This window comes from Brevibacillus schisleri (assembly GCF_055685845.1).
The window spans coordinates 5866772-5965000 of sequence record NZ_JBVNDM010000001.1 but is presented as its reverse complement, the minus strand read 5'-3'; the positions used below and the strand labels follow the sequence as shown (position 1 = coordinate 5965000).

The window sequence follows — 98229 nt, the reverse complement described above, 5'->3', positions numbered from 1 at the left end:
ATCTCTCGCCTACTATTATGCTGGAGAATTCGAGAAGGCGATGGAGACAATTGAACAGACGTTGGATAAAGAAGAAGGAAACCTGCATGCACTGTGCAATTTGGCGGTTTTGCTCTCTCATCACAATCAAACGGTAGAGTTGTTGAGCTTGATTGACACGCTGAAAAAGGTTGTTCCGTTCCATCCGGAAAATACCTATAAGCTTGCAACAACAATGGGAGTGCTCGGCCAGCATGACGAAGCGTATTTCCATTACCAACGCATGCTTCGAAATGGACGACCACATGAAGCGTGCACGTATCATTATGCTGCAATCTCAGCCTATTTGAGTGGGAAAAAGGATCAGGCACTGCGCTGGTGGCAAAAAGCCAAACAGTTAGATCCAGAAGCAGGAATCGCAGATCAATACATTCAAATGGTAAAAAACGAACAGGAAGGGGAGACTATAAAACCAATCCCCTACCAATACAATACGACCCAACGGGATGTTTCTTGGGAGAAGGCTTCATTTACGGGAGTGGAAGATTTTAAAACAGACCCGATGATCCGGGCCTCCCTTCTCTGGGCATTGCAGCATGGACGCGATGAAGTGAAATTCGCGGTGCTGCAAACATTGTCTCTGATTGGAGACGATGAAGCTGAAACTGCAGTCCGTCAATTTTATTACCAGACGGATAACCAGCAGCTGCAAAAGTTGGCTTTGCTGGCTTTGGCTGATATGGGTGCAGATATGCCGGAAGGAACTCCTGAAGGATCGAATGGTTCACCGACGACGGAAGATCAAAAGAGCAGTATAGAAGAAGGCATAAGCCATTATTTGCTCTCGCAGGGCAAGCAAGAGGCTGGAGAATGGTGCCTAGATGTATGGCGCAAGCATCATGAATATGCCCAAAGTCGTGTACAAGTGCGAAAAGAAGTAGCGTGGGTCGCAGCATTAGAATATGTATACGGAACGATAACGAACGAAAAACAGTCACAAGCCCTTCTAGCTCAAAAATATGGCATTTCTGCCGCAACCTTGGCAAAGTGCGTCAAAGTTTTGTCGACACTTGATTTTAAATAGATTATTACATTATAATTAATTTAAATAAGGAAACAGAACTGTGTGAGACGAGGAGGCAACAAGCATGAGCGATCAAAAAGTTTATGATGTGATTATCGCCGGAGCTGGCCCTGCTGGAATGACGGCTGCTGTATATACATCCCGTGCGAACATGAGCACATTGATGCTGGAGAGAGGGATCCCAGGCGGTCAAATGGCGAACACGGAAGATATCGAGAACTACCCAGGCTTCACCTCCATTCTTGGCCCTGATCTCTCTACAAAAATGTTTGAGCATGCACAGCAATTCGGTGCGGAGTATGCTTATGGTGAGATCAAGGAAATCCGCGATGAAGAGCCGTACAAGCGCGTTATCACGGGTGACAAGGAATACTTGACCAAATCTGTTATTGTGGCAACTGGTGCAGAGCATCGTTTGCTCGGTGTACAAGGCGAAAAAGAATTGTCCGGCCGTGGTGTATCTTACTGCGCGGTATGCGACGGTGCATTTTTCCGCAATAAAGAGCTGGTGGTTGTTGGTGGAGGAGACTCCGCGGTAGAAGAAGCAGTGTTCCTTACTCGCTTCGCTTCCAAAGTGACAATCGTACACCGTCGTGATCAGTTCCGTGCACAGAAAATCCTGCAAAAACGCGCTTTCGATAACGAAAAAATCGAAGTGATTTGGGATACCGAACTAAAAGAGATCCGTGGTGAAGGCAAGGTACAAGCGGTTCTCTTGCAAAACACCAAAACAGGTGAACAAAGAGAATATCCGGCAGATGGAGTGTTCATCTATGTAGGTATGGACCCATTGACTGCAAGCGTACGTCCCCTAGGCATCACCAACGACGCAGGCTACGTACTGACAGACGAAAAAATGAACACCAAAGTAAAAGGTGTTTTTGCAGCAGGCGATGTACGCGAAAAAATGCTGCGCCAAGTCGTGACAGCAACTGGAGACGGTTCGATCGCTGCTCAATCTGCTCAGCATTATGTAGAAGAGCTAAATGAAAAGCTAAAGGAACAAAATGTCACAATCTCTTAACCTGCTTGTAACATGGGTGAAATAATTCAAGTGTAATCTATAGACAATGAATTGACCCCCTTATCTATATAAACAATTGTTGCGTGGCTGGCATTCAGTCACGCATCTTTTTTTCTAAAATAGCTTGTACGCCTGTAGAGGACGTCATTGGAAAAACAGGGGAAGCGGTTCAAAAAGGTGCGAATAAGGTCGACAATATGGTATGCTATTGTCAGAATCGTAGGAGGCGAGTTGCGTGACGGAATTGGGAAACGACAAGGCCATGAATCTCCTGATTATTACCGGAATGTCAGGTGCGGGAAAGACAGTTGCTGTACAAAGCTTGGAGGACCTGGGCTTTTTTTGTGTAGACAACCTGCCCCCTGTACTGATTCCCAAATTTGCTGAGTTGGTTAAACAGTCTGGTGGGAGTATTGAGCGAGTCGCATTGGTGATTGACTTGCGAGGGCGTGAGTTTTTTGAAAATCTAGCCGTAACCATGGAAAGCCTCAATCAGATGAATGGACTATCTTACCATATCCTTTATCTGGATGCGAACGATCAGACATTGGTTTCTCGCTATAAGGAAACACGCCGCAGACATCCGCTTTCTCCGAACGGTTCGCCTTTGGAAGGAATTCACGCTGAACGCCGCTTGTTGGAGGAAATGAAGGGCTGGGCGCATCAGATTATCGATACGAGTCAAATGAAGCCAGTTCAGCTTCGAGAAAAAATCATCAACCAATACGGTCAACAAGGATCACCCCTTACGATTAATGTATTATCGTTTGGTTTCAAATACGGCGCACCGATAGACGCTGACTTGATGTTCGATGTCCGTTTTTTGCCCAATCCGCATTATGTGGAGGATTTGCGTCCGAAAACAGGATGTGATCCAGACGTGGCAGAGTATGTGATGCAGCACAAGGACACAAAGGAATTCTTAGAAAAGCTTACAGACTTTTTGGGGTACACCCTACCGCATTACCAGCGAGAAGGAAAAAGTCAACTTGTGATAGGAATCGGATGCACCGGTGGCAAGCATCGCTCGGTCGCCATTGCAGAACATTTGGGAGAAGCCTTTGGCAAAGATTTTTCTGTCCGTGTCAGTCATCGAGACATGGAAAAGAACAAATGAGCATAAGATGGCAGGAAAGACTGAAGCGTGCTTAAAAAGCCACCTGTGGTATATGTATTAGAAATAATGAGGTGACATATGCCTACTAAGGGAGTCGGGAGGCTACAGTCAAGGCCATTACGGATAGTCGTTATTGGCGGAGGAACGGGTCTGTCCGTCCTTCTACGCGGTTTGAAGCACGAGCCAGTGCATATTACAGCGATTGTGACGGTAGCAGACGATGGGGGAAGCTCTGGACGTTTGCGAGAAGAAATGGATATGCTTCCACCTGGCGACATTCGAAACGTCTTGACTGCTCTGGCCGATACAGAGCCGTTGATGGAAAAAGTCATGCAATATCGTTTTTCCACAGGCACGGGATTAGCCGGGCATAATTTGGGAAATCTATTACTTGCAGCGATGAACGAAATCACTGGAGATTTTGTCACCGCAGTCAAAACATTAAGTGGGGTTTTGGCAGTGCGTGGAGATGTATTGCCAGCTTCCACGCAATCGATTCAGTTGAAAGCGGAAATGACAGATGGATCTCTCGTAATCGGAGAATCCCAAATACCGTTGACTGGCAAAGAAATCAAGCGGGTGTTCCTTGATCCAGAGGATGCTGTTCCTCTGAGAGAAGCCCTAATGGCGATTGCCGACGCGGATGCCATTTTGATTGGGCCTGGCAGCTTGTACACGAGCATCCTGCCCAATTTATTAGTGCGAGGGTTATTTGAAGCGATTACATGCGCACAAGCCCCAAAAATCTACATTTGTAACGTCATGACACAACCAGGGGAGACAGACGGTTTTTCTGCATCCAGGCACGTGAATGTCATGTATGAACATGTAGATAAACCATTTCTGGATACGATCATTGTCAATTCAGCCGAGCTGCCTACCCATGTGTTGGACAAATACGCGGAAAAAGGAGCAGCTCCTGTCCGATGTGACTCAAAGCGATTGCGCCAACTCGGTCTGCATGTAGTGGCGAAGCCGTTAGTCACATTTGAGGACGGATACCTACGTCATGATGCACATGCTGTCAGCAAGCAGGTTGTGTCACTTGTCAAACGAAGACGGAAGGTGCTGAAGATAGAGAAGGAGTAGTGAAGTCGATGTCATTCGCCGCGCATACCAAAAAAGAGCTTACCATGATGGAGGGTGCCGATTGCTGCAGCAAGGCAGAGCTCTCAGCCTTGATTCGGATGAATGGGAGTCTGCAGTTTGGAGCCGGACGACTGGTGCTGGATGTGACGACAGAGAACGCGGCGATTGCCCGACGCATTTACACGTTAATTAAGAGGTTGTTTCAGATACACGCTGAATTGCTAGTTCGCAAAAAAATGCGTTTGAAAAAAAACAACGTCTACATTGTGCGTATTCCGAATAAGGCCAATGAGATCTTGCAAGACTTGGGTATCATGGATCAAAGCCTGTCGTTTATCCCAGGAATCGCTCCAGAGATCGTGAAAAAGTCATGCTGCCGCGCTGCTTATTTGCGGGGGGCTTTTTTGGCGGGGGGATCTGTGAATCATCCAGAGGCATCCAGCTATCATCTGGAGATTTTCACTTCCTATCAGGATTTTTGCGAAGCATTGACCAAGATCGCCAATCGGTATAAACTAAATGCCAAGTGCATCGAGCGGAAAAAAGGGTATGTTCTCTATATTAAAGAAGGCGAAAAGATTACAGAGTTTTTAAGCTTGATAGGGGCTCATCAGGCCCTTCTGTATTTCGAGGACGTCCGAATTGTAAAGGACATGCGGAACTCCGTAAACCGTTTACACAATTGTGAAATCGCCAACATAAACAAAACGGTGAATGCAGCCACCAGACAAATGGAAAATATTCAGCTCATCGATCAAGAGATGGGTTTGGAGAATTTGCCAAAACGTCTACGCGAGGTCGCGGAGCTTCGAGTGGCTCATCCTGACATCAATTTGAAAGAATTGGGCGAGATGGTGCCGAGCGGAGTAGTGAGCAAATCGGGCATTAACCACCGCTTGCGAAAAATTAACGAAATCGCTGACAAAATACGAGAAAAACAAAATATTTCGATGTAGATGCATGTTATACTAAAGGATAATAGTCTACAAGTAAGGAGGTCCGTTCATGGTTCAACAGCAGGTCGTGGTTCAGTTAAAGACCGGTTTGCAAGCTCGTCCAGCAGCTTTTTTCGTACAGGAAGCTAACCGTTTTGCATCGGAAGTATTCGTAGAAAAAGGCAACAAGAAGGTCAATGCGAAAAGCATCATGGGTATCATGAGCCTCGCAATCAGCTCTGGAACGGAAATTACCATTTTGGCAGAAGGGCCGGATGCCTCCCAGGCAGTCAGCAGCCTTACGAATCTGGTAAGCAAAGAAGAATAGAGTCACGAGAGACACTTTTCCCTTAAGGGAGGTGTCTTTTTTTGTTGGTTATCTTGATGAATATGTATCAATTCACTTCGGGCAGGGCATTTCTAACCATGTATATTGCATGAAGGAGGAATGAGACATGAGTAACCGTGATAAGTGTTACGAAGGCCGCGATTGTTATGATATGGACATTGATCGGATGGTGAATGAGGGACTGGGGGGCGGAGTTGTTTCCGACCAAAACGGTCTGATTGAAGAAACGACTGTAGATACGATGACAGGGGCTACGTCAGCCAAGCAACCTCTTGACGATGACCAATAGAGGGAGTCAGTCACTTATGAATGTAACAAGAGCACAAGCCATCATGAAATCCGACGACCATATCAAGGTAGAGTACGATGGACAAGCCGTTTGGATCGATGCTGTAGACGAAAAAACGTCAACAGCACGTGTACATGAGGAAAAAAATCCAGGGCATAGCCGAACAGTCTATGTCAGTCAGTTAATGGAAGTATCACAATGATTCATCGAAAAAGCCGAGCAAACCCCTAGTCTGCTCGGCATAAAAAAACACTCGGCCGGTAGTTCAGGCACGAGTGCTTTTTTTACGACAGCTCTTATTTTTTCGAAGACGGTTCGGACGTGATGACTTTGTCAATCAATCCGTACTCTACTGCTTCAGCGGCAGAGAGGAAGTTGTCGCGATCGGTATCCTTTTGGATGCGCTCCAAAGGCTGTCCAGTACGTTCAGCCAAGATGGTGTTCAGATGATCACGCATCTTCAAGATACGTTTTGCGGCAATCTCAATGTCGCTCGCTTGTCCTTGTGCGCCACCCAATGGTTGGTGGATCATGACTTCACTGTTTGGCAGAGCAAAGCGCTTGCCTTTTGCCCCAGCAGCCAGCAGGAATGCTCCCATGGAAGCAGCCATTCCGATACAAATGGTGGATACATCAGGCTTGATGAAGTGCATAGTATCGTAAATTGCCATACCAGCAGTAATAGAACCGCCTGGGCTGTTTATGTACAAGTGAATGTCTTTCTCCGGATCTTCCGCCTGAAGGAACAACAACTGTGCCACAACGATATTGGCTACGGTGTCGTTGATTGGGGTTCCCAGAAAGATGATGCGGTCTTTGAGCAGGCGAGAATAAATATCGTAAGCACGTTCCCCGCGGTTTGTCTGTTCAATGACGGTTGGAATTAAATTCATATGCATCTAGTCTTCCTCCTCTCTTTGTAACAATATCATACACAAAAGGTCAATGAAGGTCAAACACATAAGTGCGCGCCCTCACTACCATGTTTGCCAAATTCCCTTTGTCTAAACCTACTCGAAAAAGAAAACATTCATTCCTTGGAATTCTCATCGGCCTCGGTTAAATCGACGGCGAGTTTCAGCGTGGCTTTCATCTTTTTTCCCTTGATAATCGTATATTCATCGACTTGTTTGGCTTGCAGTTGATTGATGGCTTCCGCCAGCTCCTGTTGATCTTTGTATGGTTCAATGGTCAATAAGCATTCTTCATCACTGGCCTCTTGATAAATGAGAAAAAAACGTTCCCCTGCCATAGCAAGCCTCACTTTCGAAAGTTATCCACAATGTTATGCACAGGTTGTGCACAAAAACATTTGTTCGTGGGATATTTATTTTTTTTCCTAGTCTTGTCATGTTTGGAGAGAGAATTACATAGGAAATGTATGGGATAAAAAAGAAGGAAAAAGTTGATTTATGTCGAATCATACAAAATTGGAATTCATTTCATGATATTTAAGGGGTGTTTATTATGCTTCGCAAGTTTTCTACAATGATGCTGACAGCAGCTCTTCTAACAGGAAGTGTAGCGGCAACGGCTGCGTTTGCCAAAACTTCTCCTGCTCCTGCACCAGCTGTACAACAAAAAATCAAAGTTCAGCTAAACGGCAAGGAGTTCCCATTCCCACAAGAAATCGTTACTGAAAATGGTGTTGCGTATGTGAATGCGAGCACATTGGCAATTGCTTTGGGTGGTTCTGCAGCATGGGATAGCACGACAAAATCTCTGTTGGTTGCCAAAGACAACAAGTACGCTCTGCGTATGTACGAAAACCAAAACTTTGCTTATAAAAACGGCAAAGAAACGAGTGTAGCAAATCCGCCACGTCCAGTGACGGGTGCAGTGCTCGTGCCTCTCGTATTCATTGCTCAAGAATTGGGTGCGACAGTAGAGTACGATGCAAAAACGCTCACTTACAAGCTGAGAATTCCAATTAATTCCTAATAATCAATGGGATACTTCTCATAAGGATAGCCACTTCTATAACGTAGAAGTGGCTATTTGCGTTAATACTACATGTGTACACCTCTATTAGCAGACAGCAATAGAGGCTTTTGATTGACTCTTCTCTCAATGATTTCTATTGCAAATTTTCTAAAATATCCTACAATAAGATTGTGATTCATAGTTTGCTCATAAATAAAGAGGGGGATTTTTGCTATGAAAAAACAGAAATCATTGTCGATACTGGCTGCAACATTTGCTCTGAGCACATTGCTCGCGGGCTGCGGTGGTGGTGCGGGGACTGGTAGCCAAAGCGCGACGCCACAGCCGAGCAACAATAGCGGAGGAAGCACGGGCGGTGCAAGTGGTGCTACTGAGAAGCTCGTTGTTGCTGTAGTTGGTCCGATGTCTGGTCAGTATTCTGATTACGGAAGCACAGCAAAAGCTGGTGCTGAATATGCATTGAAAGAAAAGGCAGAGGCATTCAAAGCACTTGGCTTTGACGTTCAATTGTCCGCTCAAGACGACCAAGCTGACCCGAAACAAGGGGTAGCAGTCGCACAAATGTTGATTTCGAATCCTGATGTAGTCGGAGTAGTAGGCCATGCTACAACAGGTGCTTCGATCACAGCAGCAGCGCAATACGAGCAAGAGAAGCTCGTAATGGTATCTCCTTCCGCAACGGGATCAGATTTGACAGAGCAAGGCAAACAGATCGTACACCGCATTTGTGCGCGTGATGATCAACAAGGCTCCAAGGCTGCGATTTTTGCCAAAAATCAGTTGAATGTAAAAACGGCATTCGTTATGCATGACAAGGCTGCTTATGGACAAGGTCTTGCGGAAGAAGTGAAAAAGCAATTTGAAAAAGACGGCGTACAAGTTCTCGGCTATGAAGGGGTAACAGCAGGCGAGAAGGATTATAGTGCGATCATCACCCAAATCCTTGCGAAAAATCCAGAGATGATCTACTTCGGTGGGTACTACTCTGATGCAGGGATCATCGTGAAACAAGCGCGTGAAAAAGGCTTCAAAGGTGTCTTCATGGGTGGCGATGGCTACGACTCCGCTGACATGGTGAAAATTGCTGGTGCGGAAAATGCCAATAACGTAGTCTTTACTTCTACGGTTGGCGATATTGGTGCTACCGAAGACGGCAAGAAATGGATCACAGACTTCGAGAGCGCGACTGGCAACAAAGTAGGGATCTTCACTTCGTTTGGTTATGACTCCATGGGTGTTATGCTGAACGGTTTGGAAGAAGCGATCAAAGCAAACGGCGGCAAAAAGCCAACGCGTGAACAAGTGCTGGAAGCGGTTCACAAAACCAAAGATTACAAAGGCAAATTCGTTAACGTAACATTCAATGAAAAAGGCGACAACGACTTTGCTTCCGTATACGTGTACAAGTATGAGGACGGAAAGAAAGTATTCATGGGTGAAGCGAAGTAATTCTTCATTATGAATAAGCCGTTTGGGACATACTACGTTTGGCATGAATACCAGAATGAAAAGGAAGGGATTCTGATGTCAAACAATCGAAATACGAAGAATGGCGGAAACCAAGGACACAGCAGCAAGACCCAAGGCACCCAGAAGCAAAAGTCCGAAAGAGATCGTAACCTGAATAAACAGGATCCACAATAACAATGACAAAAGCCCACTCGTTTTAGCCAAAGGAGCTAACGGGTGGGCTTTTGCTTGTTAAATACCTTGCTTACTAGGCAACCGCTTTTCGGGATGACCATAGCCCTGATGCTGTCTGCTTCGTAGGTTTTTCGCTTGGGATTCGCGAATTTTGGCCACGAACTCACTCGTGCTCATTTTGGTAAAATCCATAGGGCACCTCCACTGATGATGAGATGTACACCTTTCTAGGATGACCCAATTTGGTCATGTACAATCGGCAGTGTTATCTCTACCATTGTACCTTCGTGCTCTCTGCTTTTAATTTCCAGGCTGCCGTTGTGGTCTTTCATGATTTTGCTGCTGATCATGAGGCCGAGGCCAGTTCCGTTTTCTTTTGTCGTGAAAAAGGGGGCACCCAGCTTGTGAATCATTTCTTCAGAGATTCCACAGCCAGTATCTGTGAGCGTAATGAGCACCTGATGATTATCTTTTAGGGTGGTGGTAATTACAACCTCACCATGTCCATCGATCGCTTCGATAGCATTTTTAATGATGTTGATAAAGACCTGCTTGAGTTGGTTTTCTTCTCCCGCAATCATTGGATGGTAAGCAAATGCGGTCCGAAAATCGATGTTTTTCAAATTTGCTTCCGATCTCAAAAGTGTCAAAACGTTTTCCAGTAACGGGATGAGCGGAAGAGGCTTGATTTGAATGCTATGAGGCTTTGCTAAGACTAGCAATTCACTCACAATAAAATTGATTCGGTCTAGTTCAGAGAGCATGATGTCGGCGTACTGCTGGTTATCATTCATGCTCGGATAAAGAAATTGGATAAAGCCCTTCAAAGATGTGAGCGGGTTGCGAATCTCATGGGCGATTCCAGCAGCCAGCTCTCCAATCACAGACAGCTTCTCAGCCTTCCGTAATAGTTCCTCGTTATGTCGCCGTTCTGTAATATCCCGCGAAACAATGATAAAGCCATCACAATCTCCCGTTTTCGTCAGGATGGGGGCACCCTTTGATTCGAGAACGATCCATTTGTTATTTTTCGTCTGGAAACGGAATTCGCATATCTTTGCTTCCTTGGTCGCCAGCAAGTGATGAAAGTGGTCAATGACAGTTTGGCGATCTTCGGGATGAATCTCGGCAAAGGTGAGCTGACGGCAATGTTCACTCGTTTCGATTACGCGTGAATGTGAAGGGGAGAGATAGAGGATATCCCCGTTTTTGTCCGTAATCAGAATAAGATCATCTGTGTATTCTGAGATGATTTTGTTCGTATTTTCACTTTTAAATAAGGCGGCCTCTGAGTATTTGCGTTCTGTGATATTTCGTGAGACTAACATGATGTTTTGGACGTCTCCTACTGCGTTTAAAATGGGGATACCGCGTGTTTCGAAGGAGACCTCGTTTCCATTCTTATCCAAATAGCGCGTCTCGAAATGAACGGGTTGTTTCGTTGCCATGATCTCTTGAAATTTGTCCCGGAACATAGGGATATCCTCTGGATGTGTGAGCTGCAGATTGTTAAGGGAAGTAACCTCGGCTGGAACAAATCCCAATTGCTCGATGGATGGGGAGGCATAGATGCGTCGCATGGATAAATCATAAATCGTCACGATATCCTGGGTATGATCGATGAGGAGACGATATTTGGCTTCGGTTTGACGCAAGGCCTCTTCAATTTTTTTGCGGTCGGAAATGTCACGGGTAATGCAGGAAGCACCAATAATTTTTCCCGTTTCGTCTTTGATTGGAGCAGCTGACAGAATGACATCCATCTTCGTGCCATCTTTTCGCTGCCTGATGGTTTCGTAATTGGTTAGTAATACACCCATGCTCCTGACCGCATCAAATAACTGTTTGGTCTCGCTCTTGTACTCTTCTGGAATAAAGCAGAGCGGTGAAGCGTAAATCTCCTCCATGGACCAACCGTAGTATTGCTCAAACGCATGATTTACCAAGACGATATTGTTATCGAGATCACTAATCGAGATGGCATCCGTCGTAAAATGAAAAAATGCTTTTAATATTTGATCTGGAAATAACACTTGTGTGATTTCCTTTTTTGAGCGTTTCTTTTTCCATAAGAAAGGGGTTTTAAGCTTGTTCATCAGATTCCCCCGCATAGTCTATCAAGTATTTGAGTGAGATAGCATTGTCGTAACTATTCGAGATATAGGAGCCATTTTCCTATCAAAATTTGGAATAGTTTGTTATTCTATAATGAATTGGTTATGCCTGAAGGTTCTGACTCGCATGGAAATCAGCTATAATAAGAGTTAGAAAAAAGTCGGGGGTGTATGCATGACAACGGGTTTTATCGTTGCGTTGGTGCTCATTTTTATTGTCATCATCGGTGTGACGATTTTGGTTACAAACAAAGCATATTCACGTAAACCTGAACAAATAGATCCGATTCTGCCCAGTAAGGATACTGCTGGAAGTAAGGAACTCGATCAATAATGCCAGCAGGCAAAAGAGCAGGAGTGGTTATCTCAACCACTCCTGCTTTTTTTTTATAGCCTACAGTTTGGAGAAACGCTCTACGATGTCATCAACAAGCAGTTCGGCAGAAAGGATACCGCCGCCTACGTTCCAGATCACTTCGTCAACTTGGAATGCCTTATTGTTTTTCGCGACATTCAGCTTTTGATAGAGTGGATCTTTCATCCATTCCTCGGTGTATTTATTCGCAGATCCATCACCGGAATAATCGCCGATCCAGTAAAACATGACGTCGCCATCCATTTCGGACATGAGCTCTTTGGGGATGTCTTTTTTGAACTCATCGATGTCTTGGGAGGCTGGTCGAGCAAACCCGAGCTGGCTCAGAACAACGCCAGAGAAAGTGTCTTTCAAGTAAAGACGAGTTTTGCCAGCTACGAAACGAACCACAGAGACTTTCATCTTCGTCTTGTCACCCAGTTTTCCTTTTGCATCCTCAATCTTCTTATCGAAATCAGCCATCAGCTTGTCGCCTTCAGCTTTTTTATTCAGCGCTTCGGAGTAAAGGGCAAAGTTGATTTTCCATCTGCCTACGAGATCCTCGGAGAAGACGGTTGGAGCAATCGCGGAAAGCTGAGCGTATACTTTCTCTTGCCCTTGGCGTCCTTTCGTTCCCAGAATCAGGTCTGGCTTCAGGCTGGCGATCAGCTCGACGTTTGGTTGATTCTCGTCACCCAATTCAACTGCATCCTTCATTTTTTCTTTAATATGTGGATGCCATGGGTCACCGGGTTTGCCGAGGCCACTCATGACAGCCCCAACTGGCGTAATCCCTAATGCGAGAACAGCCTCTGTGCTTTCACTGGTGAGAGTGACGACACGTTGAGGAGTTCCTTTTATTTTTGTTGACCCCATAAAGTGTTTTACTTCTCTCTCTTCAGACGCTGCCGGTGCTGATGGAGTTGTTGACGCGGCTGGTGTAGAAGAAGACGAGTCGGATGAAGGCGTTGCCTGTCCTCCGCAACCTGTTACGAGCATGACAGCGGAAAGCATAGCCCCGAGCATCAAACGCAGGGAAGTTTTGCGCATGATGGAAAATCCCCCTTTAATTGATAATGATTATCATTTTTCTTCACTACTTTATATGCTCATATGACAATGTGTCAATATATTTTTTGGAACGAGAGGAAAACTATAGATATTACTGTGATGGTTTTCCAATAACGATAATAAAAATCAATATCATTGACTAGCCCTATCCGCAAGCTTAGACTGATTAGTGGGAGAAACTTACATACATAGGTAGCGAATAGACAGAATAGGTAGAATGCAACGGAAAGAAGGGAACAGGCGTGAATGTGATTTTGTCCAGCCGACTGCAAAAGACTACTGTACTCATAGCAGGGCTCGTCGTCCTGGCAGTCGTGATGGTGGCTAGTATCCTTTTCGGAATCAATCGGTATTCGCTCACTACTGCAGTAGAGGCATACACTCAATTTTCCGGTTCGGAGGAACATTTGATTATTACGACTTCCCGAATGCCGCGTACACTGACAGCGGTAGCAGTGGGGAGCAGCCTCGCTGTAGCAGGTGTTTTGTTGCAGGCGTTGACTCGTAACCCTTTGGCTTCACCGTCTCTTATCGGCGTGAACGCTGGAGCTGCAGCAGCTATTGTGACGACGATTGTTGTTTTTGGCTCGCAATTCCCTGTGTCGCAAATGATGTGGGCAGGTTTTATCGGAGCGGGTGTGACTGCTCTGCTTGTATACGGATGGGCCTCCGCTGGGCGGGGAGGCATGACTCCGATTAAGCTGACACTTTCGGGTGCAGCGGTTGCCGCTTTTGCTTCGTCTGTGACTTCGCTGTTTATGCTGTTGCAAGAAAAGACGATGACAGAGGCTTTTTACTGGTTAGTTGGTTCTGTGGAGGGGAGACAGCTCGATCATTTTTTTATGATCATTCCTTATTTGCTAGTAGGCTGGTTAGGCGCTATGGTACTGACCGGCTCGTTAAACTTGATGGTACTTGGTGATGATGTAGCGACTGGCCTGGGCCAGAAGATTATCTTGGTAAAAGCTACTGCGTTATTGCTCGTGGTGCTCTTGGCAGGTGGGAGTGTCGCGCTCGCCGGACCAATTGCATTCGTGGGCATCATCATCCCGCATCTATGTCGTTTCTTAGTCGGGCTTGATCACCGATGGTTGATTCCCTATTCGATTGTTTTCGGCGGAGCTTTTCTGGTTTGCGCTGACTTGCTTTCTCGCCTTGTATTGATGCCCATGCGTCTGGAAGTACCAGTAGGCGTAGCAACCGCTATGATCGGAGTGGCTTTTATCATCCCGCTGGTCAGGGGGAGGGCGTATGCATAGACATGTAGTCATTCGGTCCAAAAAGCCAGCGCTTTCGTTTCATGTAGATAAGCGGGCGTTGGGAATTAATTTCATATTATTTTTGCTGTTATCTGTTGTGATTGTATTGAGTATTGGCTTAGGAAGCTTGCATATTCCTGTGTGGGAGGTCGTCAAAGCTTTTGTGGGAGCGGGCAGTGAACAGAATGAATTGATCGTGCTCGATTGGCGATTGCCTCGCGTTGTTGTTTCAGTCATGGTGGGGGCTTCCCTAGCGGTATCAGGGGCTATTTTGCAGTCCTTGGTACGAAATCCGTTAGCTTCGCCTGATTTGATCGGGACTACAGCGGGAGCAACGGCAGCTGCGGTAGCATTTATCACATTCGCAAAGGATGTAAGTGTACAATGGATGCCATTGGTGGCCTTGATCGGTGGATTGTTAACCGCGACGCTTACGTATCTCACGGCGTGGAAAGAGGGGGTCTCCCCTTTTCGTCTCGCACTTGTGGGTGTATGTATCTCGGCAGGCATGGGGGCATTAACGATCTTTTTCATGGTGATTACCCAAACACATAAAGCCTCAAATGCACTCGGGTGGATGACAGGAACTGTGTACGGTATGTCGTGGGTAAATGTCATGACGTTGCTTCCGTGGACCGTATTGTTTCTCGGCGCTACGATTTTCCAAATCCGTTATTTGAATGCCCAGGAGCTCGGTGATGATATCGCCAAAGGCATTGGCGTAGCGATTGATAAGAAGCGATTGCTCTTGATTGCGATCAGTGTGGCTTTGGCAGGTGCTGCGGTCGGTGTAGCAGGAGGAATTAGTTTTATCGGGTTGATGGCCCCGCATATTGCGCGTAGGTTAGTAGGTTCTGCGTACGGTTACTTGCTGCCGGCTTCCGCTGTTTTGGGCGGGATGCTTGTCGTCTTGGCTGATTTGATTGGGAGAACGGTGTTTTTACCGCATGATTTGCCAGCTGGGATTTTTACCGCAGCGATTGGAGCGCCGTTCTTTGTTTATCTTTTGTATAAAACGAGGAACCAGCAGTAGGAATTGGAAGTGTGTTTATCGATAGTTGAGTGAGAGCCCTGAAGGAGAGTAGTGCTTCAGGGGGTTTTTGTGTTTAATCTGTCAATTTATTACAAAAAATAAAGGGAATTAACAGTACTTACTATCACAGCTTTTGGAGGGATTTATTCGTGAAAAAAGTCGTAGCAAGCCTATTAAGCCTGTCACTCGTATTATCTGCTTCTGTATCTGCACTGGCAGCGGAACCTGCGAAAAATGTTAATGGTTCTCAGAAAACTGCTTCCACAAATGATCCCTATGAACCCAATGATGATCCAGCGTTTGCTCCTTATATCAATTCGAATGTTACCTATAATGGTGTGATTTCTCACAACAAAGATTTTGACTGGTTTAATTTTTATGCGAAACTAGGTGAATTCAAATTCGCATTAAGTAAATTATCTTCACCGCCGGGCGAATTCAACATAATGGTAATTAAACAAGGCGGAGGGATAGTCCATACTTATTGGTCTAAACCAGTGAATGTTAATTTCACATTTAATATTCCGGAAGAAGGAAGTTACAGTATCAACATTAATAGCGCTAAAAAATTTGAATCAACCCCAATTGCCCCAGCACCCTGCGCATTCAAAGCCATTTTTAATCAGTAGGATCAACTGGCTACTTGCAGACTATACAGGGTAGCGCAACTCTCCGTTTTTTCAAAAATTAATCTTTAACGGAAAAATGCGACCCGTTCTCCATTAGGAGGCGGGCTGCATTTCATTACATTACAAGGATTGTATGACAATAAGGGTGAAGCTTATTAAAGCAGAAGCTCTCGCATCGAGCCTGTCAATTGAAAGGCAAGTCGCCCCATCTCTTCACAGGACTCTTGAAATCGTCTCAATGTCCACTCAATCAAAAGCACATGGAGGCTGTTGATGAATTTCTTTTCATTTATGATCTTCCAGTAGTTCACATACTGATCGTCCAAATATTCATATAAGATTTCGGCAATGGAGATGTGGGAGTATTGCGTTTTTTCATGAGTGAAGGATATCGAGAAGAACTTTACGGATATCAACTAATAGAAGGGATAGAAAAATAAAAAAGGCTGGAAGCATCCAGCCTTTTGATTAGCAATTATGGTACGCCTGAAGGGAATCGAACCCCCGCACATGGTTCCGGAGACCATTGCTCTATCCACTGAGCTACAGGCGTATATTGTGACGACAACTTTTATTATAAAACATCGAGAATCTCAATGCAAACGAAAAAAAGTAGTTCAGCAGAAAAAACTAGCGATAAAATAAGCGAAAGTGAAAAAGTCCAATGATGAAGATCTTTCGACATTTTTTGTGTTCTGTTTCATCAAATTGGCAGGAAAATTGCATGAGAGAACGAATATAATGAAAATAAAGAGTCATCGAGCAGCATGAGCAAGTGCGAAGGAGGCGAGCTTCATGAACATGGGATTGGGGTTATTTCAAGAACAAACACTGAAATTAGTGATGACGCCGGAATTACGCCAAGCGATTACCATATTGCAGTATTCAGCCATTGATCTCATCTCCTATTTGCAGGATCAGGCCAATGAAAATCCTGTTTTCGACCTTGAAGTGGCTGGAGAAGTCGCTTCTGCAAAAGCAGAGAAACCAGCTCCTGAGATTGACTGGAAAGAAATTGTGGGCAATCGCGCGACAGGTGAGTACGGTTCGTCGAAAAATGAAAGCACTTACAATCCGCTGGATTACGTCCAGCAAGGTGCGGAGACGTTGTACGAACATCTGGAGCGTCAACTCGGCTATGTAAAAGGATTCTCGTCGCTGCAAAAACAGATCGCTCTCTTTTTGATCGGGAATTTGGATGAGAAGGGATATTTGGAAATTACACTGGAGGAAGCAAGTGAGCGCCTAGGCGCTGAAATGCTGGAGATTGAAGACGTGTTGTCCGTTTTGCAGCATTTTGATCCAGTAGGAGTAGCTTCACGTAGCCTGGAAGAATGTCTCTTGCTGCAGCTTGAGCATTTGGCACTTGATGATGAAAAGATCGTGCAAGTCGTTCGTAACCACCTGCAAGATTTAGCGGACAATCGCTATCAGCGGATCGCAGACAAAATCGGATGTACACCGCAAGAGGTACAGACGATGGCAGATCTGATCCGTACGTTGAATCCGCGTCCAGGGGCGGCCTTTTCTTCCGTAGAGACAAGATATGTCATTCCAGATGTGACGGTAGAAAAGGTCGGGAATGATTATGTTGTATTGGTCAATGATGTTGCTGCACCGCGGCTGAAAATCAACAGCTTTTATGAAAAAATGCTGAGCCAGCAAAAAAGTCAGGATGAAGCGAAACAGTTCATTCACGATAAGCTGAATGCCGCCATGTGGCTGGCAAAAAGTTTGGAGCAGCGCCGCCTGACGCTCATGCGTGTTACACAGGCTATCCTCGATATGCAACGGGAGTTTTTTGATCGGGGAATTCATTATTTAAAGCCTATGACGCAAAAGGAAATAGCAGAGCGGGTCGGCCTGCACGAATCGACGATCAGCCGGGCAACCAGCAACAAATATGTCCAGACACCGCGTGGAATCTTTGAGTTGAAGTATTTCTTTACGTCAGCACTCTCTACTTCTAGTGGGGAAGCGACTTCTTCTGAGAGTGTTAAGCGCAGAATCAAAGCACTGATCGAGCAAGAAGATCGGAAAGCTCCGTTATCTGATCAAAAGCTGGGTGAGATGCTGCTAACAGAGGGGATTGAGATCTCCCGTCGAACGGTTGCCAAGTATCGGGAAGAAATGCTGATCCCATCGTCGGCTAAACGAAAGAGGTTTTAACGATATATGAATGAAAAGCTTTTTGAAATCGTTTTGTACGGGAGAAAAAAATGCCATTTGTGCGACGAGGTGGAGCTCTACATCCGTTCTCTGGCGGAGGAGTTCCCCCTTCGTATGCGCATGGTTGATATTGAAAGTGATCCGGCTTTGCATGAGGAAATGATGTTTGTCATTCCCGTAGTCGAGATAGATGAAGAGATCGTTTTTCGTTCCATAACACATGTGGTGACGCTAAAAGAGCTGCACGAGGAACTACATAGACGTACCGCTCTATCATAAATGATTGCTATGGTATTGGCTGTTTTTTAGTTTTAGAAAGTACCGATGAACCAACAAAGCTGGTGAGAAGAAAAAGCACAGGGCTCGTAGACCTTGGCATCGCCAACCCAGTCGGAACTTCCAAAAGGGGACCCGCTTGTCGAACACTTCTTCTCTGAGAAACTTCCGCCCGTAGGGTGGCTGTAGCTAGACGGTCCCCTTTTGGAAGTGGAGACGGACAGTGAATCTACCCTGCTGGCATGTCAGAGTCGAAGAGAACTGTGCTTTTTCTTCGGTAGAGGAGAACTTGCAAGATATGGTTAAATATGATACATTCAAGTTGTAGCAAGTGATCTTTTTTTTGCACCAAGTGGGACAAAAAATGTATATACAGGGACATAAAACGTCCCGATCAACAATTTGTAACCAAGGAAGAAGGTAAAATGCGACGTTTACTGGAACTGCAACAAAAATTGTTGCCTGACTTGATTCAAGTTTTGCGTCAGCGGTACATGTTGCTCCGATCCATCTATCATTTGCAGCCGATTGGCAGAAGAGGTCTTGCTCAAGCCATGGATACCACTGAACGTATTTTGCGGGCAGAAGTGGAACTGCTAAAAGAGACGGGGCTCCTTCATGTAACAGCTGCCGGAATGAGCCTGAGTGAAGAAGGACAACAAGTCTTGGACGACATGGAGCCTCTCGTCGGAGAGCTATTCGGCCTTACTGACTTGGCAGAGCGCCTGCAAAAAAAGCTGGGCATAGCAGAAGTCATTGTGGTGCAGGGCAATGCAGACCAGTCACCTTGGGTAAAGGAAGAGCTGGGACGGGTAGGGGCAAGGGTTCTCAAACAAGTCGTGCAAGAAGGCGATATTGTCGCGGTAACAGGTGGTTCATCCATCGCCAGCGTAGCAAGTCATCTGACGCCTTCTGCTTCGTTCAAAAACGTTCAGTTTGTCCCTGCTCGCGGTGGATTGGGAGAACGCGTAGAGCTACAAGCGAACACGCTCGCTTCCGCCATGGCAGCGAAAACAGGTGCTTCTTATCGGCTTCTTCACGTACCGGATCGCCTCCATCCAGAAGCCTTGCAGACATTGGTCAAAGAGCCGCAGGTACAGGATGTGCTGTCACTCTTGGGCGAGACTCGAATCGTTTTGCATGGAATCGGGGATGCCGTCACGATGGCGAGAAGGCGGAATTATTCAGAGGAAGAACTCGCGGAATTAGTGGAGACGGGTGCTGTCTCAGAAGCATTCGGCTACTACTTTAATGAAGCGGGAGAAACGGTCCACAGAATGCCGACAATTGGTTTGCAGCTAGAGGAAGTGCACAAGGCAGAAACAGTGCTCTCTATTGCGGGGGGCGAAAGCAAGGCAAAAGCGATTCTTTCCTTTGCTAAGCAATCGTGTCAGAATGTACTCATTACGGACGAAGGGGCAGCTTATACGCTGTTGTCCGCACGATTGTAACGGAAGGAAGTCGGTCGCATGTCTATCACATCGGTAACACCCATCTTGGCAATGATCGCTGGTATCATTTTGAGCCTATCGCTCGGTTTTCCGATCGCATGGGGGATTGTTTTTGCGATCTTGGTCACACTGGTTAGTGTAAAAAGATTGGGTTATCCGTGGAAGCAGCAGTTCGTGTACGGCTGGGAAGGTGTCCAAAAGGCAAAGCCCGTCCTTACGATTCTGTTTTTAGTAGGACTCTTGATTCCGCTATTAATGATGGGAGGAACCATTCCCGCCATCATTTACTACGGATTATCGATTGTGAATGTCGAGTATTTGTTCGTTCTCTCTTTTCTGTTGACCGCAGGCGTCAGTTATTTATTGGGTACATCAATCGGTACACTGAGTACGATTGGGCTGTCCTTAATGGGCATAGCGCACGCAGCAGGGATATCACCTGCGATCGTAGGAGGCGCGCTCATCTCTGGAGCGATGGTGGGGGAGCGTTTCTCGCCGATATCCAGCAGTCGATTACTGGTGCTTTCCAATGTCGGTATGACAGAAGAGCAGGAAAGAAGAATGCGGCGTCCTGCTTTGTTTACAGTAGCGATTTGCGCGTTACTTTTCCTGATCCTTGATCTGTTTCGACCTCAAGCGAACTCGACGGATACCATTCAAATGTACCAGGAGCTGTTAGTCAGTCATTTTTCTGTACATTGGCTGCTCATGCTGCCTCTCGTGGTGTTAATTGCCTCTTTTGCACTGAGAGTAAAAGCGGTGAAGGCATTGTTTTTCGGTATCGGAGCCAGTGCGATTCTAGTCGGGATCAATGGGAATTTGGATGTGAAGACGTTTTTTACATCGATGCTAGTTGGATTTGAGCTTCATTCAGGAACGCCGCTGGATCAACTGGTCCATGGGGGCGGGATGTTCGCCATCTTCAATGTACTGGCGTTAATCATTCTCGCAGGCTTTTTAAACGGCATTTTGAACAGAGCCAATTTATTAACTCCCATCGTAGACAAAATGATGGGCCATACAAAAAATAAGACGGTATTGGTAGCGAAAGCAGCGGCATTGTCGTTGTTAGTGGTCATCATCAGCTGTAATCAAACCATTCCGATTCTGGTTCTCGGCTCGACTCTTCTAGGGAGGTTCTCCAAATGGGAGGGAGGGCGTGAGCTGTTGGGCAAGACGATGCTGGACTCCACAGTTGTCATGCCTGTACTGATTCCGTGGAACGGACTATCGATGATGATGGCGCTCACCTTAGGTGTTTCGACGATCCAAACATTGCCCTTTGTGTTTTTTCCAATCTTATTACCGATTGTTACGATATTATCGACCCGCTGGTTTTCGCCAGAGGGCAGGTTTCTCGCGATGAAGAATAAAGCTAGCTAATGAGCAGGAGGTATACATTATGGTAAAAGTAGGTATTAACGGATTTGGTCGTATCGGTCGTAACGTATTTCGTGCAGCACTGAACAATCCGAATGTAGAAATCGTGGCGGTCAACGACCTGACAGATGCACACACACTGGCGCACCTTTTGAAATATGACACGGTTCATGGCGTTTTGAACGTGAGTGTTGAAGCTTCCGAAAACACGCTCATCGTAGACGGAAAAGAAATCAAGGTATTGGCAGAGCGCGATCCAGCTCAACTCAAGTGGGCAGATTACGGTGTTGAAATCGTAGTGGAATCGACTGGACGCTTCACGAAGCGCGAAGATGCAGCGAAGCACCTGGAAGGTGGCGCGAAAAAAGTCATCATCTCCGCTCCTGCAACAAATGAAGACATAACAGTCGTAATCGGTGTAAACGAAGACAAATACGATCCAGCGCAACACACTGTGATCTCCAACGCATCCTGCACAACGAACTGCTTGGCACCATACGCGAAGGTTCTCAATGAAAAATTCGGGATCGTACGCGGTTTGATGACAACCGTTCACTCTTACACCAATGACCAACAAATTCTCGACCTGCCGCACAAAGATTTGCGCCGTGCCCGTGCAGCTGCGGAAAACATCATTCCAACCTCTACAGGAGCGGCAAAAGCGGTAGCACTCGTACTGCCTGAGCTGAAAGGCAAGCTGAATGGCTTCGCTATGCGCGTACCAACTCCAAACGTATCCGTAGTGGACTTGGTCGTTGAGCTGAAGACAGACGCAACTGTTGAAGAAATCAACAACGCGCTGAAAGAAGCGGCAGAAGGCCCTCTCAAAGGCATTCTCGGCTACTCCGAAGAGCCACTCGTTTCCTCTGATTACAATGGAAACCCTGCATCCTCCACAATCGATGCTTTGTCTACAATGGTACTGGAAGGAAACATGGTGAAAGTCGTTTCCTGGTACGATAACGAGTGGGGTTACTCCAATCGTGTCGTAGACTTGTGTCATTATGTTGCACAGCGCGGCTTCTAACACGTAAAATAGAACTGTTGTGGAAAAAAGGGAGAGCAATCTCCCTTTTCCCATATCTTTTTTCCGAATAAAAAGCCAATGATTTGGGAGGATCGTTCATGAACAAGAAATCTATCCGCGATGTTGAGCTGGCAGGCAAGCGTGTATTCTGCCGTGTCGACTTTAACGTGCCGATGCAGGACGGGGTAATCACCGACGATACACGCATTCGTGCTGCTGTACCAACCATCCGTTTCATGATGGAGGCAGGAGCCAAAGTAATCCTGGCGAGCCATTTTGGTCGTCCTAAAGGCCAAGTGGTGGAAGAGATGCGCCTTACTCCTGTCGCAGCCCATCTGTCCTCGCTCTTGGGCAAGGACGTGCGTAAGCTGGAGGATTGCCAAGGTGCTGACGTAGAAGCGGCAGTAGAACGAATGGAGTCTGGCGACGTCATCCTGTTGGAAAACGTGCGCTTCCATGCGGGAGAAGAAAAGAACGATCCAGAACTGGCAAAAAGCTTTGCGGCCTTGGCTGATCTGTTTGTCAATGATGCATTCGGGACAGCTCACCGGGCACATGCTTCTACAGCGGGAATCGCTGAGTACATACCAGCCGTTGCAGGCTTGCTGATGGAAAAGGAAATTCGCTTCATGGGCGGAGCCTTGTCCAATCCGGAGCGTCCGTTTACAGCGATTGTCGGCGGTGCAAAGGTAAAAGATAAAATTGCTGTCATTGAAAATTTGTTGACCAAAGTCGATCACCTGATTATCGGCGGCGGTATGGCGAATACATTTCTCAAAGCACAAGGTTATGGCATCGGTGCTTCTCTGTGTGAAGACGACAAGCTCGACCTCGCACGTACGTTGATGGAGCAGGCAAAAGAGCGCGGCGTTCAATTGCTGATGCCAGTTGATGTTGTGGTAGCTGACCGTTTTGCGGCAGATGCAGAAAAGCAGGTTGTGGCAATTGATGCGATTCCAGAGGGCTGGATGGCACTCGATATCGGTCCAAAAACAGTGGAACAGTACCACAGCGTCATTGCAGATTCGAAAACGGTTGTATGGAACGGTCCGATGGGTGTATTTGAAATGGATGCTTTTGCAGGCGGCACGATTGGCGTAGCCAAGGCGATGGCAGCATGCAGCGGTACGACGATCATCGGTGGCGGTGATTCCGTAGCAGCTGTGGAAAAAGCAGGCGTAGCCGAGCAGATGACACACATTTCTACAGGCGGCGGAGCGTCCCTGGAATTCATGGAAGGCAAGGAACTGCCAGGCGTAGCTGTGTTGGCAGATAACCAATAAAAGCGAAGAGGGGGAGTTTGCATGCGAACACCAATTATCGCGGGGAACTGGAAGATGTTCAAGACGATGGCCGAGGCAAGAGCGTTTGCGCAGGAAGCCAAGGCAAGCAATAATACTTCCGGAGTACAAAAAGTCATTTGCGCACCTTTTACAGCGTTGGCTGTACTTAAAGAAGAGCTGGCGGGCACGGATATTGCCATCGGGGCGCAAAACATGCATTTTGAAGAGCAAGGTGCTTTCACAGGCGAAATCAGCGCGTCCATGCTGAAAGAAATCGGTGTGGAGTACGTGATTCTTGGTCACTCCGAGCGCCGTCAATATTTCAATGATACAGATGAGACGGTGAACAAAAAGGTTGTAGCCGCATTAGCAGCAGGTCTCGTACCGATTGTGTGCGTAGGTGAGAGTCTGGAGCAGCGGGAAGCGGGCGAGACAGCTAGCGTAGTCCGTACGCAGACTGAGGGTGCTTTTGCTGGAATAGATGCTGCACAAGTAGCGGATACCGTTATTGCATACGAGCCGATCTGGGCGATTGGTACAGGCAAGTCTTCCACGGCAGAGGATGCCAATGAAACGATTGCCATTATTCGCAGCGTAATCGGTGAACGCTTCGGACAAGCGACAGCGGAGAAAGTGCGCATTCAATACGGCGGAAGCGTAAAGCCGGAAAACATCGCAAGCTACATGGCACAGCCTGACATTGACGGAGCATTGGTTGGTGGAGCGAGTCTCGTAGCGAATAGCTACTTGCAGCTTGTGGCAGGAGCAACGTCGCGATAGGAGGAGAAAGCAATGGCACAAAGACCAAAACCGGTTGCCCTTTTGATTGTGGATGGTTTTGCTCTGCGGAACGAAACGTATGGAAACGCAGTAGCGCAAGCCAACAAGCCGAATTTTGACCGTTACTGGAACCAATACCCTCACGCGACACTAGAGGCAAGTGGGTTGGCTGTTGGGCTGCCAGAAGGACAGATGGGGAACTCCGAAGTAGGCCATCTCAATATCGGGGCAGGGCGTGTCGTTTATCAGGATTTGACGCGCATTACCAAGTCGATTCAAGAAGGCGCTTTTTTTGAGAACGAAACACTGATTGCTGCTTTCCAGCACGCGAAGCAAAACGGCAAGCAACTCCATCTGTTCGGACTTTTGTCCGATGGTGGTGTACACAGTCACATTGACCACCTGTTTGCGATGCTCGAGTTGGCGAAAAAGCAGGACTTTGCCGATGTGTTCATCCACGGCTTCCTCGATGGCCGCGATGTATCGCCTGACAGTGCAGTGGGTTATATCGAGCAGCTACAAGCCAAAATTGCAGAGCTGGGTGTTGGCCGTATTGCTACCGTACAAGGTCGCTACTATGCGATGGATCGTGACAAGCGCTGGGAGCGCGTAGAGAAGGCGTATCGCGCCATGGTGTATGCAGATGCTCCGGCTTATCGTGATCCGGTTCAGGCGGTTAAGGAATCCTACGAAAAGTCCATTATGGATGAGTTCGTCATGCCTACCGTGATTCTCGATGAAAACGGAAAACCAGTGACGACCGTTCAAAGCGGCGATTCGATTATTTTTTATAATTTCCGCCCGGATCGTGCAATTCAAATGTCGCAGGCATTTACGAATGAAGATTTTCGTGGATTTGACCGCGGAGATGAGCGCCCGCGCGATCTGCATTTTGTGTGCCTGACGCATTTTTCCGAGACGGTTAACGGGTATGTCGCTTACAAGCCTTCCAATCTGGATAACACATTGGGAGAGGTGCTTTCCCAGCATGGCTTGAAGCAGCTACGCATTGCCGAGACGGAGAAATATCCGCATGTGACGTTCTTCTTTAGTGGTGGGCGTGAGAAAGAGTTTCCTGGTGAGAAGCGCATCCTGATTCCTTCGCCAAAAGTGGCGACGTACGACCTGCAGCCGGAGATGAGTGCACCAGAGCTGACAGACGCTGTTGTCGCTGAGATCGAGGCAGACAATTTTGACGCGATCATCCTGAACTTTGCCAACTGCGACATGGTTGGTCATTCCGGAATGATGGAGCCAACGATCAAAGCAGTCGAGACGGTGGATGCATGCTTAGGCCGAGTCGTCGATGCAATCGTAGCAAAAGGTGGCGTAGCCGTCATCACAGCTGACCATGGCAACGCGGATCTGATGCTGGATGAAGCGGGACGTCCGATTACTTCACACAGTACGTATCCGGTGCCTGTAATCGTGACAAAAGACGGGGCTACTCTGCGCGAAGACGGTATTTTGGCCGACTTGTCGCCAACGCTTCTGGAGCTTTTGGGGGTAGCGCAACCGGCTGAAATGACAGGCAAATCGTTACTTGCAAAATAGGCTTCACTGGGACACACTGTAAGGGTAGGTTGTCGTTTAAATCGAAATAGATTGTAAGTGCACTTGAAAAAAGGAGATGGACGAGAAATGGCAATGATTACTGACATTTATGCACGCGAAATTATGGACTCCCGCGGTAATCCAACTGTGGAAGTAGAAGTATATCTCGAGGATGGCTCAATGGGTCGCGCAGATGTTCCATCTGGAGCGTCTACAGGTGCGTATGAAGCGGTTGAGCTTCGCGACGGTGACAAATCCCGTTACTTGGGAAAAGGTGTTCTGAAAGCCGTAGAAAACGTGAATGAAATCATTGCTCCTGAACTGATCGGCATGGATGCCCTGGATCAAGTTGGCATCGATATGGCGATGATTCAGCTCGACGGCACGCCAAACAAAGGCAAGCTGGGCGCAAACGCGATTCTCGGCGTATCCATGGCGGTAGCACGTGCGGCTGCAGAATCTCTCGGCGTTCCTCTCTACAACTACCTCGGCGGCTTCAACGCGAGAATGTTGCCAGTTCCTATGATGAACATCCTGAACGGTGGTAAGCACGCAGACAACACTGTAGACATTCAGGAATTCATGGTTATGCCAGTAGGTGCTACTTCCTTCAAGGAAGCGCTGCGCACAGGTGCGGAAATTTTCCACTCCCTGAAAAAAGTATTGGGTGAAAAAGGCCTGAGCACAGCAGTAGGGGATGAGGGCGGTTTCGCTCCAAACCTGAAATCCAACGAAGAAGCGATCACAACCATTTTGGATGCGATCAAGGCAGCAGGCTATGAGCCAGGCAAAGACGTGTTCCTTGCGTTGGACGTAGCAGCTACAGAAATGTTTAAAGACGGCAAATACCACTTCGAAGGCGAAGGCGTTGTGAAAACAACAGAAGAAATGATCGCGTTCTACGAAGATCTGGTAAACAAATACCCAATCATCTCCATTGAAGACGGTCTGTCTGAAGACGACTGGGATGGCTGGAAAGCGCTGACTGACAAGTTGGGCAGCAAAGTTCAGCTGGTAGGTGACGACTTGTTTGTAACCAACACCGAGCGTCTGGCTCGCGGAATCGAGACCTCTACAGGTAACTCCATTCTGGTAAAAGTAAACCAAATCGGTACGCTGACAGAAACCTTCGAAGCAATCGAAATGGCGAAGCTGGCTGGTTATACTGCGGTGATTTCGCACCGTTCCGGTGAAACCGAAGACTCCACAATCTCTGATATCGCAGTGGCTACAAATGCGGGTCAAATCAAGACTGGTGCGCCTTCCCGCACAGACCGCGTAGCGAAGTACAACCAATTGCTGCGTATTGAAGACGAACTGGCTGATACAGCTCGCTTTGGTGGTCGTTCTGCATTCTACAACTTGAAGAAATAAGCTTGCATGCGGCAGTCCAGGACTGCCGCTGTTTTTTGGATGAAAGACATATGCCACCAGAAGCCTCGATTCGTTGCATGTTCAAGCTTTTATCTACGAAAAAAAAGACTGCCCATACTACGCGATGGACAGTCTTTTTGTTGATTGAGGCTTATGACATGGCGAATGCTTTTCGTTCGGTCTGCACAGTGCCCAGACGGCTTTTACTGTACGGGATGCACATAGGAGTTCCGTACAGCGGGTCTTGCGTAATTTGGCAATCCATATCGAAAACCGTACGGACAAGGTCGGTCGTCAGCACTTTGTTCGGAGACCCTTCTGCCACGACGGTCTGATTGTGAACGGCAACGATATGATGGGCATAGCGGCAAGCGAGATTTAGATCGTGGAGAACCATGACGATGGTGCGCTGCTCCGTTTGATTCAGTTCAAACAACAGGTCCAAAATCTCAATCTGATGCGACATATCCAAATAAGTCGTAGGCTCATCCAGCAAAATGGTTTCGGTTCCTTGAGCGAGCGTCATCGCAATCCAGGCGCGCTGACGTTGGCCGCCAGAGAGACTGTCGACGGCGCGGTTTGCCATATCTGTGAGTTGAGTAGCTGCCAATGCTTTGTTGACCATCTGCTCGTCTTCTTCCGACCATTGCTGTAGCCAGTTTTGATAAGGATAACGTCCTTGTTTGACCAATTGCAGGATCGTCAATCCTTCTGGTGCAGATGGGCCTTGAGGAAGGATGGCAAGACGTTTGGCTACCTCTTTGGTAGAGCGTTTCGCGATCGATTCTCCTTCTAGCAGGATGGCGCCTTCCTTTGGTTTAAGTAAACGTGCCAGAGAGCGCAGTAATGTCGATTTGCCACTGCCGTTACTGCCGATGAAAACGGTGATTTTTCCACGCGGGATGTTTAGATCTAAAGCTTCAATGATGTTGCGTTCTCCGTACGATAACGTAAGCCGTTGGGTTTCCAAAGCTTGCATATGGGTTGGACTCCTTTCAACGTATAGGAAGTTAAAAAATATATTCAGGGTCGCATGTGGCTGCGGTGGGGAGAAGAATATTTCCAGTCTAGGCTCAGTGCTCCGTCCCGCTGAGGGTTGGGACTGTCCGCTCCGAAGGGATTCGCGGGGAAACGCAAAAGTGGTAGCCGCTACGTAGTTCGGGCAGGGTTGCGTTTCTATTGCCCGCGAATCCCTTCTCCGCTCGGTAGGACTCCACAAGTCGCTACGTCTGGAAATATTCTTCTCTAGCGTTACTGAGCACATTCTTCAATCTTTTAAAGGCTTTTTAAAATTCGTTTAGCACGAAAGCTCGTAGAGGAAACAGGAGAAATAATCGAAGATCTTTGGTACACCGACCGAGACGGAATGCAAAAAGCGAAACATCCCTCAGCGGGTGGGACAAGAATCTGAGCGTTTTCTCCTGTTTCCTCCCCACCCCCACAGCGGGACAAAGTTCTTTCCTAGCGATTTCGGTTTTTGTACAGCAAGTAGATGAAAAACGGAGCGCCGATGGCAGAGGTGAATACTCCTACAGGCACTTCGATTGGTGAAAAAGCCATGCGGGCAATCAAATCCGCAAGCAATACGATAATGGCACCCAAGAAAGCCGAGAGTGTCATGGCACCGCCAAAGGACGGACCAATCAGTTGCTTGGCAATATGGGGGGCCAGCAAAGCTACAAAGCTGATATCGCCTCCAACAGAGACGGCTGTTCCCGTCAAAGCCGCGCAAATCATGAGGAGGAGGAAGCGATCCAATTGTAAGGAACTGCCGAGACTCGTCGCCAGATCATCGCCGAGCTGTTGAATGTTCACGCGTCTTGCAAGCAAGCACGCTACGAGAATCAGTCCGACTACCCACGGCAAAATCATGAATACGTCATTCCAGTCAACGCCGTAGATGCTTCCAGTCAGCCAGAGCAATGCCTTATTTTGCAGCAAAAACGGACTGAACATGATCAGCATGGTGACAATGGCACCCGCAGCGATTTTGATTCCAACACCGATCATGACGAGACGAAGCGGCGTGACGCCTTTTTTCCAAGAGAGGGCGTACAGCAGGAATGTCGTCAATGTTGCTCCCAAAAAAGCGATGGGAGGAAGCCACTTGATGCTCACTGTTTCAAATAGCATCAAGAAGCCGACTGCAAAAACAGATGCTCCACCCGATACCCCAAGAATATCCGGGGAAGCCAATGGGTTGCGGACGAGACCTTGCATAATGGCACCAGCTACTGCGAGTGCGGCACCTACCAGAATGGCAATGACGATGCGTGGCAGGCGAAACTGCTCTACAATCAAAGCATTTTCTTCTGAACCGATTCCCAACAAAACCTTTACCACATCGAGCGGAGCGATTTTCATTTCACCCATTCCGAGACTGACAACCGCTACGGTGATGACGATCAGCAAGGCGAGTAGCGAAAACCAGATCGTCTTTTTATGTAGCTGAAACGATGAAAAACGCTTGCCGATTCGAAGAGACAGGTAGTCTTTCATTATTTATCCAGCCCCTTGCGTGCGACATAGATGAAGAACGGAATCCCGATCAGGGCTGTCATTACTCCAATAGGAACTTCAGCAGGCATTGCAATATAACGAGCGCCGATGTCTGCTAACAGCAGCAGGATGGAACCAAGCAGACCGCTGTACAAAAGTACCCAGCGAGTATCAATTCCGACGAGATAGCGGGCCAGGTGCGGTGTGACCAAACCGACAAAACCAATAGGTCCAGCAACAGCAACTGCGCAACCGGATAAGAGAACAATGACGATTCCGACACTGAATTTGACCAATAATGTGCGCTGTCCGAGACCTTTTGCTACGTCATCACCCATCAACAACGTTTGAATCGGGCGTGCGAGGACAAATGCAGCGATCCAGGCGATGATCATATAAGGAAAGACAGTGGCTAAGTACTCCAGCTTTCTGCCTCCGACTGACCCTGCCAGCCAGAAAAGCACCTCGTCTGTGGCCTTTTCATTCAGGACCATCATGCCGTGTCGAATCGAGGAAGCCAAAGCGGTGATAGCTGCACCCGCCAGAACCAGCTTCACAGGCGAAAGTCCATCTCTGCCGAATGAACCGAGCAAGTAAACAATCAAACCTGCTACAGCGGCTCCTAAAAAGGAAATCCACGTAAACTGGGTCAAGGAGCTGATCCCGACAAATGTAACGGCGAACACAACAAAAAGAGAAGCACCTGCATTAAGACCGAACAGTTCAACGTCTGCAACAGGGTTTCTCGTCAAGGATTGGAGCAAAGTTCCGGCCAAGCCGAGGCAGAAACCGACCGTTAGCGCATTGAGCACACGCGGTACTCGCACTTCTTTAATGACGATGTGTTCATTGGAGCCGTTGAAATTCGTGTAGGCATCAATCGCAGTTTGCCAACTTGTGTCAACGACGCCAAAGATGAGGCTGGCATAACTGAGGTAAGTCAGGAGGAGAAGGGCGAATACCAGTCCCAGAATTTTACGAAAGTTGCTAGCTAAAAAAGTATTCATGATGGCTACATCCTTATTTCTTAGATGGTTTCATAGTTAAGTGTAGAGCTACATAAAGGAAGTGTCAATGACGTTGATAGTCATTATCAATTTATGATTGACTTTTGACAGGCAGGGGGGTAGGATAGACTCTGTCATTGATATGAATTCTCATTATAGAAAAGGGAAAGGGGTCCTTTCATCATGTTTTCTCGTACATATCGGACCGCAGGCGGTAAAGCTTTCTTTGCTGTCTTAATGGCGACCTTGTTGGTTGTTACCGGTTGCGGTACTCCACAAGCAAGTGAACAAAAGCCTGCTGATCAAGCCAAAGGCAATACGGAGGCTTCCGGCCAAAGCTACACAGTAAAACACGCGATGGGCGAAACGACCATCAAAGGTACACCAGAACGTATCGTCATGTTGACCAACCAAGGTATTGAAACTCTGATGGCTCTCGGTGTGAAGCCAGTAGGGGCTGTAGGTGCAGCTAATGATCCAACACAATTCTACGATTTCACAAAGTCCTTCCTTGAGGGTACAAAATCAGTTGGTACAGAAGGACAACCTAATCTGGAAGCAATCGCGGCACTGAAACCTGATCTGATTCTGGGTATGAAATTCCGTCATGAAAAAATTTATCAACAATTGACTGCAATTGCTCCAACCGTATTCGTGGAAGAGCCACGCGGCGACTGGAAAGAAAACTTCTCTCTGTTCGCGGAAGCAGTAAACAAAAAGGCTGAGGGTGAAAAAATCCTCGCTGATTGGAACAAGCGCGTAGAAGAGTTTAAAGCAAAAGCGGGCGACAAGCTGAATACAAAAGTATCCGTTGTACGCTTCATGCCTGGTAAAGTTCGCATCTACTACAAAAACACCTTCACTGGCGCGATTTTCAAAGACCTTGGCCTTGCACGTCCAGCTGCCCAAGACAAAGATGATTTCGCAGCAGAAGTAACCAAAGAGCGCATTCCAGAAATGGACGGCGACATCATGTTCTACTTCACGTACGAAACAGGAAAAGGCGAAGCTTCCAAGCTGGAGCAGGAGTGGACAAACGATTCACTCTGGAAAAACCTGAACGTCGTGAAAGCAGGCAAAGCGTTCAAAGTGGATGACACCATCTGGAATACCTCCGGTGGCGTAATCGCAGCGAATAAAGTACTGGATGAGCTGGAAGGCTACATCATCGGTAAATAATGAGAAAAGACGGGACTGATGCTCCCGTCTTTTTTGTGTGGTTACCCCGCCATGTTGTTGAAAGTTCCACGTGGGTAGTAAATGTTTACGTGATCGATGTAGATTGTGTTTGGATCATCGGTCATGATGCCTGAGAAAATGAATTTCAATTCGTAATCAGGAGTCACTTTGTAGGTGTAGATGGTTTGGCCGCCGGTTGTGACTTTGCTTGTTGGCTCCCCAAGTGTTTTATGCACCTCGGCAAGTGTGATTGCTTGCAAGCGTGGGTCATAGGAACGAATATCAACGATCTGCATTCCTTTGTTAAAGGCAAAGACAAGATTGAGATCCCGGTACGTATTGTACGTGATGCCATTGACGAAAGAGACGACATCCGGTTTGCCCAGCTCTTTTTCCGCGTCATCGAATACATCCTTTTCTAAACGATACTGACTGCCAAAGACTTGGCCTTTCCCGGCGAGATCACGCACGCTTTGTAACAAATCAGCATTGTTCCCATAAAGCATGAGATTTTTGTTTCCTTGCGGGTAATACAGCTGGTATTCAACAAGAATCAGGTCTTCCTTGCTCGTGCTTTTTGTTCCTTGGAAGATTAGCTTGACCTGATATTTGCTCGTCACATCATAGGTATAAATCGTACGATCGCCAAACTCGCTGATACGGCTTGGTTTTCCCCAGCTCTTTTCGACGGCAGACAGGCTAATTTGCTGAAAGCGAGCATCTGTCCTATGCATGTCTACGAGCTGCATGCCTTTGTTGTAGCCAAACACGACTTCTTTTTTCGGGTAGGCGGAGTAGATCAGTCCATTTGCTGTGTAGGTTTTCTCAGGCTTTCCCCAGCCCTTTTCTACATCATCTGTCGTTTTTTCCAGAACGAATGGAAGGGAGATAACTCTGCCTTCTTGAGCATTCGAGCGAATTTGTGTTAAGAGCTCCTCTGACTGCGGAATAGGCTGTGTTGTTACGCTGTTGTTTTGAGCTGGTCCCGGAGAAGCGGTAGGAGATCCAGGAGCAATAGGCGCAACGGTGTCTGGCATTGTACTCTGCGGTTGATTCGTAAGGAGTGAGGCTCCCAGCCAGACGGTCACAGCAAGTACCGAGCAGAGGGCCAATCCCTTGCCAAGCGCAGAGAAACCACGAAAAGAAGCAGTTCCCCCAGATTTGCTCACATTTGTTTGGCGAATAGCAGAAACGATTTCGTGCTTTTGTTCTCCGCTCATTTTCATATCCGGCATCCCCTTTAATTTAGCTAGTAAGTCATGATCTGAATTAGATTGCATCGCCAATCATCTCCTTTTTCTCACGCTCAAGTATTTCTCTGACGGCTTTCATGGCACGGTGCAATGTCACGTTTACTTTGTTTTCGGACCACCCCAGTATTTCAGCGGTCTCCTTGGAGGACAGTCCTTTGACTCCGCGCAAAATGAGCACCTCCCGAAAAGCGGGTTTTACGTCACGGATTGCATGGTAAAGTGCCTGCTGCTCCTCATGTACGTGCAGAATTTCTTCCGGTGTTTTTTCTTCCGTCTCTACATTCGCCAGCCATTTATCTGGCAGCCAGTTACGTAGACGTTGCTTTCGTTTATGATCGATGGCGGTATTCCTCGCGATCGTCAATAGCCAAGTTTTCGGTTGCGACCTGCCTTCGAATGCGTCCAGGGACCGAAGCGCTTTTAAAAAGACATCTTGGACGAGGTCTTCTACATCACGGGTTCCTGTGTAGTAAATAAGAAATTTGTAAATATCATCGCCATAGCGCAGGAACCATTGCTCCATTAAACCGTTTTTGTCCATAGCTGAACCACCTTTTGTACGTTCTACTTGTAATTTGACGACTCAGGGTGCATTTCATTACAAAAACAAAAAAACTGCCGGAAGCAAAGGTCCGACAGTGTGTGTATTTAAGAGTGGAGCATGGAATCCCGCGTAAACCAGAGCTGATAGCTGAGCATGCTGATCAGAACCGCCGAAATGGCAGCAGAGGAGCTGAAGCTGAGCATAATGAGGATTTGGTAGCGCACGGCCTCGATGGGACTGGCACCCGCGACAATCATGCCGGTCATCATCCCTGGCAATTGGACGAGTCCGATTGTTTTCATCGTGTCAAAGGTAGGGATCATGCTCGCTTTGACAGCGCGCTTCAACACCACATGCACGGCTTGGCGAGTAGTGGCTCCCAGACAAAGCAGTGTTTCAATTTCCCCACGAGAGGCTTCTACTTCTCTGTTCATATGCGTGAGAAAAAGGCTCGTGACGATCATAGAGCTGCCTATAATCATGCCGCTCATCGGAATGAGGTACTGCGGCGTAGGAGAGACAAGCCCGAGTACAACCAATAGTCCCATCGTGATGATTTCTGTTATCGCAAGTGAAAGGGAGATCCGCCAAAAGATCCCCGATAATTGCTTCGCTCTGCTGGCAGCGTTCCACGAAGCGACCAAGATCATCATGAGAATGATCAATAATATAAACCAGACACTGTCGGCAGCAAAGACAAAATGTAAGACGTAGCCGATCACAAGCAATTGAACAGTAGAGCGGATGGTGCCAATTAAAATGTCTTTTTCCAAACCGAGCTTCTGCCAAACAGAGAGCAGGAGGGCAATGAAAACAAAGACATAGGCAAAGAGTAGCCACATGTATGAACCCGTAAACGTATGTGTCATCGCTGCACCTCACTCAGGGCAGCATGGACATTTCCATCCTGTAAAAATTCACGAGCTTCCACGGATTGGGGCGAGTGGAAAAACGCTTCACATTCCGTGTCCTCTGCGAGCTGGTGGTTGGCCATAAACCAAATGCGCTTGCAAGCGACTCGTGCTTCTTCTAAATCATGCGTGACCCAAATTAGGGTCGTGCCCGTTTGGTGGTGCAAATCGACGAGGAGCCGCTCAGCTGCCTGCTTGCTTTTCGTATCGAGTGAAGCGGTGACCTCATCTAGCAGTAGGACAGATGGCTGAAGCATCAGGCTGCGAACGAGAGCGAGCCGTTGCTTTTCGCCGCCGGACAGTTGAGTGGCTGGTTTTGACCAATCGATTTCTTCCATAAATAACTGCTCCATCAAGTCGGAGGCGAGCTTCATATCAAAAGGACGCTGAAGCAGGGTACTTACTGTCCGCAGGTTATCTTCCACGCTGCCTGGCAGCATAACAGCCTGCTGTGCCACATAGCTGATTTTCATTCGCCAAGCTCTCGGGTCCCACAGTGACATTTCTTTCTTTTCCAAGAAAACCGTACCGGCATCAGGTTGCAGAAGACGACCTAAAATACGAAGCAAGGTGCTCTTTCCCTGGCCTGATCTTCCCAGAATTCCAATAATCGTAGGCTCTATAATGCTAGTGTTTACGTCACGGAACAACCATGTACTCGTAGAGGAGTGGATTTGTTTCCCCAAAGCTTCAATCTGGATGGTCATATATAAAAGCCTCCCCATTTACGCGGAAAACACCGAAGAGGACAAGTCTTCGGTGTTTCTTTCTTACAGGCTATCTATGTACTTATTTCTTCTCCGACAGCCACTGTGAAACCGCTTGAATTTCTGGTTGTTTCTTTAGCATTCCAGGGGGCATGCCGCCTTTACCTTCTTTGATGATTTTAGCAATGTCGTCAGCGCTGAGCGTCGCTCCAATTTTTGTCAGGTTTGGACCTGCAATGCCTTCGAGATTTTGACCATGACAGGAAGAGCAATTTTGTTTAAATACAGCAGCAGCGTCAATTTGTGCAGTTGGTGCGCCGCCACCATTTGCTTCTTCGCCATGTTTTGGTGGGAAAATAATTGATCCTACGAGTGCAATGAGAAAAACAAGAAACAAGATACCAAACGAAGTAAAAAAGGCCTTCGCGGAATCAATTACATCGTTTTGATTCATGTCTTTTTTGTTGGACCCAGCCATCTGACAAAGACCTCCCAAAGCGAATTATAAAGTTTCATTGTAATTTTACGGCAAAAGTTTGACAATATCAAGGCGACTACCCAACAAGACAAAGAAAGTACACAATTTGCCATTTTTTCGTAAAAACACGTTGCTCTTAGTCTACCTTATAACGGTCAATATTATTTGAGAGAATTTCTCTTATAATGGAAGGGTTAGCGGGTTGCTGTTACCAGACAAGTGTGATAAAGTTGTTGTATTGGTTTTTTCCGCCTTGGAAATACGTTTTGAGGTGAATGAAAATGGCATTGGCTGCGAAAATTTTACTTGTGATCGCAAGTATTGGCTTAATTATCGTCGTGTTGCTGCAATCGGGAAAAAGTGCCGGCCTTTCCGGAGCGATTGGTGGCGGCGCAGAGCAACTGATGGGCAAACAAAAAGCCCGCGGGATTGACGCACTTTTAGGGAAACTGACCGTTGTATTTGCGGTTGGCTTCATGATTTTTGCGATTTTGCTCGGGTATTTCTTGAAATCAGGAGCGTAATAGACGAACGGCCGGAAGACAGCGAGTGCAACTTGCTGTCTTTTTCTCTATTCCGATTGCGATATGCGGGAACGGTGAATACTACATAATAGGATGGTCATAGAGAAACGCGGGAATGCCACGCGAAAAAGGAGGTTTGTGAATGGAAGATCAAGAAAAAATACTCGCGTTTATGCGAGAGCAAGCATACCACCCGATGACGGTGAGGGAACTGGAAGAAGCGTTTGGAATCAAGGATTCTGCTAAGTTCAAGGAGCTTGTGAAAACACTGAATGCACTGGAAGCGAGCGGAGAGGTGATCCGCACCAGGGCGAATCGGTATGGTGTGCCTGAAAAAATGAATCTGGTACGTGGACGTTTGCAAAGTCATCCGAAGGGCTTCGGATTTGTGATCCCGGAGACACCTGACTCGGATGACGTATATGTACATGCGAATGATATGAATGGGGCGCTCCATGGCGATACGGTTTTTGTCCGCGTGGAAAAAGAAGCGGGCGGCAATCGTCTGGAAGGGCAGATCATCCGCATTGTCGAGCGCGGAATCAAGCAGGTCGTAGGGACATTTAAGGACGAGAGGCATTACGCGTTTGTGATCCCCGACGAAAAGCGAATCGGCAAAGATATTTTCATCCCGAAAGACTCCTTCAATGGAGCAGTAGATGGTCACAAGGTAGTCGTGAACATCGTTCGTTACCCAGAGGGGCGAGTGAATCCTGAGGGTGAGGTCGTCGAGATTCTCGGCCATAAGAACGATCCGGGCGTCGATATCCTGTCGATCATCCGCAAGTTCAACTTGCCAGAAGCATTTCCGGAGGACGTGTTAGCAGAGGCTGAGGCAGCGCCAGATGAGATTTCCGAGGAGGAAATCAGTGGTCGTCGTGACTTGCGTGAGCGGATGATGGTTACGATCGACGGTGCGGATGCCAAAGACTTGGACGATGCCGTTTCCCTGGAGAGGCTGCCAAACGGAAACCTAAGACTCGGTGTGCATATCGCCGACGTCAGCTACTATGTTCGTGAAAAGTCTCAGCTGGACAATGAGGCGTATCGTCGCGGTACCAGTGTCTACTTAGTTGACCGCGTGATCCCGATGCTGCCACATCGCTTGTCCAACGGCATATGCAGTCTCAATCCGCAGGTAGATCGATTGACGATTTCCTGCGATATGGAGATGGATGCGGGCGGAAACACCGTCAAGTACGACATCTTTTTGAGCGTGATTCGTACAGATGAGCGCATGACGTATGCAGATGTACGCAGCATTTTGGAAGACAAGGACGAAGCCCTGACCGAGAAGTACAGCAGACTCGTCCCAATGTTTGAGGATATGAAAGAGCTGGCCTTGAAGCTGCGTAAAAAACGGATGCAGCGTGGCGCTATTGACTTCGACTTCCGCGAAGCGAAAATTTACGTCGATGAAGAGGGAACCCCTACAGAAATCGGCTTCCGTACGAGATCGATTGCGGAGCAGATCATCGAGGAGTTCATGCTCGCTGCCAACGAAACAGTGGCGGAGCATTTCCACTGGATGAAGCAGCCGTTCATGTACCGGATTCACGAAGACCCGAACGCTGAAAAGCTCATGGCCTTCATGGAGTTCATCACGAATTTTGGCTACTCGATCCGCGGGAAGGGCAATTCTGTTCATCCACGTGCGTTGCAGCAGTTGCTGGAAGAGGTAAAAGGAACGCCGGAAGAAATCATTATCAGCACCGTTATGCTGCGTTCGATGAAGCAAGCGCGCTACGACGCGGAAAGTCTGGGGCATTATGGCTTGTCTACGGAGTTTTATACCCATTTTACTTCACCGATTCGCCGCTATCCCGACTTAATCGTCCACCGCCGCATTCGCGAATGGATCGAGCTGGGGAATCAAATCTCAGAAAAACGTCTGGGGTACTGGGCAGAGCAAATGCCAGTAATCGCGGAGCATGCGTCACAGCGTGAACGGTTGGCTGTCGATGCCGAGCGTGAAACAGACGATCTGAAAAAAGCGGAGTTCATGCTGGAGCGAGTGGGAGAAGAATTCGAGGGCGTCATCTCCAGTGTCACTTCGTTTGGGATTTTCGTCGAGCTTCCTAATACCATTGAGGGCTTGGTGCACGTCAGCTTTTTGACCGACGACTACTATCATTACCATGAGAAAATGTTTGCATTGGTCGGTGAGCGTACAGGCAAACAGTATCGGATCGGGGATGTCGTCGAGGTACGTGTAGCGAATGTCAACGTGGATGAACGCACCATCGACTTCGAAATCGTCGGGATGCCGAAGGCTGGCTTCCGTGGCAGCCGAGAGCGTACGCCTCGCGTAATAGATGGTCGCGGTGGGGATCGTAAGCCGACACGTGGCAAGCAACAAGATCGTTCACGTACAGGCCGTCCAGATCGTCCAGATCGCCCAGGCAGACCAGATCGACAGAAGGACAAAAAGCATCCGGCGGAAATCCGTCAGAAATACAAGGATCGTCGCAAAGCGGAAGGGAACAAACCGCCTCGTCGCGCTGGATCGGGCAAAGCATCGAATGGTGAAGAGGTGCTGCCAATTGGTGCAGGAGAAGGAGATACCCCAACGAAACGCCAGAAGGGATTCTGGGAGGATCTCGTCAAGTCCAAGAAAAAGAACCGCAAAAATGTAGCCAGTCAGGCGAAACGGAAACGCCGTTAAACAGTTGTTTAAACCCCGAAAAGCACGCGGAACGATCCGTCTCCCTTTTCGGGGTTTGTATATTACCGGGTAAATGACTTGCCACAGTGGGCAAAATTTGCTAGACTAACTGGTACGAAACGCAGTACGTACAAGTGAGGTGATCTCCATGTCAAAAGATAAGGCCGGAACCAAAACAATCGCCCAAAACCGAAAAGCGCGCCACGATTACCACATCGAGCAAGTATACGAGGCAGGCATTGAGCTGACCGGTACGGAGATCAAGTCCGTGCGTGCGGCACGTGTCCAGCTCAAAGACAGCTTCGCTCGTGTACAGAATGGCGAATTGCTTCTGTACAATGTGCACATCAGTCCTTACGAGCAGGGAAATCGCTTTAACCATGAGCCAGAGCGGACTCGCAAGCTGCTGATGCGTCGCTTGGAAATCCTCAAGCTCAACGGCCTGATTCGCGAAAGAGGGTACTCGCTGGTCCCGCTCAGCATTTATTTGAAGGGCGGCTGGGCCAAGGTCGAGCTCGCACTTGTCAAAGGGAAAAAGAACTACGACAAGCGTGAAGACCTCAAGAAAAAAGAGTCTGCGCGTGATATCGAGCGTGCTCTGCGCGAACGCCAAAAAGGCTGATTGGATTGCACTGGCAGGCTTGGCAGCAATCAACGTTGAGTTTTGGGTGTTGCCTATGCTATATTTAATAAGCAACAACAAGCCAATACACTATTAGTACAATACAGTCTAGGTGCGGATTTAATGGCTCTTCACTTAGACTTTTTCTTACCTACCTGGGGGCGTTCTGGATTCGACGGGGATGGTAGAGCATGAGAAGCGAGCCGGGGGGCTGCGGACCTCGTCAACAACGCGGAACGCCATTAACTGGCAACAAACAACTTTCTCTCGCTGCTTAATAACCAGTGAGGCGCTACCATTCCATCGCCCATGTGGCATGACTAGCGCTCAACTTTAGTGGGATACGCCGGAGGCTTCCGCCTGGAGCCGAAGGAAGAAGATCAATCAGGCTAGGTAACGGGTCAGCGCGTCACTCCGCGAATCCGGTACCGAAATGTAAATGAGTGACTGCGCTCGGAGATGCTCATGTATCGCTGTTTTCGGACGGGGGTTCGAATCCCCCCGCCTCCACCAAATACATAAAGTGAAGCCACCTGATGAGGGTGGTTTTTTGTGTTTATGGGGGAAATCCCGCTATGCATTGCGGCTTTGGAAGAGCGCCCCATAAAATCCTTAACCTACTTTTTGGATGCAGGCTCTTTCTCTTATGCTAAACTAAAAGAACACTCCCAAAAGCAAAGGAGCACCACCATGTCGTCCACTCTACGAAACCTACTAACCATGCTCCTCCTCGGAGCCGCAGGTGGCTTAACGATCTTCTTCCTAGACATAGAACCTACCCCAATCGTATGGATCACCTTTTTCATAATCGCGTTCGTCCTTCTCATCGGCAAAGACCTGTACATTTTTAAATTCAGCACCAACATGAATACAGTTGAACGCTACGTCAAACATTCAAAACAACCTTACTATCGTTTCTCGTACGCCTATCTACACGACAACGAAACGGAAGCCGAGAAGGAATTAGCGAAAATCACATCCGATAAGCTTCGCGCTTACATCACCGTAGTGGTAGAACTCCATCGCGGCAACTACGATTTAGTAGAAGAAGCACTCGGCAAGATTGGTTCAATCGAGCATCGACACTATTACTCCGCACATTTAGCACTACTAAAAAACAACCAAGATGCCTACAGCCAACACCGATCCGCGATCAAAAGCTGTATCTACCAGTTGTTACTCAATGCTGAAGTGGCCTATCATCAAGGAAACATGGCAGAAGCAGAACAATACGGTCAACGAGCCATTGCAGAATCCAAGGGCGTACAAAAGTATTTGCTGATCAAGACACTGGAAAAAAGCAAACGTAGTCAGTATCGAAACTCGTATTTTTAGGTGACTTTCCTAATTCGATTTCTGATTCCTGGAGGGAAAGCCGTGTCTGACGAATACCGATCTACAAGAAGGACTGTCCCGATTCAACGATCGAGATAGTCCTTCTTTGCGCTACCACCACAGCTTATGTGGCGTGACGAAGCGAACCTATTTCTTCAATATCACCCACTCGACAATAACAAAATTAAGAATGAGACCCGCCCAAATGTTTACATTTAATACCTCTCCAATAACGGTTTCCATACCATGCGGAAGAGAAAAACCGTGTAAAATAAAGTACAGAAGGAGTAATACTGGCACCAACAGACGCGCGCTTACGGCAACTAATGTCATTCCAAAACTGCGGATCATCCATTTTCGGTGTTCCTCATATTGCCTGTTGATGGCGGTACGGTACCCTTTCCAGCAAGTGAATAGCCAAGCCAAGGATAAGATCAGGAAGCTTGTTGCCTTCATGAGATTTTCTGCATAAAAGATACTCGCTAAAGAGAGTAGTCCACTGATCAACACACTGTACACATAAACCCTTCCAAGAAAACGATGTATCCTTGGATTCTTCAGGCGAATTCGATCGACAAACTGGAAAAAACCAGCGAGAAGAGCAATAAACGCAGACACGATATGAGCGACTAATAAAGGATATTGAAGAGAACCGGAAGTAATCGTTATGCGACTGTTTGCAGGATCGAATGTCAAATAGGGAGCCATAAATGGAACGATAACCACTAGAGATACAAGAAACAGCCACCACCAACTTTTAGGGAGTTTCATGCCTTCTTCCCCCCTAAATGATGAGCATGTTTTACGGTGGTAAGAGATCCCCAGAAGAGAAACAAGGCAATGACCGGGTGCAGTGCAGAGAGGATTCCTAAGTGAGAGGGATAAATAGCGGTAAGGAACTGCGCAACGATCATGAGGTACAATCCGAGACAAATCCACCGAAGATGTACGGGCAGCTTTCCAAGGAAAGAGAGAACCAACATGCCGACAGGAAGCAGTGCAAAATATTGAGCCAAGGTTCTATGCATTCCCCAATGTTCCCCTCTGAAGAATATCCCAAGACCTGCCAGTGATACCTGAATAATAATGAAAGCAAAAAACACCCATGCGAGAACAAGAAACATGTACCTCACTATTTTCATACGAGGAGGGGGAAGGGGAATCTTATCATTCATCTCAAGCATGCCAAAACCGCTCCCATCTGAATAATTTGTCTTCCCCATCCTAAACGCAAGTTCAAAACAAACCCTAAACGATTTCTAAAAAAAGGATAAAATCTGAATGTATCCGTTACAAAAAAACAAAGACCAACATTGGAAATATGCCGGTCTTTGACCCATAGTCAGCTATTAATTGGGCTCTAACACAAAGGAATAGGGTTTGGAGAGAAGATTGTGCAAGTGGTCGCGTACTTCCACGTTAGGCAATCGGTTTAATGCTTCGCTAATTTCTCGTTTCATGTCCGCGTACTGGCTCTCATGCTGCTCTTCCGGACCCTCTTTTAGTTTCTCCTCGTGAATGACTCTAGCTAAACGATTTGCTATCTGAAATAGCTCTTGATTGGTCTCACCGTAACCAGGTTCATTCGCGTTTGCCAAATAACCGCGCATTTCTGCCAAGCGAGACAGGGTATCACGCCAGTTCCATACTTGAATATTCTTTTCCCTTGTTTGCGAGCATATCTCATCGAACGGATTTTTTGATAACAAATCCTCTAATGTCCCCCATGAATCTGGTCGCATAGATTCTTCGAGTTTTTGCAGACAGTACGCATCAGGGGAGAGTAACTCTACCACTTCACGAAACGCTGGAATCGAATTTCGTCGATAGCTTTTGATTCCCCACAAGCTATGTACCTGCAATGCCGTCGCAAATGCCTTGCAGTGAGTATCGAGCTCTTCTAATCGTTCCTCATCGAGCTTATGGCTAGCAAGAATCTTCGCTTTTACCTCATTATCAGGGATGTTTTCATTCGCTTCGCCTAATTGCATGTTTCTTTTGATGTAAGTGCGAACCGTGTCTTTTGGTATCGAATGATCCTCTTGCGCACCAAGAATTCCAAAGCGATAAGAGATAAAATCCTCGAAACCTTTACTGCTTCCGAATCCATCATCGATGGCATGCAAATCTGGTTGGACTTCCATCATTTCGGCGAGCACCTGCTCCTCAAGTCCGTAAATGCAAGCCTCGATATGTGTCCAGTAGCTTCTACATTCGTCTTCGCTCCCTAGTACACGTTGATAGACGTCATGGAAGAAGAGGATATGAGCAATTTCGTGGAAGTAATTTTGAAAAGGAAACTTGATGTGCGTTCCCTCCAAATACGATCCTGCATTTTGATAGATTCGTCCATGTTCGGGTCGGAATAACGTGGGTAGCGTCGAATGTAAATCTAAGTATAATCCAATGCCTTCATTGTAACTATGTGCCCAAACAGCTAAATAGGTTGGGCTTAACAACAAAGCGATGGAGTGATTGGTAATTTGAACAGGCAAGTTGAAATAGCCGCCGTTTATTTGAGGCTGTAAGCTCAACCAGGTCATCCCAACTGCTAGAGCCTGGTATAAAGGAAATTCACCATCCGCAGATGCTTCTCTACAATAACGTTGAAATTGAAGAATCGTGCTTACAATTTCATGGCTCTTAAAACCATAGCTACTCTCGAATCGCTCAAGTCCCTCAATGAAATCCTCTGGTGATACCGTTAAAAATACGTTAATTCCATCCACCCAAAGATCGGAACCGATCTCTGATTCTAGCCATGTGTCTGCATCCTCGGCAAGTTCTCTCAACTGATGGTATCTTTCCAACAAAACCGCTTGGTTCATAATCTGCACCGTCCCGTCATGTTTGCTTACTGCCTGGAAAGGGAGAACCTTATGTAAAAAATTCAAGAGCACACGAGGTGCTCTTGAACAATTGATTACATTTTACATACAAGTGTCATAATTGGATGGACAATCATTTTCATTTCTTGAACGTTTTGATTGTTAGAAACTTGTGCTTTCACTACCTTTTTCATGGGCAATCCCCTCCTTCCTGACTTTTATCATTTATGGAATCGTGTATGCTTTTTGACTCTCTTACAAGCAAACATCAACAACTACGCGCCATTTCAACGCTTTCATTTCTTGCACTTGTTTGTTCTTGTTTACTGCTACTTTTACGACCTTTTTCATGAGTGTACACCTCCTTTCTAGAAGAATGGAACTAATAGGTTTGAATGTAATTATAAGGAAAATTGCTAATTGATTTCAAGTTAAGAAAAATAAATATTTTCTGAAATATTTTTAAGTCCTTGATGCTTTGGTTTTTAGGGAAGGTACTTCCAGCTGCGATATGGGGGTATTTGTAGTAAACTGTATCAGGGATGTATTTGCGAGCGGTACTTTGAAGTATGATGTGTTTGAAAAGAATGTTTATTTGGAGTATAGTATCAGAATGAATAAATGAGGGTTGGGTAAGCAGTCATCTGAACGAACATTTATGATTGAGAGATAGAGAACAATTAGGAGGATTATTGTGTCACAGAAAGCGCCAGTTTCTTTTGTCGTTACGATCGGATTCATGTTATTTGCTTTGTTTTTTGGAGCGGGTAATTTAATTTTTCCGCCAATGCTTGGCCAATTAGCCGGAACAAATGTATGGATAGCCAATGCAGGTTTTTTGGTTACAGGGGTTGGGTTGCCTTTACTAGCGATCACAGCCTTTGTTTTTTCGGGAGCAGACGACTTGCGCTCCTTGGCCAGTCGCGTGCACCCCGTATTCGGAATGGTATTCACGATTGTTTTGTATCTGGCAATCGGTCCGTTTTTTGCGATACCTAGATCCGGCAATGTATCGTTTGATATTGGGGTAAAGCCTTTTCTATCAGAACAGGCAGGTCCCGCACCCTTAATTCTGTTTACCATCCTGTTTTTTGCCATTGCGTGCTTCTTATCGCTCAATCCTATGAAAATTATCCATGTAGTCGGAAAAATCTTAACTCCGATTAAATTGACATTTATCGGAATTATTGCATTAACGGCTATTATCTACCCAATTGGAGCCCTTCAAGCCCCGCAAGCAGATTACACGTCCCATGTATTTTTCAAGGGCTTTCAAGAAGGGTATTTGACATTGGATGCGCTTGTAGCTTTTGTTTTTGGAATGATTATTGTGAATGCGATTAAGGAAAAAGGGGTTACTGCCAAAAAACGAGTTTTGGCTACGTGCGCAAAAGCAACAATGATAGCCGGTTTACTCCTCGCACTTTTTTATACCGCACTTTCCTTTATGGGTGCCTCTAGTGTAGAAAAGTTGGGCTACTTAGAAAATGGCGCTCAGGTTTTGGCGAAAGTCTCCAATTACTACTTTGGTTCTTACGGTGCCATTTTATTGGGATTAATGATTACAGTGGCGTGTTTGACGACAAGTGTAGGGCTTATTACAGCTTGCTCTACTTTTTTTCATTCGTTGTTTCCAAAGATCTCTTACAAAAAATTTGCGGTTATTTTGTCTGTTTTCAGTACACTCGTTGCTAATATTGGATTAACGCAACTCATTAAGGTCTCCGTTCCGGTCTTAATGACCATGTACCCGATTGCGATCTCGTTACTCTTCTTGACGTTTCTGCACAAAGCATTCAATGGCAGACCAGAAGTGTATCAAGGAAGTTTGTTTTTCACTTTTCTGATTAGTCTGTTTGATGGCTTAAAGGCTGCTGGAGTCGAAAATAGTTTTGTCTATCATTATTTTTCTCAGTACCTGCCACTGTATGACGTTGGTTTGGGCTGGCTGTTGCCTTCTATTATAGGTGGGGTATGCGGATACATGATCAGTGTATTCCGGAAGAATATGTACCACGTTCAAAAACAAAAGGAAGCATGAAAATAACCTTTCATATAGACACATGTCACTTAGAAGATGCTTTCAATAGGGCAAACCCGTCTCTTCACATATAGGAGACGGGTTTTGTTTATGATGAGGGTGTTAAAAAAAATTGATTTTTCTAAAGTTTACTGATTGGTATTTACCCATTTTATGGTATTCTGTTTTTTGCGACGGATGTCATATATGTGGGGTGCATAGCGATGATAGGGCACACGACTGGGAAAGAACGGACGATATTTGATCAGACTGGAAATAGGATCAAGACAGAAGATCGAGAGATTCGAATTCTTGCCAAGTATGAGGAACCGCTGGTTGTCGTGTTAGGAAATGTGCTTAGCGATAGCGAATGCGATGAGCTAATTGAACATTCCAGAGAACGATTGCAACGCTCAAAAATAGGCGAAGATCGTTCAGTCAATTCTATTCGAACGAGCAGCGGGGTGTTCTGCGAGCAGACGGAGACAATTACAAGGATCGAGAAGCGAATCTCTCAAATCATGAACATTCCGATTGAGCATGGAGATGGCTTACAAGTTCTACGATATACTCCTGGCCAAGAATATAAACCTCATTATGATTTCTTTGCAGAAACGAGTCGCGCAAGTACGAACAATCGCATTAGTACGCTCGTGATGTATTTGAATGATGTGGAACAAGGCGGAGAAACGGTGTTTCCTTTGCTTCATTTATCTGTTTTTCCCACTAAAGGCATGGCTGTCTACTTTGAATATTTTTATAGAAATCAAGAAGTAAACGAGTTCACATTGCATGCAGGTGCACAAGTGATCCATGGAGAAAAGTGGGTTGCAACGATGTGGATGAGAAGACAAAGCTTTCGGGTCTCCTAGATGATATATACGGAAACTACCACCTGACAAAGGTGGCCTTTTTATGTCCCCAAGCCAAGGTCGGCTACTTGAACTTTCTTGTATACTTGAAATGAATATTATCGAGTGTTAGACTATTTTTTATTTATGGCATAATAGCTATATGCCAAATACAAGGGGGCATCCAATGCCTGTCTTACCAAAAAGAGCAAGCCGCCCGAAAAGGATTAGCTTGGTGACACTTTTAACAGGACTAGTCTCTTTATCCGTTATCCTGACTGTCACCATCCTACTTTTCTCATTCTATCAATCCAAAAAACAGGCACTAATTAACACGACGCTGACCTTAAATCACACGAGTGCAATCAAAATGAGTCATACCCTAGACGCCTTGATTAAATCCATGCGCAGTAGCTTACAGTATTCGGCGAGCATCTTTTCCAATCGGAACGAGATGACTGCGGATGAGGTATATTCCAAGCTTGAGTTGATCCGTCGTACAAACAACTATTTTAATTCGGTCACCGTGGTAGATGAAACGGGACGTGTTCAAAGTGTGTCTCCTGGATCTATTGGTACAGTAGGAAACTATGTTAAAACGGAAACGGCGAAAATGGCATTAGCTTTAAAAAAGCCATACATTTCCAAACCTTACGTAACATCACGTACGAAGCGACTCATTGTATTGATGAGCGAACCCATATTTGATAAAGACGGGATTTACCGGGGGGTTATCGGGGGAACGATTTATCTTCATGAAGATAACATTTTGAATACGATCTTTGGAAGTAATCCAACAGATGAACTAGGTTCCTCTTTTTACATCGTAGGTTCTGATGGTCATTTGTTGTTCCACCGTGATTCAACCCGGATCGGAGAGGATATCAGTGCCAATCCAGCCGTACGCAAGCTGATCCAAGGGAAAAGTGGCTATGAACAGATGGTCAACTTGAGGGGAGAGACAGTATTAGCTGCGTACGTAAAGGTTCCAGAGAATGACTGGGGTGTCGTTGTCGTGTCCCCTATCAGTGTTGTTCAAGAACAAGTAAATTGTGATATTCAATCCGTTTTGTTGTATATGTTGCCTTCCTTTTTATTATTAATGCTGGTTGTGATCGGGCTTGCGCGCAAAATAGCCAAACCCTTCGTATCTTTGGCCAATCTTGTGAGTAAGGCCGGGAGACAAGAGGTGGAACTCTCTGAGGGTAGCCAGCATTGGAATCGAGAGGCTGAGCTGTTATCTCGTGCTATTCGCTTTGCCTTAACCAATATCAAAAAGAAGACGGAGCAATTGACCCACGATGCTCGAACAGATCCTTTGACAGGGCTAACGAACCGAAGAACACTCGAGGAAACCATGCAAAAATGGATGGCGGAACAAATCCCCTTTTCTATTATGATGATGGACCTTGATCGATTTAAAGCCATTAATGACACATATGGCCATCAGGCTGGAGATGAAGTGTTGAGGCATTTTGCGAAAATCATTTCTTCCTCCCTTCGGCCTGATGATGTCAGTTGTCGCTTTGGCGGTGAGGAATTTGTTGTCCTCGTTTCTCATGCTGGTTTGGAGGAGGCCTATCAGGTAGCCGAACGAATACGTCGTGCCTTGGAAACAGGGACAAACCCAATCGGGCAGCGACTAACCGTATCACAAGGCATTGCGCACTATCCTTCTCATGCTGTTTCTCCTGAAGGTCTGCTGCATGTAGTTGACGAGGCCATGTACAAGGCGAAGAGAGCGGGTAGGAACCAAACCATGATTGCGGAAGAGGAATAAAATCTATGTTAGGAGCGAAGAGGCGAGAGATCGCCTCTTTCTTCTTGGAAAAAATTCACGTGTCAGGTGCTAAAATAGTAAATTTGGAGATATATTATCGTGCTCTTTACGTATGTATGTAACAAATGGATAATTAAGGAAATTTGTCGTTCGAAAATGTGAAGCACATGATTCTTGTATCTCACTTTGAAAGAGGGGGATTGGCATGGAGAATGTTGTCACATGGGAACAGTATGAGAGAGCACAACGCTTGCATCCCGCCAATTATTACGATGCCATATTCAATGCTTTTATCAGGCCAAACTGGATCAGTGGGAATCAGTTCTGGTACATCCGTGAACTACGTCTGGAAAAGGGGACTGGCAGGCAATATGTGATCGTGGATGCTGAACAGAATACGAGTCAGCAAGCATTCGATCACGAACGCTTAGCTGTCTGTTTGTCAGGTAATGCAGGCAAAACGTATAGCGCAGAAACGTTGCCACTTGGGGAACTTAAGTTTACTGAGAGTGGATCGGCATTCCAGTTTGAGATGGACGGTACGGTTTGGAACTGTGATTTACAGGAATACAGCTGCAAGCCCATCGATCATTTTAAAAAGCCGACGATGGATGAATTGCCGTCTCCAGATGGAAAATGGGTGGCGTTCGTATATGATCACAACTTGTATGTTCGATCACTCGAAACCGGAAGGCGTATCAGGCTTACCTATGACGGCCAGGCTTACTATGATTACGGAACCCAACCTGAATGTAGGCTCTCGACCGTGGCGGAGCGATTGAATGGCAGTAAGCTTCCTCCAGTGGTGATTTGGTCACCCGATTCCAAGATGCTGCTGACCCATAGGCTTGACCAAAGAAAGGTGCGCGAGATGCATCTGATCCAATCCGTTCCAAAAGGGGAGGGGGTCAGACCGGTACTGCACTCGTACCGTTATCCACTAGTTGGCGATCAATACGTACCATTGGCAGAGCTGGTCATCTGTAACCTGGAAAGTCGAACCGTAGTCCGGATTGAAAGCGAGCCTTTACAGGCATGCCCGGTCTCACCCCTCACTCCGGGGATGCAAATGGCCGGATGGTCATCCGACAGCAAACAGATCTATATCACTCGAATGTCCCGTGATGCCCGTTCTGTCGATTTTTCCGTAGCGGATGCTTGCACTGGTGAGGTTTGCACGCTACTGCGGGAACAAAGCGATACGTTTTTGAACCAAGACCTGCATAATCTCGGAGCGTCTAATCCGAATATTCGATTATTGGCCGATGGCTCGTTCATCTGGCATTCAGAGCGTGATGGATGGAGCCACCTCTACCATTGCGATGGTAAAACGGGAGCGATTCGCAATCCGATCACATCGGGCCCCTGGACGGTACGTAGGCTGATGGCAGTGGACGAGCAGCAGGGATGGGTGTACATCACTGGAGGGGGGCTTGAGGAAGGACGCGATCCTTATTATCAACACCTGTATCGCGTTCGTCTGGATGGAACCGGTTTGTCGTTGCTAACACCTGAAGATGCAGAGCATGATATTGTGTTTTCTCCCACTATGAAGTATTTCGTCGATACGTTTTCGCGGGTTGATTTCCCGCCAGTAACTGTTCTCCGCTCGGTAGATGGCAGCCTCATTCGAAAATTGGAGTACGCTGATGTGGAAATGCTGCTCGAGATGGGGTACCAATTTCCAGAAAGGATTACCGTCAAAGCACGAGACGGCGTGACTGATCTTTATGGGGTGATGCTGCGTCCATTCCCGTTTGATTCTTCCCGCAAGTATCCGGTTGTCGATTACATTTACGGGGGACCACAGATCATCAACACACCGAAAGCTTTCGCACTCGATCCGGGCCGAAACCATGACCCGCTGGGTGGTGGACAGTCATTAGCGCAGCTGGGCTTTATCGTATTGATCCTGGATGGAATGGGAACACCTTATCGTTCGAAAGCGTTCCATGACGTCTCAGACAGAAAGTTGGAGGAAGCAGGAGGCTTGCTTGACCATGTGACAGCGGTAAGGCAATTGGCCGAGCGCCACCAGTATGTGGATGTTGACCGGGTAGGCATCTGGGGCTCGTCAGGGGGAGGCTACGCTTCGACAAGGGCCATTCTCTCATTTCCTGACTGTTACAAGGTTGCTGTTTCCGCGTGTGGGAATCATGATCAACGGCTGTATATAGCAGCATGGGCAGAACGCTACCAAGGATTGTATGATCCGGTCTTGTACAGAGATCAAGATAATGCTCGTCTGGCAGCGAATTTGAAAGGAAAGCTCTTGCTGGTGAGTGGCGATATGGATGATAATGTGCATCCTTCCCAAACGATTCGGATGGCGGATGCATTGGTTAAAGCGGATAAAGACTTTGATATGCTGATATTGCCCAACCGACATCACGGATTTTCTATGGAGCCTTATTTTATCCGCAGAAAATGGGATTATTTTATACGGCACTTGATGAGAGCAGAACCTCCATGGGGAAATCAAATAGCCAACAAAAAGGCCAGTGATAAAGAGCCGATAGAGAAGTAGTGCAAGAGGAAGAAGCCACCTGATGAAGGTGGCTTCAGGCTGTCGAGAAAGTCGACAGCCATTTTTATTTCACTTAGTTTTAATACGACACCGCGTTAATTTGTTATAATTCTTATAATTACATTTTATAGTAGGTGATAATTGTGCTTACCTCCAATGATAAAAATCCGCAAATGCATTACGAATTTGTGTGCCTTGATGAATTGGTCCCAGAAGACCATTTATTAAGAGTCATCCAGAAACATATAGATTTCTCCTTCATCCGGGAAAAAGTACGTCAATATTATTGCGAGGATAACGGTAGACCTTCCATTGATCCTATTGTTTTATTTAAAATGATTTTCATTGGATACCTTTACGGTATCCGCTCAGAGAGGCAGCTCGAAAAAGAAATCCAGACTAATATCGCCTATCGTTGGTTTCTTGGCCTTTCTTTAACAGATCGAGTTCCAGATCACACAACAATCAGTTGGAATCGTCGAACCCGTTTTAAAAATACAAATGTTTTTCAGGAGATTTTTGATGAAATTGTGCGCTTGGCGATTCAGCATCGAATGGTCGCTGGCCGTGTATTGATAAGTGATTCCACACATCTTAAAGCAAATGCGAATAAACGAAAATTTAAGAAGCATGTCATCGAGAAAACGAGTCGTGCCTATCTCAAAGATTTAGAGGTAGCAATTAATGAAGACCGTGAGGTACATGGAAAAAAGGATTGAAGCCTAGAGAGGGTGTGAAGGAAGAAAAGGAAATCAAGGTGAGTACCACTGATCCGGAAAGTGGCTACATGGTTCGAGACAGCAAGCCCGAAGGCTTTTTCTATCTCGATCACCGGACTGTCGATCATAAGTACAATATTATTACCGATGTCCATGTCACTGCTGGTAATGTCCATGATTCCGTTCCTTACATAGATAGGCTGAATCTCCAAATCGAGAAGTTTGGGTTTCAGGATACAATTGAAGCTATTGCATTAGATGCTGGTTATTTAACTACTCCAATCTGCAAGGCACTTCACGATATAAATGTATTTGCTGTCATCGGTCATCGTGCCTTTACACCTGTTAAAGGTCTTTTTGCTAAATGGCGCTTTAAATATGATCTGGAGTGCGATGTGTACACATGTCCTCAAAAACATACGCTTACTTATTCGACTACCGATCGAAACGGATACAGGATGTATAAGTCCAATAAAGAAATATGTAAAACTTGTCCAAGGCTTACTGAGTGTACCCGATCTAAAAATCACCAAAAGGTGATAAGCAGGCACGTTTGGGAAGAGAGTAAGGAATGGGTTCGACAGAACCGTTTAAGTAAATCGGGGAAATATTTATATAGATTAAGATACCAAACCATAGAGCGAAGCTTTGCAGATGCTAAAGAACTGCATGGGCTTCGCTATTGTAGGTTACGCGGACGCGAAAATGTCCAAGAGCAAGTATTGATGACAGCAACAGTACAAAACATTAAAAGGATAGCACTACACCTAGCGAAAGCAAGTTAGGTGCAGGCTATCCTTTTTTCAGCACTTCGTGCTGGAACAATACCAAAAGAAATCCCCCAAAAGGGGGTTTCTCTTCAGTCTGAAGCCACCTGATGAAGGTGGCTTCTGTGTTCTGTCACTATTTTACCTCGCGAAAACTTGCGCTGACCTTTTGCAGTTCTTGCTTGAGGGATGCAAATCTTTTTTCTTCTGTCCAAGCCATGATTTGATGAAAATGTGTAGGCGTTTCGACTAATGTCACAATATAAGCGACCTTAATGCCGTCTACTTCGCCTTTGGCATTGAATTGGATGGCCACCTGGTTGTCGACTACAGTACGAATCTGTTTATCAATGGATACATTATCTACTCCCTCTTGAAGGTTTGCTTCAATGACTTGGGCATATTCTTGAAGCGTCAATGAACTGTCTACATCCTGTTTCGATTCTGACAGTACCAATAAATACTTTTCGCGACTACGATTGGAGATTCCTATATCAAGTTCATCGTGAAGGGATGAATCCTTGCTCCAATCCGAAGGGGCCGATATTTGAAACTGTTTATCCTTGCTATAGAAAATTTCTTCGGTAGGCGTTCTTGATGCGATATCGATTATCCCAAAAATCATACCAATGATGGATAAAACGGCTACGATGGAAAAGACAATAGCGAGTACGGTTGTTTGCTTTTTGCTGACGTTGTTCAGATCCTTCACTTTCACGACGTATGTATTCGCTGCCAGGTCGCCTAACCGTTGCTTTTTGTCGGAAGCCAACACACTGATACCGGCTGGCAATCCGCCTAGAAGAAATACATTTGTTTCGAATAGACGAATGAGGGAACGGATAAATGATTTCCATAACCCCGGTGGTCGTCCTTCTGCATTAACAGCAATGATGCGGAACGTAAATTTTCCGATCGTATATCCGGTAAGTCCTTCTAACAGTACATAATAGGAACATAGGATAATTGCGGCTAAGATGAAGAAATAGAGACTGTAGACGTCTTTGGTGATGGAAACCCCAAACGAGAGAAAGCCGGTTAGAAAGCAAGCGAGAAGAATATAATCAAGAACATGGGCTCCCCATCTCATAAAAAAAATCATCGCCCTATCGTACGATTTCGATAAATCTCCCATGTTTTTGGGTGGTTCCTGCTGGGCAAGCGGAGAAAACTCTGTCGGTACCGATGATGATGGTGGTTGTTGCTCCAATTTTGTGCACCTCCTGAAGAAATGTAAACATATTACATTTAACCATTTTGAAAATTGTATTGTCAATTGTAGACGATTAGAATGGGAAAAGATAAGCAAGGCACGTAGCTATCCCATGCAGGGGAGAGGAGAAGAGCATATGGAAATCCACCAAATACCCGAGCAATTGCCATTGATCAAACATTCCAAAGACCTTTGGGGCTCTTTTGCATACAGCAAATGTAAGGATGCATACGGTTATGACAAAAACGGGCTGAAAAGATATGCGCTGATCGTTCAGCTTCAATACGATCAGACTGTCACAGAAGCAGACAAGGAGCTCCTGTACTATTTGATGAGCCAAGAGATTGAGATGCATAAGTTCCATCCGTATCAGGGATTACATGAATCGATGGACATCGTGGCTTACCTGTTGGCGAAGTATAAGGATGTTACCCATATCCCTCTGTTTGAGCAGGCAAAATTAAGCAATTTTGATACCTATTATGGTTTTGATACCGAGTATATCATTTCAGCGGGGATTGAAGAGGCGATCACGTATATTGAAGAGAACGATCTGTACCGAATCAGCTCTTTCTTTCAGAATAAGAAAGAGGAGCTGGCAACGATGTATTCGGCTGAACATATGGAGCGATGGTTTCAATCCAAGGCGAGGAATTACCCCGCCAATCCCGAGGATGAGTCCTTGATTACGTTAATGGACAGAGCATGTGATTTCGGTAACATGGCAGAAGCCAGAAAATTACTGGAGAAGCTAGAGGAGCAGCTCGGCTCTGACAAAAAGAACTATTCTCTGCTGTATCATCAGGCAAAACAATTGGAAGAGTACGACAAGGCACTTCACTACCTCACACTAGATCTCCCGGAGCAGGAAGATTCGTTTGACAAGGTATTCCTTTGGTTAAAAATCGCCGAAATCCATTTGCTCAAACAGGATTTGCTCCAGGCTTTTGCGAGCGTCAAGCAGTGCGAACCAGAGCTCAAACTCTTTTCTTCCTGGAGGAGTGCCGGTTTGGGCAGAAGCTTGAGCGAGACCTTGTTGGATATCAGCTGGAAGGCAAAGGATAGTAACGAGGTTTTGGCTAGAGAAGCGTACCACTGGGCTGATCAGATGTTGAAAGCGACAAACAACTACAGCAAGAACGTTTTGAGAAAGGCGCACCAGTGTGCCAAGGTGCTGCAACTCAAACAGGATAAAAGGCTGTACAGTAAAAAGGTTGCGATAGAAGCCAGACGAATCAACAGAATGCTTAGATGACTTTCATAAAAAAAATACCCACGCAGGAGCGACTTTGCTGTATCTTTAATCTGAGCAATATTTCCTATCATTATATGATCCCATTTTCCCCTGTTAGCCAACCTCAATACGCTTCCAGTCATCGATAGAAAGGCTACGCTCCATGTTTCCTTCATGAATGTCATTTTACTTCTAGGCAGGAGATGCGTATGGATTTATTAACGTACAGTCCACTTATCGCAACCAAGCTTCATGTTCCGAAGTATGGTTCGGACTTGTTGCTTCGGCATCAGATATGGAAAGAAATCGATGACGCTGGTGCCGCAAGATTGATTCTCGTGTGTGCGCCAGCCGGTTTCGGTAAAACGACTGCAGTCAGTCAATGGGCGCAAAATTCCGGCAAACCGACCGGTTGGATCTCCCTGGATGAGTCAGATAATGATCCCGTGCGCTTTTGGCGATATTTTGCTAGGGCAATTGGTATGGCACAGGAAGGCGTGGGCAAAGAATCTTCCTCCGTGCTTCACCCACAGTACACGGCTTCTGCTGAACAGTTGATGTCCGTGTTACTCGAAGAAATTGCGGGGTTTGAACGTGATTTTTATCTGGTATTGGACGATTACCACCTCATAAAGGAGCCTTCTATTCATGAAGGATTGCAGACACTGATCCAGCATGCTTCCTTCTATATGCATGTCGTCCTGATTACGAGGGAGGAACCGCCTTTTGCCCTACACCGTTTACGCGTTCGGAAACAGTTGAAGCAACTGGGCTCAGACACGCTTCGCTTCAATGAGGAGGAGTGCCGGCGCTTATTCTGCGAGCAACTGGGTCTGAGTTTGTCAGAACAAGCCATTGGCTTGCTAAGCAAACGAACGGAGGGATGGGTGGCCGGTTTGCAGTTAGCAGCGCTGTCCATGCAAGGAAAGCCCGAAGCTTCTAAGGTCATTCATCATTTTTCCGGTAACGACAAGTACGTCGGAGAATATTTGACGGAAGAAGTATTGAAACGACTTCCAGAAAAGGTTCAGATGTTTTTGCTAAAAACGTCCATACTGCCGCGTCTGACAGGCGATTTATGCGCAGCTGTTACCGGGGAGCCGGACGCTCACGACATCCTTCGCATGCTGGAGCGAACGAATTCATTTGTGATCGCGCTGGATGGCGTAAATGAGTGGTATCGTTATCACCATTTGTTCGCAGAACTTCTACTTTCCCACGTAAGGAAAACATATAACGAACTGCTTCCTGCCCTACATATCTCTGCAAGCTGTTGGTTTGAAAGTCACGGGTGGATCATGGAGGCGACTGAGCATGCGTTTCTCGGAAAAGATTGGAACCGGGCAAGCCGTTTGATCGTCGCACATGCGCCGTGGATGTTGAAACAGTACGAAAATATTACACTGCGCAGATGGATGAAATACTTTGATGCGTCCTGGTTGGAAAGCAACCCCGAGCTGTGCATTGCTTTTGCCTGGCTGCATGCTGTGTCCAATGAAATTGATCAGGCGGAAATCCTCCTTCAATTGGCTGACGAAGCAACTCGGATCAATCATGGGAGCTATGACGACTGCCGCGTAGAAATGTGTGTGCTTCGGGGATATATCGAAGTGATGCGGGGAAATGTAGACCTTTCCCTCAAATACATGGAAGAATCCGTTCACATGAAGCCAAAATTCAGCCGCTACTTCATCGTCGGCATTGAACTGAATTCGGATGAGCCATACGTCCTGCGCAGTCGTGTGGCCTTGAGCGGGTATTTGTCCAATGTGAATGAATATTATCCAAAACTAAGGGCGATCTGGAAGCACAGTGGTCTTGGTATATTGGCCTACGGTTCTATCGTTTTGGGCGAGCTTTATTATGAGCAAAATGATTTTGAGCAGTTGAAATATTACGTACCTCGTGCGATTCAGTTAGGCACGATCTCTTTGAACTTCGGTGTATTGGTCCCGGTTTATCTGACGTTGGCTCGATGGAGAAAAGCAGAGCACCGTAAAGACGAGATGTGGCTGGCCATGGAGGAAATCACTTCGCTATGCCGCCAGCATGAAGCGCCTCCTCATTGGATGTCTTTTGTAGAAACGTTCCGCGTCCGATTATGGATTGAAGAAAATCGACGGGAAGAAATAGAAAAATGGGCCGAGCCCTATGCGAAAATGAATGTAGATATTGTCGCTTCCCGGCATGAATTTGAGCGAATGACGTTGGCCCGGGTATACCTCTATTTAAAAAACGACAGTGCAGCCATTATGCTGCTAACCAGCTTAAAGCACGAGGCGGAAATAAAGGATCGACTCGGGAGTCGGATTGAAGCCTTTCTTCTGCTCAGCCAAGCTTACATAATCCAAAAACAGCAGCATGAAGCGATGGAGTGTATGCGCATGGCGGTGACGTTAGCCGCGCCAGAAGGCTATGTACGCACTTTTTTGGATGAAGGCCCTGGCGTTGCCAAAATGCTCTATTCACTCTATAAAAGCAAAAACGTATCCAAGCAAGAGATGGCCTATCTTTCGATGCTGCTCAAAAGTGTGGAGAAGGAATTTCCTACGCTTGATATTCAAATTCGGGTATCTCCTGCATTGGAAAAATTGACGGAAAGAGAGTCGGAAGTGCTGGCACTGATCGGTATAGGGTTATCGAATTCGGATATTGCGGACAAGCTGCATCTCACACTAGGGACGGTAAAGGGGCATGTGCATCAAATTTTTAGCAAGCTCCAGGTGAAAAATCGTGCACAAGCAATCGTCAGATTAAGAGAAAGTGAGATCGACCAGTAGATTCCCCCCGCCCTATACGGTGGGGTTTTTTATTGAAAAAAATCAATCATGAAAAGACATAACTTTAGTTAGTATTTTTTGCAAAAGACTGTTGTTAACATATTTTTGTTTCACCTAGATGTTTTTACTGGGGGAGTGTGTCGACAGTAGGGGGAGTTGAAATGAAGAAGGAAGGAGGACAACGTTATTGATGAAAAGAATGATGGCTCGTTTGTTGGTATTTACTTTGCTGTTTGCAATTGTCCAACCTATGCTTATTCTAGAAAAAGCCAACGCAGAAGTTCAAGATGTGATTAGAGTAGAGGCAGACAAGTTCGTGGATGCGTATGGTGCCTATCCTGATGGTTTGGATTACCAAGGAGTTCCGAACACGTTGATCGTCGGCTACGCGCGAGACTCTGGTGGGGATTATGGGGCTGCGAATGCTGCTCTACGTTTTGACCTGAGCGGCGTGAAAAGTGAGAGGAAAATTCAGTCTGCTGTCCTGAAAATCTATGTGCATACGGTAGAAGCAACAGGCGGAGATATGCCTTTCATTGATCTTTGGGGCTCGTTTGATGACAATTGGAACGATGATTTTACGGCTGTGCTGCCCTCTTATCAGGAAAGAATCATAACAAATGAGTTTATTCCTACTAATTTCACAGGTTGGAAATCGTTTGATGTAACCAGCTTTGTCATGAGTAATATTCCAGACAAAAAAGCTACCTTTGTTTTAAGAGGAAGACAAACAGCACCACCTGTTCCTGCCTTGTATCAGCCTCAAATTATTTTCTACGACAAAAGAAATGTTAACTATGCTTCTCAGCTAGAAATCACGTATGCTCCTAACACTCCACCAACCGATATCCTCTTATCGTCCAATTCGATTCCCGAGAACAATCAAATAGGAGCGGTAGTTGGTACGCTTTCGGCAGTAGATCCTGATCAAGGAGACACCGTTACGTTCAGTATTCAAAACACTACGGTTCCATTTACTGTTGACGGAAATCAACTGAAGGCGACAGAAACGTTTGATTTTGAAACGAAATCGGATTACGCTGTACCGATCACTGCAACAGACTCGGCTGGCAATATATTCACCAAGGCGATGACCATCCAGGTGACGGATGTAAATGAGCCACCTACGACAGCAACGGTTACCATCAATGGCGGTGCTGCCGTTACGAATTCAGCAAATGTGACGCTCACCATGACCCATGATGATCCCGACGCTGCCAAGCCCGAGTACCGTTTGGCGAATGTAGAAGGTGGTCCTTGGAGCGAATGGAAAATGATTGAGACGCCTGTTACCTGGAGCCTCCAAGCAGGAGAAGGGACCAAAACGATCTTCATGGAGCTGCGTGACGGAACAGGAACTGTCCTGAAAGCGCAGGATAGCATTGTGCTGGATATAACACCTCCGGCAGGGACTATCGAGATCAATAACGGGAACGTAGCCACTTCATCAGAAAAGGTGGAGCTTACCATTCAGGGAAGTGATGCGAACGGCCCGGTAGAAGTGATGTTGTCGAATGATAACAGCTTTACAGGCAGCTGGATACCTGTTCCTGTCAACAACAAGCTGGAATGGAACTTGGCTAGTGGAGACGGACAAAAAACAGTCTACGCGAAGTTCCGTGATGGTGCAGGGAATATGTATTATACATCTGGTACCATCGTGTTGGACAAAACGCCACCTGTTGTTACAGGGGTAGCGAATGGCAGCTTCTACACGGCAGATGTCACACCTGTCTTCGACGACGGCACAGCAACATTGAATGGTGCTCCTTTTACCAGTGGCACGAAGGTGAGTGTGGAGGGCAAGTATACGCTGGTAGTGACGGATACAGCAGGGAATACGACTACGGTAACCTTTACCCTGGATAAAACCGCGCCGACTGGAACACTTGCGATCAATAACGGAGCCACTCATACGAATAACCAGGATGTCATTTTGCAAATCGATGCCACTGACGTGTCCAGCAAGGTGAAAATGAAGCTGTCCAACGATAACATGAGCTGGAGTGCGCTAGAGGATGTGGCGACCGCCAAGGCTTGGAAGCTAACAAATGGAGATGGACAGAAAACGGTCTATCTACAGTTGATCGACGAAGCTGGCAACTCCCATGATTTACAGGCATCGATTACACTCGATACGGTTGCACCTGCTATCACAGGGGTAGAGAACAACAAGCTGTACAATCAGAGTGTGACAATCAGCTTCAACGAAGGAAAGGCGACCTTGAACGGAAAGACGATAGCGGACGGAGAAATCGTCAATGACGATGGCACTTATACGCTGATTGTCACGGATGAAGCGGGCAATACAGCAATGGTTGCATTTTCGATTGATCAAACGAAGCCGTCGGGCAGTCTCAAGATCAATGGTGACGCCGATTATACCAATACACTAGCAACCACATTACAAATTGCCGTTACTGATTTCAGCAATGAACTACAGATGCGCTTTTCCCATGATACGAGCGATCCAGCCAATTGGACTTCTTGGGAAACGCTGACCACAACAAAGGCATGGACCTTGCTGACTGGAGACGGAACCAAGTCGGTTTCCATGGAAGTGAAGGACAAAGCAGGGAATATTGCCAGCTTTACCGATGAGATCACACTCGATATGACCAACCCTACGGGGGCTTTTGAGATCAATCAAGGTCAGTCGTATACCAACACGAGCAAGGTTACGTTGAGTGTGGAGTCGGCTGATGCTCATGGTGTGGAAATGCGCTTGTCGAATGACAACCTGACGTGGAGCGATTGGAAAACAGCGCCGACGAAAGGGGACGTTCCATGGGAGCTGAGCGGTGGCGATGGAACCAAAACGGTCTATCTGGAGCTAAGAGATCCGGCCGGAAACCAATTGGCCCTTCAAAAGCAAATCACGCTGGATTCCGCTGGACCAGTTGTTACAGGAGTCACTCAGGATGGTGTCTATGCGAGCGACGTAACGATTACCTTCAATGAGGGAACAGCATTACTAAACGGCAATCCGTTTACGAGCGGTTCTGTCGTCACTGCGGAAGGATCGTATGAGCTGGTCGTCACGGATGATGCACAAAATCGTACGACGATCCGTTTCACGCTGGATAAAACACCACCAGCTGGAACGCTCAGCATCGATAACGGAGCCGAATTTGCGAAAACAGAAGACGTTATATTGCAACTCACTGCGTCAGGCAATACCGACGACATTGAAATGGCGATCTCTGACGCCGATGACAATTCGGGTACGTGGGAGCGTTTTGCGGAATCAAAAGCATGGAAGCTGGCTGATGGCAGCACAAACGGCACCAAAACGGTTTATGTCAAGCTGCGGGACAAAGCGGGGAACGTCACAAAGCTAAGTGATACGATTGTACTGGATGTGTTGGCGCCGACTGGATCTATCACGATCAATAACGGAGACAATTCCACCAAGTCTCGTGATGTTACGCTCGCCATCACAGCGAACGACAGTACGAGTGATGTACAAATCCGCTTCGCAAATGGTGACAACGACTGGAGCGATTGGGAGGCAGTAACTGCGACCAAAGCATGGCAGTTGAAGTCCGGTGATGGAACCAAGACTGTCGAGATGCAGATCACAGACAGGGCAGGGCATATTACAACCGTTTCCGATACGATCGAGCTGGATGCAGATGCGCCTGTTGTTACTGGAGTCGAGGACAAAGGTATTTACAAAGATGACGTGACCATCACATTCAACGAAGGAACTGCGACGTTGAACGGTGCTCCGTTTGCAAGTGGCGACCGGGTAACAAGTGAAGGTAAGCATGAACTACGGGTTGTAGATGCTTCCGGTAACGAAATCAAGATCACGTTTACTTTGGATAAAACAGCACCAACAGGAACGTTCGTCATCAACAATGATGATCGTCTAACCAGCTCCACCAGCGTGAGACTGCATGTTACTGCTTCGGACAATTTGGGAGATGTCGAGATGCGTATCTCCAATGACCAAGGCAAGTGGAGCAGCTGGGAAAAAGTGACGGGAACAGTACCGTGGAACTTGCCGTATGGCAATGGGATGAAAAAGGTTCTGATCCAGCTTCGCGACCAGGCAGGAAACACCGTTGAACTGGAAGATTCCATTGAGCTATACGTGCCAAATGTGCCGAATCCACCAACAGGAGAGCCGGTGACCGGGGTTGAGTTGGAGGAAGAGCAGTTAACATTGCGTGTTGGCGATACAGAAAGCCTTCGAGCCACTGTAAAACCAACGAATGCCACCAACAAACGGGTCAAGTGGGAAAGCAGCGACTCTGAGATCGTCGAGGTAGATGAGGATGGCAAGATCAAGGCAGTAGCTCCTGGGACTGCGACGATTACAGTGACGACCGTAGACGGGAACAAAACCGATTCGATGGAAGTAACCGTTAAAGAAATACCCACCTTCCAGTTGGAAACAAACGAACCGTCCTTCTGGATTAAGCCGAGAGTAACCACAACCTTACGAGTTTATAAGGTAGAAGGCAAAAAACGCAAAGACATCACGCGAGACAAAAATGTTGAGTACGACACGGAAAACGGTTTGGTTACCGTCAAGCAGGGTCGCATTACGGCAGGCAAAGAAGAGGGAGAAGACATCGTTACCGTTCGCTATATGGGCGAGGAACTGGAGATTCCAGTGACGGTTTCTACGAAAACGATTCGTTCGTTGACGACCTCCTTCAAGGATTTGGTGCTGGAGCTCGATGAGGAGAAGCAGCTAACGCTGACAGCCGTCTTCAATGACAAGAACACCGAAGAGGTGACAGGGAAAGCAACTTGGTCCTCTAGCGACGAAGAGGTCATCGAGGTAACAAAAGAGGGAAAAGTGACAGCGCTGGCTTCCGGGAAGGCTGTCATTACTGCGAAATACGGCGGTAAAAAGGTAACTAATCGTGTGCTCGTCGTAGAGGAAAAGAAAGTGAAAGATTTGCGAGTATCACGCTCTTCGCTGCGCTTGGAGGCAGACAATACTGGAGAGATCGTCCTGTACGCGGTCTATGAAAATAGATACGAGGAGATCGTTACCAAGGATGCCGAATGGACAGTGGAAGATCCTGAGATTGCGACTGTAGAAAATGGTGTCGTGACCGCACTGGAATCTGGTAAAACAACCATTACAGTGGAATACGGCGGCGAGACTATTACGATTAACATTACGGTCTGGTAAATGAAAAGGGGCTGTTCAATCTACTGTGGAGGGCAGCCTCTTTTCCATTCTGTTTAAAAGGTGAAGAAATATGGAAAATGCACTCCTTGCTTTTGCAAGTAGCATCTTGATTGGGGCCATTTTTTTTGGGATCTTATGGTGGGAAGGCTCGTGGTTCAGTCTTCGGTTTACGAAGTGGTACTTTAGTATTTTATTTGCAGTCTCGATAGTAGTAGGAGGGTATACCCTTTTTCAAGGTTAATGGAAAAATAGACATGTTCTGCCTTCTCAGGTATCGATGAATTTCTACACAAGTCTACCCGAGAAGGTAAGCATGTCTATTTTTGTTTTATGATAAATCAATGTCAACGCTAATAATTGACATAAAATTCGGATGTGATATAATGCCTGTAACTGGTAAATCATTACATTTATTCTCTTAAAAGGTAATTTTTCTAAAAATCCCCCTATTCCTAGTAGAATCTGAACCTGCTTTTCCACTTCATAGGTGTTTCATACTTAACTGTATTCAAAACACTACTCCACTTTTCACGAATTCATAGCAATTCAATTCACTTACCTTCCCTTTCACATCTCGTTTGTAGCCGCTTTGAACATGCCCTGTAAAATTTGGACGCAACATGTTTTTTGGTCAACTATTCTGGCCTTTTTTGACGCTGCTTACTTGCTTCACCTAAACGAATCGGGTGTCCGGTCTTTAACGTGGACGATTCGATGAGTCAACGCCTACTTAGTAAAGGAGGGGGAGGCTTACCGACCAATATCCATTTTAAAAGTCTGTCAAGCAGAGCGGGTGAGGAACTTTATAATTTTAGAGGGTTCCCCCTTCATTATCAAGCTCAAAAAGGGAGGACAACCATGGCCATGAAAGATCATGTGAATCAAATGGCAGAAGAGGCTCCATTGCTGCAGCTTCCGTTTGATTTCCCGAGACTTAAGGATGCTCGTTATGAAGAAGAGACGCAATCGATTGATCTGTCAAAAACGGTTGGGGAGAAAGCAAGATTACTTTGCATGCGGGAAGAGACTGACATGTTTACGCTACTCTTAGCTGCATACCATAGCTATCTTTACAGATATACCGGGCAAAACGACATTCGGGTCGGTGCGATAGCGAGTGATGGCCCTACCTTTTTTGCAAGTCGAGTGATTGCTGGTGGAACAACGAATTTTAAGCAGCTGTTGAACGAAATCAAAGAGAATAGGGTGGAGGAGAAGCTTGCTAGCAGCTCCGAAACTACGAAATTATTTCATACCTTTTTACGAGTAGGAAAAGCCGCGGATGACGATAACAAACTTTTTGTCGACTCCCAAATAGCAAATGTAGTGCTGCGTGTTAATGTCGAAGAGGCTGAGGGAATGCACATAACATTTACATATAATTCCTTTTTGTTTGCACAGCAAACGATACGACGAATGATCGAGAACTTTTGCAACTGGATCGAACAAGTAATCACTCATGTCGAAACGCCTATCGATTTATTGAGACTGATAACCAAAAACCAAGAGAAGGAACTGGTAGACGAGTGGTGCAGGAATGATGAACCCTCGAATGTTCCTGACACAATCTTGACCGCCTTTGATTTCCAAGCCAATCAGAATCTCGATGCCATTGCACTCGTGTTTAAGCAAGAGAAGATGACCTATAGGGAATTGGATATCCGCTCAAATCAATTAGCGAATTACCTCCGAAAGATTGGGGTAGCGACTGAAGTGCTGGTGGGAATATGCCAAGAGCGTTCCATTGAAATGCTCGTGAGCATCTTGGGTGTGTTGAAAGCAGGAGGCGCTTATGTACCGATCGATCCTGCTTATCCTGTTCAAAGACTCCACTATATTATGGAGGATGCGGCTTTACAAGTAGTGATTGCGGATAAAGCGTCCGCGACGAAAGTGCCAGACGGAATAAAAGTAGTTAAATTATCGGATTATTGCGAAATTTTGTTGAATGAAAGCACGGAGCCCCCTGAGATCGAAGTAAACGGCCACAATCTTGCTTACGTCATCTATACCTCCGGTTCGACAGGAAATCCCAAGGGGGTAATGATTGAGCATCATTCTGTTATGAATTTTCTTCAAACGCTGGAGAGTCGTAGTCCTCTTTTACATACGGACAGGCTTTTGCAAAAAACGTCTGTTTCCTTCGATGCTTCTGTTTGGGAACTCTTTTGGTGGATGTTAAAAGGTGCTAGCCTGTACATCCTCCCGAACAGCGATGAGAAAGACCCCGCCTTACTTGTGAAAGCTGTCGAGGCGCATCGAATTACCCACCTTGAGTTTGTGCCGTCTATGTTGAAAGCCGTATTGGATTATATAGAAAATCAGGATTCTTCTTCTGCGTTATCCTCCTTGAAATACGTCACAGTTGGAGGGGAAGTGCTTCCGCCTCATGTCGTTACAAAGTGTACCGATCTATTGACCATTCCGCATGGTACAAGCTTATACAACACGTATGGGCCGACAGAGACAACAGTCGAGGTTGCTAGCTTCCAATGCCATCGAGGTGAAACGCACACGCAAATACCCATTGGAAAACCGAATGCCAATACACAGTTGTACGTGTTGAACGAGCATTTACAAATTCAACCTGTCGGAGTTGCCGGAGAACTGTATGTCGGCGGATCAGGCGTAGCAAGAGGTTACTTGAACCGTCCTGAATTGACAAAGGAACGCTTCATTTCCAACCCGTATTGTCCAGGATCAGACTCGCGTTTGTATCGAACGGGAGATTTGGTTCGGTACTTGGTCGACGGAAACTTGGAGTATATCGGGCGCAATGACAGTCAGGTAAAAGTGAGAGGGTACAGAATTGAGCTGGAGGAAATTGAAGTCACGTTAGGCAATCATTCGACTGTGGAACAAGCAATCGTTGTGGCGAAAAAAGACGCCTATGATAATAACAAGCTGATCGCTTATGTGATCGGGTCTGGAACGGTAACAGAATGGCGTGATTATTTGAAGGCTCAGCTTCCAGAGTTTATGGTTCCAGCGTATTTTGTGAAAATGGATGCTTTCCCGCTTACTCCCAGCGGAAAAATTGATCGTAAGTCACTGCCAGAGGTAGGCAATAGTCGCCCGCATGTTTCGACGGAATATGTAAAACCGGAAACGGAATGGGAAACGAAGCTCTTGGATATTTGGCTGGATTTGTTCGGATACGATGAGATTGGAGTCGAGGATCATTTCTTTGAATTAGGCGGACATTCGCTGTTGGGGACTCAGGTGATTGCGAGAATCCGTGCTCTTTTCAAGAAAGAGATTCCGTTGTCTGCTCTGTTTGCCTATCCGACGATTCGGAGCATCGTGCCGATCATAACTGCCGCAGATGAGGTAAATGTAGTCGATGCATTCCCTGCCATCAAGAGGGTATCACGAGATCGCGAATTGCCGCTTTCTTATTCGCAAGAAAGAGTGTGGTTTTTAGAACAGTTAAGCGCCAATAACTTGGCTTATATTTTTCAAGCCACAATGAAAGTGCGTGGGATGCTGGAGCTTTCCATTCTTAATAAATGCTTTACGGAGCTTGTGCGCAGACATGAAATATTCCGAACCGTTTTTCATGAGAAAAATGGACAGCCCTATCAGGTGATCTCTGAACCATTCGATGTGGAATTGCCTGTTGTCGATGTTTCGCACCTACCTGAGAGTGATCGTGCTACTGAAGTCCAAAGACTCATTCAGATGGAGATCAAAAATCCGATTGATATCGCGAAGCTGCCATTAGCGCGCTGGATTGTTTACAAGATTTCTGAGTGGGAGTCTGTCATTTTGTTTGTGGAGCATCATCTGATTCATGATGGATGGTCATTCCGCAAATTTTTAAAAGAGCTGTTTACGCTGTATAGTGCCTATCTTGAAAATAAGCCGTCTCCATTGGCTGAATTGCCGATTCAATTCGCAGACTATTGCGTATGGCAAAATGAGCTGTTTAAGCGTGGCAAGGAAAACAAGCAATTAACGTACTGGAAGAATCTACTGGAAGGGGCCAATGGGATTCTGGAATTGCCCACTGATCGGCCACGGCCAGTCAATCAAACCTTTCACGGGAATATGTTCACCCAATTAATACCGGAGGAACTGTATCTTCAACTGCGTGATTACTGCATGAAAACAAACACGACCTTATTCATGGTCATGATGGCTGCGTTTCAAACCTTGCTTCATCGTTATTCCAATCAAGAAGACATTATTGTTGGCTCGGGTATCGCGAATCGACGTTGGAAAGACACGGAAGAATTGATCGGGATGTTTGTGAACAATATTGTGATCCGTCAGCAATTTACCGACAATATGACGTTCCGGGATGTATTGCAAGACGTGAAGAGGTCAGCCCTGGAAGCGTACGAGAATCAAGAAATTCCTTTTGATCAAGTAGTCGATGCCTTAAAACTGAAGCGTGATCAAAGCCGCAACCCTCTTTTCCAAGTCATGTTTAGTTTCCAGGATGCAAAAGTCACTCATCTCCCTGTATCCAATCTGAATATTCAACTCACCGAAGGCATTAGCAACGGATCGGCCAAATTTGATATCAACGTCGTAGTGACGAATCATGAGGAGCTCGCTTCTTCCCTTTTAACAAAGGATGAATACGGAAGTATAAGCCTTGACTGGGAATACAATACGGATTTGTATGACGAATCTACCATGCGCCGCATGTTTCATCATTATATTGAATTACTGCAAAGCGTTCTGACGCACAGTGACCGGAAACTTCATTCCATGCCTATGCTGACCGCTTCTGAGAAGAACCAAATTCTCCAAGAGTGGAATGACACGGCTGTTGCGTTTGAGGATCAGAAAACACTCCATCAAATCTTCGAGGAGCAAGCTGCCCGGACACCAGAGCGAATGGCGGTTGTATTCGGTAACGAGCAATGGACCTACAGGCAAATAAACAACCGGGCAAACTTCCTGGCAAGCAAATTACGAAATCTGGGAGTGAAGCCGGATACATTAGTAGGGTTAATGAGTGAGCGTTCTCCCGACATGATGATTGGTATTCTTGCCATTCTAAAAGCGGGTGGAGCGTATATGCCGATGGACACAGCGGCTCCAAAAGAAAGACTGTCCTATATTCTCCAGGATAGCGATACGAAGGTCGTCGTCATACAAGAGAAATTCAAGACAGCGATTGATTTCAATGGCCCCGTCCTGTTATTGGAAGAGAATAGGCCGGATCAGGATGAAGAATGCAATAATCTGGAGTCCGTTTCTCATTCAAAAAATTTGGCGTACGTCATCTATACCTCAGGTTCGACGGGAGCACCAAAAGGAGTCATGATCGAGCATAGCTCGGTCGTCAATCGGATGAACTGGATGGTCCATCGCTACCCCATGAACGAGGATGACACCATTTTGCAAAAAACTCCCTATTGTTTTGATGTTTCCGTAACGGAATTAGTCCTGTGGTTTTTCACTGGCAGCAAACTATGTTTCCTCGCTCCCCAAGCAGAGAAAGACCCGGAGGTTATTGTCAAAACAGTTGCTCAGCACCAAGTAACCTATATTCATTTTGTTCCCTCTATGCTCAGCATCTTTTTAGACCATATGGAAAACGTGGATTGCGCAGAGGAAATCAAAAATTTACAGCGAGTTTATACGACTGGGGAAGCTCTGAGTACGGAACAGGTTCAACGTTTTCATCGGTTAATCGGGCAACGGAATCAGACGACTCTCACTAATCTGTATGGTCCTACGGAAACGACCATTGAAGTGACCTACTATGATTGCCAGGCCGATAGCGAGGTAATCCCCATTGGGAAGCCTATGGATAATATTCAAGCTTACATCCTCAATAAGGAAGGGGACCTGCAACCAATAGGCGTGATGGGTGAATTGGTTATTGGGGGCATTGGACTTGCACGAGGGTATATCGGAAAGCCCGAGTTAACAGCTGAACGTTTTGTCCCGAATCCTTTTGGCAATCCATCTGAAAGGCTGTACAAGACAGGTGACTACGCGAGGTGGATGCCAGACGGCAATATGGAGTACATCGGGCGTATGGATAATCAAGTGAAAATTCGCGGTTATCGGATTGAACTAGGTGAAATTGAAGCGGTTATGAGGAAGCAGCAGGGGGCAGGAGAAGTTGCCATCATTGCCCACGAATATGAGCCGGGGGACAAGCGATTAATTGCTTATTACAGTGGGGCATCAGAGGTCGAGACGTTAAAAAGCCATTTACAGAAGCAGTTACCGCCTTATATGATTCCTTCTTATTTTGTACGGGTGGAGAAAATGCCGCTCACCTCGAGTGGCAAATTGGATCGTAAAGCTTTGCCACTGCCTGAGATCCACATTGTAAGTCATCACTACACAGCGCCTCGAAACTCAACGGAAGAATTGCTCGCTCTCATATGGAGTGAAATTTTAAAAGTAAATCAAATTGGGGTATTTGATTCGTTCTTTGAATTGGGCGGACATTCCCTGTTGGCAACACAGGTTGTATCGCGCATACGAGATGTGTTTGGTCAACATCTACCTCTCCGAGCGATCTTTGATTGCCCAACCATTGAGGGCTTGGCTAAGCGGCTAACCGAATTGCGACAAGGCGAGAAAATGGTTCAATTGCCTGCGCTCCTGCAAGTGGATAGAACGGAACCGATCCCGTTATCTTTTACGCAGCACCGATTGTGGTTTTTTGACCAACTCGAGCCAGGAAGCAACGTCTATAACATTCCTTATGTATGGCGCTTAAGCGGTTCATGGGATGTTGCGGGATTAGAAAAAGGATTGAACCAATTGATTGAGCGTCATGAAATGCTTCGTACTGTTTTCGCAAAACAAAATGGCGTCCCTGTTCAACTCGTCAAGCCGCATCAGCCAAGAGCACTACCCGTCATTGATGTAAGCAGCCTCTCTGCGGATGAAAGAGAAAAGCAGGTCCAGCATTGTATTCAACGGAGTGCTGATCGCGTATTTGACTTGAGTCAAGGACCGTTGATTGAAGCCGAGCTGATTAAGCAGGATGAATCGGCGTATGTTCTGCTTTGTACCGTCCACCATATTGTCTTCGATGGCTGGTCAGAGGATATCTTGTTGGACGAGTGGATGGCATTTTATGAAGAAGCAGTCAGCGGAACGCCTGCCGATCTGCCACCGTTATCCATTCAATACGGGGACTTTGCTGTGTGGCAAAGACAATGGCTATCAGACGAGACGATGAAAGAGCAAGTGGCTTATTGGGAAAAGGAGCTTGCAGACGAGCTTACGGTGCTTCAGTTGCCATTCGATCGTCCACGGCCAGCCATTCAAACGTATGCAGGGGACATGCAGCATATCGATTTGGCCCCTTCATTACTAGAAAAACTAAAAGCTTTCAGCAAGCAAGAGAGTGCTTCCCTGTTCATGACATTGCTTGCCGCCTATCAGAGCTTTCTCTCTCGCTATACCGGACAAACCGACATTTTAGTAGGAAGTCCGGTTGCGAATCGCACGCGAAAAGAAATGGAAGGGGTAATCGGGTGCTTTGTAAACACGCTGGTTTACAGAGTGAACGTCGAAGACAATCCAAGCTTCAGGCAATTGGTCGCCCAAGTCAAAGAAAAAACATTGCGCGGGCAAGAAAATCAGGATGTGCCCTTTGAAAAAATCGTAGAGGTCCTTCAGCCAGAGCGAAATGCAAGTTACACACCTGTCTTCCAAACGATTTTTACGATGCAGACCCACCTGAGAGACGTAAAGCAATGGCCAAATCGAACCATTGAGCCAGTGAAAAGTACCATCAAGGTTGCCAAATTTGATCTGTCCATTTCCATAGAAGTCAATTCAGAGCACTCGTTGACGATTTCATTTGGCTACAATACAGACTTATTTCATCCGTCCAGCATAGAACGAATGATCGGACATTTTGTGAATTGGCTCGAACAAGTGACGGCATATCCTGAGGAATCAATAGAAGGCTTGCGATTAATTTCAGAAGAGGAAGAAAAACAACTGCTGGAAATGTGGAGTAATCATTAGGAGGTGCTGTATGCAAGATTCCATTACCGCATTATTGGAAGAACAAGTGGAACTTCATCCTGATGCCATTGCATTGGTATACAAAGATGCAACCCTTACCTACAAGGAGCTTAACAGCAGAGCGAATCAATTGGCGCATTATTTACAATCGTGCGGGGTTGGAGCAGAGAGCCGAGTTGGCCTGTACATGGATCGCTCGTTTGAAATGATCATCAGTATGGTTGCTATTTTAAAGGCAGGCGGGGCTTATGTCCCGCTTGACCCTGCCTACCCTGAGCAACGATTGCTTTATATGCTGCAAGATGCAAGCATTTCCATTGTGCTGACACAAGAAAGCATGGTGTCCAGACTGCCGGACGGATTGAAAATCGTTTGTCCCGATCTGGACGCGAGCAGGATCAGCAACGAATCAGATGCGAATGTAGGCGGGAGCACGACCTCGGAAAGCCTAGCCTATTTGATGTATACGTCTGGTTCGACAGGAAATCCCAAAGGGGTGCTCATCCCTCATCGTGGGGTGATCCGACTTACGAAGCATGCTTCTTATGTAACCCTCACACCGAAAGAAACCATGCTGCAACTCGCATCGATTTCCTTTGATGCGGCGACCTTCGAAATCTGGGGGAGCCTGTTAAATGGCGCGAAATTGGTGATTTATCCATTTCACGGTCTGTCTCTGGAAGAGTTGGGACAAGTGCTGCGTGAAGAAAAAATCAGTACGCTATGGCTTACCGCAGGCGTTTTCCATCAAATGATCGATTACCGCATCGAAGATTTAAAAGGAGTGCGTCAATTGCTGACTGGCGGCGACATCGTGTCCGCCAAGCATGCGCAGCGAGCTTTAGACATGTTACCAGAGACACTGGTGATTAATGGGTATGGCCCGACAGAAAACACGACATTTACTTGCTTTTATCACATAACACAGAAGAGCGAGATTCAACATTCTGTTCCGATCGGTCGACCCATCAATGATACGGAGGTCTTTATCCTAAACGATAAGCAAAAGCTCGTTCCTGTTGGTCTTGTGGGCGAATTATATGTGGGGGGAAAGGGACTGGCTTTCGGATACTGGAATCGTCGGGAGTTGAATCAAGAGAAATTTATTCCGCATCCCTTTCAACAAGATTCTGAAGCGAGATTATACAGAACAGGCGATCTGGTGAAATTTGTGCCAGGGCGAGGAATCGAATTTATCGGTCGAAAAGATAATCAAGTAAAAATAAGAGGAAACCGGATTGAGCTCGGTGAGATTGTAGCTGTTCTCAACCAGCATGAGAGTGTAAGGGAGGCCGTCGTCCTTGTACATGAATATGGATCAGATGATAAACGTCTGATTGCTTATATCGTGGGAGACGGGGATGTCGATGAGTGGAAACGGTATGCGAGTGAACAATTGCCGCCTTATATGGTCCCTTCCTATTTTGTGAAAATAGACGCTTTCCCGCTTACAGCCAACGGGAAGGTAGACCGTCAAGCATTGCCGTTGCCAGAAATACGCACGACGAAGGATGAATTTGTCGCACCACGTACGGATACAGAGAATCGGATCGCAGAGATTTGGCGGGAAATAGTAAAGGTGGAGCGTCTTAGCATCCATGACTCCTTTTTCGATTTGGGCGGACACTCGTTGCTTGCGACGCAGGTCATATCCCGCTTGCAGGATGCCTTTCATCTGTCGATCCCGTTGCGCGTCTTGTTTGAATGCCCGACGATTGCAAGCCTAGATGCTAAAATCATGGAGCTTGTCCGGGATGGAAAAAGAGAACGGACACCAGCTATTGCGAGAGTCTCTCATCGGGACAAGCTGCCGTTATCGCATGCTCAGCAGCGTCTATGGTTTTTGCATCAGTTGGAGCCGGAGAGTACGGCTTATAACGTTCCTCACATGTGGCGGTTAACAGGAAAATGGGATGTGCATGCACTGGAAACGGGATGGAACGCGCTACTGCAACGCCATGACATCTTGCGCACAGTGATTGCGAATGAAGGGGGTCAACCTTTTCAGGTCATTGAACCCCATGTGTATCAAACGTTACCAGTGATTGATCTACGAGATCGACCTGTTGCCGAAAAAGAAGAGCAAATCCAGGGCTATATCGAACAGGAAGCGGATAAAAGATTTGATCTACAGCGAGGGCCTTTGATTCAAACCAGGTTAATCATCGTTGAAGAGGATCAGTTCCTTTTGCTGTGCACGATGCATCATGTCATTACGGATGGCTGGTCAGAGGATATCTTATTGGAAGAATGGCTGGCCCTATACGAGGAAGCAGAGAGTGGAACACGTGCGGAGCTGCCAGAATTGCCGATTCAATACGCGGATTTCGCGGTATGGCAGCGCGAATGGCTGACGGATGAGGTGATGGGCCAACAACTGGATTATTGGAAAGTGGAGCTATCTGGGGAGCTTCCTGTCTTGCAATTGCCGATTGATCGACCGAGACCAAGCATTCAGACCTATGCCGGAAGTATGCACAAGATTGTACTGGCATCCGAATTGCTTGAAAAGCTGAAATCGTTCAGTCGGCAAGAGAATACGACTTTATTCATGACCCTGTTGGCGGCTTACCAAGGCTTTTTAGCCAGATATACCGGACAGACTGATATTTTGGTGGGCAGCCCCATAGCGAACCGAAATGTAACGGAAATCGAAGGCTTGATTGGCTTTTTTGTCAATACGCTCGTCTACCGGGCAAACCTCCAAGACAATCCAACGTTCAAGCAATTACTTGCCCAAGTAAAAGAAAAAGCGCTACAGGCACAGGAGTACCAAGATGTCCCGTTTGAAAAAATCGTAGAAATACTACAACTGGAACGCAATACAAGCTACTCCCCAGTATTTCAGACGGTGTTCACTTGGGCGGAAATGAAAGCGGATGTCTATCGCACGTCCAGTGGTCAATTAGAGAAAATGCCGGTTCAGATCAATGTGGCGAAATTTGATCTTCAGTTATCCATGGGTGAGTCTGAGGACGGTCTCGTAATGAACATGATCTACAACACAGATTTATTTGATCTATCCACGATTGAAAAAATGACAGATCACTTCGCGCATTGGTTGCACGAGCTTGTAAACGCACCGGATGTGCCGATGGCCTTACTGGAATTGTTGAGCGAGGAGGAGCGTCACAAACTCTTGCTCGAATGGAATCACACCAGGGCTACAGTCTCCACGCAGGATTCCATCCCTACCATATTTGAAGAACAAGTGGAGCTTTATCCTGACGCCACTGCATTAGTATACAAAGGCACTAGCCTGTCCTACAGAGAGCTGAATAGCAGAGCGAATCAATTGGCGCATTATTTACAATCGTGCGGGGTTGGAGCAGAGAGCCGAGTTGGCTTGTACATGGATCGCTCATTTGAAATGATCATCAGTATGGTTGCTATTTTAAAGGCAGGCGGTGCCTATGTCCCTCTAGACCCTGGCTACCCCGAGCAACGATTGTTTTATATGCTGCAAGATGCAAGCATCTCGATTGTACTGACACAAGAAGGCTTGATATCCAGACTGCCAGACGGATTGAAAATCGTATGTCCCGATCTGGACGCTAGCAAGATCAGCAAGGAATCCGATGCTAATCTAGGCGAAAGTACAACTTCAGAAAGCCTTGCCTATTTAATGTATACATCTGGTTCGACAGGAAATCCGAAAGGGGTACTCATCCCACATCGCGGGGTGATCCGCCTTACAAAGCAAGTCTCTTATGTATCACTCACACCGGATGAAACCATGCTGCAACTCGCGTCGATCTCCTTTGATGCAGCAACCTTCGAAATCTGGGGGAGCTTGCTAAATGGCGCAAAATTGGTGATTTATCCATTTCCCAGTCTGTCTCTGGAAGAATTGGGACAGGTGCTGCGTGATGAAGAAATCAGCACGTTATGGCTAACCGCGGGCATCTTTCATCAAATGATCGATTACCGGATCAAAGATTTAATCGGGGTGCGTCAATTGTTGGCTGGTGGCGACATCGTGTCCGCCAAGCACGCGCAACGTGCCTTGGATATGTTACCAGATACAGTGGTGATTAACGGGTATGGCCCGACAGAAAACACGACATTTACTTGCTATTATCCTATAAAAAATAAGAGCGCAATTCAGCACTCCGTTCCGATCGGTCGACCGATCGATGATACAGAGATCTATATCTTAAGCGAAATGTTAAAGGTAGTTCCTGACGGTCTCGTAGGGGAATTATATGTGGGAGGCAAGGGACTGGCTTTCGGATACTGGAATCAACCAGAGATGAACGAAGAGAAATTTATTCCACACCCGTTTCAACAAGACCCCAAAGCGAGGTTATACAGGACGGGCGACCTGGTGAAATATGTGCCGGGGCGAGGAATCGAGTTTATCGGGCGAAAAGATCATCAAGTCAAAATAAGAGGAAACCGGATCGAGCTCGGTGAGATTGTAGCTGTCCTCAGCCAGCATGAGAGAGTAAGAGATGCGCTCGTCCTTGTACATGAATATGGAGCGGATGATAAACGTCTGATTGCTTATATCGCGGGAGACGGGGATGTCGATGAGTGGAAACGGTATGCGAGTGAACAATTGCCGTCTTTCATGGTCCCTTCCTATTTTGTGAAAATGGATGTTTTCCCGCTTACAGCTAACGGGAAGGTGGACCGTCAAGCACTGCCGCTGCCAGAAATGCGCACGATGAAGGATGAATTTGTCGCACCACGTACGGACACAGAGAGTCGGATCGCATCCATTTGGCGTGACGTTTTAAAAACGGAAACGGAATGCTTGAGTATCCACGATTCCTTTTTCGATTTGGGCGGACACTCGCTGCTTGCGACGCAGGTCATTTCCCGCTTGCAGGAAGCCTTCCACCTGTCTATCCCGTTGCGCATCCTGTTTGAATGCCCGACGATCGCAAGCCTAGATGCCAAAATCATGGAGCTGGGCCGGGATGGCAAAAGAGTACGGACACCAGCTATTGCGAAAGCCTCGCATCGAGAAAAGCTACCGTTATCGCATGCCCAGCAGCGACTATGGTTTTTACATCAATTAGAGCCGGAGAGTACGGCATACAACGTTCCTCACATGTGGCGCTTAACCGGGGAGTGGAATGTGCAGGCGCTGGAAACGGGATGGAATGCGTTACTTCAACGTCATGACATCTTGCGCACAGTGTTTTCGAATGAAGGGGGTCAACCTTTCCAGGTCATTGAACCCCATGTGTATCGAACGTTGCCGGTGATTGATCTACGAGATCGATCTGCCGCTGAAAAAGAAGAGCAAATCCACGATACTATCATGCAGGAAGCAGACAGAAGGTTTGATCTACAGCGGGGACCTTTGATTCAAGCCAAGTTAATCGTCGTGGAAGAGGATCAGTTCCTTTTGCTTTGCACGATGCATCACGTCATCACGGATGGCTGGTCAGAGGATATCTTATTGGAAGAATGGCTGGCCTTTTACGAGGCAGCAGAGAGAAGAGGACGTGCGAAACTGGCAGAATTGCCGATTCAATACGCGGATTTCGCGGTATGGCAGCGCGAATGGCTGACGGATGAAGTGATGGGCCAACAACTGGATTATTGGAAAGCGGAGTTGTCCGGAGAGCTTCCTGTTCTGCAATTGCCGATTGACCGACCGAGACCAAGCATTCAAACCTATGCGGGAAATATGCACAAGATGGTGCTGACAACTGAACTGCTTGAAAAGCTGAAAGCGCTCAGTCGGCAAGAGAATATCACCTTATTCATGACCCTGCTGGCCGCTTACCAAGGCTTTTTATCCAGATATACCGGACAAACTGATATTTTGGTGGGCAGCCCCATAGCGAACCGAAACGTAAAGGAAATCGAAGGCTTGATTGGCTTTTTCGTCAATACGCTCGTCTACCGGGCGAACCTCCAAGACAATCCAACGTTCAAGCAATTGCTTGCCCAAGTAAAAGAAAAAGCACTACAGGCACAGGAGTACCAAGATGTCCCGTTTGAAAAAATAGTAGAAATACTACAACTGGAACGCAATACAAGCTACTCCCCAGTATTTCAGACGGTGTTCACTTGGGCGGAAATGAAAGCGGATGTCTATCATTCGTCTAGTGGTCATTTAGAGAAAATGCCGGTTCAGATCAATGTGGCGAAATTTGATCTTCAGTTATCCATGGGTGAGTCTGAGGACGGTCTCGTAATGAACATGATCTACAACACAGATTTATTTGATCCATCCACGATTCAAAAAATGACAGACCACTTCGCGAATTGGTTGCAAGAGCTTGTGAACGCACCGGATGTGCCGATGGCCTTGCTAGAATTGTTGAGCGAGGAAGAACGCCACCAAATCCTCGTGGAGTGGAATGATACAGCAGTCGCCATTCCGGAGAATACATGCCTGCATGATTTATTTATCGAACAAGCAAAAAAGACTCCGGAACTCATCGCAGCTGAATATGGCAGTGAAAAAATTACTTATCAAGAACTGGATAGACGTTCTAACCAGTTGGCGCACTACCTGATGATGCTGGGTGTTGGACCCAATACGCCTGTCGGGATCTGTATGAATCGCTCCATTGAGCTTGTCATATCGATCCTCGGCATCGTAAAGGCTGGCGGAGCATTTCTCCCCTTGGATACAGAGATGCCTCAAGCGAGGATGGCGAAACTGTTGGAGGGCTCCAAAACCAACATTTGTATATCTGAACCGGAGTTCATGAACCTGTTTGGACAAGCCACTCATGTTAGATGGATAAATTCCCAAGCGGAAAAAGAAAGAATAGCAAGTATGCCGGAGGGATTGCCGGAGCAAACCGTAAAACCGACAGATTTGGTTTCGATTTATTACACGTCAGGCTCGACGGGAAATCCGAAAGGCGTAGAAAACCACCATTTTGGTTGGGTAAATCGCATGTTATGGATGCAGCGACAACATGGCTTGGAGCAGGGCGAGTCTGTTCTGCAAAAAACAACCTTAACATTTGATGATGCAGCTGTTGAGTTTTTTTGGCCATTGTCTGTAGGGGGACGGATATCACTTTTGGAACCATGGCTGCATCGGGACCCTGAGGCGATTATCCAGGCTGCCATTCACTATCAGGTTGCGTGCATTCAATTTGTACCGAGCATGCTCAATATGTTTGTGGACGCCCTTACGCCAGAGGATGCAGCCAACTTGTACAAATTAAAAAATGTCATCTCCAGTGGTGAGGCGCTATTACCCGAAACAGTAGGCAAGTTCTATCAAATGCTAAATGCCAAACTCCATAATACATGGGGGGCCACAGAAGTATCGATCGACTCCACCCTATACACATGCTCGCCAATGGACGCGTTGGAAAAGGATTGTGTGAGTGTAGGCAAGCCGATTGATAACAACAGAGTTTATGTGCTTGACCAGAATATGAAGGCTGTCCCAATTGGCGTCATCGGCGACCTGTATATTGGTGGCCTTGGATTGGCCAGAGGCTACCTGCATAATCACGAGAAAACCAAAGAAGTATTTATGGAGAATCCGTTTGTACCAGGGGAAAGGATATATCGAACTGGCGACAAGGGGTACTTCCTGCCTTCGGGCAACATCAAATTCGTAGGCAGACAAGATAATCAAATCAAGATCAGAGGCATGCGGGTGGAATTGGGTGAAATTGAATCCACATTAAGCAGACATCCGTCCGTTCGTGAAGCAGCCGTAATTTCTGTTAAAAACGACAGGTCAGCTACCGAATTGGCAGCATATATCGTGGGGGACGGGGATGTAAACGAATGGCGGACATTCCTGAAAGAGCATTTGCCTGCTTATATGATTCCAACTTATTTCATGAAGATGGCCAGCATTCCCAAAACCACAAGTGGAAAAATTGACCGGAATAAACTGGAATTACCGATCATGAAACCAAGCGACTTCTTGATCATTCAGCCGCGCACGATACCTGAGGAGCTTATCCACTCCATCTGGAGCGATATATTGCAAGTGGATCAGATTTCGATCAGGGACTCCTTCTTTGATAGAGGTGGACATTCCTTATTGGCTACGCAAGTCATTTCCCGCATGCGAACCGTTTTTGGGATGGACATACCGTTGCGCACAATATTTGAGTTTCCAACCATTGAAGCGATTGCCGCTCGTATATCTGAGATCAAGCAAGGCAGCGAGGCGAATACCCGCATCCATGAAGTATCGCGAGTGGAAAATCAGACAGAGGTCTCCTTATTCGAAGTATCCCATGGGCAGAGAAGACAATGGTTCCATGCAAAATTCAGTGACCAAGAAGCAGTAGGAGGGGTTTACCTCTTTGAAGTAGCGGGTCCCGTTGACAGTCATTCTATGCACAGGGCTATGAGCCTCATGTTTGAACGTCACAGAATCATGCGCACGACGATTATAGAAAACGAAGGGCAATTGTATCAAAAAGTGCATGACGACCTTGAGGTGGAGAATGCGTTTGTAGATTTGTCTGCATTATCTGTGACGGAAGGCGAGCAGCGAATCGCAGCCGATTTACAATCTGCTTTGTACAAGCCATTTGATTTTTCACGAGAGTCTTTCTTCCGGATGACTTTGTATCGGATGACACCATTGAAGCATTTCCTTATCTTGAGTGCTCATCATATTGGATTTGATGGCTGGTCGTTAGATGTGTTTATCCATGATCTCGCGGACATTTATCAACAAGTACAGAGCGGTGTGCAAAAGGAGTTTTCCAAACCATTGGATTATATGGACTACACCTTGTGGCAGCAAACACGATTGCAAAACGGTGAACTGAACCGACAACGGGACTATTGGTTAAAACAGCTGCAACAAAATGTAGATGCGCCGTTCATACCGCGAGAGACACATTTACTCACTCACGGCAACCGAATTTCAAACGTAGCATCGCTTCCCATTGAGCCAGTAACGGGACAAGCGCTTTTAGAATTGACTCGAATGGCTGGTGGTACCGTCTATACGAGTTTGCTTACGGCGATCAACATTTGGCTGTCACTTCTCACGGATCAAACCATCCTTACTGTCGGATCGACATTATCTGGCCGTACACAGACGGACCTTGAAGGAATTATTGGTCCGCTAATCAATCCGGTTGCCATGCGCACAGACTTGTCTGGCAACCCGACCGTACTGGAAATGATGAACAGAACAAGAGAAACCGCATATGGAGCGTACGAGAATCAAGAGTATCCGTACAATTTGGTCGTAGAGGATCAGTTAGCTGCCACGGGCGATAAGAAGAATTTGTATTCCATTGTTTTTATTGGACAACATGTATCGAACAATCAGCCAGAATCAGATGAAATTACCTTTACGGAATGTCCGTTACGTCGTTTTCTGGATGAATCGATAATCAAAACGTATGAAGGCAGCCACTTCGTTCAAGATGATCAATTGGATATGATGTTATTTTTGTCCACGCGTCATGACCAACTGACGTTAACGGCACATTACAACATGGAAGCATTCAGCGAGAATGCCATGAATGCGTTACTGGATCAGCTAAAGCATGTCATCTGTCAAATGATCGACAATCCAATGCAGCGCTTGTCTCAAATAAACCTGGTGGAAGAATATGATTTCAATGAACTGTTCAGCTAACGAGTTTATGGCTGTTGGGGCATGCTGGTGAGAGCCGCATGCCCAACCATTACGCATTTGCGTATCGGGGAGACTACGAATGATGGATAAAACCTTTGTCAAAACCATCCCTCTGTCTGAGGCTCAAAAAGATTACTATCTTCACGATTTGGTCTATCCAATGAGTCCGTATTATCAGGAGCAGTATTTGTTCCGATTCGAAAGTCGATTGGATGTATCGGTTACGCTCCGTGCTCTTTACGAGATCGTGAAACGCCACGAAATCTATCGATCCATTTTTGTTTTGGAAGATGAGCCCATCCAAAAAGTATATAGCGAGCCTGTATTGGATTTTGAACATGTGTCCTCCGCTACTTGGGACGATGCGATGATTAGAGAATATTTTCATCAAGAGTTTAGCAAGCCTTTTACGCTGGAAGAAGGGCCGTTATTCAGTTGCAGATTGCTGGATTATAAAGAAAGCGGCAGTATATTAAGTTTCAAGTTTCACCATATCTGTTTTGATGGGTGGAGTGTCTCACTCACGCTCGATGAATTTACGATGATCTACCAACTACTGATCACGGGCAATGATCACGAGTTGCTACCACAAATACACCAATACGCAGACTTTGTGGAGTGGGAACAGAAGTACATAGCCAGCCAAGAAGGCGAGGCTGCGAGAGTGTTTTGGAAAAAGAAATTGGGCGGAAATCTAGAGAGGTTTGAATTACCGGCAGATAAAAAACGTCCGAGTACCCCTTCGTTTAAAGGCGGGATAGCATTCTTTACGTTTACCCCCGAACTCCGGGATGCGTTGATTGCTTATCATAAACAGAACAAATATCCTACCGATGTCATTTATTTATCCCTTTTTAGTGCTTTTCTTTATCGGATAACTGGGCAAGACGACATCATTGTTGGCGTACCGAGATACGGCAGACCAAAAAGAGAGTTTCATACGATCATGGGACCGTGTATGGTGATGCTTCCTCTGCGAATCAAACTACCAAAGAACGGCTCGCTACGTGAGTTGGCAAAGCAGATCGATGAAGAGTTGTCTGTATGTTCACAGTATCAAAACTATCCCATTTCTTTGATGGCAGCTGAGTTGCAATATGAGCGCGATAAAAAATATGCGTCCTTTTTTTCAACGGCTTTCGTCCATCAAAAAGCGGTTAAGCAAAATGCAGCGATTATGCTGGGTAATGCCCAAAATACGTTTGATAGCAATGGTCTTACCGTAAGCACCTATCCGATTGGAAAAAATGTATCCCAGTATGATTTATGTTTGGTCGTTGAAAAGGACAACCATCATGATATTCTGGCAGGATTCGAGTACAATTCGGATATTTTGGATGAAGAAACCATTGCTAAATGGGTTGCCGACTTTGAACGCACCAGTCTTTCTCTTTTGAAAAATGACGGTGAAACCATCTCTGAACATGGTTTGCCTTCTCTCAAGATATTGCCAGAGGACGTCACTCCGGTCTCTACCGACTCTATGAAGTTCGAGCAAGAGACGTTTGAATGGTTATGCATGCAGGAAAATGGGATCGCTCAACTCGTTGAAGTTTGGGATACCTCTTCCTATGCGATATTCATGACTGCATTTCTCGTACTTTTGTATGCAGAAACTGAGATGGAGGATTTGACTTTGGCATTTCGTGCGGGGCGGGATGAGTGCGAGGATGCCCCAAGCGCCTTGCTTTTACGAGCGGATCTATCCGGCAATCCACTATTTGGCGATTTGGTTTTGCAAGTACAGAGCAAGTTAAAGGATGCCCACTATCATCAAGCGTCCTTTCCAAAACCTCATGAGCCCCAACTCTTATTTGAAATGAATGAGAACGAATATCCCTCCACGATTGATTTTCAATTCCGCGTCCTTGAAACTAACGATCACATAAATGGCACCATTACCTATCGTGCGAATGTATTCAAGAAGGAGACAGTGCAACGGATTTGCACCCATTATGAATACTTGTTGGAAAGTGTGACAGCCGAGCCGCATCAAAGAATCCGCGAGATTGTCAGTCATCTAAACAGCCAATTCCTGACCAGTGATGATTTTGAACAATTATTTCTGTAGCGAAAGAGGTGGACTGGCTTGAAGCATTTAACAAAAGAGAACGTACTGGAAGTCATAGAGCTTTCCATGGTGCAAAAGGAATTATTACGCCCAGACAAGATGACAACCATGCGCTATCTCATCGAGCACCGTCTCGAACCGGAAAGCGTTCAGGAAACGTGGAAGGAATTAGTCAGCGAGACGCCGGTGATGCGAACGGTTTGCCGCCAGCTCAAAAATAAACATGTACAAGTCGTATTGAAGGAGCTACCCATTCCCATTGACTGGCACGATGTACGGGAATTATCACCTGAACAGCAAGAGCAAGTGTATCTCTCTACGCTTACATCCCATCAGGAGCCCATTGCGTATGAGGAGGGGCCATTAATCCGAGTATCGATTTTGCAGATGGACACCAATCAAGCCGTCCTCATTTGGACCCATCATGCATTATGTATGGACGATGCCAGTCGCGAGCTTCTTGTAGCGGAATGGCTGAAACGGATACGGGGTACTCAGCCATCTGTTGACCATCGGGCCTCATTCAAAGAGTACGTTGCTTGGGAGTCAAGCCAAGATGGCTCCAAAGTCAAAAGCTTTTGGACAAATCAATTCCAAGGCTATGAAAGCGAGACTGTGTTTTATCCGGTACAAGGGGTACAAAAGGAAGCAAGTCATTCGATCAGTTGCAACGCTGTTCTTTCCGAAGCGTTAACCACGTCTATCAAAAGGATGGCATTCGAGCAGCGAGTATCCATAGAGGCAATTTTTCAAGCTGCTTGGTTCCTCTTGGAGAATATGTACAGTGGCGAGGACAAGCTGGTCATTGGCGTTACCGTCTCTGGCAGACCCGAAACATGGGAAGAGGCGAATACCATTATTGGACCACTGGCTCACAGCTTACCTGTCTTCCTGACCGTGCATGCGAATCAAAAAGTGCGTGATGTGGTAAAGGAAGTCCAGGAAGGCTGGGAACAATTGCAGCAACATGAAAGGGCCACACTAGACATGATCCGTAACTATGCAGGTGTGCGCGAAACGAACCCTATTTTTGGAACGACACTGACAATACGAAATGGTGTAGAAGATCATCAGGAATCTGCCAAGCTTTATCGCGGTGGCCTCCAAACAATGGAGATAGTCATAACGGTCGGGCAGTCCTTAAAGATTCAACTCTTCCATGAGAGTGTATCCTCCAAGAGCGATCTGGAACGGCTGCAATCCCATTACATCCATATGCTAGAGCAGATTTGCCAAGAGACAGACAGGAATATCAGCGATCTGAACATCGTGACGGATGAAGAACAAGGGATCATGACAGAGGTGATGGGTAATTTTACGAAGTCGAGTCGAAGCATGGAGCCATTTGCGCAGCAAGTGATAGAAGAGCAGGCGGGGCGCAATCCTGACGCTGTTGCTGCTATCGATTGGAAGCAATCCATCACCTACCGGGAATTGAATGAGGGTTCGAACCGCTTGGCGCACTGGCTGCGAAAACAAGGATTTGGCCGAAATGATCTTGCTTGCCTATTTGCAGAGAGAAGCATTGATATGCTGATTGGCATTTTGGCTGTGCTGAAAGCAGGAGGTGCCTATGTGCCGCTTGATCCAGCCCATCCCGATCAACGTCTTCTTACCATCCTTGATAACAGCAAGGCGAAGGTCTTACTGACTGAGGCGAGTTTCCAAGCGCGGAGTATGACCTTGGCAGATAGATTGGAGCACAAGCCGGTCGTGTTTTGCCTGAACAAGGGGGACGGGTCAAGCGCGGACATCTCTTTTTTGCAAGCGGCGGATACATCGAATCCAGACATCATCAATGCGCATGATGATTTGGTAAACGTCTTCTTTACCTCAGGCTCCACTGGTATGCCAAAAGGGGCAATGATCGAGCATAGTGGCATGCTGAATCATCTTTACGCCAAAATGGAAGTCCTTGGATTGAATTCAGACAGCATCGTCGTGCAGAATGCTTCCCATTGCTTTGATATTTCTGTTTGGCAGTTCCTCGCTCCCTTGATGGCAGGGGGAAAGCTTGTGATTTACGACAACGAGACGGCTACTGATCCGGATGCATTGCTCCAAGCCTTGAATCGAGACGGTGTCACCGTGATTCAGATGGTACCAGCGATGATTGAAGCTTTACACAATGCTGCCCTGACTCTTCCACCGGAACAGCACGCTTTGCCTCAATTGCAATACATGATTTCTACAGGAGAGGGATTGCCAGTAACCCTATGCAAAAAATGGCAAGACCTGTATCCCGATGTGATCGTAGTGAACACGTATGGAGCAACGGAGTGCTCAGATGATACGATGCATGAAATCATTGATCGTTCGTATGCCCATGATGATTATCCTTATGTAGCCTTGGGAAGCTCCATCGCCAATATGAAGCACTATGTACTGGACAAATGGATGCGCCCCGTTCCGGTTGGTTGTGTCGGGGAAATCTACATTTCTGGAATTGGTGTAGGGCGGGGGTATCTCCATGATGCTGAACGCACAGAGCTAGCCTATTCAGAAAATCCATTTTTGCAGGGCAGAACGGAACGGTTGTATAAGACAGGCGATTTGGGACGTTTTTTGCCAAATGGGAGACTCCTATTTGTTACGCGTGCTGATTTTCAGGTAAAAGTACGCGGACATCGCATCGAGCTCGGCGAGATAGAAAACGCCCTTTTACGTCACACGCTGGTGAGACAGTGTGTAGCAGTTACACGAGAAGATGAACATGGGCAGACCCGCATTGTTTGCTATGTGGTCATGCATGAACAGCAGAGTGAACAAGAGCTGCAAGCCTATCTTAGAACGATCTTGCCGGAGTATATGATTCCAGAGCGTATCGTCATTCTGGATGCGATGCCACTGAATCGCAATGGAAAAGTAGACAAAAAAGCATTGCCAGAGACAAACGTGATTCAAAAGAAGTCGGAAGCATTTGTCGCTCCGCGCAATGAGCTGGAACGAAGCTTGGCAGCTATCTGGCGTACCGTGCTAAACGTAGAGGACATCGGGATCGACGATGACTTTTTCCAGCTTGGCGGGCATTCCATGAAAACCATTCAGGTTCGCTTGCGCATGAAAAGAGAGATGGGCATAGAAGTTACCATCAAGGACTTATTCGAGCATCGAACCATTCGGGAGTTGTCCTCTCTGTTTCATCACGAAGAAGCGCAGTCCATAGGAGAGCTCTATACACAACAGGAGCGATCAATGATCCCCAGGGCAGAAGAGCAAGCGTATTACCCGGTGTCACATGCGCAGAGGAGACTGTTTTTCATTCAGCAGCTAGAGCCTGAGAACACAGCTTATAATATGCCGACGATTTACCATATTACGGGACCGTTAAAGGAGCATATTCTCCATCAGGCCTTTGGGTTACTGGTGAAAAGACATGAAGTGTTGCGAACAAAATTCTTATTAAGAGACGGACGCCCCGTTCAACAGGTGCTGCCGGGTAATGACTTCACCTATGCATTTATCGATCTTTCCAAGGAGTCCGAAGCGTCGAAGCAAGAAGCAATTGATCTGGTTATCCAAAAAGAGACGGAAACCAGCTTTGATTTTGAAAGGGATACATTGTTTCGTGTGAAGTTATGCAAGGCTGCGGAAGAAAAATACGTATTGCTAATGAACATGCATCACATGATCAGTGATCAATGGTCATGGGGGATATTGATGAAGGATTTGGGCACCATCTATGAATCTTTGCATCAAGGAATAGAGCCCGTATTGCCTGAATTGAACATCCAGTATAAAGATTACGCAGTCTGGCAAAATCATTCAATTCATCATGGAGAGCTAGGTGAATCAGAAGCGTATTGGCTGAAGACATTTGAAAAAGAGATTCCCGTATTGGACTTGCCGACAGATTTTCAGCGCCAGCCCGTACAAACGTATTTTTCGGCACTGGAATCTTATCCGATTTCGGAAAAAACGTTTGGTCGAATGCGAGAGATTGCGCAGCAGCATGATGCCTCCATGTTTATGGTGATTTTATCAACGATAGGCATTTGGCTGTCCAAGCTGACCAATCAACAGGATATCATTATCGGTACTCCGGAAGCTGGCCGGAATCACATGGATATTGAGCAGGTCATTGGATTTTTTATTAACACACTCCCGTTGAGACTGGAAGTCAATCAGGAGCATACCTTCATCGAGGCGTTGCACGTTTGGAGACAGCAAGCACTGGAGTCTTACATGCATCATGACTATCCATTTGATAAATTGGTCGAAAAAATTAACCCGGAAAGAGATGTCAGCCGCAATCCTATTTTCTCTTTTATGTTCCAATATATAGAGAAGGTAGAAGAGGAAAATATAATAAGCGGTTTGGAAATGACAGCCGTTGAATCCTATAATTCCATGACGAATTTTGATTTATCGCTCGTATGCATGGATCTGGAACCTGGCGCTGGTTTAACTGTCGAATATCGCACGGATTTATTTAAGCCAGAAACGGTTCAACGGATGCTCAGATATTTGGGCAACATCATCGAACAGGTAGCCAATCAACCGGATATTCATTTCAAACATATCGAATTATTGTCCGAGGAAGAAAAACAGGCAATGATTTCTGCTTATAAGGAAGTCACTTTTACCAATGGGGATGAGCATAAAACGATTATCGAATTATTCGAGGAGCAAACGGAGAGAACCCCGGATCGAATTGCTCTCGCTTTTGAAGAGCAAGAACTGTCTTATTCAGAACTGAATAAACGGGTCAATCAGCTGGCGAGGACATTGGTAGCTGAGGGCGTCCGTGCCAATCAATTGGTTGGGATCATCGCAGAACGGTCCATAGAGATGGTCGTTGGCGTGTTGGCCATTTTGAAAGCGGGTGGAGCCTATGTCCCGATTGACCCTGATTATCCAGAAGAGCGCATACGATACATGCTGGAACATTCGGGAGCAGAAGTTTTGCTGCTGCATCAGTCGGTACGCCATAAAGTGAATGCTGACCAAAAAATGATCATGCTTGACGATGAGGAGTCCTATCATCAGGAGAGTACGAATCTGGGGTTACCTGTTCAGTTTGATCAGCTTGCTTATGTGATTTATACATCGGGCACTACGGGAACGCCAAAGGGAGTCATGATTGAACACCGTCAGCTTCATTCGCTTGCACAAGCATGGAAACAAGAATACAAGCTAGATGAATTCCCCGTCAGGAGTTTGCAATGGGCAAGTTTTTCTTTTGATGTGTTTACTGGTGATTATATGAGATGTCTGTTATACGGTGGGAAGCTGGTTATTTGCCCAAAAGATGCGAGAGTGGATTTGGAGCGCCTTTATTACCTGATGGAAAAGCATGAGATTAATTTGTTTGATTCGACTCCCGTCCTGGTGCTTCCTTTCATGGATTATGTCTATGAAAACGGACTCAACATAGACTTCATGAAAATATTGATTCTTGGCTCGGATCAATGCCCGTTACATGCCTTTCACAAACTTGTCGATCGATACGGAAGTACAATGAGAATCTTAAACTGCTATGGAGTGACGGAGGCAACTATTGATTCCTCCTATTATGAAAGGGTTGACCAGCAAGATTACAAACTTTTGCCGATTGGCAAGCCTTTGCCAGGGGTGAAGATGTACATTCTGGATGCCAATCTTCATGTGCAGCCTGTGGGTGTCCCGGGAGAACTGTATATTGGAGGCTTGGGAGTAGGAAAAGGATATTTCAAGCAGCCAGATTTGACGAATGAAAAATTCGTTCCCAATCCATTTTGTATCGGCGAAAACATGTATAAGACAGGAGATATGGCGCGATGGCTCCCCAGCGGAGATATTGAATTTTTAGGGCGATGGGATAATCAGGTGAAAATAAGTGGGAATCGAATCGAATTGGAAGAAATCGAAGCGGAATTACGAAGAATGGCTGATATTCGCGAGGCGATCGTTATCGCAAGAGCGGATGAATCTGGTCAAAAAAGGCTGGTTGCATTCTATGTAGCTGCAAAAGCTGTGGAATCGAACGTATTGAGGGAGTCGTTGCGGAAGTCGTTACCAGCATTCATGGTTCCATCCCATTTTGTTCAGCTAGAGGAAATACCAGTAACGCCGAATGGAAAGATTGATCGAAAAGCGCTACTGGATATGAATATCGTCTTGCAGAGTGAAAGGGAATACGTGGAGCCCAATACGGACACCGAGAAGCTATTGGTGGCTGTGTGGCAAGATATTTTACATGAGGAAAAGATTGGGATTATGGATCATTTCTTTGAGCTCGGTGGCGATTCTATCAAATCGATTCAAGTCTCCTCGCAATTGGCAGCTTTGGGATACAAAATGGAAATTCGGGATCTTTTCAAATATCCAACGATTGCAGAACTGAGTACAAAACTGAAACCGCTGAATCGGAAAATTGACCAGAAGGATATCGAAGGCGTTGTATCACTAACACCGATTCAGCATTGGTTGATGCAAGAACACAGTCAGCATCTCCATCACTATAACCAATCCTTTGTGTTGTACTGTAAAGAGCGGTTTGACGAGAGGATGGTTCGCAAAGTCATCGATAAGCTCGTACAACACCATGATGCTCTGCGAATGATTTTCCGCGAGACCAATACCGGCTATGAAGCTTACAATCGAGGCGTCAACACTAGCGGCATGTATAGTCTGGAGATTTGGGACTATCAAGACAAGAACGGGTCCGAGCTCGAACAAGCGATGGACTTGAAATGCAGTGAAATTCAATCAAGGCTTAACATTTTTGATGGTCCATTAATGAGGCTGGGGTTATTCCGATGCTCGGATGGCGATCACTTGCTGATTGCTATTCACCATTTAGTCGTAGACGGGGTATCATGGCGCATTTTAATCGATGATTTCAAAACAGCTTATGGGCAGCTCCTTCGTAACGAAGAGATTCGTTTGCCTTTAAAAAGTGATTCCTTCCAATTATGGGCGCAACAATTGAACGAGTATGCCAATAGCGAAAGACTCGAACAAGAGCGTGAATATTGGAATCGAATCGAGGAGAGGGATGCTCAAACGTTGCCAATGGATTACGATGAGCAAAAACCGCTTCGGAAAACAACCAGGACCAAAACGGTCACGATGGATCAGCAGCAAACCGAGGAGTTGCTAAAACAAGCCAATCGTGCCTATCAGACGGAAATCGATGAACTATTGTTGGCTGCTATTGGAATGGCCTTCAAAAAATGGGCAAATATCGATTGCCTTGCTTTGAATATGGAAGGGCATGGCAGGGAGTCGATTCTACCAGATCTGAACATGAACCGCACAGTAGGATGGTTCACGAGTGAATATCCAGTAATGGTAGACGTCGGGAACGAAATGAATCCGTCAGCTATCATTCCGAAAATCAAAAAAGAGGTACGACGAATCCCACATAAAGGGATTCACTACGGTGTATTGAAATATTTGTCTGCAAAATCGCCAAACACCACCATGAATGTACAGCCTGAGGTCAGCTTTAATTATTTGGGACAATTTGATATGGATCGGAAGAACAAGGATGACGACATTCAATTGTCCACATTCTCAGGCGGAGAATCAATGAGTCTGGAGCAGTCCCAGGAATGCAAGATTGACATTGAGTGCGTGGTGTTGAATGGAAGCTTTCACTTTATGATCGCTTACAGCGAGGTACAGTATAAAACGGATACCATCGAACGACTTACTGCATGCCTCCAGGATAGTCTGATGGAGGTCATCCAGCACTGCATGATGAAATTGCGCAACAGTCCTGACCACGAAATCACTGGAGAATATGTAGATTTCGAAGCAGTGATAGACGGATTTTTCGACTCTTCTATGATGAATGATCTTCCTGGTGCAATTGCGGTGGTAGTCCAACACGGTCAAGTGAAGGTAAAGAAAGCTTACGGTTACGCCAATCTATCAGGGAAAGTGCCCATGAGTGCAGATGATACCGTAGTCAGGGTAGGTTCGATTTCCAAACTCGTAACGGTCGCTGCCATTATGAAGCTAGTGGAGCAAGGGCTGATTGGATGGAACGAGGATGTTCAGCAATACCTCGATATTGAAATACCGAGAAGAGTGGAGGGACCACTAACGGTAGAACATTTACTCAGCTACACAACAGGGTTTGACTCACCAGATGCGGGAAATGAGCAAAGCTATAATTTTGGCGGGCGTGACTCCCTAACGTTACGAGAGTATATTCACCGCTATATGCCAACCGTGATAGACAAACCTGGCGAACAATTTGGGAACGAGAATTTTGCCTTTATGCTGGCGGGTTATCTCGTAGAAAGAGTTACGGGCGTTTCCTTTAATCATTATGTAAGTGAGCATTTCTTTGCGCCTCTCGAAATGACAAACAGCAGTTTTCTACTACAACCAGAATTAGAGGCAAAAATGGCTACAGGCTATGATCTGGGAAATCAGGCGGTGCAAAAGTACGATTTTAGCCCTGCAATCTCACCAGACGGCAGCATGCTCTCCACGGGGCACGATATTGCCATATTCATGCTGGCTCTCTTACGTGGAGGTGCTGATGGCAAAGAAACCATTTTAGAGGCAGATTCGATAGATAAAATGTTCGCCAGTAAATCAGTCCCTCATCCAAAAGGGACGTCTACAGGGTATGGATTTACAGTGAAATTCCATCCAGAATACGTACATGAGAATGTTTTGGCGAAGGCAGGCGAGGTCATCGGCTTTCACTCATTTATGTGGTTCCTGCCAGAAAAACAAATGGGAGTCTTTGTTAGTACGAATAAAAGTCAATTCAACAAAATTGAATTTTTCGATTACTTCATGAAACGCTATCGTCCTGCGGAAGCGATCATCATGTAAATCAGTACCAAATCATATTCGTGTAAACGGGGGGCCACTATGAGCATGATAAAGACTAGTTCCATTAGTCGTTTTCCTAATACGAATGACGTAGGAATCGGTGTATCTGTCGGTACTTTTGGAGAACTTCTGCAGGGGATTCTTGAGGAAAATAATCTGGATTTTCTGGTTACTTTGCCTATCAAAAATACATCCTACGCTACTTTTTATTCGATTCCAAGCTTACAGGAGATCGTCGTCGTGCCAAGCTCCAAGCAAAAATCAAAAAGGTTGGTCGAAAAAATCATTCAACACTATGGATTGCCAGCGGGTGGAATTTTAGAGATCAACTCCGAACTTCCGGTTGGAAAAGGCTTGGCAAGCTCATCAGCAGATTTGGTGGCTGCCTCCCGAGCGGTTGGGGATTGTTTTCATATCAACATTGAGCCTTCCTTACTAGAGTGGTTTTTGTCGAGTATTGAGCCGACGGATGGCGTGATGTATGAGGGTTCCGTTTCTTACTACCACAAAGAAGTCAGATTGCGAGAATACATCGGGGAGCTCCCCGCATTATGCATTGTAAGTATTGATGAGGGAGGAACCATCGATACTGTTGAGTTTAATAAGCGAACAAAGCCTTATACCCACGAAGAAAAGATGGAGTACAGCGTGTTGTTGCAAAAAATTACGAAAGCGATCAGAGAAAGGGATGTTCACACGATAGGTGCCGTGTCGTCTAGAAGTGCGATCTTGAATCAAAAAATTCTGCCTAAGAAGCTATTGCCGGAAGTCATGGAGATCAACGAAAAAATTGGAGGGTTAGGTACGGTTGTGGCACACAGCGGGACCAGCCTCGGTATTTTATTGTTGAAAGAAGAACCTGACTTCTATCAAAAGCTCGAACTGGGGTATAGATGGTTAAGTAAATTGAATAAAGAAGTGCATGTGTACCACACGTAGCGTTCGTATTGGGGTGGATGATCGAGATGGAACAGCCAGTAAGCGTTAATGAAAAGGTATCTTTTCGGGCGTTGCTGAGCTTGAAAAGTTATCGCTACTTAATCTTTTCGCAATTTGTCTCGAATATGGGAGATGGAGTGTATCGATTAGCGCTTATTTGGCTAATGAAGGTTTTGACGGAAAGTCCTTTGTTAATGTCGATTTTATTGGCAGCGGAGACCATTCCATTGATCATATTCGGATTGTTTGCGGGCGTTATTGTTGACCGAGGAAATAAAAAGAGGATCATGGTCGTTTCGCATTTATTGAGAGCAGCGCTCATTTTGTGCATCGTCCTGTTGTTTTTGTTTAATCGGCTACATCCTGCTGCACTGATCATCATTGCCGTTTTGCTGACCACAGTCAGTGCCTTCTTTCGGCCAGCACTCACGGTAGCGATACGGACACTGGTTCCCGAACAACATATGACGCAAGCCCAAAGCTTATCGCAGATGATTCAAACGATTGTCAGTCTGGCGGCTCCGGCATTGGCAGCGGGGTTGATCGCGTTTGGAATGGAATATGCTTTTATTTTGAATGTCGTCACCTATTTGTTAGGTGCACTGATTATTTTATGGATTAACGAGAAAGAGCTTGTCATTTCTACTGTCAGTGAGTTTACAGCCAAGATGATCATGACGGATTTGAAGGATGGAATCCATGCGATTACGAAGCATGACTTTCTGCGAAACTGCATGATTTATTTTACCATCCTCAACTTTTTGACGGCTCCAGAAACGATCTTGCTGCCACTGATCGTTTCCAATGTTACCGAATTGGCCATGCTCGAGATCAGCTTTTTTATCGGGATTTTGCTTGGGTCCCTCTGTATTAATTATTTGAATCGATATGATGCGATTATTTACATTTGCTGCGGCATTAGTCTGTTCAGCATCGGAATCGGGATGTTTGCGTTTGGCATTCCGCTTGTTTGGCAAGTCATTTGTGTATTTGTGAATGGAATAGGCTCCGCATTTGTGAATATCAAAATGGGGACGCTGATCACCTTGATGGTGCCCAAAGAAGTCTTGGGAAGAGCATCGAGCTTGATTAGTGTAATGGTTCTGTGCGCTATGCCTGTTTCGGTCTTCCTGGTAGGTCTGACTACTGGTCTTGTTTCCATATTTACGATCTTTGGAATCATTGGCGGAGCGGGACTGCTCATTGTGGTTCTCATGCTGATAAATCCACACTTGAGAATGAAAAAAGAACAAAGCTACGAATATGTGGAACAAAAATCAGGAGGTATCTCTCTTTAGGGTAACTCCTGATTGGATCGTTACTCAGTCGGAAGCGAGGTGTACTTTTGCATGAGTGTAAAATTAACGGGCCGTATAGCTTCGACACCAAGCCGCCTCTTGCATGATGAAGTATTGGAGCCACAGTTTAAATATGAAGTCGATCATTTGCTGCCTGGGTATATTCAGATTGAATTCGCCATGCTGTTGGAATATGTCAGGATGGGCTTGATTACACGACAAGACGCTTTGGCTATCGCACAGGAACTTCAGACCGCTACACCACAAACAATCGCTCCTGACCCCGGACGGAACATGTCTGATATCTCTTTTGCCCTCGAGCGTTATATGGAAGGTTTGCTCCCCAGACCTGTACCGTGCTGGCATATGGATCGCAGCCGCAATGATGTTCAAGCGTGCGCCCAAGTGATGTTTGGTCGTGCGCAATGGCTGGAGACGATAGATGAATTGGGACAGCTTATTCAATCGATGCATACACTGGCTGTTCAATATCGTTCGGTTCCCATGCCGGGATATACACACTACCAATCCGCACAATTAATTACCCCCGGATTCTATCTTTCCTCCATGAACAGTGAACTTTTGCAAGCTATGAATCGATGGATACAAATCTATGACGAAATAAATCAGTGCCCGCTTGGGGCAGGGGCCATGGCAGGAGTGGAACTGCCGTGGGACCGTCAACGTTTGTCCAAGCTGCTAGGGTTTCGACAGCCTCGAATGAGTGCGTTGTCGGCGGTTGCGTCTCGGGAGTGGGTCTTGAGAATGGCAGGAGAGCTGTCGACCTTCTCCGTATTGATCTCCCGGTTTACAACAGATTTGATTCAATGGGGCAGCAGCGAAATGAACTTCCTCCAATTGCCGGATGAGCTATCCGGAATCTCTTCTGCCATGCCACAGAAAAGAAACTTCCCGATCCTGGAGCGTATCCGGGGGAAGAGTGCGCATCTAACCGGATTTTATATGGATATGGTGCTCGGTCAGCGCAATACAGCTTTCACGAATTTGGTAGAGACGTCTAAAGAGGCAGGCACTCATCTTCTGACGTTGTTTCAACAAACCAAAACGCTCTTGCGCCTGTTAAAGGCGGTGATCGATCATTTGCAATTCAAAGAGGATCGTTTGCTCCATATATGTAAACGGGACTTCTTTGGAGGATTTACTCTTGCGAATTTGCTGACGCTGGAGCATGAGATTCCGTATCGCACAGCACAGGTAATCGCAGGCAGATACATCGTTCGCGCGCTGGAACACGGTGTATCGCCGGAGCCAGGAGATCCACGGCTACTCGATGAAGCTTGCGCGGAAGCAGGCTTTCAAATACCAGATACGGCTGCACTCCTCGCTGCTTCCTTCGATGTGCAGGGCGGCTTGTACGCGAAGAAATCTGCGGGCTCCACGAACCCGGACGAAGTACAACAGATGCTGACAGCACAGAGGGAGCATGCAGAGGAGCTGCAACGGGAATGGCAAGAGCGACAAGGGCAATTGCAGGCGATCGAAGAAAGGCGGGAGAGGGTAATGAAGAGGCTTCTTTCTGGCAAGCAAGGGAAGGATGTGAGCGTAGATGCGGTATGAACAGATGGCAGATACAATCGGGGATACGCCTCTGGTTAAGCTGAGACTTGATGAAAGAGCAGTGGGCTCCGTATTTGCAAAGCTCGAATTAATGAATCCGTTCGGTATGAAGGATCGTGTAGCCAAGCAGTCGATCCTGGCAGAGATACAGTCGGGAGAACTTCAGGAGGGCATGCCGATTATCGAGAGCTCGTCAGGAACGTTGGCTTGCGGCTTGGCCTTGGTTGGGCGTCAGTTGGGGCATGACGTACACATCGTGACTGATCCGAGAATTGACCCGATTACCTATGCCAAGTTGACCTCGCTTGGCTGCCATGTTCACGTCGTTTCGCAGATGGGAAAACAAGGGTGGCAAAGCGCCAGACTGGAGCGACTCCAAGAATTAATGAGCGAGTATCCAGGAGCGTTCTGGCCTCGACAATACGATAATCCGGAAAATCCGCGTGCCTATGCTGCGCTGGCATCCGAGCTGATGCAAGACCTCGATCGAATTGACGTGCTTGTTGGAGCAGTCGGCAGCGGAGGCTCCTTGTCCGGGACTGCCAGAGAATTGAAGCGTCATTATCAGGAGCTGCGCGTCGTGGCGGTTGATGCAGCAGGGAGTGTGATATTCGGACAGCCCGATCAGCCGACGCGTCTACAAGGTGGCTTGGGAAACAGCTTGATCGCCGAGAATGTAGACTTTTCCATGATCGATGAAGTGCATTGGTTGAACGATGCCGAGGCATTTGCGGCTACGTTGCAGTTGGCCCGTAATGAGCATATTTTTGCTGGCAACAGCTCGGGCTCCGTGTACGCCGTAGCCAACTGGTTAGCGAGCCAGGTCGGGAGTGAGTGTAATATCGTCGCTATATTTCCGGATCGAGGGGATCGTTATGTCGATACGATCTATAGCCAATCTTACCGGGAGAGCAAGGGTCTAATGCAGACGAACTTGCGAGACACGCCGCAGTGTGTGGAACCAAGGACAGTCGTGACTAGCTGGTCCTATTCTAAATTGATGGGGATGTATCCGAATGAACAAACACTTTCTGTTCGTTGAAGCGAATACGACGGGAACAGGTATGCTCGCTATGAAAAAGGCACGCGAATTGGGGTTTACACCCGTATTTTTCACAGAGAAGCCTGAACGTTACCACGGTTTGAATGAGTTGGAATGTCACATAGTCGTGACAGACACGAATTCCCAGGCAGAGCTGACTGACAGTGTAGCACAAGTGAGTAAGGAAGGCAGAGAGATAGCCGGAATCATGTCGACAAGCGACTATTACCTCGAATCGGTTGCCAAGCTGGCCCGGAAATTCGGTTGGACAAGCAATTCGCTGGAGGCAATTGAGGCCTGCCGCAATAAAGCGATATTTCGCGAGAGGCTTCAGGGTCAGCAAGTGTCTCAGCCTGAATTTGTGGCAATAGACTCTATGGAGGCATTGATGGAAGCGAGCTCTTCCATTTCTCTACCCTGCGTGGTGAAGCCCGCTGATGATAGCGGGTCGAATAACGTGCGGCTGTGCTTTAGCTGGGATGAAGTGGAGCATATGGCTGCAGAAATCCTTGCGATCAAGTACAATGCGCGCGGTCAGGAAACAGCTCGAACAGTGCTTCTCGAGCAGTATGTCGAGGGCCCTGAATTTAGCGTGGAGACGTTCTCGTGGCAAGGGCAATGCTTTGTCATCGGCATTACCCAGAAACGGTTAACGGGATACCCATTTTTCGTGGAAGCAGGACATATTTTCCCTGCACCGTTGTCGGCAGAAGAGAAACAGGAGATCGAGCGAACGGTGGAAAGGGCGTTAGAGGCGGTGAACTACCAGTTCGGTGCTGCCCATACAGAAGTGAAGTGGACATCAGCAGGTTGTGTTGTCATCGAAGTAAACGCAAGGCTTGCTGGTGGAATGATTCCAGAGCTGGTTCGCAGTTCAACGGGGATTGATCTGCTTTTACAACAGATTCGGTGTGCGGCTGGACTTGCGCCAGAATTGTCTCAAACCATCGAAGAGCAACGCTATGCAGGCATTCATTTTCTCGTGTCTGAGAGTCAGGGAACCTTTAGTGGGATACATGGAATGGATACCGTTTGCAACCTGCCGGGGATTGCTGAGGTAGCGATTCATGCAAAAATCGGTCAAAACGTCCAGCCTCCGCAAAATTTCTCGCATCGTCTCGGCTATGTGATTGTGGAAGGCAAACAATACAGCGAGACGGCTGAGCTGATCCAGCAGGTAAAAGATGGCCTGAGAGTACAAGTAGGTCAGCGATTGGAGAGTGGGGTATGAAACCGTTGATAGAATTGAGAAGCGATACATTCACTTTGCCAACAAGTCAGATGATGGATGCCATTCAAGAGGCGGTACTCGGTGACGATGTGTATGGGGAAGATCCTACGGTTCGCCAATTGGAGCAAGAAGCGGCGCGGAAGCTGGGCAAAGAGGCAGCCATTCTCATGCCGAGTGGAACGATGGCCAATCTGGCGTCCTTACTGGCGCATTGTCCGCGCGGTTCCAAAGTCATTGTAGGCAATGAGACAGACATTTACATCTATGAAGCGGGTGGCGCGGCTGTGTGTGGTGGCATTATGTACGAGCCGATTCCGACGCAGTCAGATGGAAGGTTGGACATCGCTGATATGGAGCGGGTATTTCCGTTGGAGCCAGAAGATCCACAATTCGCACTGCCTTCTCTGATCTGCCTGGAAAACCCGCATAACCGGATGGGGGGACGTGTCCTGCCACTGTCTTATTTGGAAGAGGTTCGCGTATTTGCAAACGAAAAGTCGGTGCCTGTTCATATGGACGGTGCACGTTTGTTCAATGCGGCAGTTGCTCTTGACGTGGATGCGACTGAAATTGCTCGTTATGCGGATTCCGTGCAAATATGTCTGTCGAAAGGGTTGTCAGCACCGATTGGTTCCCTTGTCGTCGGAACAGAAGACTTTATTCAGAAAGTGTATCGTCTACGCAAAATGCTGGGTGGCGGTATGCGTCAGGCAGGGATTATTGCAGCGCCAGGCCTGGTTGCCTTGCAGCAAATGACGGATCGATTGGCAGTCGATCACGCTAACGCCCTACGCTTGGCACGTGGTCTGGCAGAGATTCCAGGAATCGTGATTCATGTGGAAGACATAGAGACCAATATTGTGTTCTTCCGGATTGAACACCCAGTCCATACATGGCAGACCTTCATAGAAGCAGCGCAAGCACATGGGCTGCGCGTAGCTGAGCTCGGTCACGGCAGAATTCGAGC

The 98229-nt window shown here is 46.6% G+C and carries 64 protein-coding genes, 1 tRNA gene and 1 other RNA gene (2 of these 66 only partly in view); 47 read left to right on the top strand and 19 right to left on the bottom strand.

The genetic code is table 11. The annotated features are described in order from the left end of the window. The 8 genes from ACUUHJ_RS28250 to ACUUHJ_RS28215 all read left to right on the top strand — a co-directional run. Positions 1 to 1063, top strand: partial view of a tetratricopeptide repeat protein gene (locus ACUUHJ_RS28250; RefSeq protein ID WP_472300624.1) — the 3' portion only. Its footprint begins 581 nt before the window's first position; only the last 1063 of its 1644 coding nucleotides appear in the window; its start codon lies off the left edge, out of view; its stop codon occupies positions 1061 to 1063. 64 nt (positions 1064 to 1127) lie between these two features. Beyond that, on the top strand, positions 1128 to 2087 hold the full coding sequence (gene trxB / locus ACUUHJ_RS28245) for a thioredoxin-disulfide reductase (protein WP_289674826.1): 960 nt from the start codon (positions 1128 to 1130) through the stop codon (positions 2085 to 2087). A 235-nt stretch (positions 2088 to 2322) separates the two neighbouring features. After that, entirely contained in the window at positions 2323 to 3204 is an 882-nt protein-coding gene (gene rapZ, locus ACUUHJ_RS28240) for an RNase adapter RapZ (protein ID WP_015893489.1), read from the top strand. Between the two features lie 78 nt (positions 3205 to 3282). Beyond that, positions 3283 to 4293, top strand: coding sequence for a gluconeogenesis factor YvcK family protein (locus tag ACUUHJ_RS28235; RefSeq protein ID WP_372679164.1), 1011 nt, complete (start codon positions 3283 to 3285; stop codon positions 4291 to 4293). Positions 4294 to 4301: 8 nt separating this feature from the next. After that, positions 4302 to 5249: a DNA-binding protein WhiA gene (gene whiA / locus ACUUHJ_RS28230; protein ID WP_015893487.1), complete on the top strand. Its 948-nt coding sequence runs from the start codon at positions 4302 to 4304 to the stop codon at positions 5247 to 5249. Between the two features lie 49 nt (positions 5250 to 5298). After that, positions 5299 to 5556, top strand: coding sequence for an HPr family phosphocarrier protein (locus ACUUHJ_RS28225; RefSeq protein ID WP_015893486.1), 258 nt, complete (start codon positions 5299 to 5301; stop codon positions 5554 to 5556). Between the two features lie 127 nt (positions 5557 to 5683). Beyond that, positions 5684 to 5866: a hypothetical protein gene (locus ACUUHJ_RS28220; protein ID WP_472300623.1), complete on the top strand. Its 183-nt coding sequence runs from the start codon at positions 5684 to 5686 to the stop codon at positions 5864 to 5866. Between the two features lie 16 nt (positions 5867 to 5882). After that, positions 5883 to 6068: an H-type small acid-soluble spore protein gene (locus ACUUHJ_RS28215; RefSeq protein ID WP_015893484.1), complete on the top strand. Its 186-nt coding sequence runs from the start codon at positions 5883 to 5885 to the stop codon at positions 6066 to 6068. A gap of 94 nt (positions 6069 to 6162) precedes the next feature. On the opposite strand, the gene clpP is transcribed toward ACUUHJ_RS28215, so the two are convergent. Next, the gene (clpP, locus tag ACUUHJ_RS28210; protein WP_007720441.1) at positions 6163 to 6765 is read right to left on the bottom strand and encodes an ATP-dependent Clp endopeptidase proteolytic subunit ClpP; all 603 of its coding nucleotides are present in this window, start codon (positions 6763 to 6765) and stop codon (positions 6163 to 6165) included. Positions 6766 to 6896: 131 nt separating this feature from the next. Beyond that, the gene (locus tag ACUUHJ_RS28205) at positions 6897 to 7118 is read right to left on the bottom strand and encodes a hypothetical protein (RefSeq protein WP_026043328.1); all 222 of its coding nucleotides are present in this window, start codon (positions 7116 to 7118) and stop codon (positions 6897 to 6899) included. Positions 7119 to 7333: 215 nt separating this feature from the next. On the opposite strand from ACUUHJ_RS28205, the gene ACUUHJ_RS28200 reads away from it, so the two are divergent. Further along, entirely contained in the window at positions 7334 to 7807 is a 474-nt protein-coding gene (locus tag ACUUHJ_RS28200) for a copper amine oxidase N-terminal domain-containing protein (RefSeq protein ID WP_472300622.1), read from the top strand. A 216-nt stretch (positions 7808 to 8023) separates the two neighbouring features. Then, positions 8024 to 9259, top strand: a complete 1236-nt coding sequence (locus ACUUHJ_RS28195; protein ID WP_472300620.1) for a branched-chain amino acid ABC transporter substrate-binding protein — start codon at positions 8024 to 8026, stop codon at positions 9257 to 9259. Between the two features lie 252 nt (positions 9260 to 9511). On the opposite strand, the gene ACUUHJ_RS28190 is transcribed toward ACUUHJ_RS28195, so the two are convergent. Beyond that, a complete protein-coding gene (locus tag ACUUHJ_RS28190) occupies positions 9512 to 9646 on the bottom strand; it encodes a DUF4023 domain-containing protein (RefSeq protein WP_015893478.1) in 135 nt (44 codons plus the stop codon). Positions 9647 to 9681: 35 nt separating this feature from the next. Next, positions 9682 to 11550: a PAS domain-containing sensor histidine kinase gene (locus tag ACUUHJ_RS28185; RefSeq protein ID WP_289674821.1), complete on the bottom strand. Its 1869-nt coding sequence runs from the start codon at positions 11548 to 11550 to the stop codon at positions 9682 to 9684. 193 nt (positions 11551 to 11743) lie between these two features. On the opposite strand from ACUUHJ_RS28185, the gene ACUUHJ_RS28180 reads away from it, so the two are divergent. Then, complete coding sequence (locus tag ACUUHJ_RS28180) at positions 11744 to 11902, top strand: hypothetical protein (RefSeq protein WP_015893476.1); 159 nt, start codon at positions 11744 to 11746, stop codon at positions 11900 to 11902. A gap of 60 nt (positions 11903 to 11962) precedes the next feature. On the opposite strand, the gene ACUUHJ_RS28175 is transcribed toward ACUUHJ_RS28180, so the two are convergent. Beyond that, entirely contained in the window at positions 11963 to 12973 is a 1011-nt protein-coding gene (locus tag ACUUHJ_RS28175) for an ABC transporter substrate-binding protein (protein ID WP_015893475.1), read from the bottom strand. Between the two features lie 263 nt (positions 12974 to 13236). Between ACUUHJ_RS28175 and ACUUHJ_RS28170 the strand changes: the two genes are divergently transcribed. From ACUUHJ_RS28170 to ACUUHJ_RS28160, 3 genes are all read left to right on the top strand, one after another. After that, positions 13237 to 14253 carry a FecCD family ABC transporter permease gene (locus ACUUHJ_RS28170; RefSeq protein ID WP_472300619.1) on the top strand — a complete coding sequence of 339 codons (1017 nt, stop codon included), beginning with the start codon at positions 13237 to 13239 and terminating at the stop codon, positions 14251 to 14253. Further along, on the top strand, positions 14246 to 15286 hold the full coding sequence (locus tag ACUUHJ_RS28165) for a FecCD family ABC transporter permease (RefSeq protein WP_289674820.1): 1041 nt from the start codon (positions 14246 to 14248) through the stop codon (positions 15284 to 15286). Before ACUUHJ_RS28170 ends, ACUUHJ_RS28165 begins: the two co-directional genes overlap by 8 nt. A gap of 149 nt (positions 15287 to 15435) precedes the next feature. After that, positions 15436 to 15915, top strand: coding sequence for a hypothetical protein (locus ACUUHJ_RS28160; protein ID WP_472300618.1), 480 nt, complete (start codon positions 15436 to 15438; stop codon positions 15913 to 15915). A gap of 155 nt (positions 15916 to 16070) precedes the next feature. On the opposite strand, the gene ACUUHJ_RS28155 is transcribed toward ACUUHJ_RS28160, so the two are convergent. Both ACUUHJ_RS28155 and ACUUHJ_RS28150 read right to left on the bottom strand, forming a co-directional pair. Further along, positions 16071 to 16226, bottom strand: a complete 156-nt coding sequence (locus ACUUHJ_RS28155; protein ID WP_289674818.1) for a hypothetical protein — start codon at positions 16224 to 16226, stop codon at positions 16071 to 16073. A 167-nt stretch (positions 16227 to 16393) separates the two neighbouring features. After that, positions 16394 to 16468 (bottom strand) — tRNA-Arg (locus ACUUHJ_RS28150). 242 nt (positions 16469 to 16710) lie between these two features. Between ACUUHJ_RS28150 and rpoN the strand changes: the two genes are divergently transcribed. The 9 genes from rpoN (at position 16711) to eno (ending at position 27209) form a co-directional block, all read left to right on the top strand. After that, the gene (rpoN, locus tag ACUUHJ_RS28145; RefSeq protein WP_289674817.1) at positions 16711 to 18084 is read left to right on the top strand and encodes an RNA polymerase factor sigma-54; all 1374 of its coding nucleotides are present in this window, start codon (positions 16711 to 16713) and stop codon (positions 18082 to 18084) included. A 6-nt stretch (positions 18085 to 18090) separates the two neighbouring features. Next, complete coding sequence (locus ACUUHJ_RS28140) at positions 18091 to 18363, top strand: glutaredoxin family protein (protein ID WP_289674816.1); 273 nt, start codon at positions 18091 to 18093, stop codon at positions 18361 to 18363. Positions 18364 to 18785: 422 nt separating this feature from the next. Next, on the top strand, positions 18786 to 19811 hold the full coding sequence (locus ACUUHJ_RS28135) for a sugar-binding transcriptional regulator (protein ID WP_015893468.1): 1026 nt from the start codon (positions 18786 to 18788) through the stop codon (positions 19809 to 19811). An 18-nt stretch (positions 19812 to 19829) separates the two neighbouring features. Next, a complete protein-coding gene (locus ACUUHJ_RS28130; protein WP_472300616.1) occupies positions 19830 to 21194 on the top strand; it encodes a Na+/H+ antiporter NhaC family protein in 1365 nt (454 codons plus the stop codon). Positions 21195 to 21213: 19 nt separating this feature from the next. Beyond that, positions 21214 to 22218, top strand: a complete 1005-nt coding sequence (gene gap, locus ACUUHJ_RS28125; protein ID WP_007720484.1) for a type I glyceraldehyde-3-phosphate dehydrogenase — start codon at positions 21214 to 21216, stop codon at positions 22216 to 22218. A gap of 98 nt (positions 22219 to 22316) precedes the next feature. Continuing rightward, positions 22317 to 23501: a phosphoglycerate kinase gene (locus ACUUHJ_RS28120; RefSeq protein ID WP_472300614.1), complete on the top strand. Its 1185-nt coding sequence runs from the start codon at positions 22317 to 22319 to the stop codon at positions 23499 to 23501. Positions 23502 to 23522: 21 nt separating this feature from the next. Further along, positions 23523 to 24281 carry a triose-phosphate isomerase gene (gene tpiA, locus ACUUHJ_RS28115; protein ID WP_472300613.1) on the top strand — a complete coding sequence of 253 codons (759 nt, stop codon included), beginning with the start codon at positions 23523 to 23525 and terminating at the stop codon, positions 24279 to 24281. 12 nt (positions 24282 to 24293) lie between these two features. Continuing rightward, a complete protein-coding gene (gpmI, locus tag ACUUHJ_RS28110) occupies positions 24294 to 25835 on the top strand; it encodes a 2,3-bisphosphoglycerate-independent phosphoglycerate mutase (RefSeq protein ID WP_289674810.1) in 1542 nt (513 codons plus the stop codon). An 87-nt stretch (positions 25836 to 25922) separates the two neighbouring features. Continuing rightward, complete coding sequence (gene eno, locus ACUUHJ_RS28105; protein WP_015893463.1) at positions 25923 to 27209, top strand: phosphopyruvate hydratase; 1287 nt, start codon at positions 25923 to 25925, stop codon at positions 27207 to 27209. 151 nt (positions 27210 to 27360) lie between these two features. On the opposite strand, the gene ACUUHJ_RS28100 is transcribed toward eno, so the two are convergent. The 3 genes from ACUUHJ_RS28100 to ACUUHJ_RS28090 form a co-directional block, all read right to left on the bottom strand. Then, positions 27361 to 28188 carry an ABC transporter ATP-binding protein gene (locus ACUUHJ_RS28100; protein WP_289674808.1) on the bottom strand — a complete coding sequence of 276 codons (828 nt, stop codon included), beginning with the start codon at positions 28186 to 28188 and terminating at the stop codon, positions 27361 to 27363. Between the two features lie 482 nt (positions 28189 to 28670). Next, positions 28671 to 29708, bottom strand: coding sequence for a FecCD family ABC transporter permease (locus ACUUHJ_RS28095; protein WP_142498179.1), 1038 nt, complete (start codon positions 29706 to 29708; stop codon positions 28671 to 28673). Continuing rightward, entirely contained in the window at positions 29708 to 30715 is a 1008-nt protein-coding gene (locus ACUUHJ_RS28090; RefSeq protein WP_173627938.1) for a FecCD family ABC transporter permease, read from the bottom strand. Before ACUUHJ_RS28090 ends, ACUUHJ_RS28095 begins: the two co-directional genes overlap by 1 nt. 183 nt (positions 30716 to 30898) lie before the next feature. On the opposite strand from ACUUHJ_RS28090, the gene ACUUHJ_RS28085 reads away from it, so the two are divergent. Continuing rightward, a complete protein-coding gene (locus tag ACUUHJ_RS28085) occupies positions 30899 to 31894 on the top strand; it encodes an ABC transporter substrate-binding protein (RefSeq protein WP_289674806.1) in 996 nt (331 codons plus the stop codon). Between the two features lie 41 nt (positions 31895 to 31935). Here the strand turns inward: ACUUHJ_RS28085 and ACUUHJ_RS28080 are convergent, their stop codons facing one another. From ACUUHJ_RS28080 to ACUUHJ_RS28060, 5 genes are all read right to left on the bottom strand, one after another. Continuing rightward, a complete protein-coding gene (locus tag ACUUHJ_RS28080) occupies positions 31936 to 33174 on the bottom strand; it encodes a YjgB family protein (RefSeq protein ID WP_472300611.1) in 1239 nt (412 codons plus the stop codon). Beyond that, positions 33164 to 33688, bottom strand: coding sequence for an RNA polymerase sigma factor (locus ACUUHJ_RS28075; protein ID WP_064203217.1), 525 nt, complete (start codon positions 33686 to 33688; stop codon positions 33164 to 33166). Before ACUUHJ_RS28075 ends, ACUUHJ_RS28080 begins: the two co-directional genes overlap by 11 nt. Positions 33689 to 33795: 107 nt before the next feature. Further along, positions 33796 to 34560, bottom strand: a complete 765-nt coding sequence (locus ACUUHJ_RS28070) for an ABC transporter permease (RefSeq protein ID WP_472300610.1) — start codon at positions 34558 to 34560, stop codon at positions 33796 to 33798. Continuing rightward, a complete protein-coding gene (locus tag ACUUHJ_RS28065; protein WP_472300608.1) occupies positions 34557 to 35309 on the bottom strand; it encodes an ABC transporter ATP-binding protein in 753 nt (250 codons plus the stop codon). The genes ACUUHJ_RS28070 and ACUUHJ_RS28065 overlap by 4 nt, the downstream gene beginning before the upstream one ends. An 82-nt stretch (positions 35310 to 35391) precedes the next feature. Then, positions 35392 to 35787: a YqzM family protein gene (locus ACUUHJ_RS28060; protein WP_026134028.1), complete on the bottom strand. Its 396-nt coding sequence runs from the start codon at positions 35785 to 35787 to the stop codon at positions 35392 to 35394. A 281-nt stretch (positions 35788 to 36068) separates the two neighbouring features. On the opposite strand from ACUUHJ_RS28060, the gene secG reads away from it, so the two are divergent. The 5 genes from secG to ACUUHJ_RS28035 all read left to right on the top strand — a co-directional run bounded on the left by secG (position 36069) and on the right by ACUUHJ_RS28035 (position 40933). Further along, complete coding sequence (secG, locus tag ACUUHJ_RS28055) at positions 36069 to 36311, top strand: preprotein translocase subunit SecG (RefSeq protein ID WP_007728789.1); 243 nt, start codon at positions 36069 to 36071, stop codon at positions 36309 to 36311. Positions 36312 to 36453: 142 nt separating this feature from the next. Continuing rightward, positions 36454 to 38976, top strand: a complete 2523-nt coding sequence (gene rnr / locus ACUUHJ_RS28050; RefSeq protein WP_289674802.1) for a ribonuclease R — start codon at positions 36454 to 36456, stop codon at positions 38974 to 38976. 148 nt (positions 38977 to 39124) lie between these two features. Next, complete coding sequence (gene smpB, locus ACUUHJ_RS28045; protein ID WP_016740379.1) at positions 39125 to 39598, top strand: SsrA-binding protein SmpB; 474 nt, start codon at positions 39125 to 39127, stop codon at positions 39596 to 39598. Positions 39599 to 39755: 157 nt separating this feature from the next. Next, positions 39756 to 40111: a transfer-messenger RNA gene (gene ssrA / locus ACUUHJ_RS28040) on the top strand. A gap of 177 nt (positions 40112 to 40288) precedes the next feature. Then, the gene (locus ACUUHJ_RS28035; protein WP_472300607.1) at positions 40289 to 40933 is read left to right on the top strand and encodes a hypothetical protein; all 645 of its coding nucleotides are present in this window, start codon (positions 40289 to 40291) and stop codon (positions 40931 to 40933) included. Positions 40934 to 41080: 147 nt separating this feature from the next. On the opposite strand, the gene ACUUHJ_RS28030 is transcribed toward ACUUHJ_RS28035, so the two are convergent. The 3 genes from ACUUHJ_RS28030 to ACUUHJ_RS28020 all read right to left on the bottom strand — a co-directional run bounded on the left by ACUUHJ_RS28030 (position 41081) and on the right by ACUUHJ_RS28020 (position 43761). Beyond that, positions 41081 to 41704 carry a DUF2306 domain-containing protein gene (locus ACUUHJ_RS28030; RefSeq protein ID WP_472300606.1) on the bottom strand — a complete coding sequence of 208 codons (624 nt, stop codon included), beginning with the start codon at positions 41702 to 41704 and terminating at the stop codon, positions 41081 to 41083. Beyond that, positions 41701 to 42057: a DUF6220 domain-containing protein gene (locus ACUUHJ_RS28025; protein ID WP_472301251.1), complete on the bottom strand. Its 357-nt coding sequence runs from the start codon at positions 42055 to 42057 to the stop codon at positions 41701 to 41703. Before ACUUHJ_RS28025 ends, ACUUHJ_RS28030 begins: the two co-directional genes overlap by 4 nt. A 225-nt stretch (positions 42058 to 42282) precedes the next feature. Further along, the gene (locus tag ACUUHJ_RS28020; protein ID WP_472300605.1) at positions 42283 to 43761 is read right to left on the bottom strand and encodes a hypothetical protein; all 1479 of its coding nucleotides are present in this window, start codon (positions 43759 to 43761) and stop codon (positions 42283 to 42285) included. A gap of 694 nt (positions 43762 to 44455) precedes the next feature. Here ACUUHJ_RS28020 and brnQ point away from each other — a divergent pair. The 5 genes from brnQ (at position 44456) to ACUUHJ_RS27995 (ending at position 52443) form a co-directional block, all read left to right on the top strand. Continuing rightward, positions 44456 to 45802, top strand: coding sequence for a branched-chain amino acid transport system II carrier protein (brnQ, locus tag ACUUHJ_RS28015; RefSeq protein WP_289674779.1), 1347 nt, complete (start codon positions 44456 to 44458; stop codon positions 45800 to 45802). Positions 45803 to 46005: 203 nt separating this feature from the next. Next, positions 46006 to 46653 (top strand): 2OG-Fe(II) oxygenase, encoded by a 648-nt coding sequence (locus ACUUHJ_RS28010; protein ID WP_015893438.1) that lies wholly within the window; start codon positions 46006 to 46008, stop codon positions 46651 to 46653. Between the two features lie 166 nt (positions 46654 to 46819). Then, positions 46820 to 48412: a sensor domain-containing diguanylate cyclase gene (locus tag ACUUHJ_RS28005; RefSeq protein ID WP_472300604.1), complete on the top strand. Its 1593-nt coding sequence runs from the start codon at positions 46820 to 46822 to the stop codon at positions 48410 to 48412. 205 nt (positions 48413 to 48617) lie between these two features. Next, complete coding sequence (locus ACUUHJ_RS28000) at positions 48618 to 50939, top strand: S9 family peptidase (protein WP_472300603.1); 2322 nt, start codon at positions 48618 to 48620, stop codon at positions 50937 to 50939. Positions 50940 to 51112: 173 nt separating this feature from the next. After that, positions 51113 to 52443 (top strand): IS1182 family transposase gene (locus tag ACUUHJ_RS27995; RefSeq protein ID WP_472301250.1). Its coding sequence is split into 2 segments (ribosomal slippage): positions 51113 to 51653 and positions 51653 to 52443, totalling 1332 coding nucleotides; the frame shifts between segments, so codons are not numbered across the junction. Positions 52444 to 52561: 118 nt separating this feature from the next. On the opposite strand, the gene ACUUHJ_RS27990 is transcribed toward ACUUHJ_RS27995, so the two are convergent. Then, a complete protein-coding gene (locus ACUUHJ_RS27990; protein WP_472300602.1) occupies positions 52562 to 53635 on the bottom strand; it encodes an RDD family protein in 1074 nt (357 codons plus the stop codon). A gap of 139 nt (positions 53636 to 53774) precedes the next feature. Between ACUUHJ_RS27990 and ACUUHJ_RS27985 the strand changes: the two genes are divergently transcribed. From ACUUHJ_RS27985 to ltaE, 13 genes are all read left to right on the top strand, one after another. Continuing rightward, positions 53775 to 54893 (top strand): hypothetical protein, encoded by a 1119-nt coding sequence (locus tag ACUUHJ_RS27985; protein WP_289674775.1) that lies wholly within the window; start codon positions 53775 to 53777, stop codon positions 54891 to 54893. 188 nt (positions 54894 to 55081) lie between these two features. Next, complete coding sequence (locus ACUUHJ_RS27980) at positions 55082 to 57652, top strand: winged helix-turn-helix domain-containing protein (protein WP_472300600.1); 2571 nt, start codon at positions 55082 to 55084, stop codon at positions 57650 to 57652. 190 nt (positions 57653 to 57842) lie between these two features. Continuing rightward, positions 57843 to 62807 (top strand): Ig-like domain-containing protein, encoded by a 4965-nt coding sequence (locus ACUUHJ_RS27975; RefSeq protein ID WP_472300599.1) that lies wholly within the window; start codon positions 57843 to 57845, stop codon positions 62805 to 62807. Between the two features lie 858 nt (positions 62808 to 63665). Next, positions 63666 to 70769: an amino acid adenylation domain-containing protein gene (locus ACUUHJ_RS27970; protein WP_472300598.1), complete on the top strand. Its 7104-nt coding sequence runs from the start codon at positions 63666 to 63668 to the stop codon at positions 70767 to 70769. Positions 70770 to 70779: 10 nt separating this feature from the next. Next, positions 70780 to 80322, top strand: coding sequence for an amino acid adenylation domain-containing protein (locus tag ACUUHJ_RS27965; protein WP_472300597.1), 9543 nt, complete (start codon positions 70780 to 70782; stop codon positions 80320 to 80322). Positions 80323 to 80401: 79 nt separating this feature from the next. Next, the gene (locus ACUUHJ_RS27960; RefSeq protein WP_472300596.1) at positions 80402 to 82393 is read left to right on the top strand and encodes a condensation domain-containing protein; all 1992 of its coding nucleotides are present in this window, start codon (positions 80402 to 80404) and stop codon (positions 82391 to 82393) included. Positions 82394 to 82411: 18 nt separating this feature from the next. Continuing rightward, positions 82412 to 91174 (top strand): amino acid adenylation domain-containing protein, encoded by an 8763-nt coding sequence (locus ACUUHJ_RS27955; RefSeq protein WP_472300595.1) that lies wholly within the window; start codon positions 82412 to 82414, stop codon positions 91172 to 91174. Positions 91175 to 91213: 39 nt separating this feature from the next. Continuing rightward, positions 91214 to 92113: a GHMP family kinase ATP-binding protein gene (locus ACUUHJ_RS27950; protein WP_472300594.1), complete on the top strand. Its 900-nt coding sequence runs from the start codon at positions 91214 to 91216 to the stop codon at positions 92111 to 92113. 26 nt (positions 92114 to 92139) lie between these two features. Continuing rightward, a complete protein-coding gene (locus tag ACUUHJ_RS27945; RefSeq protein ID WP_472300593.1) occupies positions 92140 to 93411 on the top strand; it encodes an MFS transporter in 1272 nt (423 codons plus the stop codon). A 51-nt stretch (positions 93412 to 93462) separates the two neighbouring features. After that, the gene (locus ACUUHJ_RS27940) at positions 93463 to 94989 is read left to right on the top strand and encodes a lyase family protein (RefSeq protein ID WP_472300592.1); all 1527 of its coding nucleotides are present in this window, start codon (positions 93463 to 93465) and stop codon (positions 94987 to 94989) included. Next, the gene (locus ACUUHJ_RS27935; protein WP_472300591.1) at positions 94979 to 96031 is read left to right on the top strand and encodes a PLP-dependent cysteine synthase family protein; all 1053 of its coding nucleotides are present in this window, start codon (positions 94979 to 94981) and stop codon (positions 96029 to 96031) included. Before ACUUHJ_RS27940 ends, ACUUHJ_RS27935 begins: the two co-directional genes overlap by 11 nt. Then, positions 96006 to 97262, top strand: a complete 1257-nt coding sequence (locus ACUUHJ_RS27930; RefSeq protein WP_472300590.1) for an ATP-grasp domain-containing protein — start codon at positions 96006 to 96008, stop codon at positions 97260 to 97262. Before ACUUHJ_RS27935 ends, ACUUHJ_RS27930 begins: the two co-directional genes overlap by 26 nt. Continuing rightward, positions 97259 to 98229 carry the 5' portion of a low-specificity L-threonine aldolase gene (gene ltaE / locus ACUUHJ_RS27925; protein WP_472300588.1) on the top strand. Its footprint extends 85 nt past the window's final position, so 971 of the gene's 1056 nt are visible here — the first part of the coding sequence; the start codon lies at positions 97259 to 97261; its stop codon lies off the right edge, out of view. The genes ACUUHJ_RS27930 and ltaE overlap by 4 nt, the downstream gene beginning before the upstream one ends.

Bases quoted from the DNA above. Each gene is read 5' to 3' on its own strand.
- trxB (WP_289674826.1), top strand. From the start codon at position 1,128: ATGAGCGATCAAAAAGTTTATGATGTGATTATCGCCGGAGCTGGCCCT.
- ACUUHJ_RS28235 (WP_372679164.1), top strand. From the start codon at position 3,283: ATGCCTACTAAGGGAGTCGGGAGGCTACAGTCAAGGCCATTACGGATA.
- whiA (WP_015893487.1), top strand. From the start codon at position 4,302: ATGTCATTCGCCGCGCATACCAAAAAAGAGCTTACCATGATGGAGGGT.
- ACUUHJ_RS28225 (WP_015893486.1), top strand. From the start codon at position 5,299: ATGGTTCAACAGCAGGTCGTGGTTCAGTTAAAGACCGGTTTGCAAGCT.
- ACUUHJ_RS28220 (WP_472300623.1), top strand. From the start codon at position 5,684: ATGAGTAACCGTGATAAGTGTTACGAAGGCCGCGATTGTTATGATATG.
- ACUUHJ_RS28215 (WP_015893484.1), top strand. From the start codon at position 5,883: ATGAATGTAACAAGAGCACAAGCCATCATGAAATCCGACGACCATATC.
- clpP (WP_007720441.1), bottom strand. From the start codon at position 6,765: ATGCATATGAATTTAATTCCAACCGTCATTGAACAGACAAACCGCGGG.
- ACUUHJ_RS28205 (WP_026043328.1), bottom strand. From the start codon at position 7,118: ATGGCAGGGGAACGTTTTTTTCTCATTTATCAAGAGGCCAGTGATGAA.
- ACUUHJ_RS28200 (WP_472300622.1), top strand. From the start codon at position 7,334: ATGCTTCGCAAGTTTTCTACAATGATGCTGACAGCAGCTCTTCTAACA.
- ACUUHJ_RS28195 (WP_472300620.1), top strand. From the start codon at position 8,024: ATGAAAAAACAGAAATCATTGTCGATACTGGCTGCAACATTTGCTCTG.
- ACUUHJ_RS28190 (WP_015893478.1), bottom strand. From the start codon at position 9,646: ATGGATTTTACCAAAATGAGCACGAGTGAGTTCGTGGCCAAAATTCGC.
- ACUUHJ_RS28185 (WP_289674821.1), bottom strand. From the start codon at position 11,550: ATGAACAAGCTTAAAACCCCTTTCTTATGGAAAAAGAAACGCTCAAAA.
- ACUUHJ_RS28180 (WP_015893476.1), top strand. From the start codon at position 11,744: ATGACAACGGGTTTTATCGTTGCGTTGGTGCTCATTTTTATTGTCATC.
- ACUUHJ_RS28175 (WP_015893475.1), bottom strand. From the start codon at position 12,973: ATGCGCAAAACTTCCCTGCGTTTGATGCTCGGGGCTATGCTTTCCGCT.
- ACUUHJ_RS28165 (WP_289674820.1), top strand. From the start codon at position 14,246: ATGCATAGACATGTAGTCATTCGGTCCAAAAAGCCAGCGCTTTCGTTT.
- rpoN (WP_289674817.1), top strand. From the start codon at position 16,711: ATGAACATGGGATTGGGGTTATTTCAAGAACAAACACTGAAATTAGTG.
- ACUUHJ_RS28140 (WP_289674816.1), top strand. From the start codon at position 18,091: ATGAATGAAAAGCTTTTTGAAATCGTTTTGTACGGGAGAAAAAAATGC.
- ACUUHJ_RS28135 (WP_015893468.1), top strand. From the start codon at position 18,786: ATGCGACGTTTACTGGAACTGCAACAAAAATTGTTGCCTGACTTGATT.
- ACUUHJ_RS28130 (WP_472300616.1), top strand. From the start codon at position 19,830: ATGTCTATCACATCGGTAACACCCATCTTGGCAATGATCGCTGGTATC.
- gap (WP_007720484.1), top strand. From the start codon at position 21,214: ATGGTAAAAGTAGGTATTAACGGATTTGGTCGTATCGGTCGTAACGTA.
- ACUUHJ_RS28120 (WP_472300614.1), top strand. From the start codon at position 22,317: ATGAACAAGAAATCTATCCGCGATGTTGAGCTGGCAGGCAAGCGTGTA.
- tpiA (WP_472300613.1), top strand. From the start codon at position 23,523: ATGCGAACACCAATTATCGCGGGGAACTGGAAGATGTTCAAGACGATG.
- gpmI (WP_289674810.1), top strand. From the start codon at position 24,294: ATGGCACAAAGACCAAAACCGGTTGCCCTTTTGATTGTGGATGGTTTT.
- eno (WP_015893463.1), top strand. From the start codon at position 25,923: ATGGCAATGATTACTGACATTTATGCACGCGAAATTATGGACTCCCGC.
- ACUUHJ_RS28100 (WP_289674808.1), bottom strand. From the start codon at position 28,188: ATGCAAGCTTTGGAAACCCAACGGCTTACGTTATCGTACGGAGAACGC.
- ACUUHJ_RS28095 (WP_142498179.1), bottom strand. From the start codon at position 29,708: ATGAAAGACTACCTGTCTCTTCGAATCGGCAAGCGTTTTTCATCGTTT.
- ACUUHJ_RS28090 (WP_173627938.1), bottom strand. From the start codon at position 30,715: ATGAATACTTTTTTAGCTAGCAACTTTCGTAAAATTCTGGGACTGGTA.
- ACUUHJ_RS28085 (WP_289674806.1), top strand. From the start codon at position 30,899: ATGTTTTCTCGTACATATCGGACCGCAGGCGGTAAAGCTTTCTTTGCT.
- ACUUHJ_RS28080 (WP_472300611.1), bottom strand. From the start codon at position 33,174: ATGCAATCTAATTCAGATCATGACTTACTAGCTAAATTAAAGGGGATG.
- ACUUHJ_RS28075 (WP_064203217.1), bottom strand. From the start codon at position 33,688: ATGGACAAAAACGGTTTAATGGAGCAATGGTTCCTGCGCTATGGCGAT.
- ACUUHJ_RS28070 (WP_472300610.1), bottom strand. From the start codon at position 34,560: ATGACACATACGTTTACGGGTTCATACATGTGGCTACTCTTTGCCTAT.
- ACUUHJ_RS28065 (WP_472300608.1), bottom strand. From the start codon at position 35,309: ATGACCATCCAGATTGAAGCTTTGGGGAAACAAATCCACTCCTCTACG.
- ACUUHJ_RS28060 (WP_026134028.1), bottom strand. From the start codon at position 35,787: ATGGCTGGGTCCAACAAAAAAGACATGAATCAAAACGATGTAATTGAT.
- secG (WP_007728789.1), top strand. From the start codon at position 36,069: ATGGCATTGGCTGCGAAAATTTTACTTGTGATCGCAAGTATTGGCTTA.
- rnr (WP_289674802.1), top strand. From the start codon at position 36,454: ATGGAAGATCAAGAAAAAATACTCGCGTTTATGCGAGAGCAAGCATAC.
- smpB (WP_016740379.1), top strand. From the start codon at position 39,125: ATGTCAAAAGATAAGGCCGGAACCAAAACAATCGCCCAAAACCGAAAA.
- ACUUHJ_RS28035 (WP_472300607.1), top strand. From the start codon at position 40,289: ATGTCGTCCACTCTACGAAACCTACTAACCATGCTCCTCCTCGGAGCC.
- ACUUHJ_RS28030 (WP_472300606.1), bottom strand. From the start codon at position 41,704: ATGAAACTCCCTAAAAGTTGGTGGTGGCTGTTTCTTGTATCTCTAGTG.
- ACUUHJ_RS28025 (WP_472301251.1), bottom strand. From the start codon at position 42,057: ATGTTTCTTGTTCTCGCATGGGTGTTTTTTGCTTTCATTATTATTCAG.
- ACUUHJ_RS28020 (WP_472300605.1), bottom strand. From the start codon at position 43,761: ATGAACCAAGCGGTTTTGTTGGAAAGATACCATCAGTTGAGAGAACTT.
- ACUUHJ_RS28010 (WP_015893438.1), top strand. From the start codon at position 46,006: ATGATAGGGCACACGACTGGGAAAGAACGGACGATATTTGATCAGACT.
- ACUUHJ_RS28005 (WP_472300604.1), top strand. From the start codon at position 46,820: ATGCCTGTCTTACCAAAAAGAGCAAGCCGCCCGAAAAGGATTAGCTTG.
- ACUUHJ_RS28000 (WP_472300603.1), top strand. From the start codon at position 48,618: ATGGAGAATGTTGTCACATGGGAACAGTATGAGAGAGCACAACGCTTG.
- ACUUHJ_RS27985 (WP_289674775.1), top strand. From the start codon at position 53,775: ATGGAAATCCACCAAATACCCGAGCAATTGCCATTGATCAAACATTCC.
- ACUUHJ_RS27980 (WP_472300600.1), top strand. From the start codon at position 55,082: ATGGATTTATTAACGTACAGTCCACTTATCGCAACCAAGCTTCATGTT.
- ACUUHJ_RS27975 (WP_472300599.1), top strand. From the start codon at position 57,843: ATGAAAAGAATGATGGCTCGTTTGTTGGTATTTACTTTGCTGTTTGCA.
- ACUUHJ_RS27970 (WP_472300598.1), top strand. From the start codon at position 63,666: ATGGCCATGAAAGATCATGTGAATCAAATGGCAGAAGAGGCTCCATTG.
- ACUUHJ_RS27965 (WP_472300597.1), top strand. From the start codon at position 70,780: ATGCAAGATTCCATTACCGCATTATTGGAAGAACAAGTGGAACTTCAT.
- ACUUHJ_RS27960 (WP_472300596.1), top strand. From the start codon at position 80,402: ATGATGGATAAAACCTTTGTCAAAACCATCCCTCTGTCTGAGGCTCAA.
- ACUUHJ_RS27950 (WP_472300594.1), top strand. From the start codon at position 91,214: ATGAGCATGATAAAGACTAGTTCCATTAGTCGTTTTCCTAATACGAAT.
- ACUUHJ_RS27945 (WP_472300593.1), top strand. From the start codon at position 92,140: ATGGAACAGCCAGTAAGCGTTAATGAAAAGGTATCTTTTCGGGCGTTG.
- ACUUHJ_RS27940 (WP_472300592.1), top strand. From the start codon at position 93,463: ATGAGTGTAAAATTAACGGGCCGTATAGCTTCGACACCAAGCCGCCTC.
- ACUUHJ_RS27935 (WP_472300591.1), top strand. From the start codon at position 94,979: ATGCGGTATGAACAGATGGCAGATACAATCGGGGATACGCCTCTGGTT.
- ACUUHJ_RS27930 (WP_472300590.1), top strand. From the start codon at position 96,006: ATGAACAAACACTTTCTGTTCGTTGAAGCGAATACGACGGGAACAGGT.